General features: G+C 69.9%; 70 protein-coding genes and 9 pseudogenes. 39 read left to right on the top strand and 40 right to left on the bottom strand.

The annotated features are described in order from the left end of the window. From ABZT06_RS42055 to ABZT06_RS42045, 3 genes and pseudogenes are all read left to right on the top strand, one after another. Nucleotides 1-137: pseudogene (locus ABZT06_RS42055) on the top strand (alpha/beta hydrolase); the annotation flags it as partial. Nucleotides 138-258: 121 nt separating this feature from the next. After that, nucleotides 259-1,137 carry a helix-turn-helix transcriptional regulator gene (locus ABZT06_RS42050; protein ID WP_355753218.1) on the top strand — a complete coding sequence of 293 codons (879 nt, stop codon included), beginning with the start codon at nt 259-261 and terminating at the stop codon, nt 1,135-1,137. A gap of 105 nt (nt 1,138-1,242) precedes the next feature. Then, entirely contained in the window at nt 1,243-2,340 is a 1,098-nt protein-coding gene (locus ABZT06_RS42045) for an alpha/beta fold hydrolase (RefSeq protein ID WP_355753216.1), read from the top strand. A gap of 358 nt (nt 2,341-2,698) precedes the next feature. Here ABZT06_RS42045 and ABZT06_RS42040 read toward each other — a convergent pair whose 3' ends face one another. Then, a complete protein-coding gene (locus tag ABZT06_RS42040) occupies nt 2,699-3,094 on the bottom strand; it encodes a hypothetical protein (protein WP_355753214.1) in 396 nt (131 codons plus the stop codon). Between the two features lie 153 nt (nt 3,095-3,247). Here ABZT06_RS42040 and ABZT06_RS42035 point away from each other — a divergent pair, with 153 nt between their 5' ends. Continuing rightward, nucleotides 3,248-3,832 (top strand): TetR/AcrR family transcriptional regulator, encoded by a 585-nt coding sequence (locus ABZT06_RS42035; protein WP_355753211.1) that lies wholly within the window; start codon nt 3,248-3,250, stop codon nt 3,830-3,832. Here the strand turns inward: ABZT06_RS42035 and ABZT06_RS42030 are convergent. From ABZT06_RS42030 to ABZT06_RS42015, 4 genes are all read right to left on the bottom strand, one after another. After that, a complete protein-coding gene (locus ABZT06_RS42030; protein ID WP_355753210.1) occupies nt 3,826-4,719 on the bottom strand; it encodes a Bax inhibitor-1/YccA family protein in 894 nt (297 codons plus the stop codon). The genes ABZT06_RS42035 and ABZT06_RS42030 overlap by 7 nt on opposite strands. Nucleotides 4,720-4,851: 132 nt before the next feature. Next, nucleotides 4,852-5,496 (bottom strand): peptide deformylase, encoded by a 645-nt coding sequence (locus ABZT06_RS42025; protein ID WP_355753208.1) that lies wholly within the window; start codon nt 5,494-5,496, stop codon nt 4,852-4,854. Between the two features lie 3 nt (nt 5,497-5,499). Next, the gene (locus ABZT06_RS42020) at nt 5,500-6,300 is read right to left on the bottom strand and encodes a GNAT family N-acetyltransferase (protein ID WP_355753206.1); all 801 of its coding nucleotides are present in this window, start codon (nt 6,298-6,300) and stop codon (nt 5,500-5,502) included. Nucleotides 6,301-6,580: 280 nt separating this feature from the next. Then, nucleotides 6,581-7,984 (bottom strand): FAD-binding oxidoreductase, encoded by a 1,404-nt coding sequence (locus ABZT06_RS42015; protein WP_355753204.1) that lies wholly within the window; start codon nt 7,982-7,984, stop codon nt 6,581-6,583. A gap of 290 nt (nt 7,985-8,274) precedes the next feature. Between ABZT06_RS42015 and ABZT06_RS42010 the strand changes: the two genes are divergently transcribed. Continuing rightward, on the top strand, nt 8,275-8,508 hold the full coding sequence (locus ABZT06_RS42010) for a LuxR C-terminal-related transcriptional regulator (RefSeq protein ID WP_355753202.1): 234 nt from the start codon (nt 8,275-8,277) through the stop codon (nt 8,506-8,508). 77 nt (nt 8,509-8,585) lie between these two features. After that, nucleotides 8,586-8,843: pseudogene (locus tag ABZT06_RS42005) on the top strand (transposase); the annotation flags it as partial. Nucleotides 8,844-9,122: 279 nt separating this feature from the next. Here ABZT06_RS42005 and ABZT06_RS42000 read toward each other — a convergent pair. Beyond that, nucleotides 9,123-9,831 (bottom strand): annotated as a pseudogene (locus tag ABZT06_RS42000) (IS5 family transposase); the annotation flags it as partial. A 354-nt stretch (nt 9,832-10,185) separates the two neighbouring features. On the opposite strand from ABZT06_RS42000, the gene ABZT06_RS41995 reads away from it, so the two are divergent. Continuing rightward, nucleotides 10,186-12,978, top strand: coding sequence for an AAA family ATPase (locus ABZT06_RS41995; protein WP_355753200.1), 2,793 nt, complete (start codon nt 10,186-10,188; stop codon nt 12,976-12,978). Nucleotides 12,979-13,471: 493 nt separating this feature from the next. On the opposite strand, the gene ABZT06_RS41990 is transcribed toward ABZT06_RS41995, so the two are convergent. Beyond that, a complete protein-coding gene (locus ABZT06_RS41990) occupies nt 13,472-13,963 on the bottom strand; it encodes an SRPBCC family protein (RefSeq protein WP_355753198.1) in 492 nt (163 codons plus the stop codon). 485 nt (nt 13,964-14,448) lie between these two features. On the opposite strand from ABZT06_RS41990, the pseudogene ABZT06_RS41985 reads away from it, so the two are divergent. The 3 genes and pseudogenes from ABZT06_RS41985 to ABZT06_RS41975 all read left to right on the top strand — a co-directional run. Next, nucleotides 14,449-15,273 (top strand): annotated as a pseudogene (locus ABZT06_RS41985) (IS5 family transposase); the annotation flags it as partial. Between the two features lie 45 nt (nt 15,274-15,318). Continuing rightward, a protein-coding gene (locus ABZT06_RS41980; RefSeq protein WP_355753228.1) for an IS5 family transposase occupies nt 15,319-16,118 on the top strand; the annotation gives its coding sequence in 2 pieces (ribosomal slippage) (nt 15,319-15,654 and nt 15,657-16,118; 798 coding nt in all). Between the two features lie 8 nt (nt 16,119-16,126). After that, nucleotides 16,127-16,255 (top strand): annotated as a pseudogene (locus ABZT06_RS41975) (IS5/IS1182 family transposase); the annotation flags it as partial. A gap of 9 nt (nt 16,256-16,264) precedes the next feature. Here the strand turns inward: ABZT06_RS41975 and ABZT06_RS41970 are convergent. After that, nucleotides 16,265-16,432 (bottom strand): hypothetical protein, encoded by a 168-nt coding sequence (locus ABZT06_RS41970; RefSeq protein WP_355753196.1) that lies wholly within the window; start codon nt 16,430-16,432, stop codon nt 16,265-16,267. A 206-nt stretch (nt 16,433-16,638) separates the two neighbouring features. On the opposite strand from ABZT06_RS41970, the gene ABZT06_RS41965 reads away from it, so the two are divergent. Next, nucleotides 16,639-18,036 (top strand): CHASE3 domain-containing protein, encoded by a 1,398-nt coding sequence (locus ABZT06_RS41965; RefSeq protein ID WP_355753194.1) that lies wholly within the window; start codon nt 16,639-16,641, stop codon nt 18,034-18,036. A gap of 221 nt (nt 18,037-18,257) precedes the next feature. Here ABZT06_RS41965 and ABZT06_RS41960 read toward each other — a convergent pair whose 3' ends face one another. Together ABZT06_RS41960 and ABZT06_RS41955 are read right to left on the bottom strand one after the other, a co-directional pair. Beyond that, entirely contained in the window at nt 18,258-19,289 is a 1,032-nt protein-coding gene (locus tag ABZT06_RS41960) for a PAS domain-containing protein (protein ID WP_355753192.1), read from the bottom strand. Between the two features lie 172 nt (nt 19,290-19,461). Continuing rightward, the gene (locus ABZT06_RS41955; RefSeq protein ID WP_355753190.1) at nt 19,462-19,827 is read right to left on the bottom strand and encodes a response regulator transcription factor; all 366 of its coding nucleotides are present in this window, start codon (nt 19,825-19,827) and stop codon (nt 19,462-19,464) included. A gap of 384 nt (nt 19,828-20,211) precedes the next feature. Here ABZT06_RS41955 and ABZT06_RS41950 point away from each other — a divergent pair, with 384 nt between their 5' ends. Beyond that, complete coding sequence (locus ABZT06_RS41950; protein WP_355753188.1) at nt 20,212-20,580, top strand: hypothetical protein; 369 nt, start codon at nt 20,212-20,214, stop codon at nt 20,578-20,580. 56 nt (nt 20,581-20,636) lie between these two features. Here ABZT06_RS41950 and ABZT06_RS41945 read toward each other — a convergent pair whose 3' ends face one another. From ABZT06_RS41945 to ABZT06_RS41930, 4 genes are all read right to left on the bottom strand, one after another. Next, a complete protein-coding gene (locus ABZT06_RS41945) occupies nt 20,637-22,220 on the bottom strand; it encodes an MDR family MFS transporter (RefSeq protein WP_355753226.1) in 1,584 nt (527 codons plus the stop codon). Between the two features lie 80 nt (nt 22,221-22,300). Beyond that, on the bottom strand, nt 22,301-22,756 hold the full coding sequence (locus ABZT06_RS41940) for a MarR family transcriptional regulator (RefSeq protein ID WP_355753186.1): 456 nt from the start codon (nt 22,754-22,756) through the stop codon (nt 22,301-22,303). Nucleotides 22,757-22,849: 93 nt separating this feature from the next. Next, the gene (poxB, locus tag ABZT06_RS41935) at nt 22,850-24,592 is read right to left on the bottom strand and encodes a ubiquinone-dependent pyruvate dehydrogenase (protein ID WP_355753184.1); all 1,743 of its coding nucleotides are present in this window, start codon (nt 24,590-24,592) and stop codon (nt 22,850-22,852) included. 37 nt (nt 24,593-24,629) lie between these two features. Then, a complete protein-coding gene (locus ABZT06_RS41930) occupies nt 24,630-25,646 on the bottom strand; it encodes a hypothetical protein (RefSeq protein WP_355753182.1) in 1,017 nt (338 codons plus the stop codon). 607 nt (nt 25,647-26,253) lie between these two features. Between ABZT06_RS41930 and dacB the strand changes: the two genes are divergently transcribed. Beyond that, a complete protein-coding gene (gene dacB / locus ABZT06_RS41925) occupies nt 26,254-27,627 on the top strand; it encodes a D-alanyl-D-alanine carboxypeptidase/D-alanyl-D-alanine-endopeptidase (RefSeq protein WP_355753180.1) in 1,374 nt (457 codons plus the stop codon). A 123-nt stretch (nt 27,628-27,750) separates the two neighbouring features. Continuing rightward, entirely contained in the window at nt 27,751-28,764 is a 1,014-nt protein-coding gene (locus ABZT06_RS41920) for an RICIN domain-containing protein (protein ID WP_355753178.1), read from the top strand. 163 nt (nt 28,765-28,927) lie between these two features. Here the strand turns inward: ABZT06_RS41920 and ABZT06_RS41915 are convergent, their stop codons facing one another. After that, nucleotides 28,928-29,638: a TetR/AcrR family transcriptional regulator gene (locus tag ABZT06_RS41915; protein ID WP_355753176.1), complete on the bottom strand. Its 711-nt coding sequence runs from the start codon at nt 29,636-29,638 to the stop codon at nt 28,928-28,930. A 136-nt stretch (nt 29,639-29,774) separates the two neighbouring features. Here ABZT06_RS41915 and ABZT06_RS41910 point away from each other — a divergent pair, with 136 nt between their 5' ends. The 3 genes and pseudogenes from ABZT06_RS41910 to ABZT06_RS41900 all read left to right on the top strand — a co-directional run bounded on the left by ABZT06_RS41910 (nt 29,775) and on the right by ABZT06_RS41900 (nt 32,345). Continuing rightward, complete coding sequence (locus tag ABZT06_RS41910) at nt 29,775-31,352, top strand: GMC family oxidoreductase N-terminal domain-containing protein (RefSeq protein WP_355753174.1); 1,578 nt, start codon at nt 29,775-29,777, stop codon at nt 31,350-31,352. 75 nt (nt 31,353-31,427) lie between these two features. Beyond that, nucleotides 31,428-31,847, top strand: a pseudogene (locus tag ABZT06_RS41905) (acyl-CoA thioesterase); the annotation flags it as partial. Beyond that, entirely contained in the window at nt 31,821-32,345 is a 525-nt protein-coding gene (locus ABZT06_RS41900) for a GAF domain-containing protein (RefSeq protein ID WP_355753224.1), read from the top strand. The pseudogene ABZT06_RS41905 and the gene ABZT06_RS41900, both read left to right, overlap by 27 nt. A gap of 737 nt (nt 32,346-33,082) precedes the next feature. On the opposite strand, the gene ABZT06_RS41895 is transcribed toward ABZT06_RS41900, so the two are convergent. Continuing rightward, nucleotides 33,083-33,622 (bottom strand): ABATE domain-containing protein, encoded by a 540-nt coding sequence (locus ABZT06_RS41895; RefSeq protein WP_355753172.1) that lies wholly within the window; start codon nt 33,620-33,622, stop codon nt 33,083-33,085. A 121-nt stretch (nt 33,623-33,743) separates the two neighbouring features. Here ABZT06_RS41895 and ABZT06_RS41890 point away from each other — a divergent pair, with 121 nt between their 5' ends. Next, nucleotides 33,744-34,172, top strand: a complete 429-nt coding sequence (locus ABZT06_RS41890) for a hypothetical protein (RefSeq protein WP_355753170.1) — start codon at nt 33,744-33,746, stop codon at nt 34,170-34,172. A 406-nt stretch (nt 34,173-34,578) separates the two neighbouring features. Here the strand turns inward: ABZT06_RS41890 and ABZT06_RS41885 are convergent, their stop codons facing one another. From ABZT06_RS41885 to ABZT06_RS41875, 3 genes are all read right to left on the bottom strand, one after another. Beyond that, the gene (locus tag ABZT06_RS41885; RefSeq protein ID WP_355753168.1) at nt 34,579-35,130 is read right to left on the bottom strand and encodes a carboxymuconolactone decarboxylase family protein; all 552 of its coding nucleotides are present in this window, start codon (nt 35,128-35,130) and stop codon (nt 34,579-34,581) included. Nucleotides 35,131-35,168: 38 nt separating this feature from the next. After that, complete coding sequence (locus ABZT06_RS41880; RefSeq protein WP_355753167.1) at nt 35,169-35,546, bottom strand: nuclear transport factor 2 family protein; 378 nt, start codon at nt 35,544-35,546, stop codon at nt 35,169-35,171. Between the two features lie 143 nt (nt 35,547-35,689). After that, nucleotides 35,690-36,445 carry a dienelactone hydrolase family protein gene (locus ABZT06_RS41875; RefSeq protein WP_355753165.1) on the bottom strand — a complete coding sequence of 252 codons (756 nt, stop codon included), beginning with the start codon at nt 36,443-36,445 and terminating at the stop codon, nt 35,690-35,692. A gap of 323 nt (nt 36,446-36,768) precedes the next feature. On the opposite strand from ABZT06_RS41875, the gene ABZT06_RS41870 reads away from it, so the two are divergent. The 4 genes from ABZT06_RS41870 (at nt 36,769) to ABZT06_RS41855 (ending at nt 41,535) form a co-directional block, all read left to right on the top strand. Continuing rightward, nucleotides 36,769-38,466: an amidohydrolase gene (locus ABZT06_RS41870; RefSeq protein ID WP_355753163.1), complete on the top strand. Its 1,698-nt coding sequence runs from the start codon at nt 36,769-36,771 to the stop codon at nt 38,464-38,466. A gap of 224 nt (nt 38,467-38,690) precedes the next feature. Continuing rightward, entirely contained in the window at nt 38,691-39,158 is a 468-nt protein-coding gene (locus tag ABZT06_RS41865) for an SsgA family sporulation/cell division regulator (protein ID WP_355753162.1), read from the top strand. Between the two features lie 133 nt (nt 39,159-39,291). Continuing rightward, nucleotides 39,292-40,149, top strand: coding sequence for a Bax inhibitor-1/YccA family protein (locus tag ABZT06_RS41860; RefSeq protein WP_355753160.1), 858 nt, complete (start codon nt 39,292-39,294; stop codon nt 40,147-40,149). A 132-nt stretch (nt 40,150-40,281) separates the two neighbouring features. After that, nucleotides 40,282-41,535, top strand: coding sequence for a cytochrome P450 (locus tag ABZT06_RS41855; protein WP_355753158.1), 1,254 nt, complete (start codon nt 40,282-40,284; stop codon nt 41,533-41,535). Here the strand turns inward: ABZT06_RS41855 and ABZT06_RS41850 are convergent. Next, a complete protein-coding gene (locus ABZT06_RS41850; protein ID WP_355753156.1) occupies nt 41,532-42,110 on the bottom strand; it encodes a helix-turn-helix domain-containing protein in 579 nt (192 codons plus the stop codon). The two genes, ABZT06_RS41855 and ABZT06_RS41850, sit on opposite strands and share 4 nt — an antisense overlap. Before the next feature lie 155 nt (nt 42,111-42,265). Here ABZT06_RS41850 and ABZT06_RS41845 point away from each other — a divergent pair, with 155 nt between their 5' ends. Together ABZT06_RS41845 and ABZT06_RS41840 are read left to right on the top strand one after the other, a co-directional pair. After that, entirely contained in the window at nt 42,266-43,468 is a 1,203-nt protein-coding gene (locus tag ABZT06_RS41845; RefSeq protein ID WP_355753154.1) for an acyl-CoA dehydrogenase family protein, read from the top strand. A 47-nt stretch (nt 43,469-43,515) separates the two neighbouring features. After that, entirely contained in the window at nt 43,516-44,007 is a 492-nt protein-coding gene (locus ABZT06_RS41840) for a flavin reductase family protein (RefSeq protein WP_355753152.1), read from the top strand. A gap of 63 nt (nt 44,008-44,070) precedes the next feature. On the opposite strand, the gene ABZT06_RS41835 is transcribed toward ABZT06_RS41840, so the two are convergent. From ABZT06_RS41835 to ABZT06_RS41810, 6 genes are all read right to left on the bottom strand, one after another. Further along, nucleotides 44,071-44,676: a DUF308 domain-containing protein gene (locus ABZT06_RS41835; RefSeq protein ID WP_355753150.1), complete on the bottom strand. Its 606-nt coding sequence runs from the start codon at nt 44,674-44,676 to the stop codon at nt 44,071-44,073. Between the two features lie 44 nt (nt 44,677-44,720). Continuing rightward, nucleotides 44,721-46,307 carry a tannase/feruloyl esterase family alpha/beta hydrolase gene (locus tag ABZT06_RS41830; protein WP_355753149.1) on the bottom strand — a complete coding sequence of 529 codons (1,587 nt, stop codon included), beginning with the start codon at nt 46,305-46,307 and terminating at the stop codon, nt 44,721-44,723. Between the two features lie 221 nt (nt 46,308-46,528). Further along, nucleotides 46,529-47,965: an ATP-binding SpoIIE family protein phosphatase gene (locus ABZT06_RS41825; RefSeq protein WP_355753147.1), complete on the bottom strand. Its 1,437-nt coding sequence runs from the start codon at nt 47,963-47,965 to the stop codon at nt 46,529-46,531. Continuing rightward, nucleotides 47,952-48,776, bottom strand: coding sequence for a GAF domain-containing protein (locus tag ABZT06_RS41820; protein WP_355753145.1), 825 nt, complete (start codon nt 48,774-48,776; stop codon nt 47,952-47,954). Before ABZT06_RS41820 ends, ABZT06_RS41825 begins: the two co-directional genes overlap by 14 nt. Before the next feature lie 40 nt (nt 48,777-48,816). Further along, the gene (locus ABZT06_RS41815) at nt 48,817-49,503 is read right to left on the bottom strand and encodes a cytochrome b/b6 domain-containing protein (protein ID WP_355753143.1); all 687 of its coding nucleotides are present in this window, start codon (nt 49,501-49,503) and stop codon (nt 48,817-48,819) included. Continuing rightward, complete coding sequence (locus ABZT06_RS41810) at nt 49,457-50,173, bottom strand: molybdopterin-dependent oxidoreductase (protein WP_355753141.1); 717 nt, start codon at nt 50,171-50,173, stop codon at nt 49,457-49,459. Before ABZT06_RS41810 ends, ABZT06_RS41815 begins: the two co-directional genes overlap by 47 nt. A gap of 374 nt (nt 50,174-50,547) precedes the next feature. Here ABZT06_RS41810 and abc-f point away from each other — a divergent pair, with 374 nt between their 5' ends. The 3 genes from abc-f to ABZT06_RS41795 all read left to right on the top strand — a co-directional run bounded on the left by abc-f (nt 50,548) and on the right by ABZT06_RS41795 (nt 54,471). Next, a complete protein-coding gene (gene abc-f / locus ABZT06_RS41805; RefSeq protein ID WP_355753140.1) occupies nt 50,548-52,182 on the top strand; it encodes a ribosomal protection-like ABC-F family protein in 1,635 nt (544 codons plus the stop codon). Nucleotides 52,183-52,263: 81 nt separating this feature from the next. Continuing rightward, nucleotides 52,264-53,865 (top strand): ABC-F family ATP-binding cassette domain-containing protein, encoded by a 1,602-nt coding sequence (locus ABZT06_RS41800; protein ID WP_355753138.1) that lies wholly within the window; start codon nt 52,264-52,266, stop codon nt 53,863-53,865. A 42-nt stretch (nt 53,866-53,907) separates the two neighbouring features. Further along, nucleotides 53,908-54,471: a CGNR zinc finger domain-containing protein gene (locus ABZT06_RS41795; RefSeq protein ID WP_355753136.1), complete on the top strand. Its 564-nt coding sequence runs from the start codon at nt 53,908-53,910 to the stop codon at nt 54,469-54,471. Nucleotides 54,472-54,513: 42 nt separating this feature from the next. Here ABZT06_RS41795 and ABZT06_RS41790 read toward each other — a convergent pair whose 3' ends face one another. Further along, nucleotides 54,514-55,200, bottom strand: a complete 687-nt coding sequence (locus ABZT06_RS41790; RefSeq protein WP_355753134.1) for a hemerythrin domain-containing protein — start codon at nt 55,198-55,200, stop codon at nt 54,514-54,516. A 223-nt stretch (nt 55,201-55,423) separates the two neighbouring features. Beyond that, nucleotides 55,424-56,023 (bottom strand): hypothetical protein, encoded by a 600-nt coding sequence (locus tag ABZT06_RS41785; protein ID WP_355753133.1) that lies wholly within the window; start codon nt 56,021-56,023, stop codon nt 55,424-55,426. Nucleotides 56,024-56,451: 428 nt separating this feature from the next. Here ABZT06_RS41785 and ABZT06_RS41780 point away from each other — a divergent pair, with 428 nt between their 5' ends. Beyond that, nucleotides 56,452-58,590, top strand: coding sequence for a BTAD domain-containing putative transcriptional regulator (locus ABZT06_RS41780; RefSeq protein ID WP_355753131.1), 2,139 nt, complete (start codon nt 56,452-56,454; stop codon nt 58,588-58,590). Here the strand turns inward: ABZT06_RS41780 and ABZT06_RS41775 are convergent. Further along, a complete protein-coding gene (locus ABZT06_RS41775) occupies nt 58,587-59,084 on the bottom strand; it encodes a sigma-70 family RNA polymerase sigma factor (protein ID WP_355753129.1) in 498 nt (165 codons plus the stop codon). The genes ABZT06_RS41780 and ABZT06_RS41775 overlap by 4 nt on opposite strands. Nucleotides 59,085-59,501: 417 nt before the next feature. On the opposite strand from ABZT06_RS41775, the gene ABZT06_RS41770 reads away from it, so the two are divergent. Beyond that, a complete protein-coding gene (locus tag ABZT06_RS41770) occupies nt 59,502-59,906 on the top strand; it encodes a cupin domain-containing protein (RefSeq protein ID WP_355753222.1) in 405 nt (134 codons plus the stop codon). A gap of 79 nt (nt 59,907-59,985) precedes the next feature. On the opposite strand, the gene ABZT06_RS41765 is transcribed toward ABZT06_RS41770, so the two are convergent. Next, nucleotides 59,986-60,483: an MEKHLA domain-containing protein gene (locus ABZT06_RS41765; protein WP_355753220.1), complete on the bottom strand. Its 498-nt coding sequence runs from the start codon at nt 60,481-60,483 to the stop codon at nt 59,986-59,988. A 10-nt stretch (nt 60,484-60,493) separates the two neighbouring features. Here ABZT06_RS41765 and ABZT06_RS41760 point away from each other — a divergent pair, with 10 nt between their 5' ends. After that, nucleotides 60,494-60,784, top strand: coding sequence for a hypothetical protein (locus ABZT06_RS41760; protein ID WP_355753127.1), 291 nt, complete (start codon nt 60,494-60,496; stop codon nt 60,782-60,784). A gap of 24 nt (nt 60,785-60,808) precedes the next feature. Here the strand turns inward: ABZT06_RS41760 and ABZT06_RS41755 are convergent, their stop codons facing one another. After that, complete coding sequence (locus tag ABZT06_RS41755) at nt 60,809-61,207, bottom strand: 6-carboxytetrahydropterin synthase (protein ID WP_355753125.1); 399 nt, start codon at nt 61,205-61,207, stop codon at nt 60,809-60,811. 131 nt (nt 61,208-61,338) lie between these two features. Between ABZT06_RS41755 and ABZT06_RS41750 the strand changes: the two genes are divergently transcribed. From ABZT06_RS41750 to ABZT06_RS41740, 3 genes are all read left to right on the top strand, one after another. Continuing rightward, nucleotides 61,339-61,794 (top strand): YbaB/EbfC family nucleoid-associated protein, encoded by a 456-nt coding sequence (locus ABZT06_RS41750; RefSeq protein WP_355753123.1) that lies wholly within the window; start codon nt 61,339-61,341, stop codon nt 61,792-61,794. 105 nt (nt 61,795-61,899) lie between these two features. Next, complete coding sequence (locus ABZT06_RS41745; RefSeq protein ID WP_355753121.1) at nt 61,900-62,667, top strand: MBL fold metallo-hydrolase; 768 nt, start codon at nt 61,900-61,902, stop codon at nt 62,665-62,667. A 271-nt stretch (nt 62,668-62,938) separates the two neighbouring features. After that, on the top strand, nt 62,939-63,511 hold the full coding sequence (locus tag ABZT06_RS41740; RefSeq protein ID WP_355753119.1) for a hypothetical protein: 573 nt from the start codon (nt 62,939-62,941) through the stop codon (nt 63,509-63,511). 1,087 nt (nt 63,512-64,598) lie between these two features. On the opposite strand, the gene ABZT06_RS41735 is transcribed toward ABZT06_RS41740, so the two are convergent. The 3 genes from ABZT06_RS41735 to ABZT06_RS41725 are packed head-to-tail and all read right to left on the bottom strand — an operon-like array spanning nt 64,599 to nt 67,197. After that, nucleotides 64,599-65,246, bottom strand: coding sequence for a GPP34 family phosphoprotein (locus tag ABZT06_RS41735; protein ID WP_355753117.1), 648 nt, complete (start codon nt 65,244-65,246; stop codon nt 64,599-64,601). Continuing rightward, nucleotides 65,243-66,700 carry an NAD(P)/FAD-dependent oxidoreductase gene (locus ABZT06_RS41730; RefSeq protein WP_355753115.1) on the bottom strand — a complete coding sequence of 486 codons (1,458 nt, stop codon included), beginning with the start codon at nt 66,698-66,700 and terminating at the stop codon, nt 65,243-65,245. The genes ABZT06_RS41735 and ABZT06_RS41730 overlap by 4 nt, the downstream gene beginning before the upstream one ends. A gap of 50 nt (nt 66,701-66,750) precedes the next feature. After that, nucleotides 66,751-67,197 carry a VOC family protein gene (locus ABZT06_RS41725; protein ID WP_355753113.1) on the bottom strand — a complete coding sequence of 149 codons (447 nt, stop codon included), beginning with the start codon at nt 67,195-67,197 and terminating at the stop codon, nt 66,751-66,753. A gap of 217 nt (nt 67,198-67,414) precedes the next feature. On the opposite strand from ABZT06_RS41725, the gene ABZT06_RS41720 reads away from it, so the two are divergent. Next, nucleotides 67,415-68,326 carry an SGNH/GDSL hydrolase family protein gene (locus ABZT06_RS41720; RefSeq protein ID WP_355753111.1) on the top strand — a complete coding sequence of 304 codons (912 nt, stop codon included), beginning with the start codon at nt 67,415-67,417 and terminating at the stop codon, nt 68,324-68,326. Between the two features lie 316 nt (nt 68,327-68,642). Here ABZT06_RS41720 and ABZT06_RS41715 read toward each other — a convergent pair whose 3' ends face one another. After that, entirely contained in the window at nt 68,643-69,071 is a 429-nt protein-coding gene (locus ABZT06_RS41715) for an organic hydroperoxide resistance protein (protein ID WP_355753109.1), read from the bottom strand. Nucleotides 69,072-69,342: 271 nt separating this feature from the next. Between ABZT06_RS41715 and ABZT06_RS41710 the strand changes: the two genes are divergently transcribed. Next, nucleotides 69,343-73,092, top strand: coding sequence for a S8 family peptidase (locus ABZT06_RS41710; protein ID WP_355753107.1), 3,750 nt, complete (start codon nt 69,343-69,345; stop codon nt 73,090-73,092). Between the two features lie 128 nt (nt 73,093-73,220). After that, nucleotides 73,221-74,222: a helix-turn-helix domain-containing protein gene (locus ABZT06_RS41705; protein ID WP_355753105.1), complete on the top strand. Its 1,002-nt coding sequence runs from the start codon at nt 73,221-73,223 to the stop codon at nt 74,220-74,222. A 32-nt stretch (nt 74,223-74,254) separates the two neighbouring features. On the opposite strand, the gene ABZT06_RS41700 is transcribed toward ABZT06_RS41705, so the two are convergent. Further along, nucleotides 74,255-74,860 (bottom strand): peptide deformylase, encoded by a 606-nt coding sequence (locus ABZT06_RS41700; RefSeq protein WP_355753103.1) that lies wholly within the window; start codon nt 74,858-74,860, stop codon nt 74,255-74,257. A gap of 281 nt (nt 74,861-75,141) precedes the next feature. Here ABZT06_RS41700 and ABZT06_RS41695 point away from each other — a divergent pair. Beyond that, nucleotides 75,142-75,266: pseudogene (locus ABZT06_RS41695) on the top strand (DUF2000 family protein); the annotation flags it as partial. 260 nt (nt 75,267-75,526) lie between these two features. On the opposite strand, the gene ABZT06_RS41690 reads toward ABZT06_RS41695, so the two are convergent. From ABZT06_RS41690 to ABZT06_RS41680, 3 genes are all read right to left on the bottom strand, one after another. Continuing rightward, on the bottom strand, nt 75,527-76,717 hold the full coding sequence (locus tag ABZT06_RS41690; protein ID WP_355753102.1) for a ParB/RepB/Spo0J family partition protein: 1,191 nt from the start codon (nt 76,715-76,717) through the stop codon (nt 75,527-75,529). After that, nucleotides 76,714-77,982, bottom strand: coding sequence for a ParA family protein (locus tag ABZT06_RS41685; protein WP_355753100.1), 1,269 nt, complete (start codon nt 77,980-77,982; stop codon nt 76,714-76,716). Before ABZT06_RS41685 ends, ABZT06_RS41690 begins: the two co-directional genes overlap by 4 nt. 412 nt (nt 77,983-78,394) lie before the next feature. Continuing rightward, nucleotides 78,395-79,270 (bottom strand): hypothetical protein, encoded by an 876-nt coding sequence (locus ABZT06_RS41680; protein ID WP_355753098.1) that lies wholly within the window; start codon nt 79,268-79,270, stop codon nt 78,395-78,397. A gap of 436 nt (nt 79,271-79,706) precedes the next feature. Between ABZT06_RS41680 and ABZT06_RS41675 the strand changes: the two are divergent. Then, nucleotides 79,707-79,863: pseudogene (locus tag ABZT06_RS41675) on the top strand (IS5/IS1182 family transposase); the annotation flags it as partial. Nucleotides 79,864-80,008: 145 nt separating this feature from the next. Here ABZT06_RS41675 and ABZT06_RS41670 read toward each other — a convergent pair. Beyond that, nucleotides 80,009-81,211, bottom strand: coding sequence for an IS110 family transposase (locus tag ABZT06_RS41670; protein ID WP_355753097.1), 1,203 nt, complete (start codon nt 81,209-81,211; stop codon nt 80,009-80,011). 264 nt (nt 81,212-81,475) lie between these two features. On the opposite strand from ABZT06_RS41670, the pseudogene ABZT06_RS41665 reads away from it, so the two are divergent. Further along, nucleotides 81,476-81,577, top strand: a pseudogene (locus ABZT06_RS41665) (IS5/IS1182 family transposase); the annotation flags it as partial. Nucleotides 81,578-81,896 lie beyond the last annotated feature (319 nt).

Genomic DNA, 81,896 nt, shown 5'->3' with positions numbered 1-81,896 from the left:
CGGCCGTGCAGCGCTTCATGGCCAAGCGCGCCCACGCCCACACCACCGAGGTCGCCGCCTCCCACTCCGTCGCCGTCTCCCACCCCCGCCTGGTGGCGAACGTGATCGAGCGCGCCGCCCGCGCCACCGTCCGCTGACACCCCGGAGGGCGGCGGGATGCCTCATCCTGCCGCCCTCGGTCATGTCACACCTAAGAAGCGGCTCACAGGTGTGATCGGCAGCACCTCACAGGTGTGCGAACTGCGGGAGAATGAACCCATGACCTCACACTCCGATCCCCGGGCGCTCGGCGCGTTCCTCCGAGCCCGTCGGGCGCAACTGGACCCGCGTGAGTGCGGCCTGCCCGAGACGGACTCCGTCCGCCGGGTCGCGGGGCTGCGGCGCGAGGAGGTCGCCCGGCTCGCCGCGATCAGCGTGGACTACTACACCCGCCTGGAGCAGGGCCGCGTCCGCGCCTCCGCCCCCGTGCTCACCGCGCTGGCCCGCGCCCTGCGCCTGGACGAGGACCAGCAGCGCTACCTGTACAGGGTCGCCGGTCGCGCCGACACCCGTCCGAGCCGTCGCCGCCCCGTGCAGCGGGTGCGTCCCGCCATGCGCCGCCTGCTCGACCAGCTCCCCCACGTCCCCGCCCTGGTGCTCGGCAAGCGCCTGGACATCCTCGCCTGGAATGCCGCCGCGACCGCCCTCTACACCGACTTCGCCGCCGTCCCGGGAGCCCGGCGCAACTACCTGCGCCTGATGTTCCTCGACCCCCAGATCCGCGACCTGCACCGCGAATGGGCCCATGACGCCCGGGACGCGGTCGCCGCGCTACGCATGGAAGCCGCCGCCGACACCGACGACCCGGACCTCGCGCGCCTCGTCGGCGACCTGACCATCCAGGACACCGACTTCCGCACCTGGTGGGCCCAGCAGCACGTCAACAGCGCCACCCACGGCACCAAGAACTACCGCCACCCCCTGGTCGGCGACCTCACCCTCGACTGCGACACCTGGTCCGGAGGCGACGGCTCAGGGCAACGCCTGATGGTCCTCACCGCCGAACCCGGCAGCCCCTCCCACGACGCCCTGCGCATCCTCACCTCCTGGACCGCGAAGCCGGCCGCGCCCGAGGCGGCCCGGGACAGATCCGTGTAGGTGAACCCGCGCACCACCCTGACTCGTGCTCCTAGGGAAGCTCATGGAGCTGAGCGCAACTCCTGCGGCTCCTGCTCCCCCGGGCACAGGTGAGAGAGGTGGCGCATGCTCGCGTACGACGTCCGTGGCAGCGGGCCCGGTCTGGTGCTCCTGCCCGGTGTCGGCGGCACCTCGGCCCTGACCTGGGAGACGCTGCTCGCCGGCCTGGCTGCCGAGCACACCGTCGTCCTCGCCGACCTGCCCGGGGCCGGGGGCGGCGCGTTTCCCGTCGGCCGTCTGCAGATCGATGCCGTGGCCGACCAGGTGGTGGCCACGGCGGAGCGGGCCGGGTTGAGCGACTTCGTGATCGCCGGGCCCTCGCTCGGTGCGGCCGTCGCCATCAAGGTCGCCGCCCGTCATCCCGACCGGGTGCGCGGTCTGGTCACCCTGTCCGGCTTCGCCCGGCCGCACCCCTCGCTGGGGCTCAGGCTGGAGGCCTGGGCGTCGCTGCTCGCCCGCCACGACGACCAGTTGCGCGCCTTCCTGACCTCGCTGGCCTTCTCCGAGGACTATCTGGCCACCCGCACACCGGAGACGGTCCAGTACCTCGCCTCCCGGCTGATGACGACCGCGCCCGGCACCGCCCGGCAGATCGCCCTCGCCCTCGACGTCGACGTCCGCCGCGTGACCTTCCCTCGGTCATGGCGCCCACACTGGTCGTGGCGGCCGCCGGGGACCGGTTCGTGGCGCCGAAGCATTCGGTGGGCCTCGCGGACGGGCTGCCTGCGGCGCGACTGGCCGCCGTGCGGGGCGGTCACGCGTCGACCTTCGAGGAGCCGGACCGCACGCTGGAGATCCTCACCGGATTCCTCCGCGACACCCGCCCGTCCCCCGCCGCCCCTCCCAGGGCGTTCTGTTCACACGTGTGACTGGCCTGCGGCTGCTCGTACGCGGCACTGCCGCGTACGCCGAGGGCACCGGTGGTACTCCCGTGGGACCGCGGCGCGGTCAGTCCGTGAGACGGTCCAGCACCACGGTGGCCAGACGGAGCGCGGCATGCAGTTCCGTCACCTCGGCGACGGTGGGCTGGACCACGTCGGACCTTCGCCGCGCAGCCCCGGCCAGACCGCCAGCAGCACCTGGGCACCGGCGAGGCCCAGATGGGCCGTGACGTCGGTCCGGTCCTCGCCCGCAGCCATCCAGGTCAGCAGGACGCGGCCCTGAGGTATGCGCGAGGGGTCTTCCAACGGTACCCAGGTGGCCATGAGGGTGCCGTGCACCGGAATCACGATCGCGCCCCGCACGTCGCCGGGCATGGGCTGCCGGGTCAGCGTCGACAGCTCCATCCGGGCGGCGGCGCCTGTGCCCGGTACCAGCGCGAGGGCGGGCCGGGCCGGGCGGTGGCCATGGGGCCGCTGTCCGGCCGGTGACGTCGTGACCGGCGAGGGGCCGCCGCCCGGTCGGCTGAACCTGTCATGTCTCGTCATGCCCTCTCCCCCTCCGCGCCCGGTACGTACTTCGTGGCCCAGAGTCTTCCGGACACGGGAATCGAGGACATCCGTCATCTGACTGCGGGCTCGGCTCAGAACCGGCCGTCGTCCTGCCCGGCAGTGCCCGCGGCGATACGTTCCAACAGCTCCTCGGCGGCGGCCGACGAGGTCTCCCCATCGGCCTGAGGAGCCGGCTGCGCGGTCACCTCGTGCAGCGCGGACAGGAGGCGGGTGAGGCGGCCCCCTCCCGCGTACGTCAGGGCGACGCTGCCCTCCCAGAGGGTCTCGCGCAACCGCACCGGGGTGAACTGACCGTCCCCGGCGCAGGCCATCAGCAGGCGCCCCGCCAGGGCTCGTTCCAGCGGTCCGGGGGCCCAGCGGCCCTGGTCGAGGTCCGCACCGAGGACTGCGGTCAGCTCGGCCAGCCGTTCCACGGCCGAGGTGTGCCGCCGCGGGGCGGCGCCGGGAACGACTGTGTCATGGGACATGGGATGCGATGGCCTTCTGCTCGGCATGATCATGGGTGACGTGTGTCCGGGCGTCCGCCCGAGCACATGTCGGTGTAGGTTGCAGTGAGAATACGTGTCTCGACGGGGATCAGAGAAATGTGTGCGCCCCGACGGAGAGGGACCGGAGCATCGATGAGATCGGACGCGCTGTCCAACCGTATGCGCATCCTGGAGGCGGCGGCGGAGGTGCTCGCCGCTCCCGGCGACACCTCGTTGAAGTCCATCGCGCGCAGGGCGGGCGTGGGCCAGGGCACGCTCTATCGCCACTTCCCCACCCGTGAGTCGCTGGTGCTCGAGGTGTACGGGGAGGAGGTCGAGGAACTGGTGGCCGCCGTGCCCGACCTCCTGGGCAGTCTGTCCCCGCAGCGCGCCCTGTGCGCCTGGCTGCGCCGCCTGCTGTACGTCGGCCGGTGCACGCCGGAGTTCGCCGACGCGATGAGCGGGGCCTGCGAGGCCGTGACGGAGCAGTGCCCACGGGCGTACCGGCCGCTGTCGGAGGCCCTGTCAGCGCTGGTGGCGGCCAATGTGGCCGCCGGGACCATCGCACCGGGGACGACGGCGGAGGACGTGCTCGTCCTGCTCGGTCCGCTGTGGCGGGTGGGCGCGAAAAGCGAGGAAGGGACGCGGGCCGAGCGGCTTTTCGACGTGCTGATGCGGGGGCTGTGCCCCGAGCTCCGGCCGGAGGGCCGGGAGCAGAGCCAGGACCGGGATCAGTAGAAGTCGTCGGCCGGGTAGAGGGTGAGCAGCCTGACCGTCTCCACGTACAGCCAGGTCAGGCTGAGGGTGAGCCCGAACGCGGCCGGCCAGCGCTGGTCGCGGGGGGTGCCGTGGGTGAGGGCGTCCTCGATCCTTCGCAGGTGCAGGGGCACGAAGGACACCGCGAGGGCGATGCCCACCACGCCCATGAGGACGCCCAGGCCGATGGAGCGCAGGCCCAGGCCGTCGGCGCCCATGAGGGGCAACAGGGCCGTGTCCGCGAGCGCGACGAGGCACCCGGCGACCACCACGGCACCCACGTAGCCGTACCGCCGCCGGTGCACGCGCATCCAGCGCAGCCGGTGGGCGAGGAGGACTCCCGCGGAGGTCGCCATGGTCCCGAGGACGGTCTGGACGAGCAGGCCCGGGGAGAGGCGGCTGAACGCCGTGGTGGAGAGCACGCCCAGACAACTGCCTTGCAGGGTGGCGAACGTCAGGGTCAGGGCCGGCGACGGCAGTCTGCGGCGGCACTGGATCACCACCAGTGCCGTGCCGAGCAGTCCGGTGCCGGCGGCGATGGCGTAGGCCGCGGCGGTGCCGACGGGCAGATGGGGCAGCAGGACCCACCACAGGGTGACGGCGAGGGCCGTCACCCCGAGCCCTGCCAGCCAGCGGGGCAGGACGTCGGCCATCGTCAGCAGGTTGCCGACGGACAGGGGCAGTGGGTCGGTGTCGTTGCCGTGGACCTGGTCGAGGTCCTGGCCCGGCGCGCTGCGGCCTGGTCCGACGGCGATCCCCGCGCGCGGGTCCCTGGCCGCCGTCTTCTGCCCGCCCCGCCGCTCGAACTGCGGCTGGGCGAGGATCGGGTTGCTGCTCTTCAGCGAACGGTTCTGCTCGACCGGTGTCACGCCAGGTCCCCTTCTCCGTGTCGGGACACGCCGGAGGCGTCGGCTGCCGTCAGCCTGCATGAACGGACAAACGCCGCACATCAGTCAGTTGACGGTGCAATGCACCGCCCTGCCCCCAACGGGGGCCGGCAGTCACGGGAGCTCGAATCCCAGCTCCCGGGCGGCCACCTCGGGGGTGGGCTGCGACCAGCGCTCGGCGACCGCCTCATTCGTCGACAGCGAGCGCGGCTGGGCCACGTCCAGATAGAGCGTGCCGTCGAGGTGGTCGCACTCGTGCTGCACGATGCGGGCCGGCCAGCCGGTGAACTCCTCGTCGATCTCCCGCCCGTGCTCGTCCCGCCCCCGCAGCCGTACCCGGGCGTGCCGGGCCACCACCGCCTGCCAGCCCGGCACGCTCAGGCAGCCCTCGAAGAACGACGCCAGGGTGTCGCCTTCCGGCTCATAGGTGGGGTTGATCAGCACCCGGAAGGGCAGAGGTGTGCGGCCGCGGGCCTCAAGGACCTCGCGGGGTCCGCGGGCCCGGTCCTCCACCACCGCGATGCTCAGCGGAACGCCCACCTGGGGCGCGGCCAGGCCGACGCCCGGGGCGTCGAGCATCGTCGTGCGCAGCGCTTGCACGAAGCGCTCCAGCAGGGTGTCGTCGAGCTGGCCGTCGTACGGCTCGGTGATGCCGCGCAGCACCGGGTCTCCGGCGGCGACGATGGGCAACGGGCCGCCGGGCGCGAGGAGTTGCTCGACGTGCTCGGACAACCGCGGGGGCGTGGTGTGGGTGGTCATGGGTCAGCTCCCCAAGGTGTAGAAGTGCAGGGGGGAGTTCGGCTCGAAGCCGATCCTCGGGTACACGGGCGCCCCGGCCACGGTCGCGTGCAGGGTGGCCCGGGTCAGGCCGGTGGCGCGGGCGCCCTCGTACAGCGCCTTGCGGGTCACCGCCTCGCCGTAGCCGCGGCGTTGCTGGGCCGGGTCGGTGGCGACGAGGATCACGAACAGGCAGCCCTGGGCCTCGACGGTCGCGGCGCACGCGACCGGGGTGCCGTCCCGCAGCGCCAGGTAGGCGTACACCTCCTGCTTCCACAGGGCGGAGCCGGCCAGCCCGTCGCGACCGTCCTCCAGGTCGAAGCCGTAGGCGCGGGAGTTGATGTCGGCGTAGGCTGTGAGCTGTGCGTCGGTGGTGACCCGCTGGAAGGTGAGCTCCGGGTGGTGGGGCTCGGGGACGGGCAGCAGGTCGCCGGCCATGCCGGTGCCGGGGAAGGCGTGGACGAGGCCCGCACGCTGTGCCACCTCGTCGAGTGTGGCGCGTACGTCGTCCGCGAGCAGGTCCTCGAACAGCCACAGGAAGCCGGGCCGCTGCTTCGACCGCATGATGTCCGCGGCCTGGTGCAGGCGCTTTTCCAGCAGTTCCTGGTCCGCGCCGACCTCGTTGAGGGTGATCGCGTTCCAGAAGGCGAAGCGGCAGTCCGCCCAGCGCACGGCGATGCCCGGCAGGTCGCGGACGTCCGCCTGCTCGTCCCGGTCGAGCACCATGGCGCGCCAGACCGTGGACAGTTGGGCCACTGATTCGACCGCGTCCGCGAGATCCGTCACCGCAACTCCCTCATCTGTTGTGTGTGTACGTCATCGGTTCAACGACCGGCGGGGTCGGCGGCACCGGGTTCCCCTCCTGTCCGTCCTCGCCCCACAGCGGGGACGGGCGGGGAACCCGGCGCACGGCATGCCCGGATGACGACCATCCGAAAACGGCCGCCTGGTCCCCGCCCCGGCCGACGACGAGAACCCGCCGCCCTTGACACGGATGCGGGGAGGCCGCGGGTTCACCGAGCGAGGGGCCCGTGGTTCATCTGGAGCCGGAGTACCTGCGGCGCCATCAGGCGGGGGTGATGTTGTAGTTGAAGCGGAAGACGTTGGCCGGGTCGTATGTCTTCTTCAGCGCGGCCAGCCGCTCGTACCGCTCCGCCCCGTACAGCTCGCGCACTCCCTCGGTGTCGGTCGCCTCGTCCGGCGAGAGGAAGTTCACCAGGTTCTGCTCGGCCGCCCAGGGGGCCAGGCCGTCGAAGACCCGCGCCAGCTCGGCCCGCAGCGGCTCCGCCTGGTCCGGGCCGCCCACCGCGAAGCCGAACATGACGTACGGAAGGCCGCGGCTGGGCACCGAGTTGGGGAACTCCGGTTCCCGGTCGAAGGCGCCGCCGAGCGCCCGTATCTCGACGTTCACCAGGGTGCATCCCGACTCCGGGCCGGTCAGCTCCACGAGGGTCTGCGCGGTCTTCTCGGAGAACTCCCGCAGGCCGAGGCTGCGGTCGTAGTACGGCATCGCGTCGACGGGGTCCATGTGGATCTCCCCGATCGCGGTGAACGGCTTCTCCCCCACGAGGTCGACGAGGGCCGGCGCGGACGCCCGCAGCGGCTCGATGAGCCGTTCGCCGTCGGCCGTCGAGCCGAGGTAGCCGATCCGCAGGTGGATCACGAAGGCGCCGCGCAACGGGTCGGGCAGTTCCGGGAGGTCGGGCAGCCGCTGGACGCCGACGGAGGAGGTCATGTCCTCCCCCACGGTGGGCAGCCAGGCCCGCCAGGCGTCCAGCACCTGCGGCAGGTGCTCGCCGGCGAAGTAGATGCCGCCGCCGTAGAAACGGGTGACCGGGAAGACCTCGAACTCGATCTCGGTGACGACACCGAAGTTGCCCTTGGCGCCCAGCAGCGCCCAGTACAGGTCCGGGTCGCTCTGCGGGGTCACCCGGCGCAGTTCGCCGTCCGCCGTGACGACGTTCAGCCGTCGTACGTGGTCGGCGGCGTAGCCGTGTGTGCGGCCCAGCAGCGGGCTCTGGCCGCCGCCCAGCGTGTAGCCGACGACGCCGACCTCGGGTGCCGAGCCGACGACCGGGGCCAGGCCGGTCTCCGCCGCGAGCGGCAGCACCTCGCTCCAGCGCACGCCCGCCTCGACCCGTACGGTGCCGTTCTGCGCGTCGACAAAGACGCCCTTCATGCGCTGCGTCGTGATCAGCAGGCCGCCCTCCGCCGGGGCCACCACCTGGTGGGCGGCGGTCTTCACCGCGACCGGCAGGCCGTGCTGGGCGGCGAAGCGGACCGCCGTCACCACGTCCCGCTCGCTGCTCGCGCCGACCACGACGGCCGGGCGCAGGGGGCAGACCAGGTTGAACGTGGCGCATTCCGCCTCGTAGCCCACCGCACCCGGCTCCAGGACCGGGCCGGTGACGGAGTGCCGCAGCTCCACCACGTCCTGCGGGCTCAGCCGCACATCCGCCGCACCAGACATATCCGCACTCATCTTGATCGCAACCTCACTCACACACGCGGAACACCCGGTGGCACGACCGCGCGGAGCGGCGCGGAAACAGGCGACGGGTGTCGATACCTGACGTGATGGACACGAGCCGAACACCCTTCGCCGTTCACATGGATGTGTTCACAGGTGTGTGGGCGTCGTCTCATGGGCGGCGGGCGGTACAGGCCGGGGACAGGCCGCCGTGGGGGAACCGGTGATGTCACCGGCAGCCCTGGGCCAGCTCATCGGCGCCGTCACCGAGACGGCCCGCACCCGAGCAGATGGCCGCTCCGGACGCGCGACAGCGGCTGTCCCTGCAAGAGGAGCGGGAGCACGAGGTGGCCCTCGCCGTCAGCCACGGAAAGTCCAACGCCGGGATCGCCCGGCGTCTCCACATGAGCGTGACCACCGTCAAGAGCCACATCTCGCACATCCTGGCCAAGCTCGACCTCGACAACCGGGTGCGGATCGCCCTGCTCGTCCACCGCGCCGGCATGACCGGGACGACATCCTGAGCGCTCACCCGGGCCGGGCGGCACTCCCGCCCGGCGCGTGGACCGCTCGTACCGACCGCGGCTCAGCTTGTGCACCCCGTCTCGCCCGGCCACTCGCCGAGGGCATCCGCCGCCCTTGGGAACGACCGGTGAAACCGAACAGGCTCACCCCGGCCCGGGTCCGCCGGGGGTTCAGAAACCTCCGCCAGCGCTGCCCTGCCTGGCCCGGTCCGTGCGCCGAAACCCACCGGGCCAGGCCCCGGCAGGCCACTCGGCTCGAAGAACCAGCGACCCGCTACGACGTGGGCAAAACCATCCGACGCCCCGAAACCATCAGCGAACACGACCGGATCAGACCGGGAGGAGCAAAAGATCACCCACAGCAGCGTGAGGGCCGCGTGCCCGAGACGGCCGGCCATGCTGTCCGACGCGTTCCAGTTCAGGTAGACGGTCACCGCCGTCAACGCCCTCGGCACCCAGCGGATCCAGCGCAGTTCCATGCCCGCGCGGATCGGGAACAGGTTGTCACTGCTCCCGCATGAGGTACTCGGCGTACCACTGCGCCCACTTCTCCGGACGCGCAGGCTTGCCCAGAGCGGGAACGACGCGAGACTGACCGCTGCTGCGTAGGAGGTGGCGGTCCTGTCGTATCTGGTGGCAATGGCTCGGAAGCCCTTGAGGCGGTTGAAGCAGCGCTCATTTACGTTGCGGCGGCGACAGGTCTGCCGGTCGAATGCCGGTGGCCGGCCTCCGCGATGGCCGCGATGGCCGCGGTGGTGGCGGTGTCGCTGCTGGTCGGTCTTCTCGCAAATGGTGTGTGCGATGCCGCGTCTGCGCAGGTAGGCGCGGAAGCCGCGAGAGCTGTGGGCCTTGTCCGCGACGACCCGGTCGGGCCTGCACCGGGGACGTCCGCGGCCGGTGCGTGGGACCCGGATCCGTTCGAGGAGGGGGCGTGCGCAGATGCTGTCGTGGCGTTGGCCAGGTGTCAGCAGGATGGCGAGGGGCCGCCCGTGTCCGTCACAGGCGAGGTGGACTTTGCTGGTCAGTCCGCCTCTGGATCGGCCGAGGGCGTGATCGCCCGGTCCGTCCGACCGGTGGATCCCCCTTTTTTTGGCCTGTCGCGGCGGCGTGCCGGTGGGCACCCACGATGGTGGAGTCGATCTGCCACGATCCGTAGCGTTCCGGCAGGTCACGCCAGGAGACACCGGTCCGGATCTTGTAGACCATCCCGTTGACGACCTGCCGGTCCTCCACCCGCGGACGGCCTGTCGCGGCCCGCGGTATGAGTGCAGCGAGAAACTCCCACTCCATCGGTGAGTGCATGACGGCGTACCACCCGACCATGATCCATCACGTGATGATCTTTGAAAACAGACCCTAGGCGCCTCGATGCCCCAGGCCCCCCGTTGTCCCGGTGTCGGCCCGCATCTGGGGTGCGCGCCCTTGCGGCCCTGGTGGTCGTAGCCTTGCCACCGGTCCAGCGGGCAGGATCGGTGGCAAGCGGCGCATGGGCAGGCTCTGCTCATGGGCTGCCCCCGCATTCGGCACTGGGGAGCATCGAACCGTGTGCGCGGCAAGGGCGAAATGCGGACGTCCTTTAGAATTCTGTGCATGCAGGGGCTTGCACAAGACCTGGTGTCGGCACAGCTAGGTCGACCCAGTGCAGACCTCCATGAAGTCGGCCGTTGGAGACAGCCTGTGAAAGATCTGGACGCGACTGTCTGCCCGGCCCCCACACGGCTGATCGGGCGTGACAGCGACCTCGCGTTCATCCGCTCCTTCTTCGGGAATTCCGCGGTCCAGGGCGCGGCGCTGCTGCTCTCGGGCGAGGCGGGGGTAGGTAAGACCGCCGTGCTCGACGCGGTTGCGGCTGGCGCAGTGCACAACGGCATCCGGGTCCTGCGCGCGGCCGGGGTGGAGTTCGAGGCGGACATCAGCTACGCCGGGCTCAACCAGTTGCTCGTTCCGCTGTTCGACGACTTCGACATTTTGGACGATGCACACCGTGATGCCTTGCGGGTTGCAGTCGGCATAGGTAGTGGGCCGCCCCCCGACCGTCTCCTCACCTCCACAGCGGCACTGCTGCTACTCCGGCTGACCTCCGTCCGCACCCCCTTGCTCATGGTGGTCGACGATTTGCCCTGGCTGGACCGGGCCACCAATGCCGTGCTCGGCTTCGTGGCCCGGCGGCTCGTCGGCAGCCGTATCAGCTTCCTGGCCGCCTCTCGCACGGGCTCCAACAGCTTCTTCGAGCCCAGGGGACTGACCGAGCGCCGACTGGAGCCGCTGGACGCGGCCTCGTCAGCGGAACTGCTCGCTCTCGCTCACCCCGACGTTTCCCCCGCTGTGCGACGCCGTATCGTGACCGAGGCCCGAGGCAACCCGCTGGCACTCGTGGAGCTGCCGGTGGCACTCTCTGCCGAGCAACGTACGACGCTGGCAGCAGTACCCACCGTGTTGCCACTGAGCGACCGGCTCCAGGCCATGTTCGCTTCCCGGGTGGCGGGATTGCCTGAAGCCAGCAGGGAACTGTTGCTCATCGCCGCACTCGACGGCACCGGTGACCTGGCGTCCGTGGAAGCTGCCGCGGCCGGCCGGTCCTCCGTGGACGATCTTGCCGCGGCGGAACAACAGCGGCTGGTGTCTATCTCAGCAGACAATCGGCGATTGTCCTTCCGCCACCCGCTGATTGGCTCCGCCGTGGTGGAACTGGCGACCGCATCGGAACGTAGAAAGGCTCACCGAGCGCTTGCCGACGTGCTCAGCAACCAGTTGGAGCGGCGCGCATGGCACCTGGGAGAAGCCGCCGTCGCCCCGGATGAGACGGTCGCTGCGCTATTGGAGGAAGCAAGTCGGCTCAGGTTGCGACGCGGCGATGCTCTTGGTGCAGTGGCCGCACTTACACGCGCAGCCAACCTCAGCCCCGCGGCGGTCGATGAGAGCCGGCGGCTGGCCGAGGCGGCCTATGTCGGTGCGGATTCGGGTGGCGAGCTGGAGGACGCCTCGCGTCTTCTCGCAGGGGCCCGGCTGGTCCATCCCACGACCGGGCGGGAGTCGCTGCACGCGGCGGCCGCGTCCGCGTTCTTGCTGATCAACAGGGACGGTGACATCGACACGGCCCACCGGCTGCTGGTGGGCGCAATCGAGGCCGGGCAGCACGGCTACGACGCTTCCGATCCCGCCCTCGTCGAGGCCCTGCATCTGTTGGTTCTGCTCTGCTGGTACGGCGGTGACCCGAAGCTGTGGCAGCCTCTGATCACATTCGTGGAACGCCTTGTCCCAGCACCACCGGAGCTGCTGTGGGTGATCACTCAAACTTTCGGTGATCCTGCCCGCACCGGCCCTCAGGCGCTGCCCCAGCTCAAAGAACTGATCGCCAGCATCGGCAACGACCCCACCCGAATAGTGCGCGTCGGCACGGCGGCGGTCTTTCCGGACATGCTGGGGGAATTTCGGTGGGCCACCCGCCGACTGGTGGAGCAGGGCCGGGCGGGCACCGCCCCGGTCCGCCGGCACTTGGGCGCTTTGATGCACCTGGGCCTGGACTACTTCCATGTGGGCCGATGGGAGGATGCCGCGCATCTGGCGGCTGAGGGGATCAGGCTGTGCGAGGACCACGACTACCGATTCTTCGCCTGGTACTTCCAATACATCCAGGCTGTGGTGGCTGGGGTGCAGGGCGACCACGAAACGAGTCTTGCGCTGACTGAGGAGATCGTCCGATGGGCGACACCGCGTGGGACCCACGGTGCACGCTTCTTCGCTTGCCACGCGCGGGCCCTGGCCGCTCTGGGAAGTGGCGATTTCGAGACCGCCTATCAGCACGGCAGCATGCTCAGTCCGCCCGGAACCATCGCTCCCTACGTGCCGATCGCCATGTGGGGATCGATGGACCTGGTGGAGGCGGCTATCCGGACCGGCCGGGACAAGGAAGCAAAAGCCCACGTGGCGGCCATGCGCACGAGTGAGATGGCTGGGTTGTCGAGCCGGCTGGAGCTGCTGGTACTGGCCTGCGAGGCGCTGACCGCACCTGCGGAGTCGGCTATTCCGCTCTTCGAGCGGGCCCTGTCCCTGCCCGGCGCGGAACGATGGCCCTTCGACCTCGCCCGTGTACGGCTTTTTCACGGCGAGCGGTTGCGGCGGCTCCGCGTGACGACAGAGGCCCGCGAACACCTGACGCAGGCGCTTGAAGCGTTCCAGCGACTGGGGGCGAAGCCCTGGGAGACGCGGACTAGCGCGGAGTTGCGGGCCAGCGGACAGTCCGCACCTACTGCGACCCGTCCGGGAGGCGTGGCCTTGACCGCCCAGGAGTTGCAGATCGCCGCACTCGCAGCCACTGGACTGACCAACAAACAGATTGCGGAACGGCTGTTCCTGTCCCACCGGACTATCGGAACGCATCTCTACCAGATCTACCCCAAACTAGGCATCACCTCACGGGCTGCGTTGCGTGACGCTCTTTCCCGGCTTGAAGCGGACGAGACGAGCTGAGCCGGTGGCCGCTGACGGGCCGACGTCTTTCCCATCTCAGCTCAGGTCACCAGGTCCGTCGTGCAGTTTGCACGGGCCGGGCCCTGTATGGGGGAAGATCCCCGACCTCACCCCGGCCCGGCGGCGATGACCGCGTGTTGCGGCTCAGGCTGTCGCAGGCCAAAAATGAGGGCAGGGTGGCAAGTGAACCCTCGCGGCGGGTTTTTACGTTCTCCCGAGAGAAGGGGTTTCGGCCGCCCCGGCAACAACCGCGGGCCGCGGGCGTCCATGTTCTGGCAAAGGTGCGTCCTCTCCAGCACGAGGTGTGTCTTCCAACCTTGGGAACGGCATCCTTTGACCCCCCGCCATCGATAGTGATCAGCGGTTGGCGCCGGAGGGCGTCCCGGGCATGCTCCTGACACCAGCGGCGGATTGAGGCGACAGCGAATGTCACGATGCCGTGATCGGTGCCGAAGGCGACGCGTGGTCGCCCCTTGACAGTGTCCTGGTGCGCTCAGGACGTCGAATTCTCCTCTGGCGGATACTCCGACAGCTTCCCCAACTGTGCAAGCCACAGCTCGTTCAGCCGCTCGGCCCACGCGTCGGACATCGCGCCGCGAAGCACCGGGACGTCGGCGCGGACGGCGTTTTCTACCACGATCTCTGTGCCGTCCTGAGTCTCAGTGAGTAGCCAAGCCTGGTAGAGCATCACTCCACCGCCGATGCCCAACCAACCGATCCGACGGGGTGGCACGCTCTCTCCAACGAAAACCTCGAACCGGTGCCCCGCCCACACCACTTCGAAGGTCTGGGTCAAGGTGTCAGAGCTCACCTCTTCGCAACCTGGCACCCAGTTCGGCCAGTTCGCCACATCGGTGAGTATGCGGAAGGACCGCTCCGGCGGGCCGGACACGACAGCCTGTGCCCGATGGAAGCTGTGCGCGTCGGCAGGCGAAAACCCGGACGGCCAGTGAATGTCCGGATGGCTGCCTGAGGTTTCGTACATTGCATTTCTCTTTCGTACTTCCGTTCGGCGCCGCGCAAGTTACGGACTGTGCCGTCGGCGTCTCCAGACGTTGGCCTCGCCAGTCTGGGGGCACAGGATCGGGAGCGCATACGTCATCTGACTCATGTTTGCAGGTGCTCAAGCCAGAGCCGCCCCGGCTTCTCGAAGGGTTTCGATGCAGGTTTAGCTGGTGCTCTGCCTGGCCATTCGCTCCCACTGTCACAAGGATCGCCGTGCAGAGACGGCGCGTGAGACGTCGAAGAGACCAGTCTGCCCTGCGACCAGCAATAGCACCCTTCAGAATAGGTCGGGGAAGTACTGTCCGGAAGGATGATGGTCTCACAGGCGCGTACCAGCGTGGTTTTGGAGGATGCGGGCCATTGAGGATGCCGTCTACAGACGCCGCGAAGATGACAGGTAGGCCGACAGCCCCCTTCTGACGAGCGCCCTTACCAGGTCCAAAGCAGGTCCAGGCGGGGCGGCTGATGCACGACGGAGGGCCCGAGGACGATCATCGCACTGGGTCTGTTTTCAAAGATCATCACGTGATGGATCATGGTCGGGTGGTACGCCGCCATGCACTCACCGATCAGGAGTGGGAGTTACTCGCTGCACTCATACCGCGGGCCGCGACAGGCCGTCCGCGGATGGAGGACCGGCAGGTCGTCAACGGGATGGTCTACAAGATCCGGACCGGTATCTCCCGGCGTGACCTGCCGGAACGCTACGGATCATGGCAGACGGTCTACACCCGCTTTCCGGCGCTGCGCCCTGGACGGCGTGTTCACCCGGGCTCTCCAGCAGATCCAGGCCCGCGCGGACGCGGCCGGCGACATCGACTGGCCCGTGCAGATCGACTCCACCATCGTGCGTGCCCACCAGCACGCCGCAGCGACGGGCCAAAAAGGGGCATCCACCGGCTAGACGGACCGGACGATCACGCCCTAGGCCGATCCAGAGGCGGACTGACCACCAAAGTCCACCTCGCTCGTGACGGACACGGACGGCCCCTCGCCATCCTGCTGACACCTGGCCAACGCCACGACAGCATCTGCGCACGCCCCCTCCTCGAACGGATCCGGGTCCCACGCACCGGCCGCGGACGTCCCCGGTGCAGGCCCGACCACGTCATCGCGGACAAGACCTACAGCTCACGCGGCTTCCGCGCCTACCTGCGCAGACGCGGCATCGCACACACCATTCCCGAGAAGACCGACCAGCAGCGACACCGCCACCACCGCGGCCATCGCGGCCATCGCGGAGGCCGGCCACCGGCATTCGACCGGCAGACCTGTCGCCGCCGCAACCTAAGACGTCATCTCAATTGGTTCGGTAGTCTGTCGGTCGTGGTTTCGATTGTTGAGCGGCTGGTGCCGGATGAGTTGTGGGGGCTGTTTCAGCGAGTGGTGCCGGAGGCGCCGTCGCGGCCTCAGGGCGGCGGCCGGCGCCGGCACGGTGACCGGGAGGTACTGGCCGCAATCGTGTTCGTGGCCACGTCGGGCTGCACGTGGCAGCAGCTGCCGTCCGCGTCGTTCGGTCCATCGGGAGCGACGGCCCATCGACGATTCACCGAGTGGTCCAAAGCCCGGGTGTGGGCCAAGCTCCATCGCCTGGTCCTCGACGAGCTCGGCTCCCGCGGCGAGTTGGACTGGTCCCGCTGCGCGATCGACTCGGTCAACATGCGGGCTCTGAAAAGGGGGAGCTGACAGGCCCGAATCCTGTGGACCGGGGCAAGTACGGCTCGAAGATCCACCTGATCACCGAACGGACCGGTCTGCCCCTGTCGGTCGGAATCTCTGGAGCGAACCTGCACGACAGCCAGGCGCTGATCCCGCTGATGCAGGGGATACCGCCGATCCGCTCCCGGCGCGGACGCCGGCGGCGCAGGCCGGGAAGGCTCCACGCCGACAAGGGATACGACTACGACCACCTGCGGCGATGGTTACGCGGACGCGGCATCCGCCACCGCATCGCCCGCAGAGGCATCGAGTCCTCGACCCGTCTGGGCCGTCACCGCTGGACCATAGAACGCACCATGTCCTGGCTCGCCGGATGCCGCAGACTGCACCGACGCTACGAGCGCAAAGCCGAGCACTTCCTGGCCTTCACCAGCATCGCCTGCACCCTCATCTGCTATCGCAGACTCACCAAATGAGATGACGTCTAATTGAGCGCTGCTTCAACCGCCTCAAGGGCTTCCGAGCCATTGCCACCAGATACGACAAGACCGCCACCTCCTACGAAGCAGCGGTCAGTCTCGCGTCGTACCTGCTCTGGGCAAGATCCGCTTGAAGACGGACCCTAGTAGTCGCCGGCCTCGACGCCCAGCGCCGTCAGCCGGTCCCGCGTGGCCACGACGTCGGAGACGCACAGATACATGTTCTGTGCCGAGCCGGGCGCGGCGGTGGTGAGGCCGGTGCCGAACTGTACCGAGCATCCGGAGCCGAGTGGGGTGAACTCGACTGCCATGACGGTCCGCCTCTCCCTCGGCTGCAGGGAAAAATGCTAGCCATCCCGATGAGGTATCTACTCAAATAGTGCAAATATGTCTCAATATATGTCAAGCATCCGGAGGGAATGACGGGTATGCGCGCGATGAGCACACACCTACCCCCTGGCTGGAGATACATTGCACACTCTGGGTTGTCCGGATTCTTTCCATCGGTGGGCGGGGCATGAGTACGCAGCAGGAGTACAGAGGACGGCGGCTGGGGCTGACGAGCCTGACGGTCGCGGCGAGCGGTCTGCTCGCCCTGCTGATCGGCGTCGCGTTCGCGGTCCTGCTGTGGGCGATCTCCGACGCCAACAGCTCCACCGCGGCCAGACGGGCCTCCCGTACGGCGCTCGTCGAGGCCGGGACCATGGAACGGCTACTCCTCGATCTCGAGACCGGGCAGCGGGGCTTCGTGATCACCAAGCACGAAACGTTTCTTCAGCCCTGGAACCAGGCCCGCTCCGCGCTCCCCGCGGCTTCGCGGCGGTTCACATCGAGCGCCACGTCCGCCGAACAGCGGCGCACGGCGCAGCAGATCACCCGGGGCGTCGACTCCTTTCTGAACGACTACTCGATCCCGCTGGTGGAGATGGTCCGGCGGGACGATCCCGCCGCGTCCTCTCTGGCGACGACCACCGAGGGCAGGAAGCGGGTCGACACCCTGCGGGCCCAGTCCGGCCGGTACACGGCCGACGAACGCGCGCAGCTCGCCGAACGCACCGACGCCGCCGGCGCCAACAGCCACCAGGCGGTGCTCGCGGCGGCCGTGGGGCTCGCGGCGTCGATGGCGCTCGTGGCCGTCTTCACGATCCTGCAGCACCGTGCGGTGGTACGACCGGTGCGCGGGGCGGCGACCGCGGCGCAGGACCTGACGGGCGGCGACCTGGGCATGCGCATCCCGCCCAGCAGGGTGGCGGAGATCGATGCGCTGGGCAGCTCCTTCAACAGCATGGCCGCCTCACTGCAGGACAGCCGCCGCCGGATCATGGAGAGCACCGAGGCCGTTCACCGGCGCACCGCCCGGGACCTGCACGACGGGGCGCAGCAGCGCCTGGTGAGCCTGATGATCGGGCTGCGGCTCGCGCGGGAGATGCTCCCCGAGACGGAGACGGCGGTGGCCGACCTGCTGGACCAGTCGGCCGACAACGCGCAGACCGCCATCAATGAGCTGCGCGAACTGGCGTCGGGCATCTATCCGCTGGTGCTGACGGTGAAGGGGCTGGTCGCGGCGGTCAAGGACCTCGCGGCCCGCTGCCCGGTCCCCACCGTCGTGGAGACCAAGGACGAGCGGCGGATCTCCTCGACCGTCGAGTCGAACGCGTATTTCGTCGTCGCCGAGGCGGTGACGAACGCCGTCAAGCACGCTCAGGCGTCGCGGATCGACGTGTCCGTCGAGTTCGGTGACGCCCTGCGGATCACGGTCGCCGACGACGGTGTCGGGGGCGTCGGCAAAGCGACCGCCGGCAGCGGGATGTCGGGGCTGACGGACCGGGTGGCGGCCTTCGACGGCAAACTGGCCATCGACTCCCCGCCCGGCGGCGGCACCGCCATCCTGATCCAGATCCCGCTGCGGGACTGAAGCCGGTGCGGCGGAGTGGGGGCCGCCGCTCTCCGGGGCCGTTGCTCTCAGGCACCGTCACTCTCAGGGGCGGTCGCTCTCAGGGGCGGTCGCTCTCAGGCGCCATCGCCGCCGGGCACCGCCGCTCGCGGGCGCCGCCGTTCTCAGGGGCGGTCGCTCTCAGGCGCCATCGCCGCCGGGCACCGCCGCTCAAGTGCCGTCGCTACTGGGCGCCGTCGCTCTCACAGGCCGTCGGTCGGGCGGAGGGGGACGGTCGCGGTGAGCGTCGTGCCCGTGCCGGGAGTGTGGCTCACCGTCAAGGTGCCGTCGAGGCAGACGGCCCGTTCGGTCAGGGCGCTCAGTGCCGCCTGGTCGGCCGCCGTCACGGGCGGTGCCCCGTCGTCGGCGACGGTGAGCAGCAGCTCCGAGCCGCGGTCGGCGGTCACGTGGACATGGGCGGCCGCGCCGTGCTCCACGGCTCGCTCGACGGCCTCCGCGACCAGGAGATAGGCCTGGGTCTCGATGAGCCGGGGCAACCGTCCGGACAGGGTGCCCGAGACACTCAGCCGTCCGGGGTGGCGCCGGGCGAGGGCGGCGAGCGCCGCGGACAGCCCTCCGGCGCGTAGAGCGCCGGGGCACAGGGCGTCGGTGACCTTGCGGACGTCCGCGAGGGCTGCCTCGGTGTCGCGTACCGCGTCGTGCAGCAGTTCGGCCCCGGGGGAAGGGATCGCGCCCAGCGCCTGCCGGGCCATGTGGAGCCCGAGCAGTGCCCTGACCATGCGTTCCTGTGCCTCGTACTGGAGGGTCTCGGCGTACCGTCGCTCTCGTTCCGCCTGCCGGTGGGCGAGGAGCCGGAGCGGTGCCCGCGGGTCCTGCGGCACGCACCGGGCGGGATCCGGCTCGGTGAGTGGCTGGAAGAGGTACAAGGTCATGTCGCCGTCCGCCTGGTGCAGGGCGACGCGGGTCCATGTGACCGGCACGAGCGAACCGTCGGCGCGGGTGAGCAGGCCCGTCCCCGGTCCGGGAGCGTCCGGACCGGCCGGGGACGGTTCCGGTGTCCCGGCCGTGGCAAGCGGGTCGGGCGCGGTTGTCGGACGGCCGTCACGGCCCAGCAGGTCGGACGGCCGGGCGTGGCCTGTCGTCTCGGCGGCCGCCGGGTTCGCATAGCGCACCGTGTGCTCCGCGTCGACGGCCCAGACGGGCTGTCGTACGACGTCAAAGACACTTCCCCAGGCTTCGAGCACGTTTCCCCAGGCTCCGGCGATCGACGTCATCGCGCTTTGTCCTTCCCCCCGGCCCGGCGGCCTGCTGCCGCACCCACCGCTGGGAACGACTTTGGCAGGCGATTCTCGGCCACGCATCAGTCATATGACTCGGCGCCTGAACGCCCGCAGCCGTCAACGGACGTGCCCGCGCTCCGGCATGTGACGGCGTGGCTGGCCGCGGTCAGGGGGCGGTGGGGGTGAACAGGCTCTTCAGGTCGGCGTCGAAGAGGCGGTCCTTGGCCACGAAGGACTCGATGCCCGCGCGTTGCAGTTCCTCCGGCGACCAGAACGACTTGTCGGTGGAGGTCAGCACGATCCGCGGCCCGCCGTCCTGCTCACTGAGCCGGCGTGCCACGGAGAGCCCGTCGGTGTCGGGCAGGTGCAGATCGAGCAGCAGCCCGTCCGGGCGGTGTTCCCGCACCGCGGCCAGGGCCGAGGCACCGTCCTGGGACTCCGCCACGACATGCAGGCCACGAGCCGCAAGCAGTGTCGTGGCGATGCGGCGGAACCCAGGGTCGTCGTCCACGACGACGATGTTGATGCGCATACACCCAGCATGCCCAACCGCCCGACGACCGGACCATAGGGGGAGCCCTAGGGTTTGTCTATAGCTCACGCAAAGTCACCCCCCGCCGGTGGCGGGCCCGCATCGCAGCATGCCTGGAGCAGGGCCGCAACGCCTGTAGGGGAACCCCCACACCCGTTCGGCGAGAAACGTGGGGTTCGCTCCATCGAAGGAAGCCGCATCGCCGAGAAACATATGACGTGGCCTTCCCGGGTACGCCGTGATCCGTTGGGGACACATGGGGCCGCGGCAGGTGTCACCGGGCGTCTCTGTGAGGGATGGCGCCCGGTGACACGGCTTCTTCACGCCGGCGGGGGCCGGGATCTCCTGGAGCTGTGACAGCCGAGAATTCCATGGACCTGGACGGTGCTCGGCGGCATCTGTGTACGGCTCGCCGTGTTCTGCGGCTCTCTCCCCCGGCATCCGGGGCGTTCGACGCAGCGAGGGCCGCGCTCAGCGCCCTGCCTCTTCCAACGGCTGTTCACGCCCGGCACGGTCGGCTTCGACTGTGCGCGCCGCTGCTTCACCGACCTTTTCGCCGTCCCGGCCACCGGTCTCCGGCTGGATCTGGAGCGGAAGGACGACCAGCGGTTCCTTGTGCTGCGTGGCCACGAGGCAGGCGGTGGGGCGCTCTGCGACGCCTGGCCGGTCCAGGACTCCGCCGGACGCGGCGTCCTCAGCGCCGTACCGCTGGCCTCCGACCCGTGCGACCGCGCCTCCGCGGCCACGCGATGAGGATCGCCGTACGACGGAGCGGATGACGTCCGTGGTACGGCGATCCCGTGTCCGGGTCAGGAGCCGGGCGTGCGGGGCGTGCCGTCGGCGGGGGTGGGGGTCTCTGCGGAGTCGCGGGCGGCGGCAGCCTGAACCAGGCCGCTGGAGGCGCGCAGCGGGACTTCCTTGATGAAGAGGGTGACCAGGAAGGCGAGCAGGGCGACCGGGGCGACGTACATGAAGATGTCGCCGATGGCGTGTCCGTAGGCGCCCTCCAGCCAGGTGCGGACCGGGGTGGGGAGCAGGGCCAGGTCGGGCAGTTCGCCACTGCCCGAGGTCTTGGCCGCGGTCGCCTGGTCCTGCGGTGAAAGCTGGGTGACGGTCTCGCGGGCGTAGTGGCCGATCCGGGTGGTGAGGACCGAGCCGAGCACCGAGACGCCCACCGCGCCGCCCAGGGACCGGAAGAAGGTGACCGTGGAGGAGGCGGCGCCCAGGTCGTTCGGGGAGACCTGGTTCTGTGTGCACAGCACGAGGTTCTGCAAGGTCATGCCGACGCCGAGGCCCATCAGTGCCATGCACAGCGCGATGAACAGGTACGCGGTGTCGTAGCGGAGCATGCCCAGCAGCGCCAGGCCGACCGTCAGCAGCACACCGCCCGCCAGCAGCCAGGCCTTCCACTTCCCGGTGCGGGTGATGACCCGGCCGGAGACCGTGGAGGCGATGAACAGGCCCGTGATGAACGGGATCGTCATGAGGCCGGACTTGGTCGGGGAGTCGCCGCGGGCCAACTGGAAGTACTGGCTGAAGAAGACGGTGCCCGCGAACAGGGCGACGCCGGTGAACAGCGAGGCGATGGAGGCGAGGGTGATGGTGGGATTGCGGAACAGCCGCAGCGGGATGATCGGTTCACTGGCCCTGGTCTCGACGAACAGGAAGATGAGCGCCAGCACGAACGAGGCGCTGACCAGCGTGTACGTCTGCCACGACAGCCAGGCGTATCTGTCGTCGGCGAAGGTGACCCAGATCAGCAGGGTGCACACGGCCGCGGTGACGAAGAACGCGCCGGCCCAGTCGACCTTCACCTGGCGCTTGGTCACCGGGAGGTTGAGCGTGCGCTGCAGCACGACCAGGGCGACGAGGGCGAAGGGGATGCCGATGAACAGGCACCACCGCCAGCCGAGCCAGTCGGTGTCGGTGATGACACCGCCGAGCAGCGGGCCGCCGACGGTGGCGACGGCGAAGGTCGCGCCGAGATAGCCGGAGTAGCGGCCGCGCTGTCGCGGGGCGATCATCGCCGCCAGGACGACCTGGGACAGCGCGGACAGACCGCCGCCGCCCAGGCCCTGGATGACGCGTGCGGCGATCAGCGTGGCCGCGTTCGGCGCGAGACCGGCGACGAGCGACCCGATGCCGTACACGATCAGCGCCGACTGGACCAGGATCTTCTTGCTGAACTGGTCCGCGAGCTTGCCCCACAGGGGCGTGGAGGCGGTGACCGCCAGCAGGGAGGAGGTGACGACCCAGGTGTAGGCGCTCTGGCCGCCGCCGAGGTCGCCGATGATCCTGGGCAGCGCGTTGGTGACGACGGTCGAGGACAGGATGGCGGCGAACAGGCCGAGCAGCAGTCCCGACAGCGCCCGCATGATCTGCGGGTGGGTCATCGGTACGGCGTCCTCCGCCACCTGTGCCGGGTCGGCGGGTGCGCCGGCCCTGGGGGTGGTTGTCATAAGGTGTCTCGTCCTTAAAAGGTGACTGCGGGGGTATGGCTGGGGGCGTCGTCGAAGCTCGCCCGGAGCCGGGACAGCAGCGACGTCAGCCGGTGGATGTCCTCCTCGCTCCAGTCGCTCAGGCGCAGGGCGAGCGACTCGGCGGCGCGGTCGTAGAGGTCGGCCAGCCGGGCACGGCCCTCGGAGGTCAGGCGCAGGACGCGCGAGCGCCGGTCGGCGGGGTCGGGGCTGCGGTCGATCCAGCCCCGCTCGGCCAGGTGGGTCACGTGGCGGCTGGTGACCGACATGTCGACGGCGAGCAGTTCCGCGAGTGTGCCGATGCGCAGCTCGCCGTGGCGGTCGAGCAGCGCCAGCACCACGGCGGTGCCGCTGGAACATCCGCCCGGCAGGCTCCGGTCGAGCTGTCGTCGTACGGCACTGACGGCGCTCAGTTGCCGTGTCAGCTCCTCGTACTGGGCTTTCTCGGCCACGTGTGTCTCCTGTCGGGTGGTTCTTCTCATTGCTTGAGGCAACCATGCAGTGGCTCGGTCGCCTCAGGCAGGTTTTCTCGGGTGAGCCTCAGGTCACCGAAGGATCCGGCGGGCGACGTTCGTGTTCACCAGGTCGAGCAGCTCCTCGCCCCGGCCGGAGAGGATGGTGCGGATCGCGTAGAGGGTGAAGCCCTTGGCCTGCTCCACCGAGACCGCGGGCGGCACGGTCAGCTCCTGGCGCGCCGTCATGACCTCGACGAGCGCCGGTCCGTCGTGGGCGAAGGCGCCCTTCAGCGCGTCTTCCAGGTCGCCGGGCCGCTCGACCCGGCGGGCCCACAGCCCGATCGCGGCGGCGACCTCGGCGAGCTGCGGATTGTCCAGCTCGGTCGCGTAGTTGACGATGCCGGCGGCCTTCATCTCCAGCTCGACGAAGTTGAGCGACCCGTTGTTGAAGACAACGATCTTGGCGGGCAGCCGGTTCTGCCGCAGGGTGAACAACTCGCCGAGCAGCATGGTGAGTCCGCCGTCGCCGGACAGCGAGACGACCTGGCGGCCCGGGTACGCCGCCTGCGCGCCGACCGCGTGCGGCAGGGCACAGGCCATCGTGCCGTGGTTGAACGAGCCCAGCAGCCGCCGGCGTCCGTTGAACGTCAGATAGCGGGCCGCCCACATCACCGGGGAGCCCACGTCGACGGTGAACACCGCGTCCTCGGCGGCGAGCCGGTCGAGTGTGCGGGCGACGAACTGCGGGTGGATCGGGGTGCGTTCGCGGTCGTTGACGGCGAGCGCGTCGAGTGACTTGCGGGTGCGGGCGTAGTGGGCGCGGGCTCCGTCGAGGTGGTCGACGGCGTGCTTGTCCGTCTTGACCGACAGCAGCGGCAGCAGCGCGGGCAGGGTGTCGCGGACACTGCCGACCAGCGGCAGGTCGACATGGGTGCGGCGGCCGATCTGCTCGCCGCGCAGGTCGAGCTGGATCACCTTCGCGCCCCGCGGATAGAACTGCCGGTAGGGGAAGTCGGTGCCCAGCATGAGCAGGGTGTCGGCCTCCTCGATGGCCTTGTAGCCGGAGGCGAAGCCGAGCAGGCCGGTCATGCCGACGTCGTACGGGTTGTCGTACTCGACGTACTCCTTGCCACGCAGCGCGTGCACGACCGGGGCCTTGAGGGTCTCGGCGAGGCGGACGAGGTCGTCGTGGGCACCGGCCGCGCCGGCGCCCGCGAGGATCGTGACCCGTTGCGCGGCGTTCAGCAGCTCGGCGGCCTCGCCGAGCGCCTCGTCGTCCGGGCGGACCACGGTCCGGGTCGGTCGTACGACGGTGGGGGCCAGGTCCCGGCCCGCCTTGGCGAGGAAGTGCTCGCCGGGGACGACCACGACCGCCACTCCCTTGCGTTCGACCGCTGCCCGCATCGCCATCTCCAGGATGCGCGGGCCGTTCTCAGGGCTGGTGACGACCTCGGCGTAGACGCTGCACTCGGCGAACAGCTCCTGGGGGCGGGTCTCCTGGAAGTAGCCGGAGCCGACCTCACTGCCGGGGATCTGGGCCGCGATGGCCAGCACCGGCACCCGGCTGCGCTGAGCGTCGAACAGACCGTTGATGAGGTGCAGGTTGCCGGGTCCGCAACTGCCGACGCAGACGCTGAGTTCGCCGGTGAGCCCCGACTCGGCCGCGGCCGCGAGGGCCGCGCTCTCCTCGTGCCGCACATGCACCCAGTCGACGCCGTCGTCCCGGCGTATGGCGTCGGTCAGGCCGTTGAGAGAGTCACCGGGCAGACCGTAGAGACGGTGGACCCCGGAGGCCTTGAGCGAGGCGATGACGTGGTCGGCGAAGGTGGCCATGCGGGTTGCCTTTCGTCAGGTGTGAACGCGTACCTGATCAGTGTTCGGGAACATGCATTGCGCACACATCCGTCGAATGACTGCGTGGGTGCTGTGGGGGTGGCGGGGTTGCTGGGTCGGACGACTGTCGGATATGACCGGTTCGCGAGCGGGAGGGCGCAGCGCACGCCGCCCGGACACAGGGAAGCCCGCACCCCTCCCCCAGCGTCCGAGCGCGTTGCGCCAGGACGTTTTCGACGGCTCGTTTCAGTCCCGGTCGATCCAGGACATGGAGCGCACGGGGTGCCACCGCCCGGCGCACGCTCTCGACGAAGGCGCCGACTGAAGTCGCTGCCGCGCTCTTCGACGACTCCCCCTGCGATGCCGCCTCCGTTCCCGTCTTCGCAGGAGCAGACGCTCCTGCGGCGGCACCGTGGGTCGATTGGGTGTGAAACTCCTCGCGCAGGAGCTCGGACAACACGTAGGCGGGCTGCTGTTCTAGCGGGAGGCCGGGGCGTGGTTCACCGCGCAATCGGTCAGCGATGAGCGCCGCCATGTCGTCGAACAGGGCCAGATAGGTTGCTTCCCCAGTGCTGGGCACGACATCCGTGCGGATGATCGGCGGCGGCTGGTGGCGTCCCGCCATGATCTGCCCGGCTTCCGCCAGCAGTTGGTTCCGCTCCTGCTCGCCGAGCAAGGACAGGTCCGTGTGCGCCCGAGCAAAGAGAGGGGCCCAGCGTCGCCGGACTTCGACGTCCGTCTCCGTCGAATCGACCCCCTGGGGAAACAACTCCCGCCGCAGTCGTCGTGTCAGTGCCAGGCGCTCCCTGACAGACGGGTCCTCCTGGACTGACGAGGCCTCACGGGAACCGGGAGCCTCTGACGCGGTCCGTGGGGAGAAGCGCAGCCATTCCGCGGCCCGGCCGTCGTCCCGCTGACGGACATTCAGGTGGCCGCTGACCTGCGTATTGGTAGCGAACACCTCACTGCCGAGCGTGTCGGCGACGGTCTGGGCCAGCGCGGGCGCGTCAGCGCGCTCCGTCCCCGCATCGCAGGCGACCAGCACGACCCGCATCCCCGCCGTGCTGGGGCGGCGCCGCAGGTAGCCGCCCCAGCTCCGCGGGGTTCAGGAAGTCAAGCCCCACTCCGCGTACTTGCACAATGGCTTCCGGATCCGCATGACCGTCCCAGAAATACGCCCCGCCCTCGGACGCCACCCATGGCAACTCCGGTGACGGCGGCGGTTGCGCCCTCCAAATCGCTGTACCTGGACCTCGTCGAGAATTCCGACTGGACCCTCTCGTGAATGTCCTGCTCACCCCGTATATGTGCCGATCGTCCGATGGGCCGTGCGCTGTCGTGGTGCGGTACGGGAGTGGTCAGCACGTAGTCGTCGGGTACGACCCGTCCCGAGCCGGTGAACACCACGTCGGGCGTGGCCCCGCGGAGCGCCGCGCGCCGCAGATCCCCCGGCTCACTGAGGACCCACAGGCCGGTGGGGTCGCTCCCGCTTCCCGACTTCATCGGCGGCATCCTCCGTGGTTCACGCCCGGCAGAAAACGGGCGCCAGTCTAGACACTCCCACGCTCGGGAAAGCGACACGTGTGCGATGGCTACCGGTGGTAGGGTGCGCGCCGATCTCCCTTTCACATGTCTCTGGACCCACAACCTTTTTGGATTCCATGAGTAACGCGGCAGAGGAAACACCCCCATCGAACGCCTTCGTGCCCGGCGGTCGGCGCCGGCACCGAATGCCCTCCCCCAACAGCGGTTCGCCTGCACGGCGGGCGCTCGTGCTCGCGCTCGCCGTCCCCGTGGCCTCGGCCGCGCTGGCGGCGCCCTCCGCCTTCGCCGCGTCCGGCCCGGGTGCCACGGCCACGGCCGCCGACCCGACCGGTGACATCGACGCCGACGACCAGCAGATGGCCGCGAACCTCGACGCCCGCGTCCTCGACCAGCGGCTGGGCGACGACGTGAGCGGTGTGGTCCTGGACGCGGACTCCGACAGCACCCTGTGGGACCACAACGGTTCGACTGCGCTGATGCCGGCCTCCAACGTCAAGCTGGCCACGTCGACCGCCGCCCTGTCGGTGCTCGGCCCGCACCACCGCTTCACCACGAAGGTGGTGTACGGCGACGGCACCCTCACCCTCGTCGGCGGCGGTGACCGCACCCTCACCGGCGCCGACCTCGCCGAGCTGGCGCAGAGCGCCGTCGCGGGGCTGAAGAGAGCGGGCCTGACCTCGGTGAAGGTCGCCGTGGACGACAGCCTGTTCCCGGCGCCGACCCTCGCCGACGGCTGGAACGACGGCTACTACCCGGACACCGTCGCCCCGGTCCGCGCCCTCGTCGTCGACGGCCACGGGGTCCAGGACACCTCCCTCGACGCCGGGCAGGCCTTCGCCGAGCTGCTCGCCCAGCACGGCGTCACGGTGGCGGGCGATGTCACACGTGGCACCGCCGACCGCACCGACGTGCCGGTCGCCCGGCACATGTCGGCGCCGCTGGCGGACATCGTGAAGAAGATGCTCAAGACCAGTGACAACAACATCGCCGAGACCCTGCTGCGGATGACCGCCCTGGGCGCCGGACGTCCCGCCACCTTCGAGGGCGGCACCGAGGTGATCCGCGAGGTGCTCGGGCGCTACGGTGTCTCGCTGGACCACTTCGAGATCCACGACGGCAGCGGACTGTCCCGGACGGACCGCATCCCGGCGGCCACCCTGGCGCAGATCCTCGAACTGCTCACCGAACCCCACCACGCGCACACCCTGGGCGCCATCCTCGACGGCCTGCCGGTCGCCGGCGAGGCGGGTTCCACTCTTGGCCCGGAGTGGGGCAGGTTCGACGACCCGAACTCCCAGTGCGCGGTCGGCAAAGTGCGGGCGAAGACCGGCACGCTCACCGGTGCCCTCGCCCTGAGCGGTCTGACCAGGACCGACGACGGAGAGTGGCGGGTCTTCTCCTTCATCGAGAACGGCTCGACGGCCGCTCCCAACGACACCAAGGACGCGATGGACGGCCTGGCCGCCACCGTGAACGGTTGCTGGGCCTAGGACCGCTGCCGAGTACCGGACCGAGAGCCGGGCGCCGTCCGACCGTGGAGGTCGGGCGGCGCTCATCTGTGCCGCCCCGTCCGGGCCCGGCCGCTCTTCCCTGGCTCCGCTGGAAAGGAATCCATGAAACCTCCGCACACGCCCCGGTCGGGAGGGGAACTCCCGAAGAGAGTTCCGGGCAGCGCCAAGCAGGTCAGTTCGGCCGGCGCCGGTTCCGACCCCTCCCAGGAGGGCGCGGCGGCCGGCAGAACCGGCGGTTCGTTGCCCCGGCTCGCCCAGCTCTCCTCGCTGGGGTCACGGGGCACCACCACCAACCGCACGGACCCGAGCCGTGAACCCGGCCCGCTCCCCTTGGCCCCGCCCACCCCCACGCCCCGCAGCGACCCGGACACCGCTGACAAGCCCCGGCGCGAGGGATTCCGCGGCGCTTTCGGCGTCGTCGGTGTCGTCGGGTTGCTGGCCGTGATCGGGGTCCTGGTGACCCTGGGTGTCGTCAACGGCTCCGACGACGACCAGCACGCCGACGGGTCGGTGAGCGTGACCTCCGACGACCGGGGCACCGACGTCCTCGACGCGTTCGGGGGTGCCTCGGTGCCCTCGGCGAGCGCGTCCGGCAAGAAGGCCGGCGGGGCGAAGGAGTCGGCCTCCGCCTCGCCCTCCGCTACTGGGTCGGGCAAGTCGGCGGCCCCCGACGCGGACAGCACCGGTGAGGCGGCCACCGACGGCCGGCCCAAGGCCACGACCGAGGCGGCGGTGCCGGGTGTGAACATCGTCAGTCACGACTCCGGCCGGTGCATCGACATCGCGGGCGGCAAGGCCGTGCAGGGCGCGAAGCTGATGATCTGGGACTGCTCCGGTACCGCGTCGCAGCGGTGGACGTTCACCGGCGGGACCATGCGCGCGCTGGGTATGTGCGTGCAACTGGCGGGCGGGTCGAGCGACGACGGGATCGACCTTGAGATCGGTTCCTGCAATGGGAGTGCGGCACAGCGGTTCGTGCTGAACTCCTCGCACGACCTGGTGAACGTGCCCGCCGACAAGTGCGCGGACGTACGGGACCACCAGAAGACCGACGGCTCCAGGCTTCAGTTGTGGTCCTGCTCCGGCCAGGACAACCAGAAGTGGTCCACGCAGTAGCAGCGCGGGGCCGGCGGTGAAGACGTACGAAGCAGACGGGTCCGGCGCGAGTCGCCGGACCCGCTCACACGGGCGTGATCAGGCCTTCCGTCCGCGAGGTCGACGCGGGTAGCGGCCCGCCCGACGGGTCAGATGCCGTCCGCCAGCCGGTCCAGCCACTCCCTCAGCAGGGCCCGCTCGCCGGGGGTGAGGGAGTGGCGGCGTCCTGGTCCAGAGCGGTGCGCAGGGCCATGGTGTGGCTCGCCAGGGTCGCGCCTGAGGCGGTGGGCGCGTCGGTCGGGCCCACCGCCGGCGGAAGCGTCAGGGCACTGATCACCATCTCGCGGGTGATGTCTGCGGTACGTGGGTCCCGGGCGTCGGGCGGGAGGCTCAGCAGCGTAATGATCGTGCCCACACCGGAGGAGTGCATGATCTGGGTGGCTCGCTCGACGGTCATGCTCAGCCGACCGGCGGCCGCGACCTGGGTGATCATGCTGTGCAGACCAGCGACGGTCCGCTGGCCGGCCCTCGGCATCCGCCCCGGGCGGGGCTGTCCGTAGACGAGACCGTAGTACGCGGGGTGTTCGAGCCCGAAGCTGATGTGCAGGTCCCACGCGTCCCGCAGTCGCTGGACCGGATCGTCACCGGCGAGCAGTTCGCTCTTGATCTCCAGGTAACGCTTGAAACCGTGCTCGGCCACCTCGTCCAGCAGCCCGTCCTTGTCACCGAAGAGCCGAAAGATCGACGGCGCCGGCACACCGGCGGCAGCGGCGACGGCCCGCGTCGACACGGCGTCCAGGCCGCCTTCCTCCAGCAGCCTGGCGGCGGCCAGGACGATCCTGCGCCGCATGGTCAGGCCCTCGGGTGCCGCTTCTGCCTGCGTGTCGATCAACATAAACCAATGCTATCGCAGCCTACATATCACTGATTCAATCGATGATACGTTTGACGGTGAACACCTGCTCGTCCTGTTCATTCACACGTGTGCGCGTCGGACTCGTGCGGACGCACACCAGAAGGAGCTTGTAGCCATGGACCGTCAGCACTCACCCCATTCTGTCCCCCGGGTCGACCCCGAGCAGGCCGCCGAACTGGGCTACGACGTGATCGTCGTCGGGGGCGGCTCGGCCGGCTGTGTCCTCGCCGCCCGGCTGACGGAGGACGCCGACGTCAGGGTCCTGCTCCTGGAGGCCGGCGCCGCGACGCCGCCGGCGATCGCGGCCCATCCGCCGGCCTGGCCCGCCCTGGACGAGACCCCGGCGAGCTGGGGTGTCACGACCGTCGCCCAGTACTCCGGCTCCGCCCTCGAGCCCGGACCGCGCGTCCAGGTTCCGCGCGGCAAGGGGCTCGGGGGTTCTTCGGCGATCAACGCCATGGTCTTCGCCCGGGGTCATCACACCAGCTATGACAGGTGGAGCAACCACGGTGCCAAGGGCTGGACCTTCAACGACCTGCTGCCCTACTTCCAGCGCACCGAGACCGCCGTCAGCGGCGCCCCGGGCCGCGGCACCAGCGGCCCGCTGACCGTCGCCCCAACGGCCGAGCCCAACGCGGTCCTGCTCGCCTGCCTCGACGGCGCGATCGAGACCGGACAGCGCCGAGCACACGACATCAGCGGCGGACTGGAGGAGGGCTTCGCCCCGGTCGACCTCAACATCGTCGACGGCCGTCGGCAGAGCGCCGCCGACGCCTACCTCACTCCTGCCCTCGGCCGCCCCAACCTCACTGTCGTCACGGGGGCGATGGCTCACCGGTTGCTCTTCCGCGGCAACCGCTGCACGGGGGTCGAATACGACGTTGACGGCCGGGTGCTCACCGCACGGGCCAGCCGTGAGGTGGTTCTCACCGCGGGCACCATCGGCTCCGCCCATCTGCTGCTGCGGTCCGGCGTCGGCTCCGCGTCGGAGCTGCGCACGGCCGGCGTGGAAGTCTTCCACGAGCTGCCCGGCGTGGGCCGCAACCTGCATGACCACCCGAAGGTCGACCTCGTTTACCGCGCCGTCCGTCCCGTGCCCACGCCGCGTGCCAACCACGGCGAGATCATCGGTCTGCTGCGGAGCACGCCCGACCTCCACGGCCCCGACCTGCAGATCATCTTCGTCGACGTCCCGTTCCCCAACCCGGTCGCCGCCGTGGAGAACGGCTTCTCCATCGCTGTCTCGCCCCTGCTGCCGTACAGCCGCGGCACCCTGCGGATCACCTCCGCCGACCCGTACTCCACGCCGGTGCTCGACCCCGGCTACTTCACCGACGAGCGGGACGTGCGTGCCGCCCTTTCCGGCATCGAGACGGCGCGCGCGATCGCCCGCTCCACGGCGCTGGCACCCTGGGGTGCCGAGGAGGTCGCCCCCGGCCCGGACGTCACCGGTGCGGAGGCGCTCGCCGCGTACGTCCGTACGGGTGTGACGTCCTACTGCCACCCGGTCGGCACCTGCGCGCTGGGCGAGGAGGAGGAGTCCGTGGTGGATTCCGAGCTGCGAGTCCGGGGGCTGGAGGGGCTGCGCGTGGCGGACGGCTCGATCATCCCCTCGATCCCCTCCAACAACACCAACGCGACCGTGTATGCCATCGCGGAAAGGGCCGCGGAGCTCGTCATCGAAGGCGTCTGAGGCTTGTCCTCCTGGACACGTTTTCGCACCTATCTTCCCTCTCACGGGCGGATGACACGACTTTAAGGAGCCAGCATGACCGCCACCTCCCCCATACCCGCCGACCTACCGGGCACCGACATCGGCATCCTGATGCCCGTGGTCGTCCACTTCGACGACCTGGACCCGAGGGGCCTGCTGCACAGCGGCCGCTACCAGGTGCTGGTCGAACGGGCGTGGGGGTGGCTCTGGCGGAGCCAGGGCCTCGGCGGCAGCAAGGGCCTCGAAGGCGACGGCTTCAACGTCGCCAAGACGTTCGACATCACCTATGACCGCCCCATCACGGAGATCGGCGAGTATGCCGTCCACCTGTGGCTGCGGCGCCTGGGCACCACCTCCGCCGCCGCGGGCTACCGGGTGTGCTCAGCGGACGGGAAGACGACCTACGCCCACGGCAGCCGCACGGTGGTGCGCCTCGACAGCACCACCATGCGGCCCGCACCGTGGTCCGAACGGATCCCGGAGATCGCGCGAACCCTGGGCCTGCCGACGGCGGGCACACCCGCGCTCGACGAGCCGACGAACGTCTGGCTGCGCGGTCTGCTCAACCGCCACGAGGCTGTCGCCGGAACGGTTCACGTGGTCCGTGACAACCTGCTGCACATCGCGGCCGCCCACAACATCCCGCCCAAGGTCCAGCAGATCACTGCGCGGATACCGGTTGGCAAGGGCATGGCTGGCCTCGCCTGGCAGCAGGACCGGCCGATCCAGACCTGCAATCTCAAGGACGACGACAGCGGCGCGGTCAAGCCGGGTGCCAAAGCCGTGGACGGCAAGGCAGCCGTCGCCCTGCCCGTGCGGGGCGCGAATGGCACGGTCCGTGCCGTCGTCGGCCTCGCTTGGCTGGACGAACGCGAACTGACCGGGTCCGAGTTGGCCAAGCTCGGCGCCGACGCAGCGGAACTGCCCGGCACCTACGGCTCCCTGCCCCGGCCCCGGCGGTCACACGACTGATCCAGCGCATGGTCTCCGCATGGGTCACCGCCCATCCCCGGCTACTTGCTGTCCGGCCACAGGAAGCTGGTCAGCGGCATCGTCCGGGGCGACTGCTTCGTCGCCGCCGCCGTCATGGAGAACGGCAGCCCTCGACGGACGCGGGACCTTGACGTCGGACTCTTCACGCTCCGCCGGGACCTGGTGTCGGTCGAGAACACCAGGGACGTCAGTGGCACATTGGGCACGGGCAGCAACCCCGTCGACGCCGAGGGCGCCTTCGTGCTGGATGCTGGTGACGCGCTTCGACCGCCCGTATCCAGCGGCCCCTCTACCAGGGCTTCATCCCCGCGTGCGTCTTCCGCTGCTCGGCCGTGGTGCTCAGTGTGCCGCGCAGCGCCGTCGACGAAACCGTGGCTCTCGCCAGCGCACCCCCTTGGGCCACATGGTCGCCGAGTCGGCTCACACCCATGCGGTGGTGGCGAGGTCCGAGGCGGCCCTCGACGCGGCACGGCTCCTGCTGCTGTCGGCCGCGGCGGCGGTGGACACCGGTGACCCGCCGGCCTCGACCGGCGAGCCGCCCTGCACGCCGCGGTGAGCACCGACATCGGCATCCTGATGCCCGTCGTCGTCGTGGGTTTCCTCGAGGCCGCCGGCCGTTGTCCGCTTCGGGTTCGAGCCGGGCGTCCCCCTCTTCTGACGGCGGTCGAGGCACAGGGACCGTTCCGTACGACGGGACTGTGCCCGCCGCAGGGGCGTCACGCCCGTCGGCGTGCCCGCAGCGCCGCCGCCTTGACGCGGTTTCCGCAGGTCCGCATCGCGCACCACTCGCGTCGGCGCCCCCGGGAGCGGTCGAGATAGACGTGGGTGCAGTCGGGGCGACCGCACTCGCGCAGCAGCGTCGCGTCCTCCCCGGCAAGGATCTCGACGGCCTGGTGGGCGAGGTCGGTGAGGGCCTGGGCGGCTCTCCCGGAACGGCTGGTGCCCGCGACGTCCAGCCGCATCACCACCGGCACCCCGGCGGCCTGCCGGTTCACCGTGATGACCGCTTTGGCGGGCAGGGCACGGCCGGTGAGCCTGGCCCTGACCAGGGCGTAGATCGCCTCCCGCAGCTCCAGGGCCGCGCGCAGATCGGCCTGGTCGCAGTGAGGGTGCCGGTCGAGCAGTCCGGCCTGGACGAACCAGGAGTCGAGCAGCGCGGGTGAGCCGATCCGCTCGATGGGAACCGGCGTCCGCCACTCCTGCAGGGTGCCCACGAAGTCGAGTGCGGGTACTCCGCACGGAAACACATGTCTCACGTGACCTCCTGGGCAGGGACCTGACCACCTTTCAAGAGTAACCATCTTGACAGGTGACGGGAACCTTTGGGAAGCTCTCGTCACCGGTCAGAACGGTTACTTCTCGGTGAGGACACTTCCCATGACAGTCGTACGCTTCCACCTCGTCTCCCAGCTCGGTCCGAAGGACGTGCTCCAGGTGCTGACCGACTTCAGCCCCGCACGGGCCCAGGCCTGGCCCACGATCGACGCCGACCACTTCGAGGTCCACGACCTCGGCGACACCTGGGCGGAGGTCACCGAAGGGACCTCCGCGGCCTGGGAGCGGGCCCGCTACGAGTGGGAGCCCGCCGGTGACACGGTCACCATCACCACGCTCGACTCCAAGCTCTTCGGCCCGGGCGGGGGCTGGGTCTTCCGGATGACCCCGGAGGGCGACGGCACCCGGGTCGACGTCGAACTGACCCGGCAGCCCGCGACGTTCAAGGGCAAGGTGCTGGCCTCCCTGCTCCCCCTCGCCGCCCCCGGCTCGCTGCGCAAGTCCTTCGCGGGGCCCCTGCAAGCGAAGTGACGAGGCCGCGCGGCCACTTGACCGGGCTGCCGGTGAAGAAACCGACGAGCTCATCGACGGCGGGGTCGATGAGCTCACGCTGGTCGTGGAGGTGCTCCCCGACGACCTGAGGACCGGGCGGGGAGCGGTGAACCAGACCGGCGAACCGCCCGCCGAGCGCCTCGGCCTGCGCGGCGGCCCACGATCCCAGGGGCATCACGTCGCGGTCCTCACCGAAAGACCTGCTCCCTCGCCCTGATCGCAGGGGACGCCCCGAGGTCCCGTCACGGGGAGCACGTGATGATCGTCGTCGACGATGACCTGTACGTCCGCGTCTACCGACGACGCGTCCGCTCCCGTCGCACCGGGCCGCGCAGGAGACACGGCCACGGCACGATCCGGGTGCGGCGTCCGCCGCGCCGACGCCTCAGGCGTCTTCGGTGCGCAGCACTGGTTCGTCGTTGTACACCTTGGTCAACTCGACGTCGAGGATGGTGGCGATGCGTCCGAACGACCAGTAGTAGCCGGCCACTTGCAGCACCTCGACCAGTTCGCGGTCGCTGAGGAAGCGGCGGGCCTCGGTGAAGACCTCGTCCGAGACGCGCGGCTGCTTCACCACCTCGGCGGTGTACCGCATAAGGGCTCGGTCGGCCTCGGACAGGTCGGGGCTGTCGATCTGCCGCTCGCGGACGAGCTGCCGGGTCCGCTCGTCGACACCGGCCGCGGCGGCCATGGGATCGTGCTGGGCCGCCTCGAAGGCGCAGTCGGTGTGGGCGGCCACGGTGAGGATCACCAGTTCGCGTGCCCGGTCGGGCAGTTCGAGCGCGGTGAACAGCGTCCTGGCGAACTCTACGAACGGCTTCACGGTGCCCGCCGACAGGGACATCATCTTGACCATCGGGTCGGGCGGCAGTTGGCCGAGGAACGCGGCGACGTCGTCCGGGAACGAGGCGGGATCCGGGTAGGGCAGGCGGGGCATGACGGTTCTCCGAACCTAGGTGTGAAGACAGGGGCGGGTCAGGCGGTGGGGATGTCTGCCACGTCGAACCCCGTCTCGCTGAGGTGCCGGAACCGGCCGTCCTCGGCGAAGGAGCCGAAGATCGCGACCTCGCGGGTCTGGGTGGTGCCGTCCGCCAGGGTGATGCGGAAGACATGCCGCTCGGCGTAGGTGTCTCCGTCGGTCAGTTCGTCGAGCACCGTGACCGTGCCTCCGGTGACCTTGCTCCGGATGCCGGCGGCCATCTGCACGAACTCGTCGCGGTTCAGCGTCTTTCCGTCGCTGCGGTGGGTGTAGTCGGGGGCGTAGTAGCGGTCGATGACCTGGTGCAGCTCCAGGGCCGGATCGGGCGCGAAGACCAGGGCACGCAGGGCGTCTGAGATACGGACGTGAGTCATCGGATGCGTCCTTTTCTGGTGTTCGGGGCGCAGACGGCCGCCCCAGGTAAACGGACCCCGGGGTCCGGTACGCTCGTTTGCCATCGTACCGGACCCATGAGTCCGTTTCCTGTCGGGAGGGGGCGCCGACCGGCTCTACGGGGTCAGAGGGTGCGGGCGAAGAAGGCCAGCAGTTCTGTCCAGTGCCGCTCGGCCGCGGCGGGGTCGTAGGCGGCGGTGTCGGACTGGGTGTAGCCGTGGTGCGCGCCCGTGTAGACCTCGCACCGGTGCCGCACGCCCGCGTCGGCGAGGGCCTTCTCCAGTTGGCGGATCTGTTCCTCGGGCATCGAGGGGTCCTCGTCGGCGTGCGCGAAGTACAGCTCGGCGGTGATCCGGTCGGCGAGCAGATGCGGGCTGTCCGGCGCCTCACTGGCCAGGTCACCACCGTGAAAGCCGGCCGCCGCGGCGACCCGGTCCGGGTGGGTGCCGGCCGTGTACAGCGCGAGTCTGGCCCCCATGCAGTACCCGGTGACGCCCACGGGCCCGTCCGTGACCAGCGGCGAGTTCGCGAACCACGCCAGATAGGCGCCGGCGTCCCGCTCCGTCAGCTCGGGGGTGAGCGCCTGCATCAGCGGCACGGCCTTGTCCACGATGTCCGGCCGGGCCTCCATGTCGATGAACTCGGGCAGCTCGACGACCGGGATACGCCCGTGCCGGTAGAAGACGTTCGGGACGACAACCGTGTAGCCGGCGGCCGCCAGCCGGTCGGCCATGGCCTTCAGGTGCGGGCGCACCCCGAAGGCGTCCTGGTACAGGAGCACACCCGGGTGAGCCTGCCCGTCGTCCGGGTGCGCCAGATAGGCGTCGGCGATGCCGTCGGCGGTGACGATGTCAACGAGTGTTCCGGTCACGAAGGTCATGGCGTAGGTGTGCCTTTCTACAGAAAAGTCGGATAACACCCACAAACACCTCCATCGGCTCCGGGATTCCCCCGCCTGCCGTCGGAAAGGAGAAACACGTGTGCCTACCGGTTCCGGCCGAACGCAGGTGCGGCCGTCCCGGCGGGGGCCCGGGACGGCCGCAGCACCCCTCACACCTCAGCTAAGCGAAGGGCACCCACAGGCAACAACGCAGCCGGATCGCGAAAGGTTCACACCCATTCTCCATGCGTGCCGCTCCGTGGCATACACATATGCTCCTCATCGGCATGTCACGATCACAGACACGAGGACGAGAGACTGACATGAATGACTTTCATCCCGGCCGCAGACGCCTGCTGAAGATGTTCGGTCTGGGCGCCACCGCGAGCACGGCGGCCATCCTCCAGGCCGATCCGGTGCTGGCGGCGACGCTCGGGTACGACGAGAAGACCGGGGTCGCACCGGCCACGTACCGGGCACCCAAGGGACTGGCACGGAACACCGCGGCCAAGCAGACCGCCCTCGACTGGATCGCGGCCGAGCAGGGCGCGATCACCAGACTCAGTGACGAGGTGTGGCAGCACGCGGAGTTGTCGTTGCGCGAGTGGAAGTCCTCGCTCGCGCACGCGAAGTTACTCCAGGACAACGGCTTCAGGGTCACCTGGGGGGCGGGCGGCTTCCCGACGGCGTTCGTCGCCACGTACGGCACCGAGGGTCCCGTCATCGGCTTCAACGCGGAGTACGACGCTCTGCCCGGCCTGTCGCAGAAGAAGGGCGTGGGCACCCACGACCCGCTGGTCTACCACTACGACGCCTACGGCCCCACGTACGGCGCCGGCCACGGCGACGCACACAACGCCCTCGGCGCGGGCGGCACCGCCGCCGCCATCGCGGTCGCGCGGGCGATCCGCAGCCACGGCCTGAAGGCGACCGTCAAGCTGTTCGGCAGCGCGGGCGAGGAGCAACTCGTCGGCAAGGCGTACGCGGTCAAGGCGGGCGTCTACGACGGCCTCGACGCGTTCCTCGACTGGCACCCGTTCAACATCACGGTGCCGTTCTGGAACACCACCAGCGCGCTGATATCGGCCACCTTCACCTTCCTCGGCGCCTCCGGCCACGGCGGCACCCCGCTCGGCAACAAGAGCGGCCTGGACGGCGCCCTGCTGATGGCGACGATGTCGGAGTACCTGCGGGAGAAGAACGTCGCCCCGTCCGGCCGCTTCCACTACGCGATCATCAACGGCGGCGGCGCCCCGAACGTGACCCCGGACATGTGCTCCATCTGGTTCTTCGTCCGTGAGGGCAGCCCGGCGCGCGCCAAGGTGCTGTACGACAAGATCGTGGAGTGCGGCAAGGCCGCCGCCCAGGCCAGCCAGACCCGTCTGGTGCACCGGTTCCACTCCGGGACCTGGAACCTGCTGGCCAACAAGGCGGGCGCGGAACTGCTCAACGACAACATGCGGCAGATCGGCGCCCCGCGTTTCACCGACGCCGACCACGCCCTGGCCAAGGCGGTCCAGAAGTCGCTCGGCAAGCCCGAGGTGGGCATGCCGACCGAGCTGACCCCGCTCGCGCCCCCGGCGGCGGCGTACACCGGCGGTCTGGCCACCGACACCGCCGACATAAGCTGGCAGGCGCCCACCGCCGTGCTGCTGTCCGCCACCTACCCACCCGGTATCCCGAACCACAACTGGGGTGCCACCGCGACCGCGGCCACCAACATCGGCCATCAGGCGCTGCTGTCCGCCGCCCGCTATCTGGCGGCGGGGGCGATCGACCTGATCGAGCAGCCGGACCTGCTGGACGCGATGAAGCAGGAGTTCAAGGACCGCACCGAGGGCCTCGAGTGGGCCTCGATGATCCCCGACGGGCAGCAGCCCCCGCTGTACGAGCCGCCCGCGGAGTTCCTGAAGGCGACCGGGCAGTCCTGGCCGCCGAAGGGCGTGACGTGGCCCGTGGCTCCGATCGTGTCCACCGAACAACTGGGCGGCACCGGCCCGGCCCTGGCCCCGGTGACCTGACGGCACACCGCTCCGCACACGCCTCCGCCCGTGGTCGTCGCGCCCCCCGCGACCGCGGGCGGAGGTCTGCTGACTTACGTCAGCGGGCCCGCCGTGCGTGAGACACCTCCCGGCGCCCTCCCCCGGCGACGACACCCGGACCGTCAACTGACCGATGTGCTGCCCCGGCGCCCGGAGAACAGTGGTGAGCACACACTTCGACCCAAGGAGGGGGAACTCCTGTCATGCATCGTGATCAGTCACCCCTGAGGGCGCGTTCGGCGCCCGAGCTCGTGCCCTCGCTGTACCTCCCTGTCGACCAGATGCTCGACGAGTTCACCCGGCAACCCATCACCGCGGCGTTCCGGTTCGACCCTGACATGCCCGCGCTGATCACGGTGGAGTTCGTGGCGGAGCGGGGCCCGGGGCTGGTCTGGCGCATCGGCCGTGAACTGCTCCATCGGGGGTTGACGGCGATGAGCGGCTGCGGCGACGTCCGGATGTGGCCGATGGCGCCCGGGGAGCGGCCCTCGTCCTGGCTGCTGCTCGAATCGCAGGAGGTGGAGGCCCTGTTCGAGGTGCCCATCCCGCCTTTGGCGCTGTGGCTCGACACGACGTATCGGATCATCTCGGCCGAGGCGGAGATGACAGGTCTGGACTGGGACGCCTTCCTCAGGGATCTGCTCGACGGCCCGGAGGCTGCCGCGGACTGAGCGTGTCCGGGACCACGCGGGGGTGACTTGCCTTCCATCGCATCACCTGTCAGAGTGGTGACGCACAGGGTTTCCGTCCCGACGACACCCCTGTGCCGCAAGCCGCACGTGTGCGGCGACGAGGAGGACCGAAGTGAGGACCAGCAACCCTTTCCTGTCCCGCTGGGGTGGCACCCCTGACACCGGTCGGGCAGCCGCTCGCGCGGAACGGCCGGTGGGCGCCACCGTCGGCGGCCGCCCGGCGGACGACCACGACTACCTGACCAACCCCTACGCCCGGGCCGACCAGGCCGACCGGACCGGCTCGACCGCGGTGACCATGGACGACGTCGTCGTCCGCACCGCGACGACGCTCGGCACCGTGGCCCTGACGGCCGTGCTGTCCTGGCTCCTGCTCCCCGTCGACGAGGCGAACCTCGGCCGCTCCTACGGCCTCGCGACGGGCGCCGCCCTCGTCGCCTTCGTCCTGGCGATGATCCAGTCGTTCAAGCGCACCCCGTCCCCGGCCCTGATCCTCGGATACGCGGCCTTCGAGGGCGTCTTCCTCGGCGTGCTCTCCAGCACGATCTCGACGTACATCGCGCCGGGCGTGGTCGTCCAGGCGGTCCTCGGCACCTTCGCGGTGTCCGCGAGTGTGCTCATCGCGTACCGGATGCGCTGGATACGCGTGACCCAGCGGTTCGCCGGCTTCGTCGGCGCCGCCGCGACCGGCTTCGTCCTGCTGCTCGTCGCCGACCTTCTCTTCTCCGCCTTCGGCGCGGGCAACGGCCTCGGCTTCCACAGCGGCGGCCTCGGCATCGTCTTCGGTCTCGTCGGCATCCTGCTCGGCGCGGCCTTCCTCGCCATGGACTTCAAGCAGGTCGAGGACGCCGTCGCCTACGGCGCCCCGCGCGAGGAGGCATGGCTGGCCGCCTTCGGTCTCACCCTGACGCTGGTGTGGATCTACCTGGAGGTGCTGCAGGTGCTGTCGCTGTTCAACAGCGACAACTGATCACGCCGCCACCGACCGACGTTTGAGGGGGATGCGCACCGCGCATGCCCCTCAGGTGCGTCCGTGAACCCTCCACGGGAGCACGCTCGTTGTCATGAAGACCGCCTGACCGCCACCACGGGGAGCCCCACCATGAGCCCGCACGAACAGTGCCCGCACCAGGACGGCCGGGTGGTCATCGACGCCGCCTTCAAGGCGGACGCCCCCGCGCGGTACGCCCGCCTGCGCGAGCTCGGCCCCATCCATCCGGCCCAGTTCCACCTCGGTCTCAAGGGCTGGGTGGTCGTCGGGTACGACCTGGCGCGCGAGGCGCTCACCCACCCGGCCCTGCTCAAGGACGCCACCCCCGCCGCCGAGGCCCTGGCCGCCGCCGGTTACGTCCTGCACCAGCCCTCCGTCGGTCTCGGCGCGCAGATGATGGAGGCCGACCCGCCCGAGCACACCCGGCTGCGGCGGCTGGCCGCGGCCGCCTTCACCCCACGTCGTACGGCCGAACTGGCGCCGCGCATCGAGCAGATCGCCCACGACCTGATCGACGGACTGCCCCCGGCGGGCGAGGTGGACCTCGTGGAGGCGTTCAACGCCCCGCTGCCCGCCACGGTCATCGCCGAACTCCTCGGCATCCCCGAGCGGCACCATCTGGACTTCCGCCGCTGGTCGGCCCAGGCGCTGCGGGTCGCCTCCCCCGAGCACCGCGCGGCGCTGAGCGGCCTGCACGCCCTGCTGGCCGGCCTCCTGGCGGACAAGCGCCGCAGCCCCCAGGACGACCTGCTGTCCGCCCTGGTCGCCGTGCGCGACGAGGAGGACGGCAGGCCCTCCGAAGAGGAACTCGTGGGCACGGCGCTGATGTTGGTCGTGGCGGGCCACGAGAGCACCGTGAACCTGCTGGGCAACGCCGAACTGGGCCTCTTCCAACACCCCGACCAGCTAAGGCTGTTGCGTGAGCGGCCCGAGCTGATGCCCGGCGCGGTGGAGGAGTTCCTGCGCTACGACACCTCTGTCGAGCGCTCCACCAGCCGCTACGCGGCCGAGGACATCGAGCTGGGCGGGGTGCCCGTCCCGCGCGGCAGCATGGTCGTCGTCGCCCTCGGCGCGGCCGGACGCGACGCCCCGCAGGCCGAGGACGCCGATCCCGCCGTACTCGACGTGACCCGTCCCGGCGCCCGGCACCTGGCCTTCGGGCACGGCATCCACTACTGCCTGGGCGCCCCGCTGGCCCGCCTGGAGGCGACCATCGCCCTGCGGGTCCTGCTCGCCCGTGTCCCGGACCTCGAACTCGCGGTACCTGCCCACTCGTTGGAGTGGATCGGCTCCGGCATCGTCCGCGGGGTGCTGTCCCTGCCCGTCCGCTACCGCAGCACCGGGCGCTCGGGCGGCACCGCCTAAGGCCGCAGCGCCCGCAACGTCAGTTCGCCGTACCGGCGCCACAGCGCGGGCTCCCGCTCGGCGATCCTTATGAGCTGGACCACCGCGCCGCAGAGCATCACCCGCAGATCGAGCAGGGTGGCGTCGGCGCGGACCCCGCCGGCGGCCTTGGCCGACTCCATCAGCTCCGACAGCGCGGCGAGCAGCCCGGATGTGCTGCTGAACCCCTCGTCCGCGAGCGCTTCCGACAGCAGCCGGTCGTCGGCGAGGCCTTCGAAGAGCCGGAGCACGTAGTCGTCGAAGGCCCGGCAGGGGTCCGGCTGCGCCAGCGCGGGCGCGGTGAGGCGTCGCAGCTCCGACAGCCGGTGCTCCATCACGGCCGCCACCAGGTCCTCCTTGGTGGGGTAGCTGCGATAGACGGTCGCCTTGCCCACACCGGCCCGTTCGGCGATCTGCGGAACGGTGCCCTGCAGGCCCGCGTCCTGGAGGACCTCGAGCGCCGCCGCGAAGACGCGCTCGTGGTTGCGCCGGGCGTCGGCCCGGCGCGCGGGTGCGCCGGGCTCGGCAGGACTCGAACTCGTCTCCACTGACTTCACCCGCCCATTGTGCCTGCGTGCGGCCACCCGGCCGCCCGCCCTTTCTGTGGCGAAAAGTCTCTTACCTGCATCCGTGAACCTTTCGCGCTCCGCCACACGTGTACGGGAAACAATAAGCGGACCCTAGGGTCCGGCTAACTGTAACCGGAGTGATGATGAACCAGTCCGATCACCACGAGCACACCTCGCTCGCCGACCACACCCGCGCCCTCGTCGAGGCCGCCCGCGCCGCCTCCCCCGTACTGCTCCGCCACGCCGACGACGCCGAACGGGACAGCCGCCTCGCCCCGGAGGCCACACAAGCACTGCGGGACGCCGGCATGTTCCGTCTCGCCGTCCCCGGCGACCTCGGCGGGCACGAGCTGCCCCTGGCCGCCGCCGTCGACGTCCTCGCCGAACTCGGCGAGGCATGTCCGTCCAGCGGCTGGGTCGCCATGGTCTCCTACGTGGCCCAGCAGATCGCCGCGTCCTTCGGGGCGAAGGCCGGCCTCGACCTCTGGGGCGACGGCCCGGACATCCCCATGTGCGGTGTCTTCGGCAGCGTGGGTGTCACCGCGGAACCGGTCGACGGCGGACTGCTGGTCTCGGGCCGCTGGGGCTGGGCCTCCGGCTGCCGCCAGGCCGAGTGGGGCGTGCTGGGTGTGCCGTTGCCCCTCCCGGAGGGGGACGGGCCCCAGCCGGGCGTCGCCCTCGTCCGCACGAACGAGCTCGCCGTCGAGGCGACCTGGGACATGGCGGGCATGCGCGGCACCGGCAGCGACACATTCGTCGCCGACGGCATCTTCGTCCCGCAGCACAGGCTCCGCAGCTTCTCCGACGTGGTGGCGCCCGCCGAGCGGGACGCCGCGCCGCTGTACCGGATCCTGCCGGGCTCCATGACCCTGGCGTCCATGGCGCCGCTGCTCGGCGCCGCGCGCGCCGTCTTCCGGCTGACCCTGGAGGCCGTCGAGGGCGGCAAGCCGATGGCGATGTCCCTGCACCGCCGGCTGGCCGACTCCCCCAGCGTCCAGGCGGCACTCGCCGACGCGGCCACGCTGATCGACTCCGCCCACCTGCACCTGCTGCGCTCCGCCGAGGCCGTCGACGCCGCGGCGGCGGCCTCGGCCACGCCCACCCTGCGGGAGCGGGCCCGGGTGCGGATGGACGTGGGACACGCCTCCACATGCCTGCGCCAGGCGGTGCAACTGCTGCTCACGGTGCGCGGCGCGAGCAGCTTCGCGCACACCTCTCCGGTCCAGCGCTACTGGCGCGACCTGGAGACGGCGACCCGGCACCCCACTCTCAACCCCGGCCTCGCCCGCGAAATGTACGGCCGCGCCCTGGTGGGCGACGAGCGGCCCGTCTCGCCGATGGTTTGACGAGCGGCCCGGCCCGTACCGCAGACGACAGGATCGAGGCACACCTCATGACCCATCTCTCCATCCCCGTACGCGAGTCCACGCACCGTGACGTGCTCGGGCACTTCGCGACCGGCGTGTGCGTGGTGACGGCGGCGGGACCCGAGGGGCCTGTCGGGTTCACCTGCCAGTCCTTCGTGTCCCTGTCCCTGGACCCGCCGCTGATCTCGTTCGCGCCCGCGCGGACCGCCCGCACCTGGCCGCTCGTCCGCGCCTCGGCCGCCCCCTTCAGCGTCAACGTGCTGGCCGAGGGGCAGGAACACGTCGGTTCCGCCTTCGCCCGGTCGGGCGGCGACAAGTTCGAGGGCATCCGGTGGTCCCCGGGTCCCGGTGGCGCTCCGCTGCTGGCGGGTGCCTGCGCCTGGATCACCTGCGAGCCGGTCCAGGAGTACGACGGTGGCGACCACACCATCGTCATCGGCCGGGTCACCGCTCTCGAGGCGGAGCCGACCCGGGCACCCCTGATCTACCATCGCGGCCGTTATCGCGCGCTGGCGTGACAGGAGAACACACGTCGGCCCGCGCCCTGAAGGGCGCGGGCCGACGTGTGTGTGCGGGCAGTGTCAGACGGTCTGGGCGCGCATCTGGCGGGACTTCCAGCCCAGCAGCAGGGACTGGAGGATGAACCACACGCCGCCGCCCGTGGCGTACACGGACAGCACCTCGAGCGTGGGGTGGTCGCCCGCGGCCTGGATGTTGTAGGTGATGCCGACGAGGAAGGACAGTCCGCCCGAGATCAGGGTCGGCCACTGCTTGCCCAGCTCGGGGCCGCGCCGCCGCACTCCGACGATCACCTGGGCGACACCGGAGATGACCGCCCAGACGCCGAACACGTGGAACGCCGCTGCCAGGCTGCCGAAGCCGGCGATGGCGAGCGCGACGGCCGCCAGGGTGCTGAGCACCCCGTTGAACGCGGTGACCTGCCGCTCGGAGCCGGCCGGGGTGGCGCGGTAGTCGATGAACGAGGACACCGCGTCGATCAGCGGGTAGACGACCAGCAGTGCGACGGCCCCCGCACCGAGGTCCTCGTGGTCCCCTTGGACGCCGGCGAACGCCAGGGCCCACACCACGGCGAGGACGCCGCGGATCAGGTACAGCTTCAGCAGGGAGGAGCGCTCCCCCGCGCCGGACTGTCCGGTCGGGGTCGAGGCCACGGTCGAGGTGCTCATGTCGGTTCGGCCTTTCTCAGGTCAGGGAGGTGTCGCAGACCCGGTCAGTACCGGGAGGGGAGGACGCAGCGGAAGCTGGAGGCGAGGGAGGTGTCGCCGTGGCCCGTGTAGCGGGAGACCTTCGGGTAGTTGCACAGGTCGCGGGAGACGCTCTGGCCCTCGGTGTTGATCAGCGTGGCGGGCAGCGTCTTGGGCGCCTTGCCGTGCTCGACCCACGAGGTCAGCGCGGCGAGGCCGTCGGTGGAGCCGTCCTGGCCGTTGAGACCGCAGTGGGCGGTGTTCGGCGCGAGGAAGAGACGGTAGAAGTCGTCGACCCGCTTGGTGCCGCCCATCTCACGCTCGACCTGCTTGCGGTAGTGGACCGTGCCGTCGGCGGGGATGTACTGGTCGGCCAGGCCCTGCCAGGTCAGCAGCTTGCCGCCGGCGCGGCGGAAGTCCGACAGGTCCGGGTCGTCGGTGCCGATGACCTTGTCGTACTCGGCCTGGGACTGCTTGAACAACTGCGTGAACTGGCTGTAGGTGATCGTGGAGAGGTCGAGCGAGGGGTTCTTGGCGACCCAGAGCTTGACCCAGGCGGCGGGCACCGGGAAGGCGTCGGCGCCGGCCAGCGCGCTGATGTCGGCCTCGATCGGGACGCCGTACCAGAGCTTCTTGCCGGACGCCGTGCGCGGGCCGTCCCAGATCTTCTGCACCACGGCCGCGTCGGCCGCCGTGATGGTGAGCTCCTTGCCGTCGCACACGACCTTGGTGCCGATCAGCCGGCGCGGGTCGAAGTCGCAGCGGGACGGGTCGTTGACCAGGCCGTCCTTGGCACCGTCGAGGGTGTCGCAGGCCTTGACGGCGGCGTCGGTGAATGCCTTGAACTCACAGCCCGTGGGGTGGGTCTTCTCGTTGTTCATGACGACCTGCGGCCACAGCGTGGCCACCTCGAACTCGTCCCAGTTGATGGCGGGCGCGTTGGCGAGGATGCCGTCGTAGTCGCCGGGGTGGCGCTGGGCCTCCATGTAGCCCTGGCGGCCACCGGTGGAGCAGCCGATGAAGTAGGAGTACGCGGGCCGCTTGCCGTAGACCCCGGCGACGACCTGCTTGCCGACGACCGAGGCCTCGTGCTGGGAGCGGGAGGCGAAGTTCTTCAGCAGCGCGGTGTTGACCTGGCCCGCGCTGTCCAGCGCCCAGGTGGTGTCGAGGGCGTCGCCGACGCCGGCGTCGGTGGTGACGGCTGCGTATCCGCTCTTGACCGCGTTGGCCATGCCGACGTTGTTGTCACCGGCCAGGTAGGCGGAGCCGCCGAGTCCCTGGAAGCGGCCGTTCCAGCCGCTGGCGGGCAGCCAGGTCCGCACCTTCGCGTGGTCGTCGGCGCCCGGGTGGGTGAGCGTGACGGTGACGTCGCAGTAGGCCGGTACGCCGGTGACCGTTCCCTGAAGGATTCCGGTGCCGTTGACAGTGCCGCCGGCCTGCTGGACGGCCGTCACGGACTCCACCTTGGTGCCGGCCGGGGCCTTCACGGCGGGCGCCGTGCAGGCGGTCGCGGTGGCCGTGGAGGCGTCCTGGGTGTCCGCGGAGGCGGTCGGCAGGTATATCGCCGCGGCCAGCGGGACGCCGGCCGCCAGAACAGTCAGGGCTCTCTTCATTGCTTTCCCATCAAGAAGTAGGTGTGCGCCTGGCTGCGGCGACACATGGGCACGTCACACGAGGTGGACGGCGGTGGACGAGGTGACTCGTCGAAGACTGAGCCAGACTTTATCACCGGTTTAGCCGGTGACGGAAGAGGGTCGAACACATTCATGCGTCCAGGACCACCGCGGTCTCACTCTCCCCGCGACCGGCACACCCCGCATCAGTCAGTTGACGGTCAGTCGACCGTCCGCGGGATGTCCATCTCCAGCCAGACGGTCTTGCCCCGGCCGCTGGGCGAGGTGTTCCAGGTGTGCGCCAGCGCGTCGACGAGGTACAGGCCGCGGCCGTGCTCGGCCCGGGCGCTGCCCTCGTCGGTGAGCGAGTAGGCGGTGGGGATCGGCGGATCGCTGTCCGAGTCCCGCACCTCCAGCCGCACCCGGTCACCGGACACCCGCAGCCGCAGGTCCACATCGCTGCCCGCATGGATGAGCGCGTTCGTCACGAGTTCCGACGCGATGAGCACGAGGTCGTCCGAGAGTTCCGCGAGATCCCAGTCGTACAGACACGTGTGCACGAAGCCGCGGGCCTCCCGCACCCCGCGCAGGTCGCGCCGGTGGATGTGCATCCGGGCGACGCGCGGCACCTGTCCGCCGTCCGCTCCCTCATAGCGGGCCAGCAGGAGGGCGGCGTCGTCCCGCCCGTCGGAGGTGTCCCGCAGCAGGCCGTCCGCCAGGTGTTCCAGGTCGGTTCCGGCGGGCGGGCCGAAGCCGTCCAGCCGGGTCCGGACGTCGTCACGGTCCCGTTCGTGCAGCCCGTCGGAGTAGAGGACGAGGACCGTCCCGGGCGGGACGGTGTGCTCCCGGGAGCCGTAGGGACCGCGCGTGTGCAGGCCGAGCGGCACGTTGGGTGGCGCCCACAAGCGATGGACGGTGCCGTCGGACATCTGGGCGAGCGGTGCCGGATGCCCGGCGAGTGCCACCTCGGCCGTTCCGGTCTCGGTGTCGAGGGCCACCACGCAGCAGGTGGCGAGGAGTTCGGTACCGAGCCGGGACAGCAGCCGGTCGGTGCGCTCCAGCAGGGCGGCCGGGCCGTGTCCCTCGGTGACGTACGCGACCACCGCCGTCCGCAGTTGACCCATGACGGCGGCGCTCTCCAGCGTGTGGCCCTCGACGTCGCCGAGGACGAGGGCCACCCGGCCGTCCGGCATCGCGAGCAGGTCGTACCAGTCACCGCCCGCCCCGCCGGCGGTCCGCGCCGGCCGGTAGCGGGTGGTGGCACTGAGCCGGGGCACCTCCGCGAGAGTGGCGGGCAGCAGCCGCTTCTGCATGACCTCGGCGAGCGCCTGCCGGCCGGCGCTGAGCTCGATGCGCTGGACGGTCGAGCCGAGGCGACCGGCCATCATCGTCAGAAAGGCCCGTTCCTCGGGCGAAAAGCTCCGCGGCCCGTCGAACGACAGGCAGCACATCCCGAGCACGGGGCCGGCCTCGGCCATCGGCAGGTCCTCGACATGCCGGCTGCCGACGAGGGGCAGGTACGCGGCGGCGCTGGGCACGTCCTGGGGGTCGTCGTGCGGACCGGGTCCTCCGGGGTCGAACAGGGCGCGCCCGCGCAGTGCCCGGGCGGCGAGCGTACCGGTGTGCAGGGCGGTGCCGTGGAGCTCACGGACCAGCACCGAGGAGTCGCCGCTGGCCCAGCACCCACATCCGGCCCTCGGCGGCGGAGGCCAGCGCCAGTGCCCGCGCGCCCAGCGGCGCCATGACACAGAGCTCGGCCGCCCCGACGACGTGCTCCATGGTGGTCGCCCGGTTCAGCATGTCGGTCAGTCGCTGGAGGGCGTACAGCAGGGACATGCCCGCGGAGCCGGGCACACCCGGTACGCCTCGGGCGACCGGGTCGGCCCTCTCGGCGGGTGGTTCGGTGCCGAAGACCGGGATCAGGACGGGCAGGTCCCCGGGTGCGACGGGGACGCCGCGGTCGTGGAGGGCGGCCAGGAGTCCGGCGAGGCGGTCGCCGATCCGGGCGAGACGTCGGCTGTCCACGTCGCTGTACACGCCGCGGTTCTCGGTGCGCAGCACGGTCAGGGAGCCGAAGCGACGCCCTCGCGCCGTCACGGGGACGGAGGCGGCGGTGTACGGATAGGGGAGGGCGCCGGGCTCGGACGCGTCGAGCGGGTCGGGGTCGGCGAGGAACGCCGCCTTGCCGGTGGCAAGGGCGCGTGCGGAGGCGTACGAGGAGTCCAGGGACATCCGGCCGGGGAGCATAAGAACGGCCGGCGGGCTGCCGCCGATCATGGCGGCGCGGAGTTCGCCCTCGTCGGGCGTGAGCAGGTAGACGGCCGCCGCGACCGCGCGCAGCCGGTGGGCGGCCTGGTGCACGGCACGGTGCAGGACCGCCGTCACCTCGCCCACGGCGGCTGCGGCCGGATCGCGCTCCTGGCCGTCCGTCCGGGGGTTCTCGGCATCCGACACGCTGGGGTCGTCCATGAGCCCTTCCGGCCAAACCCGCCCCGGGCACGGGGGCTTTTCAGGCCTTGTCCACCTTGTCGGACACGGTACCCGGGCCCTCCTCACCCAGCCACCGCGCGTGGTGCCGCCGTGCCCACGACCAACTGACGTATCCGGTGCGCATGCCCAGCCGCGCCTCGGGGTCCTCGAAGGCCCTGCGCATGTGTCCGAGCAGGACGAAGGTGATCGCCCAGGCCAGGATGTCGTGGACGAAGATCGCGCTGGTGCGGGAGATGAAGGGCAGCAGCCCCATGAACCACATCAGCAGGCCGGTGAACATCATCACCAGCACCGCTCCGGCGATCCAGCCCGCGTAGAGCTTCTGACCCGCGTTGAACTTGCCGGCCGGGCGCGCCTCGGGCGAGGTACGGCGCCTGCGGACGGCGCGCAGCCACTGGCGGTCGTACACCGCGAAGCGGTTGAGCCGGCGCAGGTCGGCGCGGAAGGCAGGTGAGAGGAGTCCGAGCAGGGAGGGCACGGGCAGTGCGATGCCGGACCACTCGTGGACCGTCACCATCAGGTTCCGTCGGCCGACGAGTTGGGCCAGCGGGCCGAAGTAGAGACAGGCGGCGGTGACCAGGCACAGCAGCATCAGGTAGCCGGTGGTCCGGTGGACCAGGCGCTCGGCGGTGGTGAAGCGGCGGACCCGGTCCTCGGGTTCAGGCCGCGTGCCGGTCGGCTCCGTCGAGCCAGCCGTCGACCGCATAACCGCGCTCCTCCCAGTAGCCGGGAACGACCTTGTCGGTGACCGAGATGCCGGACAGCCACTTGGCCGACTTGTAGAAGTACATGGGCGCCACGTAGAGCCGGACCGGCCCGCCGTGCGCGTGGGAGATGGGCTTGTCCTGGAGGTTCAGCGCCACTAGGACGTCCGAGCGGCGGGCCTGTTCCAGGGTGAGGCTCTCGGAGTAGGCGCCGTCGAAGCAGGTGAAGCGGATCGCCGCGCCCGACGAGCGCACACCGGCGTCGTCGAGGATGTCGGCCAGCCTCACCCCGCTCCAGGGGGTGCCGTCCACACGCCAGCCGTCGGTGCACACGGCGTCGCCGACCACCCGGGTCTGCGGCATGGCGCGCAACTGGTCGAGTGTGTACGTCTTCGGCTTGTCGACCAGTCCGCCGACCCTCAGGGCGTAGTTCGTCTCGTCCTTGTGCGGCACGGAGCCCACGACACTGTAGTACCGGAAGCCGCCCGGGTTGGGCAGCAGACCGGTCAGGCCGGTGGCGTCCACCTCGGACGCCTTGGCGAGGAACCCTTCCCAGCCGCTCTGGAGGTAGGGCGCGGCGGCGAGCCCGGCCGCGCCCGCGCCGAGCATGCCCAGCATCGCCCGTCGGCCGACGGGGGCTCCCCCGGTCCTCGGCTTCGGCTTTTCTGCCATGGTGTGTGCTCCTTCGGACACGTGTGAGCTCTGCCGACGTCTCGCGTCGACCTCGTCACCGGTTTAACTGGTGATGATGCTCGCACGCGAGCTCACCGCTGTCAACAACGGGACGGGTGACGACACACACGTATGAGCGAAGCTGACCAGACTCCGCACCGGCTGTTAAGCTGAGAGGGACGTAGACCGTGTATCGAGGAGTGGCAGACGTGGTGGGTGACGACGACATCTCCGGGTGAGATCCGGACCTGACGGCCACCGGCCGGCGCTCAGGAGCGCTGCCGAGGTGGCCCGATTCGTCGTACCCCTTTTCTCATGTCTGCCCCGGGCAGCGGCTCAAGCGCGTTGCCCCCGCCCCTTTCGAGGTCGCCTCCATGTCCGACGCCGCAATCGTCTGCTCGAACCTCTCCTTCGCCTGGCCCGACGACACCCCGGTCTTCCAGGACCTGTCCTTCTCCGTGATCCCCGGCCGCACCGGCCTGGTCGCCCCCAACGGCTCCGGCAAGTCCACGCTGCTCAAGCTCATCGCCGGTGAACTCAAGCCCGTCACCGGCTCGGTGTCCGTCACCGGGACTCTCGGCTACCTGCCGCAGAGCCTGCCCCTCACCGGCAGTCTCACCGTCGCCGAGGTGCTCGGCGTCGCCGCCGTCATCCGCGCCCTGGACGCCGTGGAGTCCGGGGACGTCGACGAGAAGCACTTCGCCACCATCGGCGACGACTGGGACATCGAGGAGCGCACCCGCGCCCAGCTCGACCGCCTGGGCCTGGCCGACCTCACCCTGGACCGCAGCCTGCGCACGCTCAGCGGCGGCCAGGTCGTCTCCCTCGGCCTCGCCGCCCAACTGCTCAAGCGCCCCGACGTCCTGCTGCTCGACGAGCCCACCAACAACCTCGACACCGAGGCCCGGCACAAGCTCTACGACGTGCTCTCCGACTTCAACGGCTGCCTGCTGCTGGTCAGCCACGACCGCGCGCTCCTGGACCGCATGGAACGCATCGCCGAGCTGGGCAGCGACGAACTGCGCCTGTACGGCGGCAACTTCACCGAGTACGAGGAGGCCGTGCGGGCCGAGCAGGAGGTCGCCGAGAAGAACGTCCGCAACGCCGAGCAGGAGCTCAAGCGGGAGAAGCGGGAGATGCAGCAGGCCCGGGAACGCGCCGAGCGCCGCATGAGCAACGCGTCCAAGAACCTCAAGAACGCCGGGCTGCCCAAGATCTTCGCGGGCAACATGAAGCGCGGTGCGCAGGAGGCCGCGGGCAAGTCCGGCACCATGCACGCCTCCCGGGTCAGCGAGGCCAAGGCGCGCCTGGACGAGGCCGGCCGCGCCCTGCGCGACGAGCAGCGCCTCACCCTGGAGCTGCCCGACACCCAGGTGCCCGCCGGACGCAACCTCTTCATCGGCGGGGGCATGCAGGCCAAGCTCGGGGACCGGCAGGTGTTCGCTCCCGACGGGATCGATCTGACCGTGCGCGGTCCCGAGCGCATCGCCCTGACCGGGCCGAACGGCGCCGGAAAGACCACGTTGATGCGCCTGATCACCGGTGACCTCGCCCCGGACGGCGGCGAGATCAAGCGCAACGACGGCCGGATCGCCTACCTCTCGCAGCGACTGGATTTGCTGGACCTGGACCGCACGGTCGCGGAGAACTTCGCCGCGTTCGCCCCCGAGCGCCCCGAAGCCGAGCGCATGAACCTGCTCGCCCGTTTCCTCTTCCGCGGCGCCCGCGCCCACCTGCCGGTCGGCGTCCTCTCGGGCGGCGAGCGCCTGCGTGCCACGCTCGCCTGTGTCCTGTGCGCCGAACCGGCCCCGCACCTGCTGCTGCTCGACGAGCCGACCAACAACCTCGACCTGGTCAGCGCCGGCCAGCTCGAGAGCGCGCTCAACTCCTACCAAGGCGCCTTCATGGTGGTCAGCCACGACGAACGGTTCCTCGCCGAGATCGGCGTCAACCGCTGGCTGCGGCTGGCCGACGGCACACTCAAGGAGACCGGGGCACCCGAGGTGTGAGCATCTGACGTGTGACATGGCCCGCGTCCGAGGCGCCCTGCGCCCGGCGGGCCGCCCACCGCTCACCCTTGGGGGACACCTGTGTCCGCACTGATCGCCCATGACCTCGTCCGCACCCTCGGCGACCGCCGCGTCCTCGACGGCATCTCCCTGACCGCCGCCCCGGGCCGGCGCATCGGCCTCATCGGGGAGAACGGCGTCGGCAAGTCCACCCTCCTGCGCGTCCTCGCGGGCGTCGACGAACCCGACGCCGGCAGCGTCACCCGCCCCGCCGATCTCGGCTTCCTCCACCAGGAGATGCCCTACGACGCCGACGCCACCATCGCCGCGGTGCTGGACGAGGCGCTGCGCGAGGCCCGCCAGGACCTCGCCGAACTGGACCGGCTCGGCGAGGAACTCGCGCGCACCCCGGAGGACCAGGACCTCCTGGACGCCTACGGCAAGCGCCTGGAGCAGGCCCAGGACCGGGAGTCCTGGGACGCCGACCGCCGCGCCGCCCTGGTCCTGGACGGCCTGGGCCTCGGCGCGTTCGGCCACGACCGCACCCTCGGCTCGCTCTCCGGCGGCCAGCGCGGCCGTCTCGCCCTGGCCGCCCTGCTCGTCCGCCGCCCGTCGGCGCTGCTCCTCGACGAGCCGACCAACCACCTCGACGACGGCGCCGCCGCCTTCCTGGAGGAACAGGTCCGCGGCCTGCCCGGCACGGTCGTCGTCGCCAGCCACGACCGGGCCTTCCTCGACGCCGTGTGCACCGACCTGATCGACCTCGACCCCTCGGTCGACGGCCCGGTCCGCTACGGCGGCAACTACAGCGCCTACCTCTCCGAGAAGCGCGCCGAGCGCGAACGCTGGGAGCGGCGGTACGCCGAGGAGCAGGAGGAACTGGAGGCGCTGCGGGAGTCCGCGGGCGTCACCGCGCACCGGGTCGCGCCGGACCGGGGCCGTACCGACAACGAGAAGATGGGCTACGGCCACCGGGCCGGCCGGGTGCAGAGCCAGATCTCCCGCCGGGTCCGCAACGCCGCCCGGCGGCTGGAGGAGCTGGAGCGCGCCCAGGTCGCCGAGCCGCCGCGCCCGCTGCGGTTCGCGGCCGGGGAGCTGGCCGCGCGCAGCGAGGAGGACGCACGTCCCCTGGTCGCCCTGCACGACGTACGGGTGCCTGGCCGGCTCGCCGTGGACGGCCTGGAGGTGTCGCCGACCGACCGGCTGCTCGTCACGGGCGGCAACGGGGCGGGCAAGTCGACGCTGCTTGCCGTACTGGCCGGTCGTCTGCCGGCCGAGGGTGAGGTGAGCAGGCGGCGCAGGCTGACGGTGGGCCTGCTGACCCAGGACACGACCTTCGAGCACAACCACCGCACGGTCCGCGACACCTACGAGCTGGCGCTGGGCGCGCGGCGGGCGGAGAAGGTGCCGCTGAACTCGCTCGGCCTGATGCACGACGCGGATCTGGACAAGCCGGTCGGGCACCTGTCGGTGGGCCAGCGCCGGCGCCTCGCGCTGGCCCTCCTGGCCGCCCGCCCGCCCCAGCTCCTGCTGCTCGACGAGCCCACCAACCACCTCTCCCCCGCCCTGTGTGACGAACTCGAGGCTGCACTGGGCCCGGGTCCCGGCGCGATCGTCGTGGCCAGCCACGATCGCTGGCTGCGGCGACGCTGGCAGGGCCGGGAACACCGGTTGAAACCGTAACGCTTCTTGCGCCCGACCGGAGTCACCTGTCAAGATGGTGATGTGAATCTTGACCATGTCTTCGTATGCGGACACCCGGCTCTCGACTTCGCGGCCACGCTCCGGGCCCGACGCTCGACCCGGTTCGAGATGTTCGTGACGCCGGAGCGGCTGAACGCCTGGTACCTCGAGTCCGGCCTGGTGGACACGATCGCCCCGGGCCGGCAGGACGACGTCCAGGAGGCCACGGCCGTGCGCGAGGCCATCTACCGGCTCGTCACCGACCGCCGGCTCGGTGACGAGTTCGACGCGGAGGCGCTCGAGGCGGTCAACGCCGCTGCGCGCAAGGCCCCCGTGACGCCCCAGCTCACCCCGGCCGGACGCTGCACCGAGGCGACGCCCGAGCAGGCGCTGGCGACGGTCGCGCGGCGGGCGGTGGAGCTGCTCAGCGGCCCGGACGTGCCGCTGATGAAGGAGTGCGGCAACCCCGAGTGCACCCGCGTCTACATCGACCGCTCCCGGGGCATGCGGCGCCAGTGGTGCGGCATGGAGTCCTGCGGCAACAAGATCAAGGCCGCCGCGTACCGCGCCCGGAAGAAGTCCGCGCCGGCTGGGGCCGCCCACTGACCTCCTCTCCCGGTCGGCAGCCGGCCCCGGCGCGCACGGGGCTCAGTCGGCCGCGAGATCCCTGAGGGTCCTGCGGAACCGGTGCATCAGCACGCCCCGCGCCCAGCGCGTGGGCGGCGGGAAACCCGCGTACACCCGTTCCCGGCCGGGGACGGGCTCGGGGTGTTCCAGGAACCCGAGGACCATCTGCGGCTCACCGCGCAGCACGCCTTCGGCGGCCGCGGTGCCGAGGGTGCGCAGGTCTTCCTCCCCGGCCTGGGCGAACAGCTCCTTGAGCAGGGGTTGTACGACGGCGACGTGCGCGCGCAGCCCGTGCCCGACCCGGCGGGACGCGAGCGTCCCCTCTCTCATCGCGTGCCCCCAGCTCACCGTTCCGCCGACCCGGCGTTCCTCGGAGATGCGTTCGATGACGCTCTCCAGCTCGTCGAGCCCCTCGGCCAGTGCGTTGTCGTCCTCGTGCAGCAGGTCAAGGCTGCGTACCGACTCGGGACAGCGCGCGCGCAGCAGCGGCCACACATGCTCGTCCTCGGTGTGGCGGTGCCGGCGTACGAAGGCGACCAGCCACCGCGCCGTCGCCACCAGGGTCTGCGTGTCGACGGCGGCGCCGTCGGCCAGCCGGATGAACGCCCGGGAGACGAGGTCCGCGCCCCGGATCATGACTGTGTAAGCCGCGAGCAGTTCGTCGTTCAGGGGCGCACCATCCGTGACCGGCACCGGTGTGGGGGACATGCAGGGACCTTTCTTCACCAAGTCTGCGCACCGGCGGCCCGAGGGGGGAGCCCGGACCGCCGGTACAGGGACGGGGACTGACCACGCAAACGTGGCTGGACTCCGGATGTCCCGCCCCGGCTCCGCCGTCCGCGTGTCCGACGGCGGAGCCTCCACCTGGGTAACGCGGCGACGGCCATGAAAGGTTCACCACATGTGTGGCTGGTTTCACCTCAGCGACACATCAGAGATACATGGCCCGGTGGCTGCTCAGTGCGAAGGTGTCGCCCGAGCTGAGAATGGTCACGACCTCCTCGCAGAAGCGCCGGTACTCCGTCTCGTACTCGGTCGGCAGGGTGACGAGAACGGCGGCCCCCTGCAGCACGACGAACCGCAGCAGGTGCAGCAGATTCTGCGGGGGCGGCAGCAACAGCACCTCCATGACGCGCCGGAACACCTCGGTGAGGAACTCCTCACCGTCGCCCGGCTCAGCGGCAGTCCCGGCGAACAGATCGAGGCAGGCGGTCAGATGCCCGAGCTCGGCCGCGGTCACCTCGATCGGGTAGAGGCTCGTCAGCTCGTCGCCGCGCATGCTGTACAGGGTGTAGCGCGGTGGCGGCTCGGCCGGGGCGGGGACGGCGGGCGCGTCCTCGGTGTGCCAGCGCGCCCACAGCGGCAGTCGCAGCAGGACATGCACCCAACTGTCGTAGGCGTCCGAGACGATCCGCTCCTCGTCGGTGTCCGTGCCCGAGCAGTGCAACTGGTAGAGGTGGCGCAGCAGCGGCTCTTCCAGGCTCTGGAACTTGGCGTAGAAGACGGGATCGTCAGGTACCAGCAGGTGCACGTGGCCGTTTCCTCTCGCCGGTACGACTCGCCCGGTCGGCGGGGCCCGTCATGAGGTTGAACGGTGTGGGCCGCCCCGGGGTTCACGGACTTCCGGACGCACCTCGCACACTCACATTCACCCCGACTTTGTCACCGTCTTGACCGGTGACGTCGACGCCTATATCGTCGCCTTCTAGAACGGTTATTTCCTCGCGAGACAGGTAAGTCACGTGACAGATCCGCCGACCGGTCCCGACTGCCAGACTCGGCACAACACCCCCAGCCGAACACCTCCGCCCGCACATACGTGTCACGGAGCGCGGATACACTTCGCCGTCTTGGCCACCCGCCCACACAGAAACCTGCACGGGCCCCTACTTACAGGTGCACCGGGACCGGGTGAGTGACCAGCAGCATCACGGGAGAAGCAGCGAGGCCAGCCACGACATGGACACGACAGTGCGCTACTCAGTCCTCGGCACCGTGCGGGTGACGCGCGGGGACACCGAAATCGACGTGGGACCCCCGAAACGACTGGCCCTGCTCGCTCTGCTGGTGCTCCGTGCCCCCGGTCCGCTCACTCTTGGCGAGGCGGTCGACATCCTGTGGGACGAGGAACCTCCACCCAGCGCCGTCAATGTGGTCCACCGGCACATCGGCGCCCTGCGCAGAACCCTCGAACCCGAGCTGCGCAGCCGCAGCAACGCCGAACACCTCGTCCGCGCCGCCAACGGCTACCGGCTCCTCGTCGACACGACCAGTTCGGACCTGCTGCATTTCCGCGATCTACGCGCTCAAGCCCAACTGGCGCTTCGTGACGGCGATCTCGCCGAGGCCGCGCAGGACTTCGTCGAGGCCCTGCGCCTCTGGCGCGGCCCCGTCGTGGCGGCGGGCACCAACGTGGCCCGGCACCCGGTCTTCACGTCCGTCGGGCATGAGTTCGTCTCCACGGTGAAGGAGGCCGCCGACGCCGTCCTGACCGCAGCGCCCGCGCTGACGGAAGAGGTCCTGACCGTGCTTCGCAGCGCCCTTGAGAACCATCCTTTCGACGAGGCCCTACACGCCCGGGCGATCGCCGCCCTGGCCGCCACCGGCCGACAGGCCGAAGCGCTCCAACAGTTCGAGACCATCCGCAGCACGCTCGCCGACGAACTGGGCGTCGAGCCTGGTCCCGAACTGCGCTCCACCCAGCAACATTTGCTGCAGCGTCGAATCTCCCGGGTGCCGGACGCCCTACCGTCCCAGCCTTCTCCGCCCGCGGAAATCCACCGCCCTTCCCAACTGCCCGCGGACTGCGCCTCCTTCGCTGGCCGCCGCGAGCCTTTGAGCCAGTGCCTGGAACTTCTGCCACTCAAAGGCGAGAGCCGCCCGCCCACGATGACCGCGGCCCTCTGCGGTATGCCGGGAGTCGGCAAGACGACCCTGGCCGTGCACTGGGCCCACCTGGTCGCCGATCACTTCCCCGACGGCCAGATCTATCTCGACCTGCAGGGCCACCACGCCACCCGGTCCCCGCTCGACCCGGCGGAGGCGATGAGCGCGGTACTGCGCGCACTCGCCGTCGAGCACGACCGTGCCCACGCGAGCGCCGCCGCCCTCACCCCCATCTACCGGAGCGCCCTGAGCGGACGCCGACTGCTCCTCGTCCTGGACGACGCGGAGAACTGCGAGCAGGTGCGCCCGCTGCTGCCCACCACACCGGGCAGCGTCGCCGTCGTCACCAGCAGGCGGCGGCTGGAGGGTCTGTCCGTGACGGACGACGCACGGATCGTCACGCTGGATCCCATGACCCGCGCGGAGAGCCTGGAACTGCTTGACCGACGTCTGGGCACCGACCGCATCCGGGCCGAGCAGGCCGCCGCGGAAGAGATCGTGGAGCTGTGCGGCGGACTGCCCCTCGCACTGGCTGTCACCAGCGCCCGCGCCCTGCTGCAGCCGCGTTTCCCGCTGGCCTCGCTCGCGGCCCGGATCCAGGACGCCGACGACTGCCTCGACATGCTGTCCTGCCGCGACGACCGCACCGACCTCCGCAACGCGATCCACCGCTCCTACGAAACGCTGAGCAGCAGTGCCGCGCGGTTGTTCCGGCTGCTGAGCCTGCACCCCTCGCGGGACATCGCGATGCCGGCCGCCACCAGCCTCGCCGGCACCGACCCGCGCAGAACCCGGCAGGACGTGGCGGAACTGATGGACCACCACCTGCTCGCCGAACTGACCACGGGCCGGTACACCTGCCACGAACTGCTGCGCACCTACGCCAGGGAACTCTGCACGGTCCTCGACTCCCCCACCACCCGATCCGAGGCTCTGGCCAGGATGTTCGAGCACTATCTCCACAGTGCCGACGCGGCCGCGGCGCACCTCGCACCCCACCGCGGCACCGTGCTCCCGCCGCCTCTGCGCCCGGGCGTACGGCCCGAGCGGTTCAACGGACGCGCGGACGCCGCCGCGTGGATCGTCGCCGAGCAGCATCTGCTGCCGGAACTGGTCCGCTCCATCGAGAACCATCCCCAGGACGAGGCCCTGCACCGCCGCCTGACCTCTGCCTTGGGGATGTGCTCGCAGTCCCCTGGCTCCTGCTCCTAGGCGGCCTCTGGCCGCACCACCCCCCGGAGCTTACGCAGGGCGTTGTGGTGACGGCTCTTGACCGTGCCGGCCGGGACCCCGAGGATGCCGGCCGTCTCCTGGATGCTGCGGTCGCACAGGTAGATGTGCACCAGCACTGCCCGGTGCTCGGCTGACAGCCGCTGCAACAAGGGTTTGGTGACCAGGGCGTCGTGCACGGCCTCGGTGCCGTCGGTGCGCGACGCAGGGTCGTTGTAGGTGACTCCGACGACTTCTCTGCGCGCGCAGGGCTTGCGCACCCAGTCAATGACGAGATGCCGGGTCACGGTGAAGAGCCAGCCACGGACCGACCCGTCCATGCCCAGAAGACGGTCGCTGTTGCGCCAGGCCCGGATGATGGTCTCCTGGACGATGTCCTCGGCAAGTCCGTGGTCCCCGAGCATCTTCTCGGCGTACGAGACGAGGCCTTCCCGGTGTTCCCGCATGATGCTGCAGAGCAGGTCGGATCGGGACATAGCCGTGAGGGGCGTAGCCATAGTGTTCTGAACCATCCTGGTTCTCTGTGGTGCGGCGACCGGGGGTCGGATGTAACCCCCGCCTTTGCACTGTAGGCAGCGACAGGTGCCAGAAAAATGCTGTGTTTGTGCCGTCTCGCTGCCGCGTCGGCGAGCGACGAACACGTGTTACCGACTCGTGGCGCATCCATGGCCTCTCACCTGGGGTTTTATCGCTGAATCACCGATTTCCCCGTCCTAACAGGTTCCTGACAATTCCCCCACATGAGTTCTATGTCACGTGCTGCCAGGGCGCCTTGACTCAATCGCAATGTGTGCACCGCTTCGCCATCGGACACATGTGACAGGGTAGCGGGGAGGCGTCACCTGAAAGGGAAGACCACTTTGCGTAAGAACCTGCTGCGACTGGGTGTGACCATGGCCGCCGCCGTCGGCCTGTCGTTCGGTGCGAGCACCGCATTCGCCACCCCGGCCGGACCGGGCGTGACCGGCAAGATCATCTCCCAGACCACCATCGGCGACACGGACTACATCCTCCGCCAGATCACCATCCCCCCGGGCCAGAGCACCGGGTGGCACTACCACGACGGAACCCTCTACGGCTTCGTCCAGCACGGCACCCTCAGTCACTTCGACTCGGACTGCCGGACCGACGGCGTCTACCGGGCAGGAAACTCCCTGACCGAGCCGTCCGGCGCCAACCACGTGCACATCGGCCGCAACCTCGGCAAGACAAACGTCGTTCTCGACGTCCTCTACGTCCTGCCGCACGGCGCCCCGCTGTCGGAGGACGCCCCCAACCCGGGCTGCGACTTCCAGTAGCCGCGCCCCGCACACGACGAGCCCGCCACGGCATCCCACCGTGGCGGGCTCGTCATACGAGGACGGGCCTGCTGCCGCCTCAGTCGCCCATGGGCGTCCAGGAGCGGAACACCGCGGCCTGACCGTGGATCCGCCCTTCCGGGTCCATCAGGTCCCACATGGTCACGTCCTCGATCCAGAAGGGCGTGCCGCTCCTGCCGATCCGTATCCCGCGGTAGCCGGTGGCATAGTGCTGCGCCGACACGGCACGCACGAAGGCGTCGCGGTCCTGCTGACCGTTGGGGCGCGCCGAGAGCCGGGAAGGCAGGCCAACGAACTCGTCCCAGGAGTAGCCGAAGCAGAGCTGCGCCGTGCAATTGGCGTAGACGAAGCGCGGGTCAGCCGACGTGTCATGCGCCAACAGCCCGAACGGGGCCTGTGCGTACAGCCACCGAGCGGCGTCCGGACCGGCCTCCCGACCGGACAACGGCTCGCCCACCAGCCGCAGATGACTGGAAAGCAGCAGCTCGGCGAAAGCGGGGTCAGTGGGCGAGCCGGGCAGGGCCCGCGGGGCAACGCCACGGTCAAAGGGAGTCATCACGGTTCACATGTTTCTTTGTCGGGCAGGTCTGAGAATTCTTGCCATCCCGCTGGGTACGGACTACTGCCCGCCGTCGCTCCAGCCCCCTCGGCCTCACCGGCTTCGAGGTCTACTGTCCCAGCTCGGCGAGGACGGCGCCCACATCCTGCCAACCCTCTACGACGACAACTACCTGTGGCTGCTGCCCGGCGAGACACGCACCGCGACGCTGCCCCGACCCGCGTCCGCCCGGCCGTCGGGCCGGCCGAAGCTGCGGGTCGAGGGTCATAACACGACGCCGATCACGGTGCGCGGCTGATCAGGACGGACCCGAAGAGTGACGTCAGACGCCGCGTTCGTAACTGGCCCACGCGATGTGCGACTCGTGCAGGGTCACGGCCACCTCGCGGATTCCCCGGGCCCCCTCCCCCAGCGTCCCCGCCTGAATCGCCTCAACCAAGCGGTCGGCGATCACCTTGGCCAGGTACTCCGTCGAGGTGTTGATCTCCCGGAACCGCTCCTCGTCATCGAGGTTGCGGTAGTTGAACTCGCTGATCACCTTGCCGAGTTCGGCGGTTGCCAGCCCGATGTCCACGACGATGTTGTCTTCGTCCAGTTCCGGGCGCCGGAATGTCGCGTCCACGACGAACGTCGCACCGTGCAGCCGCTGGGCGGGCCCGAAGACCTCACCGCGGAAGCTGTGGGCGACCATCATGTGGTCACGAACGGTGATACTGAACAAGAAGCCTCCAGATGAGGTGTGGTCGACGGTGAGCAATATAACCGCACACATGAAAGTATACGTGTGAACCAAATGTGAGTTTCTCTCGTGTCCTTGGTGTGTCGGGGTGGCCGCACCGGCGGAGGAGGACGATGGAGACACCACCGGTCAGACGCCTGGAGCAGGCCCTTGCCGACTTTGCCCAGCGGTACGCAGCGCTGACCAGAACAGGGGAGCAACTGAGGGCACTGTCGGTCACCGTCTGCTCCCGAGACGACGTCGTGCAGGTCACCGTGGGCGTGGACGGCCGCCCGGCGAGTATCCGGTTCGTCGACGAACGGTTCCGGCGGACGCCCCCCACACAGCTCGGCGACAGCGTCATGGAGGCCCTGAGCACGGCGCAGGCCGAGGTTTCGGCCCGGTTGTCATCTGCGCTGACCAGCGCGCGGCTGCCGGTCCAAACTGCCCGGGAGGCGCCGAGACCACGGCCGCAGAGGCCGTTGTGGGGCCGTCGCTCCTTCGCGCCGCACGCCCCCCTGCCGCCGGACCTGCGGGCGGCCGTCATGGCACTGACTGACTCGGTGTGCGACGCCGTCAGGTGTGACTGAGGCCGGGTCGGACGAGTACAAACAAACCCACTACGTTCACTGTACACACATTTCTGTCCTGTCGAGCAGACAGTCCGTCTGCAGAAGCCAAGGAGCGGAACGACCGTGCCCACATTTCCGAGTACCGACGACGACATCGTCCGGGTCGAGAGCAACGTGTATCTCGTGTCCGGCAGCAGCACGAACTGGGTGATCATCAAGGACGGGGCTGACTGCACCCTCGTCGACACCGGCTACCCCGGCGACCGTGACGCCGTGCTGGGCTCCCTCGCGGCGCTCGGCCTGCGGCCGCGCGACGTGTCCGCCGTACTGATCACGCACGCCCACAACGACCACATCGGCGCGGCCGAGCATCTGCGCGCCGCATACGAGGTGCCGGTCCTCATGCACCAGGAGGAGGTTCCGCACGCCCGCCGCGACTTCCTCGACCAGGTGTCTGTGGGTCAGGTGCTGGGACAGGCCTGGCGGCCCGGGGTGCTGCCGTGGGCCGTGCACGCCCTGCGGGCCGGCGGCACCACGCACGTGCCGGTCTGCGAGCCGCAGGCGTTCCCCGCGGCGGGCGCCCTCGACCTGCCCGGAGCCCCGGTTCCCGTGCACACACCCGGGCACACCAAGGGGCACTGCGCCTACCACCTGCCCAAGAGCGGCATCCTGATCACCGGCGACGCCCTCGTCACCGCGCACCCCACGTCCCGGATCAGCGGGCCTCAACTTCTGCCCAAGATGTTCCACACCGACCGGGCGCGAGCCCTCGACTCCCTGACCGCGCTGGAGAACCTGGACGCGGACCTTCTGCTGCCCGGCCACGGACGCGTGCACCGCGGCTCGGCCAAGGAGGCCGCCGCCACGGCCCGCGAACGGGCGGGCAGGTGACCGATCGCTCCTCAGGGAGAAACCCGGTCACCGACGGTTCAACCACACACCTACCGGGCAGTACGTTCGAGGGTGCCCTCGTGCGAGTGACCCTGTCGAAAGGTGAGAGAAACCGAAGAACAGCCACACTTCCTCTGTGCAGGGGCACATCAGCACTTATCGTGAGGAGTGAGCATGTCGGAGGAACCGTCTGACGTTGACACTTATCCACACGAGTCCCTCGGCGTGGGTACCATGCGCAACGTCATCCATATCGAGGGAGTGAACGGTTGTGACCAGCCAATCAGCCGCCACGCTCCGATCGCGGTACGTAGCACAAGCCGCATCGGACTTGGAGGAGAACCGTCGGCGACAGCAGGAGCTGGCGGAGAGAATCTCCGTGTTGAAGCAGGAGGAGGCCCTTCTCGCGGACATCCTTAACCTCGCCGAGCAGTACGAGGGTTTCGCCGACGCGTCCCGGCTGCCCGAGCAGTTGCAGGACGAGCCCGTCACTGCGAAGGCGAAGAAGACGTTTACCGGGGCAGCCTCCCGGCGCTCTGTGTCGGCGAAGAGCGCTCCGACCGGCAGGACGGCGAAGGCCGGCGCGAAGGGGAAGTCGCGTCAGCCTCTGCTCGGAGACCTGCTGGCGGAACTGCTCGGCCAGTACGAGGAACCGCGTCTGGCAAAGGAACTGCGCGACGAGCTCCTGGAGAAGCACCCGGACCGCAACCCCACCCCGCAGGTGGTGCGCAACACCCTGGAGTCCCTGGTCGCCAAGGGCCGTATCCGGCGTCACAAGCAGCAGCGCTCCGTCATGTACACCTTGATCAAACCGGGTGCGTCGGACGGCGACAGCTCCGATTGAATCGTCCGCTCGTCCCGTTGTCCCGCGAGCGGTGACGCGTGGCCCGGTCGGCGACAGCTCCGGGCTAGCCCCATCGCTTCGCGGGACAACGACGTGCCGGACAACGCCTCGTGGGCCAGGCTGGCCCCCGCAACCGACTGTGCACCAAGGCAGAGACCTCGCCCGCTGGGGAAAAGAGAATGTCCGCTGCGGAACTTCTTCTTCCGCAGCGTCCGTCTCTGCAAGAACGGTTCCCCGCACGGACCACCGTGGTGGTTGGCGTTGGCCAGTTCCTCCTCGAAGACACGTGTTGCCTCGGGGGAGTGGATTACATACGCGCCGGCGACCTGCCGAGGGTGTGAATCGGCCGGAACCGGCCGAGGGGAGCGCCGCCCTCTTCAGACCCTGTTACGACGCCGTCCTCGTCCAGAGTAGTCCCCCACCCGGAGGGCGCGTCGAAGCCAAGCTGCGGCGCGGCGCCTCGGTCGCCGACGTCGGGTGCGGTCACGGCTGCTCGGCCCTGGTCGCGGCCAAGTCGGTCCCGCAGCCCTGCTTCCGCGACCTCGACTTCCTCGAGGCCGCGGAAGCGGCCCGCCGACCGGCCGAACAGGCCCGTGCCGAGGACCGCGTTGACCAGCGAGGTCGCCGCCGCGCACGACTTCCGGCGGCGACTGCGACCTCGCCACGTTCTTCGACCTCCTCCGCGACCTCGGTGACCCGGGTGCGGCGCTCCGGCGTGCCGAATCCCTCGCGGGCGGCGGAAGCTGCCTGGTCGTCGAGCCGAACGTATCGGCCGAGCCCGGGGAGAACACCAACCCCATGGCCGGTCCCTCGCCTCTTCGCCCCCATCGCGCCCGTCTGTCTGCCGGTGGCGCTCGTAGAACGGCCCCACACTCTCGGCAACCCACGCCGACCTGGACGCCCTCAGAGGGATCAGCGCCGAGGTCGGTCTGGGCAACTGGCGGCTCGTTGTCGAAACCTTCACCGCACAGCGTCTACGACGTCACGCGGTGACGCAGGTTGCTCAAACGCGTTGGTTCCGGCGAGCTGATCCAGGTACGGTCGGGCATACTGCCGGGACCTTCACTCGCGCAACCGCGGGCGGCGCCTACCAACCGCGCCACACATTGTCGAACGCGGCGCTCTCCACATCCCGCCGCAGGCGTGCGGCCTCCAGCTCCATCACCGCGTCACCGACGGCGGCCAGCACGGTCGTGACGGCCTCGCCGAGGGAGCTGTCGTCGCGCTCGGGCTGCTCGTCCTCTCCCCCTTCAGTGATCGCGTCTTGGACGCCCAAGGCCGCCAGCAGGTTGGCGAGAACGGGCTCGCCGGATGCCTTGCGCTCCTCCGCCTCGCGGCGTTCCTGCGTATCGGCCAGCACAGCCGGCCCGGACAGCAGCCGGAGCCCGTGGCCGTGCGGATGAACGACGAGTCCGGCCCGCTCCAGGCCGTCGGCGTATGCCGGCACGAGGTCGTCGGCGCGACGCCACAGCCACTGGTGGATCGTCTCGTACGGCTCGTGCCGGACAAGGGTGGCGTCCGCCTGGTCCAGCAGTGGGTCGTCGGACACCGTCCGCAGACCGGCCCCCACCAGAGGCCCGGGGACCATGCGGTCGCCGTCCAGGCTCAGTGCCCCGCGCTGCAGCAGATCGATCGCTTCGGCTCCGGCGAGCGCGAGCGACAGGTCGCCCTGGCCCGTGACTTCGCCGGTGGGCAAGGCAAGGGCAACAAGCACCAGGTCACGTGCGGTGCTCACGAGTCCCTCCTCGTCTCCAGCAGACGCAGCCACACCTCGCTGATGGTGGGGAAGGCAGGTACGGCGTGCCAGAGCCGTTCGACCGGCACCTCCCCGGTGATGGCGACGGTCGCCGAATACAGCAGTTCGTCCACGCCGGGTCCGACGAAGGTGGCGCCGACGACGACCTGCCGCTCCCGGTCGACAAGGATGCGGGCCCTGCCCCGGTAGTCAGGGCGGTACTGGATGGCGCCCGCGACGTGCCCGAGATCGTAGTCGACGACCTCGACGTCCCGGCCGAGGCGCTCGGCCTCCCGCGTGGTCAGGCCGACGCTCGCGACCGGGGGATCGGTGACGACGACGCCGGGAACGGCCACGATATCGGCTGTGCTGCTGTGCGGCGACCAACGGCCCGTGTCCAGTTGCTCGCCCCGCGCCCGAGCAGCGATCACCGAACCGGCGACACGGGCCTGGTACTTGCCCTGGTGGGTGAAGAGTGCCCTCCGGTTGACGTCGCCGACGGCGTACAGCCACTCCCCCGGCACCGCGGTGACGGTCAGGCTGTCGTCGACGGTGAGCCAGTCCCCCGGCTCCAGCCCCACGGTGTCGAGCCCGATGTCCTCCGAGCGCGGAGCACGGCCGGTGGCGAAGAGGATCTCGTCGGCGGTCAGTTCGGTACCGTCCGAGAGCCACACCCGGACCTCACCCCCACCCTTGCCGTCCTCGCCGCCCGCCCTCTTGGCATCCACGACGGAGACGCCGAACCGTACGTCCGCTCCGGCTTCCCGCAGCCGTTCGGTGACCAGCTCGCCGGCGAAGGGCTCCATGCGGGGCAGCAGTTCGTCCTCACGGGCCAGCAGGGTCACCTGACTGCCCAGGGCCTGCCAGGCGGTGGCCATCTCGACGCCCACCACACCGGCGCCCACGACCACCAGGCGCTCCGGCGGCTGCTGGGCGCTGGTGGCCTCCCGGCTCGTCCAGGGGCGCAGCTCCTCGATACCGGGAAGCGGCGGCAGAGCCGCACGACTGCCGGTGCACACGGTGACCGCGTGCCGGGCCCGCAGCCGTACGGTGTCGCCGTCGGGGGTCACCACCGACACCTCGCGCTCACCGGTCAGCCGGCCGTGCCCGCGCACGAGGTCGATGCCAACCGACTTGATCCATTCGACCTGGTCGTCGTCCTTCCAGTGCGCGGCCATGCGATCGCGATGCGCCAGGACGGCGGCGACGTCCAGCGGTCCCTTGACTGCGGGGTCGAGCCCCGGCACGTGCGCCGCGTCAGCTCGAAACAGGGCGGGTCGCAAGAGGGCCTTGCTGGGGTCGCAGGCCCAGTACGAGCACTCGCCGCCGACCAGCTCGCTCTCCACGATGACGGTGCTCAGACCGGCGGCGGCGGTCCGGTCCGCGACGTTCTCACCGACCGGACCAGCGCCGATCACTATGACGTCGTATGTGCGTATGTTGTCGGTCGGCATGTGTCCTCCGGAGGATGTGTGCCAGGCGGATGGGTTGGGGTCGGGTCTTTTCAGCGGCCGGGAGCTCGCTCAGTGACCTCCTGGAGGAACCACTCATTGCCGTCCAGGTCCTTGAAGGCGGCGAACGTGCCGTAGCTGGCCCGCTCCGGGTGCAGGCCCAGGACGCGGTGGGTGTCACCGGCGTGGTGGAAAGCGCCCGTCTCGTCGCGGAAGGGTCCGTAGACCTCCACGCCGTACGAGGTCAGTTCCTCCTGAGCCTTGAGGATGTCGGTGACGGTTAGCTGCAGGCCATGGAGCGTCCCCGGCTCCTGCGTGGTGAGTCCCTCGCCGAAGATGATCGAGCACTCGGAGCCCGGCGGGGTCACCTGAACGATCCGGTACCCGTCGTTGATCGGGAAGTCGGCGTCGAGACGCCAGCCGAGGCACTCGACGTAGAAGCCCTTGGCCCGGTCCACGTCGGAGACGGGCAGAATGACGACTTCGAGCTTCATGTCCATGGCTGTGATCTCACTTTCGGTGGTGGGATGCCCTGCGCCAGCGGGTGCCGTGCGCCCAGTGTGGGCCGGGGCGACATGTGTCGCCTCAGTCAAGTGACGGTGAGTCTGAGTGCGTTGGCCGATTCGTTACCGAAGCCACCGCACCTGACGTCCGTGAGATACGTGTGTCTGGTGGGCCCCGGTACGAGGGCCCGGACCGAACACGGAAGGACAGACCTTGAGAAGACTCCTCCCCGCCTCGCGCACCGGCCGCGCGCTGACGGTGGGTGCCGCCCTGCTCTCCGCCGGCGCCGCTCTCGCCCCGGCCGGTACGGCTACGGCGAGCACCGGCACGGAGAGCAGGCACCGGGTGGACTACGTGGCCCTCGGCGACTCCTACGCCTCCGCGCCGCTCGTCCCCACCCAGGTCGACGCGACCTGTCAGCGCTCCGACCAGAACTACCCCTCGCTGGTGGCGCGTTCGCGTTCCGCGAGGCTGACGGACGTCAGTTGCGCGGGTGCCACCACCGAGGACATGACGGTCTCGCAGACCGAGGGTGTGCCGGCGCAGTTCGACGCCCTGAACCGGGGCACCGACCTGGTCACGGTGACCGTCGGTGGCAACGACATCGGTTTCTCGACCGTGCTGGGCACCTGCGCCCACCTGACCTCGGGCAACCCGGCGGGCGCCCCCTGCCAGGCCCACTTCGCGGGCAGCGGCGCGGACCAGATCACGGGCGCGATCTCCGCGACCGGGCCGAAGGTCGCCCAGGTGCTGCGGGGTATCCACCGCCGCGCGCCGCACGCGCGTGTCGTGGTGGTCGGCTATCCCGACCTGTTCCCCGAGGACGGCGTCGGCTGCACCAGCAGCAAGGTGCCGCTGGCCGCGGGTGACTTCGCGTGGCTGCGCGACAAGGAGAAGGAACTCAACGCGATGCTGGCCCGCCAGGCCCGCCGCGGTGGGGCCGAGTACGTGAACACGTACACGCCGACCGTCGGACACGACCTCTGCAAGCCGACCGGCGAGCGGTGGATCGAGACCTTCGCCCCCGAGACCCCGGCGGCGCCGGTGCACCCCAACGCCATGGGCGAGAGCGTGATGGCGACCGCGGTGCAGGATGTTCTCGCAGGTCACGGCCGACGTCACTGACGTTCTTGCGGTGCGGGGTGGCCGGTCCGGCACGATTCGGTGCCTGGTCCGGCCGCCCTCCCCTGGGTCGGGCCGCCCGTCAGATGAAGCTCCCGGGCCCGGGGCCGTACCCCGCCAGCACCGCGCTCTCCGCCCAGCCCCATACCTGCGTGTCCGTCGGCCAGTCACGGCCTCCCTCGGCGACCGGGCCGCCTCGAGACATCTGCTCGGCAGTGGCACGCTCTCCAGGAACTTCACCGGAGGCGCGCCGGTAGTGTGCACGACGTTTCTCGGCGGCACGTACACGTATGTGCGTCAGGGAGACCATGTCGGGTTCTCAGGCGGCGGCGCTGGCGTTGATGGTGACCGGGACGTTGTCGCGCGTGGCCTTGGAGTAGGGGCAGATCTGATGGGCGGCGTTCGCGAGCTCCTGGGCGGTGGCGTCGTCGACGCCGCCGAGCACGGGGCTGAGGACCGCGGAGAGGGAGAACTCGCCGTCGTCGCCGTGCGTGAGGGTGATCTCGGCGGTGATCTCCGTGCTGGTGAGCCGGATCTTGCGGACGGTGGCGGCGCGACGCAGGGCGCCGAGGAAGCAGGCGGCCCAGCCGGCGGCCAGCAACTGCTCGGGGTTGGTCGCGGTGCCGGCGCCGCCGAGCTCCTTGGGAAGGGCGAGGCTCGTCTCCAGCAGGCCGTCGGAGGAGCGGACGTGACCGCCGTTGCGGCCCTCTCCGTCGACGTTGACGACGGCGGTGTAGCTGACTGCCATGACTGTGCTCCCCATCTGGGTCGAGTGGTCCTAGTACGCCTCTGACCAGGACACTCTTTGTGTCACCGGTTGAGGAAGTGACGCAATCATGGCAGCCGCCATCGTCACCCGTCAAGGTGGTGACTGACGCTTTGCCGATTCATGTGACGGCTGTCGCCCTTGTGACATGTCCCAGGTGTGCCACCGGCATCGAGTGACACCCGCCGCACGGCCGACGGATTCTGTCGCGCAGATGAACGGCACGCAGCGCGCCGGGAGAGGCACGAAACCGATGAGACAGATCCGCTTGTTGGCGACGTTCACGGCTGGCGTCGCCCTCGCCACCGCGGCGATCACCCCGACCTTCGCCGCCCCGACGAACGGGCCGCCCACCGAGGACACGCCCGAGGCCGCTTCCGGTACGGCGACCGTCCGCCTGATCACCGGCGACCGCGTGACCGTGGCCCAGGGCACGGACGGACGGCAGACGGCCTCGGTACGCCCCGGCCCCGGGCGCGACGGCATCGTCTTCCACACCTTCGAACAGGACGGACGCCTGACCGTCCTCCCCTCCGACGCCTCTGCCCTGGTGGCCGGGGGCCGCCTGGACCAGACCCTGTTCGACGTCACCGCCCTCCTCGCCCAGGGCTACGACGACGCCCGCACCGATACACTGCCGCTGATCATCGGCACCACCGGCCCGACGGCCGCCCGCACCGCCGACAAACTCACCGCGTTCGCTGAACAGGACTCCCCCACAAGGGAGTTGCCGAGCATTCACGCCCGCTCACTACACGTCGCGCAGGTGCACTTGACCCGCTTCTGGAACCAACTGACCCCCGACACCACGGCGGCGAAGGCAATTGCGGTCCCCCGTGTCTGGCTCGACGGCCGGGTGAATGCCGTACTGGACCGCAGCACCGCCCAGATCGGCGCCCCGGCCGTCTGGCAGACGGGCGCGCACGGCGAGGGCGTCAAGGTCGCGATCCTCGACACCGGCGTCGACCAGACCCATCCCGACCTGGCCGGACGCATCACCGAGACCGCGAACTTCTCCAGCAGCCCCACCACCGACGACCCCTTCGGCCACGGCACCCACGTCGCCTCCATCGTCGGCGGCAGCGGCGCGGCCTCCGACGGCACCCGCAAGGGCGTGGCCCCCGGCGCGCAGCTCCTCGTCGGCAAGGTGCTCGGCGACGACGGCAGCGGCTCGGAGTCCCAGATCATCGCCGGCATGGAATGGGCCGTCACGCAGGGCGCCAAAGTCGTCAACATGAGCCTGGGTTCGCAGGCCCCGAGCGACGGCACCGACGCGATGAGCCAGGCCGTCGACGAACTCTCCCGCACCAGCTCCACGCTCTTCGTCGTCGCCGCGGGCAACAGCGGCGCGGACGGCACGTCCACCGTCGGCTCACCCGGCGCGGCCGACGCGGCGCTGACGGTCGGAGCCGTCGACCGCGACGACAAGCTGGCCCCCTTCTCCAGCCGCGGCCCGCGCACCGGCGACGGCGCGGTCAAGCCGGACGTCACCGCGCCCGGCGTCGGCATCGTCGCCGCCCGCGCCACCGGCACCACCGACGGCGACGTGGTCGACCAGTACTACGTGGGGTACTCCGGCACCTCCATGGCCACCCCCCATGTCGCGGGCGCCGCCGCCCTGGTGGCCCAGCGCCACCCCGACTGGACCGGCCGCCGGCTGAAGGACGCCCTGGTCAGCACCGCCCGCACCATCACCGGCCAGCGGGTCACCGAACAGGGCGGCGGCCGCGTCGACGCCGCCGCGGCGGCCCTCGGCACGCTCACGGCGACCGCCACACTCACCCCGGGTCCCTTCCAACTCACCGACGCCGCACGCGCGTTGGACCTGACGTACACCAACACCTCCGGCCAGGACGTCACCCTGAACCTGGCCCCCCGCCTCACCGACAGCGCCGGCCGTCCCGCCCCGGCGGCAGCCCTCCGCCTCGCACAGTCCGTCCGCGTCCCCGCCCACGCGACCGCCACCGTCCCCCTCACCGTGGACCCGGCCAAGGCCGGCCAGGGCACCTACTACGGCTACATCACCGGCACCCCCGCAGCCACCGGCACCCCGGCCGTCCACACCACACTGAGCCTGATCGTGCACGGCCCCACCCACCGGCTGACGGTGCGGACGTACGACGAACACGGCGACCGTGTCCCCGCCCAGCCGCTCATCTGGGGCCCGGCCGGCTTCGTGACCTACACCGACCCCGAGCACGGCATCGCCGAGGTCGAGGAAGGCACCTACCAGGTCAACAACACCTTCCTCGGCACCGCCCAGGACGGCCAGGAACTGCGCGAGGTCGTCCTGCCGGAGGTGAAGGTCACCAAGGACACCACCGTCACCGTGGACGCCCGCGCCACGGTCCCCGTCCAGATCCGCACCCCGCAACCCGCCGAACAGCGCGGCATCCTCAGCTACCAGACCTACCGCGAACTCGACGGCCACGGCCTGCTCCAGGGCACCATGTTCTTCGACATCGCCAAGCGGCTCTACGTCAGCCCCACCCCCCAAGTCCGCACCGGAACCTTCGAGTTCGCCTCCCGCTGGCAACTCGTCGCTCCGCTTCTCGAGGCACGCGCCACGGGCCTGCCCGGCCCGCTCAACGCCTACTACATGCCGGACTCTCCCCTCTTCGCCGAGCGCGGCACCACCCTGCGGGCCGTCGACGCGGGCGACGCCGCAGCCCCGGTACTCAGGGGCGTCCGAGGCCGGCTCGCTGTCCTCACCGACGTACAGGGCACCGGCACCGGCGAGGCCCTCAAGCGGCTCGCGACAGCGGGCGCCCAGGGCGTCCTGCTGATCCACTTCGACGACAGCCCCTGGACCCGCTGGAGCCCGAACGGCGACCGCTCTCCCCTGCCGGTCGTCCGCATCGGCGCCACCACCGGAGCCGACCTCCTCAAGCGACTCCCCCACCGCACCACCGAGGTCACCTTCCACGGCACGCCCCGCAGCCCCTACCTCTACGACGTGATGCAGGTGTCGAAGGGCCAGATCCCGCAGCAGGTCATCCACACCGTCTCCGCCCGCAACAGCGCCGTGGTGCGCACCACGTACGCCGACAACGGCGGCCTCGGCTGGGCCTCCGAGCAGCGCTTCGCCCGCCGCCCCTACCAGCAGACGGCCTGGCTCCAGTACAGCCGCTACGCCCCCACCGGTTTCACCCGCACCGAGTACGTCAGCGCCAGCGACACGATCTGGCAGCACCTGGTCCACCACACCACGATCTACGACCCCGACGTACCGCTCACCCTCGGCCTGCGCGACACCCCTCGCACCTACCAGGCCGGCACCCGGTCGAAGGAGACCTGGCAGGGCGCCGTCGTCCGCCCGTCCATCCCCGCCGACACCACCGACCCGACCGTCCGGCAGGGCAACGTACTGCGCCTGCGCATACCGGAGTTCACCGACTCCCAGGCCGGTCACTGGTCCCGTGCGCTGGCCGACGGTGGTGGCATCGGCACCGGCCGCACTCAGGCAGCCGGCGACACGGTGACCGCGGACCTGTACCGCGATGGCACCAGACTCACCGGTCTCGACTCGGCATGGGCCGACGTCGAGGTGCCCACCGGCACCGCCAACTACCGCCTGGAGCTGGACACTTCCCGCTCCTCCCCGGACTGGGACCACGCCCCCGCGACGCAGACGACCTGGTCGTTCCGCTCCGGCCCCACCGACCAGCCCACTGCCCTGCCCCTCCTCCAACTCGACTACGCCGTACCGGTCGACGCCCACAACACCGTCCGCCGAGCCGGTTCCTACGGCGTGGACGTCACCGTCCGCGCCCAGGACGGCGCCCTCGTCCCACGCGCTCCCCAGGTGCGGGTGGAGGTCTCCTACGACGACGGCCGCACCTGGCACCCGACGAAGGTCCGCAACCGCGGCCATGACACCTTCCGGGCCACGCTGAAGCACGGGCCCGGCTCCGCCCTGGTGACCCTGCGCGTCACGGCCCGCGACGCCGCGGGCAACTCCGTCAGCCAGACGGTCCACCGCGCCTGGTCCGAACGCCGCTGACCAGCACAGTCCCAGGGGGCGAGAGGTCCGTACGGACCTCTCGCCCCCTGCCGTTGTAGGGCCCTGGAGTACAGTCCTCGGAAATCCTCGGATCGTTTACTCCACAACGAACCGGAGGGGTCTGGGGGATGCTGGAAGCCGCGGGAGTCTCACCCGAACAGGAGATCGTCTACCGCCTTCTGGTGACCTCGAGCGGAGCAACCGCCGAAGACATCTCCCGACGCATAGGTGTGAGCGATGCCGAGAGCACACGTGTGCTCGACTCACTGGTCCGCCAAGGCCTGGCCAGCCCCACTGACGGCACACCTAGGATGTTCCGTCCCGTCCCCCCGGACGTTGCTCTCCTCCCTCGCATCAAACACACCGCCGACGCCCTGGACACGGCACGCGCGGAGGCGGACCGGCTGCTGGAGACGTACCGCGAGACCGCACGCCGCCATGACGCCGGACAACTGCTGGAGGTCATCACCGGAGCGGAGGCGCTGCGCCAGCGCCTGAAGCAGATCCAGGTCAACGCCCGTGAGGAGATGCTCTGGTTCTGCCGCGCCCAGTACGTGGCCATGCCCTCGGGCAGCAACACGGAGGAGTTCGAGGCCCTCGCCCGGGGCGTGCGCTACCGGGTGCTGTACGAGAAGGCCTTCTTCGACGACGAGGGAGCCGTCGACAACGTCGTCGCGGGTGTGCGGGCCGGTGAGACGGCCCGTTCAGTCCCTTGGCTACCGCTCCGCCTGGCAATCGCCGACCGTTCCTTGGGCATCTTCCCCCTGGTGCCGGGTGGCCCCCAAGGCAGCCCCGGCGAGCCCACCACGGCCCTGGTCAGGGACAGCAGTCTCCTCGACGCCCTGGTCGCGCTCTTCGAGAGCTACTGGGAGAACGCTGTCCCCCTGCATCTCTCGGAGTCGGGCGACACCCTGGCCACGGACGACACCACCCCGCACCCTGCCCTCTCCCCCGCCGACGGCAAACTGCTGTCCCTGCTGGTCGTGGGAGTCGCCGACAAGGCGATCGCCACCCAACTGGGCCTCAGCCGAAGAACCGTCCAGCGCCGGATCCAGAGCCTGATGGAACGGGCCGGGGCCGGAACCCGTATGCAACTGGCCTGGCAGGCAGCCCGGCGCGGCTGGCTGTAGCACAATTCCGACTCCCCTGCGGGACTGGCAAGTTACGGCAACGAGAAGCCAAGCTCCAGCGCGGCGTCCGCCAGCCCGGTGGCACCCCACCGCGTCACCGCCTGCTCCGTCGTCGACAGCGAGCGTACTTCGGCGCGATCCAGGTACAGCACCCCGTCGAGGTGATCCGTCTCATGCTGCACGATCCGTGCGGCCAGCCCCTCGTACTCCTCCACGAGACCGCGCCCCGTCTCGTCCTCGCGCATCAGCCGGATCCGGTCGGGCCGCGCCACCACGGCCTGCCAGCCAGACACACTCAGACACCCTTCGAAGCTCGCCGCTCGGGCCCGACCTACCCCCCTGTACGAGGAGTTGATCAGCACGGTGAACGGAACGGGCTGCTGACCGCCCTCGATCAATCGCTGGGAAAGCCCGGCGGGCGTAGCCAACGCCGCGAGCCGCAACGGTAGTCCGACCTGGGGCGCGGCCAGTCCGACCGCCCCGTTGATCTGCTCCATCGCCTCGCGCATCTTGGCGATGAACTGCTGGAGCATGTTGTCGTCGAGCTGACCGTCGTAGGAAGCGGTCGGCTGTCGGAGTACCGGGTCTCCGGCCTGAACGATAGTCAGCGACCCCGGCTTCTCGATGAGCTGATCCACCCGGTCGGTGAGTTCATTGCTTCCCATGCCTGGTAACCGAACGCGGACCGGCACGGGTTCATGCAACACCCCAAGGAGTGACGCAGGTCACTTCGAACACGTTATCTGGAGCTCTACAGAAACGGAAAACGCACGGACGGCCACAGAGGCTTCGTCGGGAGAATCGTTCTGAGCGAAGAATCGAACTGTTCGAACAGCGCCCCGAATGCCCGGACTTATCCCATTCACGCGCGAGCCGGCGTGATTCCTCGAACGAGCACCCTTCCGACCAGCTTTGCGAGCTGAGCCGCGAGGACCTGGAGACCTGACGCGTCTGAACGTCACCGCGTCCTCGTCAAGCGGTCTGGGCACGCAGACCCTCGAGATGGTCGGCGAACCGTACGAGGACGCCGACGGTGTGCCCTACCCCCACCCTCTTGGTGATGTCGGCTCCCGCTCTCTTACATTGTGAGCCACGCCTCAAAGGCCTGTGAGCTCCGTGTGCAGCGACAGGGGCTGACGAACAGGCAGGCGATCGGACCCCACCAGGAGCACGGACCTCAACCTGCACGCGCGCGAGTGCGCTGAACCGAAGTCGGGGCTATTACGCCGTAATAGTGAAAGCGCCTGTGGCCGGCACGCGAGGGTTCTCGTGCCGGCCACAGGCGTGCTGAAACGGAAGTGAGCTCAGGTCTTAGATCCAACCCGCTGGCTCTGATGCTCGTTGAGGATGTCCAGCATCTTGTCGAACTCGGTGTCGCTCATCTTCTGGATGAGGTGCATGGCGATGAACGCGCCGTCGTCGTAAGGAAGTCGGCGAGCAGGCCCCAACTCGGCCTTGGCCAGGTCCGTCTCACTGGAGAGGCTCTCAGCGGGTCGGGGATCGGGCACCGTCTCCGTCTGCTGGGAGGCAGGTGCCTCCTGAATCTCAAGGTTAACCACCCCCACCGCTACCGGAGTTGTCTCGGCGGGAACGGGGCGAGGAGGGGCAACGACCTTGGTCGACTGGCGGCTCGAAGCGTCCTCGGACACCTCCCGACCGTCAACTGCCTGAGACGGCACGGACGTAGTAGCCGCGGGAGCAGCTTCTGCGGGAGCGGCTTCCTCGACGGGCTCGACGACCGGGGGAACCGAAGGCACTCTGGGCACCTCCTGCGCCCGACGCTCCGCATCCTTGCGCGCCCGTTCCGCCTTGAGCTCCTGGAGGACGGCTTCCTGCCGGTCGTGCGATTCCTTGGCGACGGACCGCAGGAGTTCGACCGGCTCCTCCCCCACCACTGCCTGGAGTTCCGGGCTCAGATTGAGCAGTGCCAGCCGCTGGGACACCCACCCCTGGGACTTGTGCAGCCGCTTGGCGAGCTTCACCTGCGAACCATAAATGGAGAGCAGACGCTGCAGGGCCCGTGCCTCATCCAGCGGGTCAAGGTCGTTGCGGTGGATGTTGGCGACGAGCGCGGATTCCAGGATGGCGTCTCCGTCCTCACCCTGCTCGTCGTCGACCATGACGTTGAGATGCGTGAGGCCCGCCTCGCGAGCGGCGGCCAGTCGGCTGCTGCCGTCCACGACGACATGGGTGGTGTCGGGGTCGAGGTCGCCGGCGCGAGCCGGGTTGGCCTTGATGTAGGCGTCACGGTTCATGACCGTGATGGCCTGCTTCTGCCCATGCTCCTTGAGACTGCGGGTGAGTTCACTCAGATCACCAAGGGTGGTCCGAGGGTTCTCGGGGTTGGGACTGATCCGGCTCACCGGCAGCCGGGACGGAGGAGCCACCCCGTCTGTCGGCACTCCGGTCGCTGCCCCGATCGCGGCTCGGCGCGCACTCACGGGCCTGGCTGATCCCCCGAAACGGCCCGCACCCAACTGGTCGGCCTTGCTCATGAGATCTCCCGGGCCAATGCACGCATGGCCACGGCCTGCTGTGAGGCGGGCGCATAGCTCAGGAGAGGCTGCTTCATACGGACGGCTTCCTTCTGTTCCTTGAGGTCGTTGATGAGGCCGACGACTCGCGGATCCTTTATGTCGATCCATCCCTGGAGCGACGAGGTGGCGATGTAGCCACGCCGGCCGTCGTAGAGGTTGACGACGATGCCCAAGTAGTCGATGTCGAGAGCGAGGTCGGTGCGGAGATCCTCTATCTGGTTGGTAAGCAGGTCGTAGGCGTCGGCGGAACTGTCCTCGGCCTGGACGACGATGAGCGCTCCGGACTGGCCCGGTCCTTCGCCGTCACGCCGACGTCCGTAGTAGGCGGCCGCGTCCATGCTGAGGCCGAGGCTGGGCGGGCAGTCGACGATGATGACGTCGTAATCGGCTTCGAGCGGCAGGAGTGCTCGCTCAAGAGCTGCCTCGCGAGCGCGGACCGCGGAGAGACGGACGTCGAGCAGGAAGGCGTCGTGGCACGCGGGCAGCAGATGGAGTCGTCCACCGAAGTGGTCCTCGTCGACGGAGACGATCAGGTCCTTCAGCTCACCCTTGGGATCGCCGGCCATGTGGTTGGTGAGGCTGTCACCGTTCATCACCAGGGGCGCCGCGCCCAGTTGGTTGGTGAGGTGGCACTGCGGATCGAAGTCCACCAGGAGGACGCGGAGTCCGGCTCCAGGGAGCTTCTCGATGTCGAGCGGGTGGGTGTCGGGGACGCCCGCCTCTTCGCCCTCGGATTCACCGGCTCGCAGGGCGGACGCCAGCGCCTTGGCGACACGTACGGGGAACAGCCGGTTGGGGTCCTCCGCCAGAGCCTCCCCCACTCCCGCCGTGATGGCGGTCTTCCCCACGCCGCCCTTCTGGTTGCAGACAACGATGCGACGGGTGATGTCTGGGCGCTGCACGTCGGGCGCGAGGTTTGTGTCGAGCCAGAGCTGAACGGACTGGGCGAGCCCCTGAATCAGGGAGACCCGACGGTCCTCGGCGATGCTGCGAAACTCCTCCCACTGACCCGGCGGCAGGAAGGTGGAGAAGGACTCGGCCCCGGCGGTGTCGACCGAGGCGGTGGCTGAAGCAAGGTCGCACCAGGCGGCGATGCCCTGCTCGACAGCCGTCTGGATCTCGATGCCGAGTTGGGCAGTTCTGACTTTGAGGTTCTGCCGGAGCCATCCCGGCAGCTTTGAGACGACCTTGGCTCGGTCGCTTGAGGTGGCTGGCATACTCATGGCGCTACCTTACTAACGTCGTAGATCATCCGTTGCATCGACACGTTAGTTATTGCGACTTGGTGACCTGGCGTGCCCTGACACCCCTATTACGGCGTAATAGCTCGCCCGGGTTCACGAGCCGCGCCGGGCCCCACCCACACTCCTCCGCCCGACCTCTCCCCCACAACCCCTCAAGCCCTCCGAACCTCTCCCCACCAGACCCTGGGCCCGACCTGTCGGGCCCTCAGGCCTATTACGGCGTAATAGGCCTGAGGGCCCGAGCAGCACACCCCCACGCCCCGCCCTCTCCACCGACCTCAACGCGGACACCACACCGCACCCGACCAGAACAGCAAACGTGCACACGTCTAAGAGAGGGCGACCTGGCGGCTGGCTGTCGGCCTGCTGCTCTCCACCTCGCCTCGACCTATTACGGCGTAATAGCTCCAGCGGTGTCCGAGCAGCCAAGGTCCTCGCTCTCCTCCCGACCCTGTTGGAGCTCCAGGGCAGCATCCAGGGCGAGTCGAGCGTCCTCGTCGAGGGCGACCGAGCGGGCCGTGGTCTTCTCCAACTTGGTCAGGGCTCGCAACGCAGCATCCAGATACCGCTTCAGACTGACCATCTGCAGCGGGGTCCGACAGTGCGGCAGCACCGCCTCGATCTCCTCCAGCCAGTAGTCGGCGTCGTCATCCCGCACCAACGCTTCACGGTGTTCCAGCAATCGAGTGGCCACCGGCACCAGGAGCTCATGCCGACGTTGCGCTGCTTCCTGAGCCCGACGCTCGGCGGCCTGCTCCCAGGCAAGCCGACGCTCTGCCTCAAGAACTGCCTCGGGAGTCCGACGCACATGACGGACTTGGCTGCCCGGCCCGGGAGTCTCTTCGCGCAACTCGACGGCCTTGAGCCGCTTCGCCTTGTTGTAAGCAGCGTTCGCCGCACCCACTGCCAAGGCGGGCGCCAGCTCGATCCACTGCGCCCCCACACTCCGCGCATCATTCACGGCACGCGCCTGGTGAACCTCGGTCTGCTCACGCAGGTACTCCCACAACTGCACCCGCTTCACCGCAGCCGCGCGCTGCATCTCTACTGGCTGCCTCCGCAATGCCTGGGCGTGCTTCTCCGCGTAGAGCAGCGCCCCGAACAACTCCTCATCGGCAGGCATCCGTTCCACGTCAGGATCTTCTGCGTCCTCGTGCATCTGCCGTAGCTCACCCACGACAGCCGACGCATCAAGTGACCCGATCCGCATCGGCGCCCTGAGCAGCGGTTTCGTGGGCCGGGCCGAACTCCGCGTGCGTTTCGTCATGTCAGCATCCTGTCCCGCCAAACCCCGATTCACAGAATGTGAATCAACTTTAGCCGGGGGAGTCCGAGGTCACTACCTATTACGCCGTAATAGCCCTCAAGGCCCAGACACCAGAGAACAACCCCTGCTGGCACCGAGACCTCCTACCGGAGCTGCACGTTGGCTTAAGGGACGACTTGATCACCGGAGCCAAAGGCCTCCCAAACGGCTCCGCGTTGGGTCGAGCTACGGAAGGCACGCCCTCTCCCGAGCATCCCGCCTTCGGTGCCCGGTGGCGGCCGGCTCCGGCACCCCGGCTGGCATCCCCACCCGAGGCCCCCAAGCAGAGAACCCCCTATTACGCCGTAATAGCTTCGCCCAAGCTGCAAGAGGAATCGCGCTGTCGAGGCCGTTGCCCCAGGATGTCTCCAACCGAGCTTGCCAAGGCACTGCTTGTCTGCTGAGCCGCAGCGCCACCCACGGCTCCGGGCTGTGCGAAGTGCGCTGAGTGGTCGAGCGCGCCTGCGCCTGGCTACGAACGACGCGCTGCTCATCAGGGACTACTCGACCTGGTCTGCGGCCTCCTGTGCCTTCGACGCCTACGGAACTCGTTTATGACGTACTGGCGCTGGCTGCGGGACGGAATGGTGCACGGGGCTAACTGCAGCTTCACGAAGGGTTGCTGGTCGAAGTCCTGCCCCTGCTCGACGTCGTCCCAGCGAGCTCGGCACCCGCCGGGGGGTGCCTCTATGTCTTTCGTCAAGCGAGGCGTGGGGTTCGAGGTTCGTAGAAGGTGCCGTCTCGGAGCATCGCGAACAGCACGTTGATCCGCTGACGGGCCAGGCGGAGAAGTGCTTGGGTGTGGGTCTTGCCGCGGGCCCGGCATCGGTCGTAGTAGGTGCGGGAGGCGGGATCGTGGAGTGCAGCGAACGCCGACAGGAACATCGCCCGTTTGAGCTGCCGGTTGCCGCCTCTGGGCGCGTGTTCTCCATGGATCGAGGTCCCCGACGACTTGGTCGTCGGGGCCAGGCCGGCGTAGGAGGCCAGGTGAGCGGCGGTGGGGAAGCTGGTGCCGTCGCCAACGGTGACCAGCAGAACAGCGGCGGTCCTGACCGCGACCCCGGGAAGCGAGGTCAGGACCGCGGAAAGAGGGTGAGCCTCCAGCAGCTGTCCGATCTGCGCCTCCAGTGCTCGTCGCTGTTCGTGGACGGCCGTGAGCGAGCGGGCCAGGGACGGGATCACGAGGTCGAGGGTGCCGGTTCCCGGGACCACGACGGTCTGCTCGTCGAGCGCGTCGAAGACATCGTCGATCAGCCGGGCAGCCATGCGCGGAGCCTTGGGCCGGATCACCTCAACGAGCTTGCGGCGACCGGCCTTTCGCAAGCTGGACGGGGATCCGTAGCGTTCCAGCAGCCAGGTCACCGCGGGGTGGTCCAGGCGCGGTCCGAGGACGCGTTCCAGGCTGGGGTGGAACTGGGTGAGCAGGCCGCGTATCCGGTTGGAGGTGCGGGTGGCCTCGGCTGCGAGGTCCTGGTCGAAGCCGACCAGCACGGTCAGTTCGGCGGTGATCTCGTCGGTCACCTCCAGCGAGCGCAGGGTGTGCGGCATCGTCCTGGCGGCGTCGGCGATCACGGCCGCGTCGCGGGCGTCGGTCTTCGCCTCGCCCGGGTAGAGATCGGCGATCCGTCGCATGGACAAGCCGGGGAGGTAGGCGACCTTGCAGCCGGCGTCCCGGGCGACGGTCAGGGGCAGGGCTCCGATGGAGGCGGGCTGGTCCACGATCACCAGTACGGTGCCGAACTTCGCGGCCAGCTTGTCGAAGACGGCCCGCAGTTTCGGCTCGCTGTTGGGCAGTTGTTTGTCGAAGACCTTTTTGCCGGCCGGGGTGAGCCCGTGCCCGTGATGGGTGCTTTTGCCGACGTCCAGGCCGAGGAAGACGCCTACGTCGTCGATGTTGTCCAACCCATCCTCCCGAACAAGGTTCGTGTGGTGCTGGCCAGGGCGTTGGCGTCGTATGCGCGCATCCACGTTATGCAGACCTGCCGCCCGCAAGCGGCCGGGCATTGCGCCAGGCCAGGCGGTAGTCGGACCTCTCATCAGCGTCTCCAACGGCGCCTCTCGGGCCCGGCGACAGCACCCCCCCGGATCATCAAGGACAGGGGCAACGAGTCATACCGGCCCCGAAGGCCACGAACCCGAACCGGGCTCTACGAAAAAGGTAATGGGCGAGCCTTCGCCTGGCTCCACGGCTTCGAGCGACTCCGCGGTCGCCGGGAACGCCGAGCCGATATTCGCGAATCCCTTCTCAAGCTCGCCGGCTGTCTGATCGCCCCACCGCCAAGCGCTGCCAGCGTCGCCGTGCTGGATCGGCGCGTCAACTTTTCGCGGAGTCAGGGGAGTGCCATACCAATGACCAACCAACGGATCGCGGGACGAGCCTTACTCCGGCAGATGTACGACGCCTCATACTTCCCTGATCACGTGGTCGACAGGGAGCGAGATGGAGACGGTTGCGCGTGCGTGGATAGGTCCTTGAGCGTGAGCCTGTCTGGTGTCGGCGTACACGTGAACGTACACAGCCGCGTACGGATGAACGTGCTCAGTTCTTGATGCGGTGAGGTTGGCGCGTCGGCAGTCTGCTCCTGTG

The organism is Streptomyces sp. NPDC005483, from assembly GCF_040606035.1.
Taxonomy (GTDB): domain Bacteria; phylum Actinomycetota; class Actinomycetes; order Streptomycetales; family Streptomycetaceae; genus Streptomyces.
Note: the sequence above shows the minus strand (reverse complement) of the source record. Positions and strands in the feature narration are given on the sequence as shown.

Bases quoted from the DNA above. Each gene is read 5' to 3' on its own strand.
- ABZT06_RS41855 (WP_355753158.1), top strand. From the start codon at position 40,282: ATGAGCCCGCACGAACAGTGCCCGCACCAGGACGGCCGGGTGGTCATC.
- ABZT06_RS41705 (WP_355753105.1), top strand. From the start codon at position 73,221: ATGCTGGAAGCCGCGGGAGTCTCACCCGAACAGGAGATCGTCTACCGC.
- abc-f (WP_355753140.1), top strand. From the start codon at position 50,548: ATGTCCGACGCCGCAATCGTCTGCTCGAACCTCTCCTTCGCCTGGCCC.
- ABZT06_RS41730 (WP_355753115.1), bottom strand. From the start codon at position 66,700: ATGCCGACCGACAACATACGCACATACGACGTCATAGTGATCGGCGCT.
- ABZT06_RS41725 (WP_355753113.1), bottom strand. From the start codon at position 67,197: ATGGACATGAAGCTCGAAGTCGTCATTCTGCCCGTCTCCGACGTGGAC.
- ABZT06_RS42040 (WP_355753214.1), bottom strand. From the start codon at position 3,094: ATGTCCCATGACACAGTCGTTCCCGGCGCCGCCCCGCGGCGGCACACC.
- ABZT06_RS41810 (WP_355753141.1), bottom strand. From the start codon at position 50,173: ATGGCAGAAAAGCCGAAGCCGAGGACCGGGGGAGCCCCCGTCGGCCGA.
- ABZT06_RS41960 (WP_355753192.1), bottom strand. From the start codon at position 19,289: ATGACGTCGATCGCCGGAGCCTGGGGAAACGTGCTCGAAGCCTGGGGA.
- ABZT06_RS42025 (WP_355753208.1), bottom strand. From the start codon at position 5,496: ATGACCACCCACACCACGCCCCCGCGGTTGTCCGAGCACGTCGAGCAA.
- ABZT06_RS41900 (WP_355753224.1), top strand. From the start codon at position 31,821: ATGCGGCCCGCACCGTGGTCCGAACGGATCCCGGAGATCGCGCGAACC.
- ABZT06_RS41685 (WP_355753100.1), bottom strand. From the start codon at position 77,982: ATGAGTATGCCAGCCACCTCAAGCGACCGAGCCAAGGTCGTCTCAAAG.
- ABZT06_RS41930 (WP_355753182.1), bottom strand. From the start codon at position 25,646: ATGCGGGTCGTGCTGGTCGCCTGCGATGCGGGGACGGAGCGCGCTGAC.
- ABZT06_RS41760 (WP_355753127.1), top strand. From the start codon at position 60,494: ATGTTTCTTTGTCGGGCAGGTCTGAGAATTCTTGCCATCCCGCTGGGT.
- ABZT06_RS41775 (WP_355753129.1), bottom strand. From the start codon at position 59,084: ATGTCCCGATCCGACCTGCTCTGCAGCATCATGCGGGAACACCGGGAA.
- ABZT06_RS42050 (WP_355753218.1), top strand. From the start codon at position 259: ATGACCTCACACTCCGATCCCCGGGCGCTCGGCGCGTTCCTCCGAGCC.
- ABZT06_RS42015 (WP_355753204.1), bottom strand. From the start codon at position 7,984: ATGTCTGGTGCGGCGGATGTGCGGCTGAGCCCGCAGGACGTGGTGGAG.
- ABZT06_RS42035 (WP_355753211.1), top strand. From the start codon at position 3,248: ATGAGATCGGACGCGCTGTCCAACCGTATGCGCATCCTGGAGGCGGCG.
- ABZT06_RS41690 (WP_355753102.1), bottom strand. From the start codon at position 76,717: ATGAGCAAGGCCGACCAGTTGGGTGCGGGCCGTTTCGGGGGATCAGCC.
- ABZT06_RS41715 (WP_355753109.1), bottom strand. From the start codon at position 69,071: ATGGCAGTCAGCTACACCGCCGTCGTCAACGTCGACGGAGAGGGCCGC.
- ABZT06_RS41765 (WP_355753220.1), bottom strand. From the start codon at position 60,483: ATGACTCCCTTTGACCGTGGCGTTGCCCCGCGGGCCCTGCCCGGCTCG.
- ABZT06_RS42045 (WP_355753216.1), top strand. From the start codon at position 1,243: ATGCTCGCGTACGACGTCCGTGGCAGCGGGCCCGGTCTGGTGCTCCTG.
- ABZT06_RS41915 (WP_355753176.1), bottom strand. From the start codon at position 29,638: ATGTTGATCGACACGCAGGCAGAAGCGGCACCCGAGGGCCTGACCATG.
- ABZT06_RS41680 (WP_355753098.1), bottom strand. From the start codon at position 79,270: ATGACGAAACGCACGCGGAGTTCGGCCCGGCCCACGAAACCGCTGCTC.
- ABZT06_RS41845 (WP_355753154.1), top strand. From the start codon at position 42,266: ATGAACCAGTCCGATCACCACGAGCACACCTCGCTCGCCGACCACACC.
- ABZT06_RS41820 (WP_355753145.1), bottom strand. From the start codon at position 48,776: ATGGACGACCCCAGCGTGTCGGATGCCGAGAACCCCCGGACGGACGGC.
- ABZT06_RS41835 (WP_355753150.1), bottom strand. From the start codon at position 44,676: ATGAGCACCTCGACCGTGGCCTCGACCCCGACCGGACAGTCCGGCGCG.
- ABZT06_RS41920 (WP_355753178.1), top strand. From the start codon at position 27,751: ATGAAACCTCCGCACACGCCCCGGTCGGGAGGGGAACTCCCGAAGAGA.
- ABZT06_RS41815 (WP_355753143.1), bottom strand. From the start codon at position 49,503: ATGCGGTCGACGGCTGGCTCGACGGAGCCGACCGGCACGCGGCCTGAA.
- poxB (WP_355753184.1), bottom strand. From the start codon at position 24,592: ATGGCCACCTTCGCCGACCACGTCATCGCCTCGCTCAAGGCCTCCGGG.
- ABZT06_RS41955 (WP_355753190.1), bottom strand. From the start codon at position 19,827: ATGCGCATCAACATCGTCGTCGTGGACGACGACCCTGGGTTCCGCCGC.
- ABZT06_RS41840 (WP_355753152.1), top strand. From the start codon at position 43,516: ATGACCCATCTCTCCATCCCCGTACGCGAGTCCACGCACCGTGACGTG.
- ABZT06_RS41880 (WP_355753167.1), bottom strand. From the start codon at position 35,546: ATGACTCACGTCCGTATCTCAGACGCCCTGCGTGCCCTGGTCTTCGCG.
- ABZT06_RS41865 (WP_355753162.1), top strand. From the start codon at position 38,691: ATGCATCGTGATCAGTCACCCCTGAGGGCGCGTTCGGCGCCCGAGCTC.
- ABZT06_RS41910 (WP_355753174.1), top strand. From the start codon at position 29,775: ATGGACCGTCAGCACTCACCCCATTCTGTCCCCCGGGTCGACCCCGAG.
- ABZT06_RS41885 (WP_355753168.1), bottom strand. From the start codon at position 35,130: ATGCCCCGCCTGCCCTACCCGGATCCCGCCTCGTTCCCGGACGACGTC.
- ABZT06_RS42010 (WP_355753202.1), top strand. From the start codon at position 8,275: ATGGCCGCTCCGGACGCGCGACAGCGGCTGTCCCTGCAAGAGGAGCGG.
- ABZT06_RS41945 (WP_355753226.1), bottom strand. From the start codon at position 22,220: ATGACCCACCCGCAGATCATGCGGGCGCTGTCGGGACTGCTGCTCGGC.
- ABZT06_RS41790 (WP_355753134.1), bottom strand. From the start codon at position 55,200: ATGTCCCCCACACCGGTGCCGGTCACGGATGGTGCGCCCCTGAACGAC.
- ABZT06_RS41750 (WP_355753123.1), top strand. From the start codon at position 61,339: ATGGAGACACCACCGGTCAGACGCCTGGAGCAGGCCCTTGCCGACTTT.
- dacB (WP_355753180.1), top strand. From the start codon at position 26,254: ATGAGTAACGCGGCAGAGGAAACACCCCCATCGAACGCCTTCGTGCCC.
- ABZT06_RS41870 (WP_355753163.1), top strand. From the start codon at position 36,769: ATGAATGACTTTCATCCCGGCCGCAGACGCCTGCTGAAGATGTTCGGT.
- ABZT06_RS41770 (WP_355753222.1), top strand. From the start codon at position 59,502: ATGGCCGCCGCCGTCGGCCTGTCGTTCGGTGCGAGCACCGCATTCGCC.
- ABZT06_RS41965 (WP_355753194.1), top strand. From the start codon at position 16,639: ATGAGTACGCAGCAGGAGTACAGAGGACGGCGGCTGGGGCTGACGAGC.
- ABZT06_RS41830 (WP_355753149.1), bottom strand. From the start codon at position 46,307: ATGAAGAGAGCCCTGACTGTTCTGGCGGCCGGCGTCCCGCTGGCCGCG.
- ABZT06_RS41710 (WP_355753107.1), top strand. From the start codon at position 69,343: ATGAGACAGATCCGCTTGTTGGCGACGTTCACGGCTGGCGTCGCCCTC.
- ABZT06_RS41875 (WP_355753165.1), bottom strand. From the start codon at position 36,445: ATGACCTTCGTGACCGGAACACTCGTTGACATCGTCACCGCCGACGGC.
- ABZT06_RS41970 (WP_355753196.1), bottom strand. From the start codon at position 16,432: ATGGCAGTCGAGTTCACCCCACTCGGCTCCGGATGCTCGGTACAGTTC.
- ABZT06_RS41990 (WP_355753198.1), bottom strand. From the start codon at position 13,963: ATGTACGAAACCTCAGGCAGCCATCCGGACATTCACTGGCCGTCCGGG.
- ABZT06_RS41780 (WP_355753131.1), top strand. From the start codon at position 56,452: ATGGACACGACAGTGCGCTACTCAGTCCTCGGCACCGTGCGGGTGACG.
- ABZT06_RS41890 (WP_355753170.1), top strand. From the start codon at position 33,744: ATGACAGTCGTACGCTTCCACCTCGTCTCCCAGCTCGGTCCGAAGGAC.